This window comes from Kitasatospora sp. NPDC001547, from assembly GCF_042894165.1.
Taxonomy (GTDB): Bacteria; Actinomycetota; Actinomycetes; order Streptomycetales; family Streptomycetaceae; genus Kitasatospora.
This window is the reverse complement of the sequence record NZ_JBIAVL010000020.1, coordinates 1-115,343: the sequence shown is the minus strand read 5'-3', so window position 1 is coordinate 115,343 and position 115,343 is coordinate 1. Positions and strand designations below refer to the sequence as shown.

78 protein-coding genes, 1 tRNA gene, 2 rRNA genes and 3 pseudogenes are annotated in these 115,343 nt (G+C 71.7%); 34 read left to right on the top strand and 50 right to left on the bottom strand.

Going from position 1 to position 115,343, the window contains the following annotated elements; genetic code table 11:
- Positions 1-186: 186 nt before the first annotated feature.
- Positions 187-1,347 (top strand): cytochrome P450, encoded by a 1,161-nt coding sequence (locus tag ACFY0X_RS29105; protein ID WP_387758943.1) that lies wholly within the window; start codon positions 187-189, stop codon positions 1,345-1,347.
- An 82-nt stretch (positions 1,348-1,429) separates the two neighbouring features.
- Here ACFY0X_RS29105 and ACFY0X_RS29100 read toward each other — a convergent pair whose 3' ends face one another.
- From ACFY0X_RS29100 to ACFY0X_RS29080, 5 genes are all read right to left on the bottom strand, one after another.
- Complete coding sequence (locus ACFY0X_RS29100; RefSeq protein ID WP_387758942.1) at positions 1,430-1,705, bottom strand: acyl carrier protein; 276 nt, start codon at positions 1,703-1,705, stop codon at positions 1,430-1,432.
- A 53-nt stretch (positions 1,706-1,758) separates the two neighbouring features.
- On the bottom strand, positions 1,759-3,501 hold the full coding sequence (locus ACFY0X_RS29095; protein WP_387758940.1) for an acyl-CoA dehydrogenase family protein: 1,743 nt from the start codon (positions 3,499-3,501) through the stop codon (positions 1,759-1,761).
- Positions 3,498-5,186 (bottom strand): acyl-CoA dehydrogenase family protein, encoded by a 1,689-nt coding sequence (locus ACFY0X_RS29090; RefSeq protein ID WP_387758938.1) that lies wholly within the window; start codon positions 5,184-5,186, stop codon positions 3,498-3,500. The genes ACFY0X_RS29095 and ACFY0X_RS29090 overlap by 4 nt, the downstream gene beginning before the upstream one ends.
- The gene (locus ACFY0X_RS29085) at positions 5,183-6,928 is read right to left on the bottom strand and encodes a fatty acyl-AMP ligase (RefSeq protein WP_387758936.1); all 1,746 of its coding nucleotides are present in this window, start codon (positions 6,926-6,928) and stop codon (positions 5,183-5,185) included. Before ACFY0X_RS29085 ends, ACFY0X_RS29090 begins: the two co-directional genes overlap by 4 nt.
- Before the next feature lie 176 nt (positions 6,929-7,104).
- The gene (locus ACFY0X_RS29080; RefSeq protein ID WP_387758955.1) at positions 7,105-8,010 is read right to left on the bottom strand and encodes a TauD/TfdA family dioxygenase; all 906 of its coding nucleotides are present in this window, start codon (positions 8,008-8,010) and stop codon (positions 7,105-7,107) included.
- 437 nt (positions 8,011-8,447) lie between these two features.
- Between ACFY0X_RS29080 and ACFY0X_RS29075 the strand changes: the two genes are divergently transcribed.
- Positions 8,448-9,626, top strand: a complete 1,179-nt coding sequence (locus ACFY0X_RS29075; RefSeq protein WP_387758934.1) for a cupin-like domain-containing protein — start codon at positions 8,448-8,450, stop codon at positions 9,624-9,626.
- Positions 9,627-9,894: 268 nt separating this feature from the next.
- On the opposite strand, the gene ACFY0X_RS29070 is transcribed toward ACFY0X_RS29075, so the two are convergent.
- Complete coding sequence (locus tag ACFY0X_RS29070) at positions 9,895-10,347, bottom strand: hypothetical protein (RefSeq protein WP_387758932.1); 453 nt, start codon at positions 10,345-10,347, stop codon at positions 9,895-9,897.
- Between the two features lie 547 nt (positions 10,348-10,894).
- On the opposite strand from ACFY0X_RS29070, the gene ACFY0X_RS29065 reads away from it, so the two are divergent.
- The 11 genes from ACFY0X_RS29065 (at position 10,895) to ACFY0X_RS29015 (ending at position 27,892) form a co-directional block, all read left to right on the top strand.
- Complete coding sequence (locus ACFY0X_RS29065) at positions 10,895-11,044, top strand: hypothetical protein (protein WP_387758930.1); 150 nt, start codon at positions 10,895-10,897, stop codon at positions 11,042-11,044.
- Between the two features lie 412 nt (positions 11,045-11,456).
- Entirely contained in the window at positions 11,457-12,386 is a 930-nt protein-coding gene (locus ACFY0X_RS29060; protein ID WP_387758928.1) for a ribosome-inactivating family protein, read from the top strand.
- A 227-nt stretch (positions 12,387-12,613) separates the two neighbouring features.
- A complete protein-coding gene (locus ACFY0X_RS29055) occupies positions 12,614-12,754 on the top strand; it encodes a hypothetical protein (RefSeq protein WP_387758926.1) in 141 nt (46 codons plus the stop codon).
- 329 nt (positions 12,755-13,083) lie between these two features.
- On the top strand, positions 13,084-13,677 hold the full coding sequence (locus ACFY0X_RS29050) for a hypothetical protein (RefSeq protein WP_387758925.1): 594 nt from the start codon (positions 13,084-13,086) through the stop codon (positions 13,675-13,677).
- 340 nt (positions 13,678-14,017) lie between these two features.
- Entirely contained in the window at positions 14,018-14,212 is a 195-nt protein-coding gene (locus ACFY0X_RS29045; RefSeq protein ID WP_387758923.1) for a hypothetical protein, read from the top strand.
- 745 nt (positions 14,213-14,957) lie between these two features.
- The gene (locus ACFY0X_RS29040; protein WP_387758922.1) at positions 14,958-17,000 is read left to right on the top strand and encodes a hypothetical protein; all 2,043 of its coding nucleotides are present in this window, start codon (positions 14,958-14,960) and stop codon (positions 16,998-17,000) included.
- Positions 16,997-17,974, top strand: coding sequence for a hypothetical protein (locus tag ACFY0X_RS29035; RefSeq protein WP_387758920.1), 978 nt, complete (start codon positions 16,997-16,999; stop codon positions 17,972-17,974). The genes ACFY0X_RS29040 and ACFY0X_RS29035 overlap by 4 nt, the downstream gene beginning before the upstream one ends.
- Positions 17,971-23,421, top strand: a complete 5,451-nt coding sequence (locus tag ACFY0X_RS29030) for a DEAD/DEAH box helicase (RefSeq protein ID WP_387758919.1) — start codon at positions 17,971-17,973, stop codon at positions 23,419-23,421. The genes ACFY0X_RS29035 and ACFY0X_RS29030 overlap by 4 nt, the downstream gene beginning before the upstream one ends.
- 386 nt (positions 23,422-23,807) lie before the next feature.
- On the top strand, positions 23,808-25,163 hold the full coding sequence (locus tag ACFY0X_RS29025) for a hypothetical protein (protein ID WP_387758917.1): 1,356 nt from the start codon (positions 23,808-23,810) through the stop codon (positions 25,161-25,163).
- A 223-nt stretch (positions 25,164-25,386) separates the two neighbouring features.
- Positions 25,387-26,133, top strand: coding sequence for a hypothetical protein (locus ACFY0X_RS29020; RefSeq protein WP_387758915.1), 747 nt, complete (start codon positions 25,387-25,389; stop codon positions 26,131-26,133).
- A 16-nt stretch (positions 26,134-26,149) separates the two neighbouring features.
- Positions 26,150-27,892: an Hsp70 family protein gene (locus ACFY0X_RS29015; protein WP_387758914.1), complete on the top strand. Its 1,743-nt coding sequence runs from the start codon at positions 26,150-26,152 to the stop codon at positions 27,890-27,892.
- A gap of 15 nt (positions 27,893-27,907) precedes the next feature.
- On the opposite strand, the gene ACFY0X_RS29010 is transcribed toward ACFY0X_RS29015, so the two are convergent.
- A complete protein-coding gene (locus ACFY0X_RS29010; protein ID WP_359965528.1) occupies positions 27,908-30,079 on the bottom strand; it encodes a DEAD/DEAH box helicase in 2,172 nt (723 codons plus the stop codon).
- Between the two features lie 268 nt (positions 30,080-30,347).
- Between ACFY0X_RS29010 and ACFY0X_RS29005 the strand changes: the two genes are divergently transcribed.
- The gene (locus tag ACFY0X_RS29005) at positions 30,348-31,298 is read left to right on the top strand and encodes an IS481 family transposase (protein WP_387758912.1); all 951 of its coding nucleotides are present in this window, start codon (positions 30,348-30,350) and stop codon (positions 31,296-31,298) included.
- 16 nt (positions 31,299-31,314) lie between these two features.
- On the opposite strand, the pseudogene ACFY0X_RS29000 reads toward ACFY0X_RS29005, so the two are convergent.
- Positions 31,315-32,162 (bottom strand): annotated as a pseudogene (locus tag ACFY0X_RS29000) (IS5 family transposase).
- Between the two features lie 200 nt (positions 32,163-32,362).
- A complete protein-coding gene (locus tag ACFY0X_RS28995; protein ID WP_387758910.1) occupies positions 32,363-33,085 on the bottom strand; it encodes a hypothetical protein in 723 nt (240 codons plus the stop codon).
- Between the two features lie 303 nt (positions 33,086-33,388).
- Between ACFY0X_RS28995 and ACFY0X_RS28990 the strand changes: the two genes are divergently transcribed.
- The 6 genes from ACFY0X_RS28990 to ACFY0X_RS28965 all read left to right on the top strand — a co-directional run bounded on the left by ACFY0X_RS28990 (position 33,389) and on the right by ACFY0X_RS28965 (position 39,884).
- Positions 33,389-34,027, top strand: a complete 639-nt coding sequence (locus ACFY0X_RS28990) for a hypothetical protein (RefSeq protein WP_387758909.1) — start codon at positions 33,389-33,391, stop codon at positions 34,025-34,027.
- A gap of 94 nt (positions 34,028-34,121) precedes the next feature.
- Positions 34,122-35,537 (top strand): transcriptional regulator, encoded by a 1,416-nt coding sequence (locus ACFY0X_RS28985; RefSeq protein WP_387758908.1) that lies wholly within the window; start codon positions 34,122-34,124, stop codon positions 35,535-35,537.
- Positions 35,534-37,387: a DEAD/DEAH box helicase gene (locus tag ACFY0X_RS28980; protein WP_387758906.1), complete on the top strand. Its 1,854-nt coding sequence runs from the start codon at positions 35,534-35,536 to the stop codon at positions 37,385-37,387. Before ACFY0X_RS28985 ends, ACFY0X_RS28980 begins: the two co-directional genes overlap by 4 nt.
- 88 nt (positions 37,388-37,475) lie before the next feature.
- Positions 37,476-38,348 (top strand): HNH endonuclease, encoded by an 873-nt coding sequence (locus ACFY0X_RS28975; RefSeq protein WP_387758905.1) that lies wholly within the window; start codon positions 37,476-37,478, stop codon positions 38,346-38,348.
- 67 nt (positions 38,349-38,415) lie between these two features.
- Positions 38,416-39,366 (top strand): NaeI family type II restriction endonuclease, encoded by a 951-nt coding sequence (locus ACFY0X_RS28970; RefSeq protein ID WP_387758903.1) that lies wholly within the window; start codon positions 38,416-38,418, stop codon positions 39,364-39,366.
- Complete coding sequence (locus ACFY0X_RS28965; protein ID WP_387758901.1) at positions 39,306-39,884, top strand: very short patch repair endonuclease; 579 nt, start codon at positions 39,306-39,308, stop codon at positions 39,882-39,884. The genes ACFY0X_RS28970 and ACFY0X_RS28965 overlap by 61 nt, the downstream gene beginning before the upstream one ends.
- Before the next feature lie 27 nt (positions 39,885-39,911).
- On the opposite strand, the gene ACFY0X_RS28960 is transcribed toward ACFY0X_RS28965, so the two are convergent.
- From ACFY0X_RS28960 to ACFY0X_RS28935, 6 genes and pseudogenes are all read right to left on the bottom strand, one after another.
- A complete protein-coding gene (locus tag ACFY0X_RS28960) occupies positions 39,912-41,189 on the bottom strand; it encodes a DNA cytosine methyltransferase (protein WP_387758899.1) in 1,278 nt (425 codons plus the stop codon).
- A gap of 490 nt (positions 41,190-41,679) precedes the next feature.
- Positions 41,680-42,696 carry a DNA cytosine methyltransferase gene (locus ACFY0X_RS28955; RefSeq protein ID WP_387758897.1) on the bottom strand — a complete coding sequence of 339 codons (1,017 nt, stop codon included), beginning with the start codon at positions 42,694-42,696 and terminating at the stop codon, positions 41,680-41,682.
- Positions 42,697-43,061: 365 nt separating this feature from the next.
- Positions 43,062-43,817 (bottom strand): annotated as a pseudogene (locus ACFY0X_RS28950) (NgoMIV family type II restriction endonuclease).
- Positions 43,818-44,399: 582 nt separating this feature from the next.
- Complete coding sequence (locus tag ACFY0X_RS28945; RefSeq protein WP_387758896.1) at positions 44,400-45,281, bottom strand: hypothetical protein; 882 nt, start codon at positions 45,279-45,281, stop codon at positions 44,400-44,402.
- A gap of 20 nt (positions 45,282-45,301) precedes the next feature.
- Positions 45,302-45,880, bottom strand: a complete 579-nt coding sequence (locus ACFY0X_RS28940; RefSeq protein WP_387758894.1) for a DUF6932 family protein — start codon at positions 45,878-45,880, stop codon at positions 45,302-45,304.
- A gap of 182 nt (positions 45,881-46,062) precedes the next feature.
- Entirely contained in the window at positions 46,063-46,887 is an 825-nt protein-coding gene (locus ACFY0X_RS28935; protein ID WP_387758953.1) for a restriction endonuclease, read from the bottom strand.
- Positions 46,888-47,407: 520 nt separating this feature from the next.
- Between ACFY0X_RS28935 and ACFY0X_RS28930 the strand changes: the two genes are divergently transcribed.
- The 3 genes from ACFY0X_RS28930 to ACFY0X_RS28920 are packed head-to-tail and all read left to right on the top strand — an operon-like array spanning position 47,408 to position 49,042.
- Positions 47,408-47,614, top strand: a complete 207-nt coding sequence (locus ACFY0X_RS28930) for a hypothetical protein (protein WP_387758892.1) — start codon at positions 47,408-47,410, stop codon at positions 47,612-47,614.
- Positions 47,614-48,357 carry a restriction endonuclease gene (locus tag ACFY0X_RS28925; RefSeq protein ID WP_387758890.1) on the top strand — a complete coding sequence of 248 codons (744 nt, stop codon included), beginning with the start codon at positions 47,614-47,616 and terminating at the stop codon, positions 48,355-48,357. The genes ACFY0X_RS28930 and ACFY0X_RS28925 overlap by 1 nt, the downstream gene beginning before the upstream one ends.
- Complete coding sequence (locus ACFY0X_RS28920) at positions 48,347-49,042, top strand: restriction endonuclease (RefSeq protein ID WP_387758889.1); 696 nt, start codon at positions 48,347-48,349, stop codon at positions 49,040-49,042. Before ACFY0X_RS28925 ends, ACFY0X_RS28920 begins: the two co-directional genes overlap by 11 nt.
- Before the next feature lie 738 nt (positions 49,043-49,780).
- Here ACFY0X_RS28920 and ACFY0X_RS28915 read toward each other — a convergent pair.
- The gene (locus tag ACFY0X_RS28915; protein WP_387758887.1) at positions 49,781-54,196 is read right to left on the bottom strand and encodes a ricin-type beta-trefoil lectin domain protein; all 4,416 of its coding nucleotides are present in this window, start codon (positions 54,194-54,196) and stop codon (positions 49,781-49,783) included.
- Between the two features lie 342 nt (positions 54,197-54,538).
- Here ACFY0X_RS28915 and ACFY0X_RS28910 point away from each other — a divergent pair, with 342 nt between their 5' ends.
- On the top strand, positions 54,539-62,077 hold the full coding sequence (locus ACFY0X_RS28910; RefSeq protein WP_387758885.1) for a polymorphic toxin-type HINT domain-containing protein: 7,539 nt from the start codon (positions 54,539-54,541) through the stop codon (positions 62,075-62,077).
- A 2,135-nt stretch (positions 62,078-64,212) separates the two neighbouring features.
- Positions 64,213-65,223 carry a tyrosine recombinase XerC gene (xerC, locus tag ACFY0X_RS28905; RefSeq protein WP_387758883.1) on the top strand — a complete coding sequence of 337 codons (1,011 nt, stop codon included), beginning with the start codon at positions 64,213-64,215 and terminating at the stop codon, positions 65,221-65,223.
- Between the two features lie 48 nt (positions 65,224-65,271).
- On the opposite strand, the gene ACFY0X_RS28900 is transcribed toward xerC, so the two are convergent.
- From ACFY0X_RS28900 to ACFY0X_RS28865, 8 genes are all read right to left on the bottom strand, one after another.
- A complete protein-coding gene (locus ACFY0X_RS28900) occupies positions 65,272-66,048 on the bottom strand; it encodes a hypothetical protein (protein ID WP_387758881.1) in 777 nt (258 codons plus the stop codon).
- A gap of 692 nt (positions 66,049-66,740) precedes the next feature.
- Positions 66,741-66,814: transfer RNA gene (locus ACFY0X_RS28895), tRNA-Pro, on the bottom strand.
- Positions 66,815-66,950: 136 nt separating this feature from the next.
- A complete protein-coding gene (locus ACFY0X_RS28890; protein WP_387758879.1) occupies positions 66,951-68,348 on the bottom strand; it encodes an MFS transporter in 1,398 nt (465 codons plus the stop codon).
- A 79-nt stretch (positions 68,349-68,427) separates the two neighbouring features.
- Positions 68,428-69,219: a DUF1684 domain-containing protein gene (locus tag ACFY0X_RS28885; RefSeq protein ID WP_387758877.1), complete on the bottom strand. Its 792-nt coding sequence runs from the start codon at positions 69,217-69,219 to the stop codon at positions 68,428-68,430.
- A 194-nt stretch (positions 69,220-69,413) separates the two neighbouring features.
- On the bottom strand, positions 69,414-70,283 hold the full coding sequence (locus tag ACFY0X_RS28880) for an acyl-CoA thioesterase (protein ID WP_387758876.1): 870 nt from the start codon (positions 70,281-70,283) through the stop codon (positions 69,414-69,416).
- Positions 70,284-70,475: 192 nt separating this feature from the next.
- Positions 70,476-71,165 carry an alpha-ketoglutarate-dependent dioxygenase AlkB family protein gene (locus ACFY0X_RS28875; protein WP_387758951.1) on the bottom strand — a complete coding sequence of 230 codons (690 nt, stop codon included), beginning with the start codon at positions 71,163-71,165 and terminating at the stop codon, positions 70,476-70,478.
- Positions 71,166-71,191: 26 nt separating this feature from the next.
- A complete protein-coding gene (locus ACFY0X_RS28870; RefSeq protein ID WP_387758874.1) occupies positions 71,192-71,602 on the bottom strand; it encodes a transglycosylase family protein in 411 nt (136 codons plus the stop codon).
- Positions 71,603-71,957: 355 nt separating this feature from the next.
- Complete coding sequence (locus ACFY0X_RS28865) at positions 71,958-72,743, bottom strand: transglycosylase family protein (protein ID WP_387758872.1); 786 nt, start codon at positions 72,741-72,743, stop codon at positions 71,958-71,960.
- Positions 72,744-73,335: 592 nt separating this feature from the next.
- Between ACFY0X_RS28865 and ACFY0X_RS28860 the strand changes: the two genes are divergently transcribed.
- Both ACFY0X_RS28860 and ACFY0X_RS28855 read left to right on the top strand, forming a co-directional pair.
- Positions 73,336-74,238, top strand: coding sequence for a hypothetical protein (locus ACFY0X_RS28860; protein WP_387758871.1), 903 nt, complete (start codon positions 73,336-73,338; stop codon positions 74,236-74,238).
- A 286-nt stretch (positions 74,239-74,524) separates the two neighbouring features.
- The gene (locus ACFY0X_RS28855) at positions 74,525-75,379 is read left to right on the top strand and encodes a hypothetical protein (RefSeq protein WP_387758869.1); all 855 of its coding nucleotides are present in this window, start codon (positions 74,525-74,527) and stop codon (positions 75,377-75,379) included.
- Between the two features lie 181 nt (positions 75,380-75,560).
- Here the strand turns inward: ACFY0X_RS28855 and der are convergent, their stop codons facing one another.
- From der to ACFY0X_RS28840, 3 genes are all read right to left on the bottom strand, one after another.
- Positions 75,561-77,015: a ribosome biogenesis GTPase Der gene (gene der / locus ACFY0X_RS28850; protein ID WP_387758868.1), complete on the bottom strand. Its 1,455-nt coding sequence runs from the start codon at positions 77,013-77,015 to the stop codon at positions 75,561-75,563.
- A 171-nt stretch (positions 77,016-77,186) separates the two neighbouring features.
- Positions 77,187-77,900 carry a (d)CMP kinase gene (gene cmk, locus ACFY0X_RS28845; RefSeq protein WP_387758866.1) on the bottom strand — a complete coding sequence of 238 codons (714 nt, stop codon included), beginning with the start codon at positions 77,898-77,900 and terminating at the stop codon, positions 77,187-77,189.
- Between the two features lie 256 nt (positions 77,901-78,156).
- The gene (locus tag ACFY0X_RS28840; protein ID WP_387758864.1) at positions 78,157-79,242 is read right to left on the bottom strand and encodes a prephenate dehydrogenase; all 1,086 of its coding nucleotides are present in this window, start codon (positions 79,240-79,242) and stop codon (positions 78,157-78,159) included.
- A gap of 349 nt (positions 79,243-79,591) precedes the next feature.
- Here ACFY0X_RS28840 and ACFY0X_RS28835 point away from each other — a divergent pair, with 349 nt between their 5' ends.
- The 3 genes from ACFY0X_RS28835 (at position 79,592) to ACFY0X_RS28825 (ending at position 83,745) form a co-directional block, all read left to right on the top strand.
- Complete coding sequence (locus tag ACFY0X_RS28835) at positions 79,592-81,745, top strand: DUF4139 domain-containing protein (protein WP_387758862.1); 2,154 nt, start codon at positions 79,592-79,594, stop codon at positions 81,743-81,745.
- Between the two features lie 3 nt (positions 81,746-81,748).
- The gene (locus ACFY0X_RS28830; protein WP_387758860.1) at positions 81,749-83,296 is read left to right on the top strand and encodes a mucoidy inhibitor MuiA family protein; all 1,548 of its coding nucleotides are present in this window, start codon (positions 81,749-81,751) and stop codon (positions 83,294-83,296) included.
- An 86-nt stretch (positions 83,297-83,382) separates the two neighbouring features.
- Positions 83,383-83,745 carry a DUF952 domain-containing protein gene (locus ACFY0X_RS28825; RefSeq protein ID WP_387758858.1) on the top strand — a complete coding sequence of 121 codons (363 nt, stop codon included), beginning with the start codon at positions 83,383-83,385 and terminating at the stop codon, positions 83,743-83,745.
- Between the two features lie 118 nt (positions 83,746-83,863).
- Here ACFY0X_RS28825 and ACFY0X_RS28820 read toward each other — a convergent pair whose 3' ends face one another.
- The 10 genes from ACFY0X_RS28820 to ACFY0X_RS28775 form a co-directional block, all read right to left on the bottom strand.
- Positions 83,864-84,871, bottom strand: coding sequence for a helix-turn-helix domain-containing protein (locus tag ACFY0X_RS28820; protein ID WP_387758856.1), 1,008 nt, complete (start codon positions 84,869-84,871; stop codon positions 83,864-83,866).
- 359 nt (positions 84,872-85,230) lie between these two features.
- Positions 85,231-86,505 (bottom strand): pseudouridine synthase, encoded by a 1,275-nt coding sequence (locus ACFY0X_RS28815; protein WP_387758855.1) that lies wholly within the window; start codon positions 86,503-86,505, stop codon positions 85,231-85,233.
- Positions 86,506-86,567: 62 nt separating this feature from the next.
- On the bottom strand, positions 86,568-87,161 hold the full coding sequence (locus ACFY0X_RS28810; RefSeq protein ID WP_387758950.1) for an SMC-Scp complex subunit ScpB: 594 nt from the start codon (positions 87,159-87,161) through the stop codon (positions 86,568-86,570).
- 284 nt (positions 87,162-87,445) lie between these two features.
- On the bottom strand, positions 87,446-88,312 hold the full coding sequence (locus tag ACFY0X_RS28805; RefSeq protein WP_387758853.1) for a segregation and condensation protein A: 867 nt from the start codon (positions 88,310-88,312) through the stop codon (positions 87,446-87,448).
- Positions 88,313-88,662: 350 nt separating this feature from the next.
- Positions 88,663-89,250: a hypothetical protein gene (locus tag ACFY0X_RS28800; protein WP_387758851.1), complete on the bottom strand. Its 588-nt coding sequence runs from the start codon at positions 89,248-89,250 to the stop codon at positions 88,663-88,665.
- 41 nt (positions 89,251-89,291) lie between these two features.
- The gene (locus ACFY0X_RS28795) at positions 89,292-90,359 is read right to left on the bottom strand and encodes a ParA family protein (protein WP_369808367.1); all 1,068 of its coding nucleotides are present in this window, start codon (positions 90,357-90,359) and stop codon (positions 89,292-89,294) included.
- A 425-nt stretch (positions 90,360-90,784) separates the two neighbouring features.
- The gene (ald, locus tag ACFY0X_RS28790; RefSeq protein ID WP_387758850.1) at positions 90,785-91,900 is read right to left on the bottom strand and encodes an alanine dehydrogenase; all 1,116 of its coding nucleotides are present in this window, start codon (positions 91,898-91,900) and stop codon (positions 90,785-90,787) included.
- A gap of 260 nt (positions 91,901-92,160) precedes the next feature.
- Positions 92,161-94,239 (bottom strand): AAA family ATPase, encoded by a 2,079-nt coding sequence (locus ACFY0X_RS28785; RefSeq protein WP_387758849.1) that lies wholly within the window; start codon positions 94,237-94,239, stop codon positions 92,161-92,163.
- 281 nt (positions 94,240-94,520) lie between these two features.
- Positions 94,521-95,168 (bottom strand): NUDIX domain-containing protein, encoded by a 648-nt coding sequence (locus ACFY0X_RS28780; RefSeq protein ID WP_387758848.1) that lies wholly within the window; start codon positions 95,166-95,168, stop codon positions 94,521-94,523.
- Positions 95,169-95,276: 108 nt separating this feature from the next.
- Positions 95,277-96,956: a CTP synthase gene (locus ACFY0X_RS28775; RefSeq protein WP_387758846.1), complete on the bottom strand. Its 1,680-nt coding sequence runs from the start codon at positions 96,954-96,956 to the stop codon at positions 95,277-95,279.
- 718 nt (positions 96,957-97,674) lie between these two features.
- Here ACFY0X_RS28775 and ACFY0X_RS28770 point away from each other — a divergent pair.
- Complete coding sequence (locus ACFY0X_RS28770) at positions 97,675-99,669, top strand: glycoside hydrolase family 15 protein (protein ID WP_387758845.1); 1,995 nt, start codon at positions 97,675-97,677, stop codon at positions 99,667-99,669.
- 17 nt (positions 99,670-99,686) lie between these two features.
- On the opposite strand, the gene ACFY0X_RS28765 is transcribed toward ACFY0X_RS28770, so the two are convergent.
- The 3 genes from ACFY0X_RS28765 to ACFY0X_RS28755 all read right to left on the bottom strand — a co-directional run bounded on the left by ACFY0X_RS28765 (position 99,687) and on the right by ACFY0X_RS28755 (position 103,594).
- The gene (locus ACFY0X_RS28765; RefSeq protein ID WP_387758843.1) at positions 99,687-100,865 is read right to left on the bottom strand and encodes a glycosyltransferase family 4 protein; all 1,179 of its coding nucleotides are present in this window, start codon (positions 100,863-100,865) and stop codon (positions 99,687-99,689) included.
- Positions 100,866-101,031: 166 nt separating this feature from the next.
- Positions 101,032-102,789 (bottom strand): DNA repair protein RecN, encoded by a 1,758-nt coding sequence (recN, locus tag ACFY0X_RS28760; protein WP_387758841.1) that lies wholly within the window; start codon positions 102,787-102,789, stop codon positions 101,032-101,034.
- Positions 102,790-102,853: 64 nt separating this feature from the next.
- The gene (locus ACFY0X_RS28755) at positions 102,854-103,594 is read right to left on the bottom strand and encodes a YitT family protein (protein ID WP_387758839.1); all 741 of its coding nucleotides are present in this window, start codon (positions 103,592-103,594) and stop codon (positions 102,854-102,856) included.
- A gap of 131 nt (positions 103,595-103,725) precedes the next feature.
- Between ACFY0X_RS28755 and ACFY0X_RS28750 the strand changes: the two genes are divergently transcribed.
- Positions 103,726-105,225 (top strand): PLP-dependent aminotransferase family protein, encoded by a 1,500-nt coding sequence (locus ACFY0X_RS28750; RefSeq protein WP_387758837.1) that lies wholly within the window; start codon positions 103,726-103,728, stop codon positions 105,223-105,225.
- 121 nt (positions 105,226-105,346) lie between these two features.
- Here the strand turns inward: ACFY0X_RS28750 and ACFY0X_RS28745 are convergent, their stop codons facing one another.
- From ACFY0X_RS28745 to ACFY0X_RS28730, 4 genes are all read right to left on the bottom strand, one after another.
- Positions 105,347-106,252 carry an NAD kinase gene (locus ACFY0X_RS28745; RefSeq protein ID WP_387758836.1) on the bottom strand — a complete coding sequence of 302 codons (906 nt, stop codon included), beginning with the start codon at positions 106,250-106,252 and terminating at the stop codon, positions 105,347-105,349.
- Between the two features lie 93 nt (positions 106,253-106,345).
- On the bottom strand, positions 106,346-107,152 hold the full coding sequence (locus ACFY0X_RS28740; protein ID WP_387758948.1) for a TlyA family RNA methyltransferase: 807 nt from the start codon (positions 107,150-107,152) through the stop codon (positions 106,346-106,348).
- A 36-nt stretch (positions 107,153-107,188) separates the two neighbouring features.
- A complete protein-coding gene (locus tag ACFY0X_RS28735; protein WP_387758834.1) occupies positions 107,189-107,437 on the bottom strand; it encodes a hypothetical protein in 249 nt (82 codons plus the stop codon).
- Positions 107,427-108,317, bottom strand: coding sequence for a hypothetical protein (locus ACFY0X_RS28730; protein WP_387758832.1), 891 nt, complete (start codon positions 108,315-108,317; stop codon positions 107,427-107,429). The genes ACFY0X_RS28735 and ACFY0X_RS28730 overlap by 11 nt, the downstream gene beginning before the upstream one ends.
- 178 nt (positions 108,318-108,495) lie before the next feature.
- Between ACFY0X_RS28730 and ACFY0X_RS28725 the strand changes: the two genes are divergently transcribed.
- Positions 108,496-108,843 carry an alkyl sulfatase C-terminal domain-containing protein gene (locus ACFY0X_RS28725; protein WP_387758830.1) on the top strand — a complete coding sequence of 116 codons (348 nt, stop codon included), beginning with the start codon at positions 108,496-108,498 and terminating at the stop codon, positions 108,841-108,843.
- A 79-nt stretch (positions 108,844-108,922) separates the two neighbouring features.
- Here ACFY0X_RS28725 and ACFY0X_RS28720 read toward each other — a convergent pair whose 3' ends face one another.
- Positions 108,923-109,960 carry an HAD-IIA family hydrolase gene (locus ACFY0X_RS28720; RefSeq protein ID WP_387758829.1) on the bottom strand — a complete coding sequence of 346 codons (1,038 nt, stop codon included), beginning with the start codon at positions 109,958-109,960 and terminating at the stop codon, positions 108,923-108,925.
- Between the two features lie 148 nt (positions 109,961-110,108).
- Positions 110,109-110,786 (bottom strand): tetratricopeptide repeat protein, encoded by a 678-nt coding sequence (locus tag ACFY0X_RS28715; protein ID WP_387758827.1) that lies wholly within the window; start codon positions 110,784-110,786, stop codon positions 110,109-110,111.
- Between the two features lie 93 nt (positions 110,787-110,879).
- Here ACFY0X_RS28715 and ACFY0X_RS28710 point away from each other — a divergent pair, with 93 nt between their 5' ends.
- Positions 110,880-112,250 carry a DUF1015 family protein gene (locus ACFY0X_RS28710; RefSeq protein WP_387758826.1) on the top strand — a complete coding sequence of 457 codons (1,371 nt, stop codon included), beginning with the start codon at positions 110,880-110,882 and terminating at the stop codon, positions 112,248-112,250.
- 103 nt (positions 112,251-112,353) lie between these two features.
- Here ACFY0X_RS28710 and ACFY0X_RS28705 read toward each other — a convergent pair whose 3' ends face one another.
- From ACFY0X_RS28705 to ACFY0X_RS28690, 4 genes and pseudogenes are all read right to left on the bottom strand, one after another.
- Positions 112,354-113,319, bottom strand: a complete 966-nt coding sequence (locus ACFY0X_RS28705) for a tetratricopeptide repeat protein (RefSeq protein WP_387758946.1) — start codon at positions 113,317-113,319, stop codon at positions 112,354-112,356.
- 111 nt (positions 113,320-113,430) lie between these two features.
- A pseudogene (locus ACFY0X_RS28700) lies at positions 113,431-114,363 on the bottom strand (hypothetical protein); the annotation flags it as partial.
- Between the two features lie 662 nt (positions 114,364-115,025).
- Positions 115,026-115,142: ribosomal RNA gene (gene rrf / locus ACFY0X_RS28695) — 5S ribosomal RNA — on the bottom strand.
- 108 nt (positions 115,143-115,250) lie between these two features.
- Positions 115,251-115,343 (bottom strand): 23S ribosomal RNA (locus ACFY0X_RS28690); the annotation flags it as partial.

Below are 115,343 nucleotides of genomic sequence, written 5' to 3'. Positions count from 1 at the left end.
CACGGTTGACAGGGCACGCGGAAAGGCACTCGACGACCCGGCGCCGGCCCCCGTCCGAGGCGTTCCGGACGACATTCCGCCAACACCCCGACCGGGGGCATGATATTTCGGTCTCGAATTCCGACGAACCTGTGAGGCATTCCCATGCACAATGCGCCGGCCGAATCGGCCCCGCCGATCGATCTGGTGGATCCCGGACTGTACTCACACGGCGACCCCTTTGTGCAGTGGCGCTGGCTGCGGGCCAACGACCCGGTGTACTGGCACCCGGCCAAGGAGTTGCCCGGGTTCTGGGCGCTGACCCGCTACGAGGACGTGCGCACCGCCTACCGGGACGCGGAGACCTTCAGCTCGGCCCACGGCATCCTGCTCCGGCCCGCCGACCACGGCGCCGACCCGGGCGGCGGCCGCACCCTCGCCCTCACCGACGCCCCGCGCCACCGTCAGCTGCGCGGGCTGGTGGACGAGTGGTTCTCCGTGCGCTCGGTCCGCTCGATCGAGGCGGAGATGGCGGGCATCACCAAGGGGATCGTGGACGAGGCGCTGCGGCAGGGCGACTGCGACTTCGTGTCGGACATCGCCGCGCGCGTCCCGCTCTACGTGATCTGCAAGATGATGGGGGTGCCGGAGTCCGACTGGGACCACCTCTACGACCTGACCAGCCGGGCCTTCGCCGCCGGCGACCCGCTCGACCGCCGGTTCGCCCACCTGGACATCCTCGGGTACTTCGAGACGCTCCAGGCGGAGAAGGCCAAGCGGCCGGGCGACGACCTGGTGAGCGTGCTGGCGACGGCCACCGTCGACGGGGAGCGGCTCGGCGCGGAGGACGTCATCCTGAACTGCGACAACCTGCTGGTCGGCGGCACCGAGAACACCCGGATCTCGGCCGCCGGGGGCATGCTGGCCTTTCTCGAACGCCCCGACCAGTGGAAGCGGTTGGTCGACGACCGGGAGCTGCTGCCGTCCGCGGTGGAGGAAGTCCTGCGCTGGACCTCCACCGCCACCCACATCATGCGCACCGCCACCAGGGCCACCGAGATCCACGGCAAGAAGATCGAGGAGGGCGACCGGGTGGTCTTCTGGCTGCCGTCGGCCAACCGCGACGAGACGGTCTTCGACGACCCCGACACCTTCAGCGTCACCCGCAAGCCGAACCGGCACCTCGCCCTGGGCTTCGGCGAGCACTTCTGCCTCGGCAGCATGCTGGCGAAGGTCGAACTGCGCTTGCTCTACGGCGAGTTGCTCGACCGCAAGGTAAGGATCGAGCTGGCCGGCGAGCCCAAGCTGCTGGACTCGATCGTCGTCAACGGCCCGGAGCGCCTGCCGGTCCGGCTGACCACGGCCTGACCGCGCCCGCCGGTTGCCGGATGACGAAGGAGGGCCGCCGGTTCGCCCGGCGGCCCTCCTTCGTCATGTGGCGTCCACCGGCCTACCGGTCGGCGATCAGCGGGGCGAGCGCCTCCGCCAGCGGGCCGATGGCGGGGTGGTCCCAGAGCAGCGTGGGTTCCACCTCGATGCCGTAGTGGTCCTCGATGTCCGCACAGAGGCTGAACACGTAGACGGAGTCGAGGCCGTACTGGGACAGCGGTGCCTCGAAGTCGATGCTCTCCTCGGGAATGCGCACGCTGGCGGCCACGCAGCCGCGCAGCCACTGCCGGACGGCCTCGGTGTCGACGGCGTTCGCGTTGTCGATGGCGTCGGTCATGGAACCTCCCTGGGTCCTGGGTGTGTGAAGGGCGTCTTGGATGTGCGATGGGTTCACGCGCCGGTGGGGCGGCACGCGAGGTCGAACGTGAGGCCGGCGTCGTGGCGTCGGAGGAGTTCCGCGTACAGGCGCTCGGTGAGCTGCTCGGGCAGCGGGTCGTGGTGGCGCCCGTCGTGGACGCCCAGCCGGTGCAGTGCGGCGAGCACCCAGTCCGGCTCGGCACCCGGGGCCCGCCCGTCCCGCGGCCGCTCCCACCAGAGGCCGAGGCAGGCCGCCGCGGCCAGCGCGGAAGCCCAGCGGGTGGTCAGGTCGAAGGCCTCGGGCGGCGCCGCGGGGCCCAGCCGGCCAGGATCGAGCACGGCCGCGTCGGCGGCGAGCGCCCGCAGCAGAGCGGCGTGTTCGGCGGCCCGCGCGGCGATCGCCGGCTCCTCGCCGGTGCGCCGCTCGGCCCCGTCGAGCAGCGTCCGGGAGAGCGGGTCGCGGCCGCCCGCCGTGACGGCGAGCCCGCCGAAGTCCATCGGCGCCGATCGCTCTCCCGGTCGGAAGGTGGCGGCGGGCATCGCCGGCCCGTCCTCCTTGTTCCAGGTACGCCGCGCGGTCAGTGGCAGTTGGGGCAGCAGGGCGGACTGGCAGGAGACCCGGGAGGCGTGGCCGAACGCCGAAGGCAGCACGTCGCGCTGCAGCTTCTGGAACAGCGGCTGCTCCGCGTTGCGCAGGTAGAACTGCGAGCCGAGCAGGTCGCCGAGCCGCCGGACGGCCGACATCAGCAGGGTGGGCACCAGAAGCTTGACCGCTGAGGCGTAGACGGCGCACTGCGCGGGCGCGGTGTGGACCGCGCGAGCGGCGACGGTGACGAACGCGTCCGCCAGCAGCAGGTCGGCGAACGCCTCGGCGAGCACCGTCCGGGACAGGGCCAGGTCGGCGGCGGTGCCACCGTACAGCCGGCGGCCGAGCATCCCGCGCACGGCGGTGCGCAGCGCGGTGTCGAGCAGGCCCGCCGTCATGCCGGGCAGGGCGATCCGGGTGAGCTGGAAGGAACGCTGGGCGGTCTCCAGACCGTGGCCGGGGGTCCCGACCACGGCGTCGGCCGGGACGGGGCAGTCGGTGAACTCGATGCCGCCGAGCGGCACGCCGCGCATCCCGACGGTGCCGAAGCGGGGCAGGCGGGTGACCCCCTCGGGCGGCAGCCGGTCCGTCTCCACCAGGAGCTGCGAGTGGCTGCGGCTGCCGGCGGCCTCGCTGGTGCGGGCGAAGAGCACCACGGCGCCGGCCCGGGTGATGTTGGCCACCACCTCCTTGCGGCCGTTGAGGCGCAGCCGGCCGTCCGGTCCGGGCAGCGCGGAGACCTCGGCGCGGGCGAAGTCGTTGCCGTGGGCCAGCTCGTGGTAGCCGCAGGCCACCCGGTCGCCGGAGAGCAGCCGGTCGGCGAGCCGGGCCTGCTGCTCGGCGCTGCCCGCGGTCCAGACGTTGACGGCGGCCATGAAGGAACCGACCCCGTAGCCGAGGCCGAGGCAGGGGTCGCGCCGGTAGACGGCGCGCATGACGCCGATGAGCTCCTCGGGGCCGGTGAAGCGTCCGCCGAGGGCCTCGGGGACGAAGTGGGCGTTCAGCCCGAAGGCGTCGAGCAGGCCCTCGCCGGCCGTCAGCAGGGCGCCCCGGGCGTCGGCGGCGAGCACCGCGTCCCGGCCGACCGGGTTGGCGGGGTCCCCGGCGTCGCCGAACAGGGCCTCCAGCCGGTCGATCGGGTCGGTGGCCGCCGCGGGGGGCGTGCTCGCAGCGGAGTCGACGGGAGTCATCGGACCGGTTCCTCCACGGGGTGCGCGGGTGACGGGACGAGGGGCTCGTAGGCGTCCGCGGGCGCCCGGTGGCCGGGCACCAGGAGCTCCAGGCAGCGCTCCAGGGCCGCGGTCAGGGGCACCGCGCGCTCCGGGCCGCCAGCCGCGGCGAGCAGGTGGAGGACGGCGCCGCCGGCGAAGCAGAGCTCGAAGCGGCGGGCGACGGCGAAGGCCGCGGCGGGCGCGTTGCCGCCGCTGGGCGGCAGTTCCGCCATCGCGTCGGCGAGCGCCCGGGTCTGCGCGGCGAGCAGGGCGGCCAGTCGGGCGGCGCGCTCCGGCAGGGCGCCGGCGGCGGCCAGGTCGGCGACCCGCCCGGCGGCGTCCGGCACCGCCTGGACCACGCTGCAGCCGGTACGGCTCACCAGGCGCAGGGAGCGCGGGTCGAGGTCGGGCAGCGGGGCCTGCCCGGTGACGGCGGCGAGCCCGGCGGCATCGTGGCGGCCGGTGCCGATCAGCCGGGCCAGCAGCGGGAACTGGGAGATGAGCAGGGAACGGTTGACCGCGGTGCTGCCGTCGAAGACGGCCACGATCCGGTGGTCGCGTTCCACCTTCTGGAAGGCTCCGTCGGCGTGGTGCTCCGTCAGGAATCCCCGCGCGCCCAGGAGTTCGGCGAGATCGTCGACGACCTGCTGGACGATCCAGGGCACTCCCGCCTTGACGGCGGCCGAGACCGTGCTCATCTCGCCGGTGAGCCCGTGGGCGCAACGCGCCGCCAGCAGGGTCGCGGCGTCGGCCAGGGCCAGGGCTGCGGCGGCCCGGCCGAGCGTGCGCCGGGCCAGCGGCAGGAGCAGCAGCCGGGTGCCGTAGAGCTCACGGCCGGCGGCGAACCCGGTGGCCAGGCGCAGCGCGTGTTCACCGGCGCCCAAGGACAGCGCGACGCACATGGTGCGGGTGAGCTGCAGGGCGTTGAGGACGATGCCCAGGCCGTCGCCGACGCCGCCGATCAGCGCTTCGGCCGGGACGGGCGCGTCAGTCAGCCGGATCCCGCTGATGTCCGCACCCCGGATGCCGTGGGTGGGTTCCTTGGGCAGCGGCTGCCAGGCGCCGTCCGGCAGGGTCGACTTGTCGACCAGGAAGAGGCTGAACCCGCGCGGTCCGCCGTCCGGTCCGGTGCGCGCCAGGACGCAGACGAGCCGCCCGCGGGTGGCGTTGTTGATCGGCCACTTCTCGCCGGTGAGCCGCCACCCGCCGTCCGGGTCGGGGACGGCGGTCAGGCTGCCCGCCAGCAGGTCGCTGCCGATGCCGGGCTCGGTCAGGCCCCAGGCCGCCACCGCATGCTCGTCGAGCACCAGCTCGGCCAGCGCGCGCTGCTGTTCCTCGGTCCCGGCGACCCAGGTCGACACCGAGCCGAGGAAGGTCTTGCCGTGGGCGACCGCGGCGGTCAGGTCCCGGGCGGCCACCGTCCGGAGCGCGTCGACCAGTTCGGGCAGGCCGCCGGGAGCGCCGCCGAGCCGGGCGGGGACGTAGGCGCGGGGGAAGCCGACGGCGTCCAGCAGGGCGCACTCCAGGTCGGGGAAGGCCTCCGCGGCGTCCAGCTCCGCGGTGCGCCGCCCGCTGAACGGGCCGCCCGCCGCGGCCGCGGTGTCCATCGCCGCGGCCAGCGCGCCGGCCAGGCCGGCCGGCCACCGCGGCACCCGCGCGTTCACCCGGCCGCTCCCGGCAGGACCGCCCGCACGGCGGGGGCCAGGTCGGCGTGGATCGGGGTGAGGTCGCCGGACAGGAACAGGGAGCGCATCTCGCCGCGCTGCACCTTGCCGCTGGTGGTCTTGCGGACGGCGCCGGGGCGCAGCAGCACGACGCCCGCGGCGTGCACGCCGAACTCGCGGTGCACCGTGGCGCGCAGGGCGGCGGCGAGCTCGCGCAGCTGCTCCTCGGTGAACCGACCGCGGACCTCGTGCACCACCACGACCTCCTCCTGCGGCACCGGCACCGTGAAGGCGGTGCCGGCCAGGGTGGCCAGTTCCGGGTGCTGGAGCCGCAGCTCGTGCTCGATGTCGTGCGGGTAGAGGTTGCGGCCGTGCACGATGAGCAGGTCCTTGGTGCGGCCGGTGACGAAGATCTCGCCGTCGACGAGGGCGCCGAGGTCGCCGGTCCGCAGGTACGGCCCGTCGCCGTCGGCGGTGCGGGCGTGGAAGGCCTCCTCGGTCGCGTCCGGGCGGCCCCAGTAGCCCCTCGCCACGCTCGGGCCGCGCAGCCAGATCTCGCCGGTGGTGCCGTCGGGCAGCACGTTGCCGTTCTCGTCGACGATGCGCACGTCGAGGTCGGGCACGTCGCCGCAGCCGACCAGCTCGCGCACCGGGGCGCCCGGCTCGGGGTCCTGGACGAGGTGCTTCTCCAGCGCCTGCGCGTCGACGGCGCGGAAGACCGGCGGCCGGGTCGAGCGGGCGGAGATGAAGACGGTGGCCTCGGCCATCCCGTAGGAGGGGGCGAACTGCTCGGCCCGGAAGCCGGCCGGGGCGAAGCGCTCGGCGAAGTCCCGCAGGGTGCTGGCCTGGTTCGGCTCGGAGCCGTTGGCGGCGAACCGCCAGCGCGACAGGTCGAGTTCGGCGATCTGCTGGTCGGTGACCCGCCGGGTGCAGAGCTCGTAGGCGAAGTTCGGCGCGGCCGAGAGGCCGATGTCGTAGCGGTCGATCAGCCGCAGCCAGTGGTGCGGGCGCTTGAGGAAGGCCATCGGCGACATCAGCACGACCTGGCTGCCGAGGAAGAGACCGGGCAGGGTCTGCGCCATCAGACCCATGTCGTGGTAGAGCGGGATCCAGCCGCCGAAGTTGGTCCGCTCGGTGAAGCCGAGGGCCCGGCCGAAGCTGTCCGCGTTGTGCAGCAGGTTGGCGTGGTCGACCATGACGCCCTTGGGGTCGCCGGTCGAGCCGGAGGTGTACTGCAGCAGCGCCAGGTCCCCGGCCGCGGCGGCGTGGTCGCGCCAGGCCGCCGCGTCACCGAAGTCGGGGGCGTCGCTGGCGGCGACGGGCAGGCCGAGTCCGCCGGCGCCGGCCCACTGCTGCGCCTCGCCCAGCTGGCCGACGTCGGTCAGCGCCACGGCCAGGTCCGCGTCGCCGGCGATCCGGGCCACCCGGCGCTGCTGGTACTGGAACTGGCCCGGCATCGGCGAGGGCACCGCGACGACCCCGGCGTAGAGGCAGCCGAGGAAGGCGGTGACGAAGGGCAGTCCGGCCGGGTGCAGCAGCATCGCACGGTCGCCGGGCGCGCAGCGCTCCTGCAGCCAGGACGCCACCCGGCGGGCTTCGGCGTCCAGTTCGGCGTAGGTCAGGCTCCGCGCACCGTCGGGCGACTCGTGGTCGGCGACGTACGTGACGGCCGTCCGGTCGCCTCGCTCCGCCGCGTGGCGGCGCAGCAGGTGGACCACGCTGGCCTCGTGGGTCGGGTTCACTGGGCTCTCCTCTCCGCGCGGGCGTGCCGGGCGGCACGTGCCCGCTTAGCGGTCGTAGCGGCCCGGCCTGCGCAGCGGAGAACCGCGCCGGGCGAGCGGGGAAGGACTGTCCGGCGCGGACCGGCTTCGGTGGGACCGTCCATCGGATCCCCTCCGGGCGCGGATCCTGGCACGCCCTAGGGCGTGAGGGGCTCGGCCATGGCGACGGCGATCCGGCGCGAGCCGGTGAACGGCTCCCGGCCGTGCGAGGTCAGCATGTTGTCGATGACCAGCACGTCGTGCTCGCGGTAGTCGAAGCGCGCGGTCTCGGCGCGGTAGCAGTCCCGGACGTGGGCGATGACGTCGTCGGGGATGCGCCCGCCGTCGCCGAAGTAGGTGTTCGTCGGCAGGTCGGGTTCGTCGAACAGCTCCAGCAGCCCCTCCCGGATCACCTCGTCCAGCGTCGTGACGTGGAAGAAGGCGGCGTGGTTGAACCAGACCTCCTCGCCGGTGACGGGGTGGCGGTGCACGGCCTTGCGGACCGCCGTGGTGCGCAGGCCGCCGTCCGGCAGCCATGCCGACTCGATGCCGTTCGCCGCGCAGTAGGCCTCCACGGTGGCGCGGTCCTCGGTGTTGAAGACGTGCTGCCAGGGCAGCCCGATCCCGGGGTGGAAGTTCCGCACCACCTGCCAGCCCCGGCGGGTGAACTCCTCGCGCACCGAGTCGTCGAGCCTGGCCAGCACCCCTCGGGTGCCGGCCAGGGAGGTCGCCCCCAGCGTCGCCGGCGGCTGCACGCAGTAGAAGTACAGCGCCATGGGCCAGGACTGCTGGTAGGAGTTCTCGTTGTGCAGGAAGATCTCCTCGTTCGGCGGGTAGTCCGTCGAGGTGTACACCTGCCCCTGGATCGCGCTGCGCGGCGAGGAGCGCTCGGTGTAGGTGAGCGGGTCCCCTGACAGCCCGCGGACGACGGAGTCGAAGGCGGTCACGTCCGGCACCGAGAATCCCCGGAAGAGCAGGGCTCCGTGCTCGAGCAGGGAGGCGCGCAGCGTGCTCCGCTGGTCCTCGACCCGCTCGACGAGGCGCTCGCCCCCGTGGGACTCGATCACGAGGGGGAATGCTGTGCTCTGGCTCATGCGTCGGGTGTTCCCTTCCGAAGCGGCGCGCGACTCGCCGGTGCGGCCCGTGCGGATACCGGGCGGTGCCGTGACGTGGTCCGCCGGCTGTGACGTCGTCCGCCGGCCCGGTCGCCCGGGCCGGACCTCTCCGCCCACCGGCCCCCGCCGGGCGGGACGACCGTGAGCGGCGGGTCCGGGCTGGGCCGACGTGATCGGGGCGGCCGGGACCCGGTCCCTCCGGAGTGTGCCGCAGCGGCTGACGGGCCGCCAACCTCCCGTGTTCAAGTGCGGCGGCGTCCCGGTTGAACGAACCGGAAATACCCGACGAAGTGAATCCGCGCGCAGGTTCCCGCCGTTGTGCACACCGGACCCTGTCCGTAGCATCGGCTTTTCCTTCGCCTGTTCCGCCGGAATGGAGAGCCGTCATGCTGGGAGCCCGGTCGCTGGGGCACGTGGAAGTCGTCGCCTCATTCCCCGAGGAGCCCATTCTCCGCGCTCCGGTTCTCAGCACGACGCCGTTGATAATCCGCGGCGCCCCGGCTCTCGGCCCGATGCACCGGTGGACTCCCGAATACCTCTCGGAACGACTGGGCGACCGTGAGGTGCCCGTCAGCATCGCGGACGCGGACGGCGGGTTCCGCTACAAGCCGGAGGCACGGGGTCTGCACTTCGAGCCGATGCGCGGATCACGACTCGCCACCGAGTTCCGGGACACGGCGAGCGGCCGCCGGCTCAGCATGCAGCAGATGTCGATCCCCGGCTCCCTCCCGGAACTCCGGGACGATCTGGTGATCCCCCCCTACATCCCGGCCGAGGTCATCAGCGACATCAATCTCTGGATGGCGTCGGAATCCTCGAACACCCCGCTCCACTACGACAACATGAACAACCTGTTCGCGCAGCTCGACGGGAAGAAGAGGTTCATGCTCTTCAACCCCTCCCAGAGCGAACTGCTCTATCCCGGAGCGCTCGACATCCGCACCCGGCACCTGAGCAGCGTCGACGTGAACGCCCCCGACCTGGAGAAGTACCCGCGCTTCGCGCAGGCCGAGTACTGGGAGGCCGTCGTCGAGCCGGGCGACCTGCTCTTCATCCCGGCCTTCTGGTGGCACCAGGTCTCCGCACCGGACATCTCCGTCTCCGTCAACTACTGGTGGCGGGCGGACGTCCGGGACTGTGCCTGCCCCTCGTTCTTCCGGCAGCTCCACATGGACGTCGTCATCGAGGACGTCCGCGGCCTGTTCCCCATCCACGACCTCCGCGCCCTCGGCAACGGCTCCGACGCCGTCCTGGCGCTCGCCGAGCGGGTGGCCGAGCAGGGCGAGGCCGGTGTCGCGGCGCGACTCTGCGGCGGGCTCGTCGTCGCCGCCGCCAAGGAGGCCTGCGCCGGGCTGGGCATCACGCCCGGCGGAGGCTTCGACGCCGCACTCACCGAACTCGAGCGGCGCGGCGCCTGGTCCCCCGAGGAAGCCGACCTGGCCCGCCGCGGCCTGGCCCTCGCCGCGACCGCCCAGCCGGGCCGTCCCGCCCCGGCCCCGGAGGTGCGCCACCTGATCGAGCGGCTCCGCCGCTCCCGCCTCAGGTGGGACCAGCCCGCTTCCTGACCACCGCCGCCGTGACGCGCAGCCTCGTCCCGCGCGCCAACCCGGCCCCACCGGATCCCCGCCCCGGCGCAGCACCACGCAGCGGGACACCGGGAGGCCGGCCCACGAGCCGCCCCGCGGCGGGATCACCCGACGGTGATCCCGCCACCGCCCCCTACGCCGAGGCGTGCGGTCCGGCAGAAGCGGCTCGATCCGGGCAACACCGGGCGTCGGTCAACGAGTCACGTCAACCGACGATCCGGTGACCCGGGAGAATCGCCCCGGCTCCTCAGTGGTTGTCGTACGGGGAGACGATGATCTCGGAGTTGACCGACAGCAGCGTCTTCCCCGCACCGTCGAAGGCGACCAGGCGGGCGTACCCCCTGCCGTTCACGTGCAACTCGGCGAGATACCGAGCGGTGCCGACGTGCCCGGTGGTGCAGGGAATGTCGTTCACGGAATGCACCGCCGTGCCATCGGGGTCAGCGACATCGACCCGGAATTTTGCGCAGTTGGCGGGGAATGACTCGATCTGGCCGAAGCCGATGAATTCCTGCGGGCCCCAGCCGACCCGGTCCACACAGACGTCGCCCTTGAACCCGTTCTGATCGAATGACGTGCACTTCTGGAACGGCGGCACCCAGGCGGTCTGGGCCTGGGCCGCACCACCGGTTGCGGTGACGATGCCAACGGCAGCGGTCGCTGCGACGACCGTCGCGGAAATGGCCTTGCGAATCCTCATCGGTGTCCTCTCGTACGACAGGTGAACATTCGAAGTGCCGTCCGCCAGTGGAGAGCCAGCCTTTCCCGACGGATCGGCGATTCGCCACGCTAGCCGACCGGTTCCGGGGCGTCGACGGCCGCAGTTGAACAGCTTCTGCGGCGGAACAACGGGAATTCGGCCCGGCGCTCCGCGCGCCCCGGCCCGCCGGCGATCTCGATGCTGTCGCGCCCGTACGGGGTGGATTCCTGTTCGCATGGCTCTGAGCCCCCGTCCACGGTGACCGGCGCCGACCGGATCGTGGTGATGGGCGGGGGCGCGCTCCAGCTGGAGCCGCGGGGGCCGTCCGGACGGTCCCCGGGGGTGGCACGGGCGGACACTTGCATTACCTGTTCACCGGCGTCTACGCCGACGGCCTCGACGCCCTCGACGAGACCCTCGTCGGCTGAACCCCGCCGGCGGGACTCCGCCGCCACCCCGGCAGCAGGTCCCGCGGCCCGGACACGCACCCCGGCGTCCGGGCCGCGGGCGTCTCCGCAACGAACCCGCCGCCCGGCACCCTGACCCAGTGCCCGCGCTCCGTGCGGGCGCGCGGGCCATCGAGAGCAACGTCCGCCGCACCGGCGCCACGTCCCTCGTCAGCGCCCCCGACCCCCACCGGCTCCTCGGCACCGAGCACCGGGTCCACCGGGTCCTCGCCCCGCCCCACCCGACCTGACCCGCTGTTGACCGTCCGCGCCCACCTCTGCACCCACCCTGCACGCTTGCGGGATCGACGCACCGCCACCCCGCCCGCCACCGCCGTCGACGGGCGGGTGCGGCCCCGGTCGAACGCTGCGGGGAGCATTCCTTCCCTCAGCTCATGATGCTCCGTCAGTTTCCTTGCCGTGTAGTGCTATTGATCACAGCTTAGTCGTCAACGAGGCGCGCTCGGCTCCGCCGCCGACCGCCTCCACGGCCGTCCGGCCACCCCTCCCGCGGGGCTCGCGGCGTCCCGTTCCCGGCATGCACAGGCCATCCGCCGCCATGCCACGATGCTGCCCGGAAGAACCCCGCGGCGCCCCTGTCGGCGCCTCCGCGAACCGGATCGGCCGTCAGGACCCGGCTCCGGCAGTACACGAGAGAAGAAGATGAAGAAGCGCACCATCGTCCGTGCACGGCTCCGTTCCGTCCTCCTCGCCGGCGTGGGTCTGAGCATGACCCTCACGGGCGTGCTCGGCGCAGCCGGGACCGCCCAGGCCCGCACCGAGTGGCGACAGATGTCCCACGTGTGGTTCGACCTGTCGGAGAACGGCCCGAGCGGGGACGAGCGGATCCGGTACTCCGCCTTCCTGGCCAGCCTGCGGGCGGCGGTGGCGGGCTACAACAGCCAGGAGACGCAGTTGGAGGACGTCGGCCTCGTCCAGGTCTCGCTGACCGCGCCCGACGACCGGGGCCAGCGCCGCCACACCGACATCTGGATCAACCCCTCCAACCTGTACATCTGGGGCTTCTCCAACGAGCAGGGCATCACCTACCAGTTCAGCGACATCGACAACGCCCTCCAGTCGCGGATCACGGAGACCACCGCTCCCGCGCCGCCGGTCAACCACAACGTCCAGACCCTGAACATCGGCTCGAACTACAACTCGCTCAGCACCGCCGCCGGCCGGGGCCGGGAGGCCATGCCGATCAGCTGGATCGACATGCGGTACTCCATCGTCCAGCTCGCGGGCGAGAGCAACCCGTGGGGCAACCGCCAGGCCACCGCCCGGTCGCTGAGCCTGATGATCCAGGCACTCTCCGAGGCCGCCCGCTTCAACGACGTCGAGGGCACCTTCCGTGCGGCGATGAACAACTGGGAGGTCCGCGACCTGCCGATCCAGCAGCAGTACCTGGAGAACTCCTGGGACGCCCTGTCCCGGTACTACTCCCGCGTCTCCTCGGGCCAGAACTCCACCCCGGTCGACATCCCGACCGTCGGGCAGGTCGGCAACCTCGACCAGGTCCGCCGGTACGTGCGGATGACCATGGGCCACCCCCACACGGACAACGGGGACTGGAACACTGACCAGCTCTGACCGGTCCCCGGCCCGGCGCCCCTTCCGGCGCCGGCGCCGGGCCGCGCCGACTTCAGCAGGTGGACGAAGTCGCGGGTGGGAAGCACGAACGCAGCAGCTCGGCCAGGCGTGGCGGGATCGGCAGCGCCCCGGGCGTCAACGACCCATGGAGGGCAGACTCCAGCACCTGCGGCGCAGCGATCGCGCCGGAGGCCCAGGCGCACTCACCGAGCAGCATCTCAAGGACGGTGACCGCCCAACTCCCGAGCGGGCCAGGCAACTTCCTCGTCGGCAACATCGCCGCCCGCCCCAGGACTTCCATGCACCTCGGCGTGTTCAACCCGACCCGCGCCACCCTCACCGCCCCGCGACAGGACGCGCTGTTCTGACCCTGCCGGGACCGCGCGCAGACGCGTCAGGCCGACCATCAAGCGCCGGCGCCCAGGCGTGCTCCCAGGCCTCGCACACACAGCAGCGCACCCATCACGTTGATCGCGGCATCCGTCCACGCGGGAGGCGAAGTAGGGGCGGCGGGGAAGGCGGGTGGCGAACGGCCGGAGCGCGTCCACATCAGGCAGTGAACCTAGACAGCATGTATCTGCGGGATTACAGTCGGTCGGGCCTGAGGGGGCAGGAAAGGCAAGAGAGGCGGCGAACGCGAGCGGCGGGATCAATGCCGCTTCCTTGCCATTTTCGGAATTTGCGCGAAGAGTGACTCATGGAGTTCGCCGGGCGCCTGGTCCGCTCAAAGAGTTCCTCTGTGATATTGCGCCGCAATTTTCGGTTCGACATGCGCCACAGGCTCAGGAATTCCGCGCCGCGACAAGCCGCCGCCGGCGGCGCCGGGATCGACTCGTCCGCGATGCACCCGATCCGAAGAAGAGAGGCCACCATGCCCCTGTCAGCAGCCGACCTCGAAAAGCTCGGAGACACCCCCGTCACGATTCACTCGACGCACTACCCGAACGTGCACCTCCGCATGGACGGGACCGGCGTGACTGCCTTCGCCGGCAGTGGCGCGGGGAAGGTCAACTGTCAGTACGGGCCCGGGCAGTGGACGTCGTTCAGGGTGCGTCCGCAGGGTGACGGCTCGTACGCCTTCGAATCGCTGGCCTTCCCGAACGTGTTCCTGCGGATGGACGGCGCCGGCGTCCCCAACACCATGGCGGGTGGTGGAGCGGTCAACTGCCAGTTCGGCGCGCACCCCTACGAGCCGTCCGGCTGCGTCCGCAGCCGGACGGCTCGTTCTCCTTCGAGTCCGCGACGGCATTCCCGAACATCTATCTGCGCATGGTCACCGGCAGCGGCGTGACCGCTGCCACTGGTCCCGGTGGAACGGTGAACTGCCAGATCAACGCCAACGGCGGGGACGACGAGAAGTTCTTCATCGACCTGGCCTAGCGGCCCGGGCGCCGGATGAGCACCATGCCGGGATTGCCGCGGAATCATCGCGGGAGGAGCCGCTGACGATGTGCCCGTGACGGGGCCTACATTGGTGATCTGCCGATTCCCCTGCGGCCATTCCTTGACCCGGTTTGGACAGGAATCCACAGGCGCCCTCCAGGGCCAGGCCGGCGAGGTACCCGCCGGCCTGGCCGGAAGGCCTTTGCACCGGGTGAGCAGGATGCAGGCTCCTGAGGTCTGTCTGGTAATTGGCCTTGTGGCAGGTCGAGGTGAGCGACGGCCGCAACCCCAAGGCCCTGCTCGCCGAGCGCCTGAACATCGACGCCCTGATCGGACTGCCGAAGGTCCCCCGGGTTGGCAGGCCGGCGACCTGGTGTAAACGCGAATGCGCGGCCGCCGCAGCAAGTTGCGGCGGCCCGTCGGCCAACGGCTGCGGTCCCTGACTGATCCCAGCGAGATCGCAAAACGGCGGCGCCACAGTCGCCCACTACCTGCCGGGCCATCAACAAAAAGGCCGCTGATCTGGGATTTCTCCCGATCAACGGCCTTCCGACATACTGTCGGGACGACAGGATTTGAACCTGCGACCCCTTGACCCCCAGTCGCCCGGCGATGTGCATCGCTGCACGTCAGACCGTAGACAGCACGCGCTGTCCGTTGACCGAAGCACACCTCGGTGCGTGGTGTTGCGCAGCGCGTGGTCCCTGGCAGTCCCCCGGCTGGCTGCAACCCGGATCTGCCTCAAGCCGCGGAAGCAGGAGGCTGGTCCGGCCGACCTCGGTTACGCGGGACTCACCTGAGGGCGCCGTCACCACTGCCCGCGCTGCAGTGCCCTTCTCGCGCGAACTGGATCAGCCCTCGCAGTAGTCCGCCCCGGTGCCGACTGCCCCAGCTGATCGGTGTCAGAGCCACCTGCGGAGGGCTTGTCGTGCGGGGCGTCAGGGCCGGCGGCTTACGCTCGGGAGCTTGCCGTCGAACTCCCGACCGGCCCGATGGCAGCTCTCGCCAACCTGGTCTTTCTCGGCACCCGGACGACACCCAGTCACGACTGAGCTTTAAGGCGGCCCGCACCCGGACGCACCGTTTAGCCCGCGCTTGGGGACACATCGCAGTACCCTCGCGCGATAGGCTTGATGAGCACCAGCGCTGACTTGAAGTCAGCAACACCGCACACTTCGTGAGGATAGTTTGGACCTCCCCTACCAGGCGTGGCAGCAGGCGCTGGAGGACGAATTCTTCGGCTCAGCGCAGGCTGGCCGCCCGACCTTGCTCTACGTCGATGACGATGTCGAGCGGGAGCTCCGGAAGCGCTACGGTATCGGTGTGTCGCTAGCCGAGTGTGTGGGCCGTGTCCTCAACTCTGGCACGGATCGGCCCTACGCCCCAGTGGAGACATACCGCTGGCGGAAGTGGAAGGAAGACAAGGAAGCGATCCCTGCGTTCCTGCCACTGCTCGCCGCCTCCGTGCTCGCGGCAACGAGGATGGTGAATGACGGGCACCACCCGGCGAGCGCCTATCACGTCCGCTTCTCCGAGCTGCTGACCAACCGTGAAGACCTCCTTCGCGGTGAAGAGTTCGAAGCAGTGTCACAGATGTGGCAGGTCCTTGCGCGGTGGCAGCACAGCCAGGGCACGGCCCGTGGTGTCTGCACCATCCCCGCCGCCGCGGACCTGCCGCGCAACCAGTCGAGGATCGGCTTCCCGCTGTCCCAGGCACTGCTGAACGGCGGCGACCGGCAGGCACTTCCGGAGATCTTCGCAAAGCTGCGAAGCCACAACTCCGGCGCCTGGCCCCTTGACGGAGAGACCTTGCTGGCCACTCTGGAACAGTGGGGCTGGGACAGCAGGTTCTCAGCCGGCTTCCGACGGGCGAAGAAGGTTCCCGATTTCCGTTCACACATAGCCCGGATCCTGGGCAAACTCGCTGTGTCCTGGGACAGCACGGCAGTCAAGGCGAGCCGCGGCAGCGGGCGGACCGAGTTGCTTGTGAAGTTCGAGGCCGGCAGGCTGTCCTGGCTCGCTCGCGTCCCAAATGCGGGGGCGCCGCACATCAGCCTTTCCGGTGGAGTGGTCCTGGAACGGCTCGCTGACACCGCCTACTACTCGGTCGACGGGCTGGGCGTGCCAGATGCACGGAACCTGAACCGTTGGCTGAACGCCAGCTCCGATGAGGCAGCGCTGAACCGGTCGCCGACACCCGTGCTGGCGCTCGGGCGCGACGATGTCCTGGGCACCTGGGTGAGTGCCAGCGCCTTTGTCCCCGGTGAGGAATACATAGTGCTGGCGGCGCCTGAGGCACAGTCGGACGTGCGGCGCCTCCTGGACCGGGCCGCGTCTCCAGGCCGGCCCAGGGAGGGAGGGAGGCTGCCGTGGGTCCCTGAGGGCTGGGCCGTCCACACGGGAGTGGTCTTCAACAGTGCCGTGACACTGCGGCGGGCTGTCAGTGAGATCCAGGGCGCCGTCGATTCACTGCGGCCCACCCAAGAATTCGACCTGCAGCTGGTCGGCGGCCTACGCCTCGCCCCAGTACTGGAGCGGCAGCTCTATCTCGTCGGGGGTGAGCCCTCCGTTGTCATCCCGGACGACGCGTCCGAGACGCTCCTCGTCGACGGGACCGCGCGCCCGGAGCTGAACGGGGCAAGGGCCCTCGGCGGTCTGGTGCCGCTGGCGGGGCTCGGCCTTCCCGCTGGCGTCCACACGGTCTCACTCGGTGCCGGTGCCGTCCGGTTCACCACGGCCGAGGGGCTCCCCGTCCCTGCGGCGGCGGAGCGCCGCTGCGGATTCGAGGTGTCCGGCTTCAAGGCTTCGGCGTACCCGGCGGTGTGCGGGAGCGGGGCAGCGCTGTCCGGGGCGGACTGCGCCGGGCACCGGGTTGGTGCTGTCCCCGAAGTGGTCCTCAGCCGCCGGGGCGCCGACGAGCTGCTGTTCGCTGCCTCCGACGGGAGGCTGTGGCGCATCACCGCTCCCGAGCCGCCCACCTGGCTGGCAGAGCGACTGCCGCAGGCGTCAGCGCCGTACCTGTTCGAGGTTGAGCTGCACGATGTCGGCGGCTGGCTGCTGGAGCGCCGCGCCGGGCGCTGGCGCGGGCGCGCCGTCAGCCCCGGCATCCCGGAGCCGGCCTCGTCGCCGAACGTCAGCACCTGGGCCGAGGCGGTCCTCGCGGCAAGGGACTGCACAGCGGATTCGAGGTGGGCCGCCTACGTTCACGCGGCGGAGGAGGCAGCCCGGTGAGCACTGATACGATCGGCGATCTGCTGCTGCGCTGGCTGAGCGAGCGGCAGGGCGGTTCGGTAACGACATTGCGGGAGGGTGTCCGCAGCACGGTGCGGGCATACGGCATCGACACCGCCGAGTACGCGGACTGGGAATGGGTGCGCGCCGTGTCCTCGCTCGGATTCCTGGATGCGGACATCCGGGCGGACCGGTGGTCCGCCGCTCCGCTGGTCCTCACCCGCCTGCCGTTCTCCGACGGTCTGGCACTGATCACCGGTGCCCGTACGGCGGCGGTGCGTGCGGCCCTCGGGTCCGCCGCTGCGGACTGGCTGGAATTGCTGGAGATCCCCGGCGAGACCCGCGAGAGGGCCGTGCCGCTGCCCGCAACGCTGATGGTCCAGTACGACGACGCAGCACGGCTGGACGAGCTGGCCGCGCGCATCGGGGCCGCTTACGTCCCCTGTGCGGCACTCCAGTTGGCCGCGCTCCTGCCGCCTGCCCAGACAGGGCCCGAGGCGGCCCCTCCGGGCGGCGCCGGGCTGGACACCGTGGAGCGCTACGACCTTGCTTCGCGGCGCTTCGTCCCGGCCGATTCGCACACCGAGGACGGACTGTACCGCTGGCGTGGCGCCGACCACGCCCGGCTGGTGCGGCTGCTGCGCGACGGCCGCTTCACCCGGACCGAACACGAGACGGGTATCTACCTCGAACTCGCCCGCCACCATGAGAACGCCGTGCGCTGGCGCCCGGAGGCGGCCGAAGGACGCGCCCGTCTCGGGCGGCTGTTCGTGGACTGCAACTCCCCGCTGCCGCCGCTCCACGCCCGTGCTGCCGTGCTGTGCACGGGTCTGCCGCCGATCAGAGGAAGCCAGGGTCAGACCCTGGCCTACCACAACGTCCCGCAAGTCCTGGCCGAGGCCGTGGCTGCCTCGCTGTTGCAGGACCTGGAGATCCTGCCGCCGCTGGCGGCCGTACCCGGGAGGGCACATTGAGCGCCGACAAGGGCATTTCGACCGGAAGTGCGGCACCCGGCGACGTAATCGCTACCTTCGGCGATCTCCGCCGGGCACTGTTCCGCTACTACGACACCCCGTTCGGTGTCGACGACGTCTCGGTGATGGAGGAGCGCCGCCTGCTGCTGGACCGCGACAACGGCGCCTGGCGCGAGCCGCTGATCGAGCTGCGCCCCCAGTACGAGGCCAGCGGGATGACCGTCCCCGAGTCGTTCGCCGCTGCCGCAGCTCACCCGGAAGCCGCCGACTTCGCCCGGTTCGCACTGCCCGACGGGGTATCGAGCCTCTACTGCCACCAGCACGAAGCTCTGGTGGCGGCCTGCCGGGACGGCAAGGACTTCGTCGTCACGGCCGGAACCGGCTCGGGCAAGACCGAGGCGTTCCTGCTGCCGGTGCTGGCCGACCTGGTCGCCGAGTCCGCCTCCTGGACCGGCACCCGCGCCGCACAGAGCGCGTGGTGGCGAGGAGAGGACGAGTACCGCCCGAGCCGCACGGGAGAGAACGGCCACCCCGCGGCAGTCCGGGCCCTGATCCTCTACCCCACCAACGCCCTCGCCGACGACCAGATGATGCGGCTGCGCAAGGCACTGGACGGCGAGGGGGCCCGCACATGGCTCGACGCCAACCGGAACGGCCACCGCTTCTACTTCGGCCGCTACACCGGCGCCACACCCGTACCGGGCGCCAGCACGTCCGCACCCGCCGCGGCCAGGCTGCGCGAGTACCTGCGGGCCCTGGACGCGCGCGAGCAGCGCGCGGACAGCCGCCACCACGCGTTCATCCCCCGCCTGGGCGGGGCGGAGATGCAGAGCCGCTGGGACATGCAGGCCGCACCGCCGGACGTCATGGTCACCAACTATTCGATGCTCAACATCATGCTCCTGCGCCCGCAGGAGGCAGGCCTGTTCGCGGCCACCCGCCGATGGCTGGAGACCACGCCGGACGCCCGGTTCACGCTCGTCCTCGACGAGCTCCACATGTACCGCGGCACGGCCGGCACCGAGGTCGCGTACCTGCTCCGCAACCTGCGGCACCGACTCGGGCTGGACTCCGCCCCGGAGAAGTTCCGGGTACTGGCGGCCTCCGCGTCGCTGGAGGAGGGACGCGACGACGCGTTCCTTGAGGACTTCTTCGCGCTCCCCCGGTCCCGGTGCAGGATCATCCCCGGCACCGCCCTGCTGCCGAAGCGCGCCAGCACCGACCTGACCGCCCACGCGCAGCTCCTCGCCACAGCCGCGAACGATGAGCTGCGCCAGGACCAGGCGCGCGGCCTGGCCGAAGCCACCGGCCTCGGCGGTGCGATCCCCCACGTGCTCTCCCCCGGCGGGACGCCCCGGACATTGCGGATCTCCGCACTCGCCGAGCAGCTCTTCCCGGGCATCGCGGCCCCGGAGCAGCGCGAAGCGGCCCTGCACGGAGCGCTGCGGGTGCTCGGTGCGGCCGAGGACCCCGACCTGCCCAAGCTGCGGGCCCACCTCTTCTTCCGCAACATCGGCGGCATCTGGGCTTGCTCGGACCCGCAGTGCCCAGACATCCCGGTGGAGGCGGACAAGGACCGCCGGGTCGGCCGCCTGTTCGCCGAACCAGCCTCCCGCTGCAGCTGCGGCGCCCGGGTGCTGGAACTGCTGTACTGCCAGACCTGCGGCGACCTGATGCTCGGCGGGTACGCCAGCCCTGAGGACACCCGGAAGCGGAGGTTCACCGGCGCGCTGCACACCGACTTCCCCGAACTCGACCTGCTGCCGGACGAGGCCAGCGGCGTCCCAACAGCGGCGAACTACATCGTGTACTGGCCCAGGCCGAAGGCCCTCGGCCTGGACAAGCCGGACTGGTCAGCCGGGCTGTCGAACAGCGGGGGCAGCGTCGGCTTCGAGTTCCGGCGCAGCGCATACCAGCCCGCCACCGGACGCCTTGTCAACAAGGATGTCGGGCACAGCGGCTGGTCGTTCCACATCACCGTGCCGGACGGCAAGGACTCAGGGGAGCCTGTCCTCGACCCCGCGCAGCTGCGGCCGTTCCCGACACACTGCCCCTCGTGCGGCGACGACTGGGAGATCCGGCGGGACCGCGACGGCCGGCCCATCCCGCTGGAGGACCCCGCCAGGCTCCGCAGCGCCCCGGTGCGCCGCATGCGGACCGGTTTCGACAAGATCAACCAGGTGCTCGCCACCGAGGCACTCGGCCACCTCCCGGCGGACGAACGAAAGGCGATCGCCTTCTCTGACAGCCGCGACGACGCGTCCGAACTCGCCAGCGGCCTCGCGCTGCGCCATTACCAGGACCTGCTGCGGCTGCTCACCGCCAAGGCCGTCCGTGAGCAGGGCGACCCGTTCGCGGACCTGCAGCTGGTAAAGGCCCACTACGCGGGCGAGCAGGTCGAACCCGCAGCGGCCAAGGCCGCCATGCTCCGGCTGCGCGACCGGCATCCGGCCGACTGGGGCAAGCTGAAGGCCATCCTGACGGACGACCTCGACGCCGAGCCGGAGCTGCTGCCCGATCTTGAGCGCCGCTTCGCCAACCTCCCGTCGCTCGATTCCCTCCCCGGCGACCTCGAGGGGCTGCTCGTCGGCTGCGGCACCAACCCCGGCGGCCCGTCCGCCTCGCTGCAGCATACCTCCGCAGGGCAGAGCTGGACCGTGCTCTTCAACTGGAAGCGCAACCGGGAGTCGGCCGCCGAGACGCAGGCCCAGGAGGAGCTGCTGGACCGGATCCGCAAGCGGCTGCGCACCGAGTTCCTGAACGGGCTCTTCTCCAGCGCGGGACGCGACTTCGAGTCCCTGGGGCTGGGGTGGCTCTGCCTCCAGGACGACCGCGCACCGGTCGAGGCGGCCGTCGGCGGCGACGACGGACTTGCCCGGGCCAGCCTGCGGATCCTCGGCCAGATGCGCCGCTTCCACCAGATGCGCAGCGGGCTGCAGAATCCGCCCGCTCCGCTGAAGCACTTCTGGCAGGAGGTGGTGACCCGCGATGGCACCGACCTGGAATCGGTCAGGGACCGCGTGCTCGGCATCTGGAAGGACGCCGTGGTCGAGTATGTGATCAACCCCGAGAAGGTGGCGCTCCGTACCGGCATCGGCAAGGTCTGGACGTGCACTGGCTGCCGCCGCCCGCACCTCCACCCGGGCGCAGGGATCTGCACCAAGTGCCGCATCGAACTCCCGTCACAGCCCGAGGAGTTCGAGGGGGCACTCGCCGACGACTACTACGCATGGAAGGCCGAGCACGGAACGGGGAACTTCGCGCTGCGAACGGCGGAGCTGACCGGGCAGACCGACCGGCTGGAGGCCCAGCGCCGCCAGAGCATCTTCCAGGATGTCTTCCTCGGCGAACACGATGTCGAGGAAGCCGACGGGCTCGAGCTCCTGTCGGTGACCACCACCATGGAGGCCGGCGTCGACGTCGGCCCGCTGAACACGGTGCTCCTCGCCAACATGCCGCCGACCCGCTTCAACTACCAGCAGCGTGTGGGCCGGGCCGGCCGACGGAACAGCCCGGTCGCGGTCGCGCTCACGGTCTGCCGCGGGCGCAGTCACGACGAGCACTACTTCGCCCGCCCCGAGGTCATCACCAACAGTCCGACGCCGCCGCCCTACCTGGCGCTGGGAATGCCCGCGATCTTCAAGCGCGTGCTGCTCGGCGAGGTCCTGCGGCAGGCCTTCGAAGCGCTGTCCGCCGCCGACACCGATGACACGCCGTCGCTGACGAACAACGTCCACGGCCAGTTCGGCCTCTCAGCCGGCTGGGCGGACCACCGTGACGCAATCAGGAGCTGGACCGCCGCACACCCCGACCGCATCCGGGCGGCCGCCGCCGCCCTGCAGGCCCGCACCCCCGAGGCAGTCTCCTCGATCGACCCGGTGGCATGCATCGCCGACCTGCTGGACCGGATCGACACAGTCTCCGCGGAGCGGGTCGGCCACGCCGAACTGAGCCAGCGGCTCGCCGAGGCAGGGCTGCTGCCGATGTTCGGGTTCCCGACCAGGGCGCGCCTGCTGCACTCCAGCTTCCCCGACAAGCCATTCCCGTGGCCGCCCTCAGACTCGATCAACCGCGATCTCGCCGTGGCGCTGAGCAAATTCGCGCCCGGCAGCGAGACCCCGCGCGACGGCCGCCTGCTCCGCTCGACAGGCATCGTCTCGCTCAGCCCAGGTGCACGCCGGGTCTACGCCGCCGAGGACCCTTTCGGCCCGGAGCAGCTGGTGGCGATGTGCAGGATCTGCGCCAACATCGATCCGGTGCCCGACGGCGCCGAGCCCCCGGACCGCTGCCCGGCCTGCGGCGCAGAGGGCAAGAACTACCGCGTCGTCCCGTTCCGGGAGCCGGCCGGCTTCCGTGCCGCACCCGACCCGCGGGACTACGACGGCACACGCGACTGGGGCAGCGGTTCGACCAGCACGCGCACCGCCGCCGATCTGGAGAACACCGCACCCCGGGTGCTGCGGTCGGCGGACGACTGGCTGGTGGTGCACTGCGGCAGCGGGGACCGCTACATGGTCAACAGCAACGGCGGCAGGCTGTTCCGCTTCCGTAAGGACACCGGCAAGTGGAAGGGCTACTGGCACGTCGAGAACCCGAGGGCCGACGCGGACCTGCAGACCGCCCTCGGTGCCACCCAGCACACCGACATGCTGTTCCTCGGAGCGAAGGCGGCCGTGGACGAGCGGCGGGGCCTGCGGTTCGACATCTCGCGTTCCGCGCAGCCTGACGGCTTCGCCGACGCCTACCACGGGCGCCGTGCCGCCTGGTACTCCCTCGCCGCCCTGCTGCGCCGCGCGGCCGCGCCGTACCTCGACGTCCAGCCGGATGAGCTGCTGAGCGGCATCCACGGCTCCCCTGCACCGGTGGCGGCACCCGTCATGGCCTACCTCGCCGACAGCCTCGACAACGGCGCGGGTTTCAGCACCCACCTGGGAGCGCCCGACCAGATCAACGGGTTCCTCGACGCGGTGGACGACTACCTCGCCCAGTTCGGGGAGGACAGCCGGCACGCGGGGGCGTGCAGCAGCTCCTGCTACTCATGCCTCCGGGACTACACGAACATGCGCCTGCACCCCCTGCTGGACTGGCGCCTCGCCCGGGACCTCGTCGGCGCCCTGCGCGGCAGGGACCTCCAGCCGGAACCGTCCCGGCACGAGGAACTCCTGCGCGGCTGGGCGAAGGAGGACCCCGCCGTACGCCTGGCGGAGACCGGCAACGGCCTGGTCTGCGTCCACACCTCGGACTTCACCGGCGAGCCCGTCGCCGTCGCAGTCAAGCATCCGCTGGAATCCTCCACCGCCGCCTGCGAGGCACCGCGTCTGGAGCGGCTGCGGAAGGAGGTGTCCGATGCGGGCATCGCTGACCGGCTGGCGTTCGTCGACGCGTACTGTCTGGACCGGACCCCGGCGGCTGTGATCGACGAGGTCCGCAGGTTCGCAGAGGAGTGATGGTGGAGAGCACCGGTGCCACATACGGCGACGGCACCACCGGCCCCGCCGACGACCTGGAGGCGCTCCGGCGGCGTGAGCTGGCCCGGCGCAGAGCGCTAGCCGAAGCACGCGAGCGCGGCGAGCGGCCTCCGCTGCGCTCGGGCCGCGGCACGTCCCCAGCGGCAGCCGAGCGGCGTCACGGCCCGGTAGGGAGCGTGACCGCGGACCCTGTACGGGTCCCCGAAGGTTTCGCCGACGCTGGAGCGTGGACGGAGGCCTTGGCTTTCGCCCGGCGCGTCCTCGGCGGGTCGCCCCCAGATGCCAGTCCTGCCTCGGGCCTGACGGCGCGCCAACTGGCTGCGGAGATCGTCCGGGCTGCTTCGCAGCTGGCACCAGTCGCCGGCGTGGCTGTGCTCACCGAAGCGGACGGCCATGGGATCCCCGTCCTGGATCTGCCTGCTGCCGCCCGGGCACGTGCCCTGCTCGCAGACACGCCCGCCGTCGTACCAGGGGCAGCCGGGAGCGCCTGGCAGGTCTACCAGGACGAGCAGTCCATCGATGAGTTCCACATCTCCGAGACCCGGCAAAAGGCACTGCTCTCCGTACTTCCGCTCGCCGTCCTGGACGACTTCGTCGACGAGGAGTGGATCACCGCGGTCCCGGAGCCGGACGGCTCACCCCGGGCCGTCTACCTCCGGGCACGGCTCGCCCCGGATATCCTCTCCGACGAGGAGCTGTCGCAGCTGGACTGGCCGTTGGAGCGCGAGCGCCGGGCAGCCGGAACGGGCGCCGAGCCCGGGCCCGACTGGCCGGACTCCTGGCGGCTGCTGTCCCGGCTGCAGCAAGCCGACGCCGGAGCCGTGACGGAGGAGTGGTTCGGACTCCCGCCGGGTGTGCGGAAGCTCCTCGATGAACTTCGGGAGGTACGTCGGACCGGCTATGTGAGCCAGGATCTCGCTGCCGACCGCTCGCTCTGGCTGCTCCTCGAGCGCCTGGCCCCCCACGGCCGCGGCGGCTCGCGGCAGTTCACCGGTTGGCTCGGTGTCAGGAGGATGCTGAGGGCTATTCGCCATGCCCAGCGTGCCGAACTCCACAACGAGACGGAGCGCGCGGAGCGGATGCGGGCGGCTGCCTGGGAGTCCGCCGACCGGCTCGAGCACGGACCGCAGACCGTCCGGTGGGAAGCGAGGAATGTGTGCGCCTACCTGCTGGCCGCGGACGATCCCGGCAGGGCGGCGTCCTGGCTGGAGCTCGATGTAGAGTCCCGGCCGCCCCGGTTCCAGGAACTGGGAGAGTCCGCCGCTCATTCACTACAGCGCAACCGCCGCTACCTGAAGAGCAGCCCCCGCTCCGAGCGCAGCGGGCCGTTGAACCCCTACCTCGTGCTGGGTGTCGAGGACGCCTCACCGGACTGGAAGCAGTCCTGGCGCAGACTCCGCCGCGAACTCGACGAATCAGGGAACGTCGCGGTCAACCAGGCCAAGGACGTCATCGAAGCCGCCGAGCGCGGGCAAGGGGAGGTGGCACGCTTCGTGCTCCCCCTCGCCCCGCGCCGCTGGGCAGTGCCACCGGGCGTCAGCCGACTCCTTGAGCTCCCCACCGAGCCGATGGGGCGGCTGACCGCGCCTCCATCCGAGGCCGACCGGGCCTGGGCACGGGAAGCTGCCGCTCACGAAATAATCAAGGCCGCCGCGGACCTCCTGTCCCCTCCTCCTGTTCTTCCGGACCTCGACCAGCAGAGAGCAGCTCATCGTGACTAGCAAGCCCCCGCCAAGCGCCGACCGCAGAAGCAAGGGGGCGGCACGTTCCGGAAGGGGCGGCAGCCGCCGCAGCCTCTCCGACCGCCGTATCTCTGAACCGCAGGTCCGCTCCGAAGGCTCCGGGCGCAGCCGCTGGACAGAAGAGAGCCGGCTGCCGGAAATCGCTCCTGGTACCTTCGATGCGGCTGCCCTGCTGGCATCCGTCACGGAATCCTTGCGCCCCGTGATCGATACGCAGCTCGAACAGATCGCCTGCTCCCTCGCCGTGTCGGTGTCCGCCGCTGAGGACGGCGACCTAGCGGCCGTGATCCGCACTGAGCTCACGCGCCGTCTCGTCCCCCAGTTCACCGAAGCAGTCCGCGGGGCCGTCGTAGAGGGAATCCGCGCGCGGCAGATGCACCTGGCTCAGCTTGCGGTCATCGACCGCGCCGCGCACCAGGCCTCGAAGCTAACGTCGCTGCAGGCACGGATCGACCACGAGATCACGAAAGCAGGCCTGGTCCGGGTCGTCGAGCCCGGGGATCTGTCGCTCTTCAGCCTGGTGAACCCGGACCAGGACCGCACCGGCGATAGCGAGGCCCCGGCCTATTCCGTGGTCTCCCCCGCCTACACCGACCGGGAGTCTGGCCGGGTTGTGGAAATCGGCTGGCTGCGGGTCGAGGACGGTGACCGGCCTGAGGACCAGCCGAGGAGCTTGACGCCCCGCAAGAAGCGCCAGCAGCACCCTGACCGGGAACGGCACCCGCAAGCCCCTCCCGCTCCGGCAAAGGCACAGGAAGCGCTCAAGAAGCCGCACCGCAAGGGGCCTTCCGCCCGTCCGGGGCCGCCCCAGCCCGCTGCCGAAGGGGCTTCCGGGGCCGCACCAGTACCGGGCCGCCCCCGGGAGGACCGCACGCCGGACGGATCGCTCCTGTCCCGCACCCATGCCGCCCCGCACCGCGACGCTGCCGGGAACCACCGCACCAAATAGCATCGGAAGGCACTCGATGAGCTTCGGCATCGACTTCGGTACCAGTAACTCGGTTGTCGCACGCTGGAACGGGCTGGCCGCCGAGGTTGTCCCGGTGGACGGCGGAAACGGACCCGCGAACTGGCGGCGGCCGGAGTTCGGGCAGCTTTTCCCTTCCGTCGTCTCCGTACGCGACGTCCGCCGCACGCTCTGCTTCGGGTGGGCGGCAAAGACTGGTACCAGCGACCCGCTCGATGCCGTCAAGCGCATGCTCGGCACCCGTTCCAGTGCGGACCGGGCGGCGGACGCCGGCGAGGAGACGCTTCCGCATCTGGAGGAACACCGGGTGTGGATCGGCGGCGAGCAGTTCCGGAGCACGGCGGCCGCCGCCTCGCTCTTCAGCCGCATGCGGGAAGGAGCCGCTGACGAGCTGCTCGAGCTGTCCGAGGCCGTCGTCACCGTCCCCGCCAACGCGACCGGCGGGGCCCGCTACCGCACGCGCGCGGCCGCCGTGCTCGGCGGCGTCAAGGTCAAGGCTCTGATCAACGAGCCGACTGCGGCGGCGATCTCGTATGCCTACGACTACCCCATCCCGGGCCGGTTCCTAGTCTTCGACTGGGGCGGCGGCACCATAGACGTCACCGTGCTTGATTACGTGGACGGGCTGTTCGAGGAACGGACGTCACGCGGCATCACTGCCCTCGGGGGCCTGGAGTTCGACGAGGAGCTCGCCAAGCTGATTCTGCGCAAACTGGGCACCGTCCCGGAGCGGCTCAGCATGGCGCAGCGCCGGCAGTGGCGCCGGCATGTCGAGCTCACCAAGATCGAACTCTCCCATCTGCCTCCCGACGGCTACGCCCTCTTCGAGTCCCCGCCGAGCGAGCGGTCCGGCCGCAGCGTCAACAACGCGAAGATCACGGTCGAGGAGTACAACGCCGCGATCGCCCCGCTGGTCGAACAGGCGTTGAGACCGGTCGAGCAGGCTCTCGACGACCTGGGCACCAGTGCCCAGGGGATCGACTCCGTCCTGCTGATCGGCGGGACCTCCCAGATCCCGCTGGTGCGCGAAACCCTCGGAAGAATGCTGGGCCACGACCGGATCGTCGATCCGCGGCTGTGCAGGCCCATGACGGCCGTCGCCCGAGGTGCGGCCATCTACGCGGCCTCGCTCGACGGGGAGCTAGACGATCTCAGCGATTTCTCCTTGGTGAGCAACTACGACCTGGGCTCCGCTTTCAACGCCGGCCGGACGCGCGGCTTCCAGTCGATCATCCGCCGCAACGCCACTCTCCCAGCCGAGGGCACGTCGGTCTTCCAGCCCTCCGCCCCCGGGGCCACGTCCGTGCATGTCGAGATCGTCGAAGGCGAGTACGGGCACTCGGCCGACAGCGACCGGGCGTTCCCGCTCGCCGCGTTCGACGTCCCGCTGCCGCGGGCGGAAAACGATCCTGCCCACAATAAAATCACCATCCGCTTCCGCTACAACGAAAGCGGAATCCTCCGCTTCACCGCGACCCACGCCATCACCGGACAGCTTCTGGCCGAACGCGAGATCGACTCCTTCGGCCCCGACGGCACCCCGCTGCAAGACGGCCTGGAAGGCGAGCTCACCAGGCTGCTCGCCCACACCGTACGGCCGTTTCCCGATACTCCGAAGGCTTCCGCACCCGGGCCGGCCACTGGTAGTACGGAGGCGCCCGGAGAGGAAGCCGCCAGTCGCGCGCCGATCGCCGACCCCTCGGTGACCGTCAACGGGGAGTCCCAGTTCCTGGCATCCTGACAGCTTGCCAACGGCTCAGAGCAGCTCTTCCCCACCCACCAGGTCCGCAAGGAAGGGGCTGGGGGCGCCGCTCCAGCTGACCGCCATGGCATCCCGCGCCCGGGTGCACGCGACGAACAGCAAGCACCGCTCGGCGAGGAGGTCAGTCGCGTGCTGGATCGAATCGGCCTCTGCCGGAGTCACCGCCGACAACAGCGGCAGAGCCGACTCCGAGGCGCCGAGCACGGCGACACAGCGGAACTCCAACCCCTTCATGGCGTGCATCGTGGCCACGCGCACGCCCGCCTCATCAGCACCAGGACTGTCCTTCAGCAGCACGGCGTCGATTCCCGCCGCCTTCAGACGGGACATCACCTTGTTCCCGAGCTGCCGGAACCTAGTGCACACGGCGATCTCTGCCGAGGGCACGTCGGCGGCCAGCCACTGCTGCACACGGTCGACGAGCGCCGTCAGCTCGGCATCCTCCGAGTCGTAGCCGCAGGCGGTCGGTCGGGTGCCGTGAAGGAGCGAGACGTAATCAGCGAGGCCCCCGTCCCGCTGGTCTCCCGACAGGTCGTTCACTGTCTGCTCAGACAGCACCGCCCCGGACCAGCGCAGGATCTCCTCGGTATTGCGGTAGTTGAGCCGCAGCCGGAAGCTCCGCCCGGCAACCGGAATACCGAGCGCCGCAAAAGACACCCGAGAGTCGTAGATCCGCTGGTGAGGATCACCGGTGAGGAAGATGTCGTCGGGCCCCTCGGCCACGGCGGCACGCAGGAGGCGCCACTGGGCAGGGTGGAGGTCCTGGGCTTCGTCGACCACGATGTGGCGATAGCGGGATGCGCCGGACCCTGCCGCCCGCAGTACTCGGGCCGCCTCCGCGCACAGCCGAAGCTGGGTGCTGCGTCCTTCTGCATCGAGCTGGCGGGTGAACTCGGCCACCGCCTGCCAGAGTAGCGGGCGCTTCGACGGCGCCAGTTGACCGCCCCGTCCCCTGCGCTCCGCGGCGGTGTACTCCTCCTCGGTGAGCAGGTCCTGGGCGAGGATAACGTGGCGGTACTCCTGCATCAGGAACTCGCCGGACCACGGCAGGTTGAGCTTCGTGCCGAGCGCCCGCCACCGGTTACGCTCGTCGCTGTCGTCGACCGCCTGCGGCGCGCGGCCAGTGTGCTCGCGCAGGACCTTGAAGGCAAGGGAGTTGACGGTCCCGGTCTCGACGCGGGCGAGCGCTGCCGGGTCGTCAAGCAGCAGGGCCAGGTTCTCCCGCAGGATCGCGGCGAGCGCGTTCGTGTAGGTAGTCAGCAGAACGTGGGGCCGGTCGCCATTCGTCGGTCGGCCCAGCAGGTGCTTGACGCGGTGGAGTGCGACGACCGTCTTGCCCGTGCCGGGGCCGCCGGAGACCTGGGCAGGCCCACTGTAGGACTCGCGGTACGCGACCCGCCGCTGATTGGGGTGCAGGAACACCCGCCAGGCGGCGAACGGCTGGGAGAGCATGTACTCGAGCTCGTCCGGCCGGGACACCACGACGATGCGGCTGGCGGTGTTCGCGATGGCGGTGGACACGTCCCGCGAGTCCAGCGGCCCGGGGTCGGCCGGACGGCGCTGCGAGACGATGTCGCTCCACACCTCCTCCGGAGTGAACCCTTCGGCGAGGTACTGCAGCACCTCGCACTGGTCCTCGGGGAACATCGGTACGAAGGCGTCGAGCTGGGCCTGGTCCGTGAGCGAGCGCACGGCCGGCAGCAGACCGCTGTCGATACCGAGGTCACGCAGCACCGTGTCCGAGTAGGCGTCAAAGAGCCGGCGCGGCGCGGCGGCGGCCACCCGTTCCAGCAGCGGTGTGATCTGCTCGATGGCCTCGACGTTCCGCACCTCCAGCCCCCGGGTCGCCGAGTTTACGCTGAAGATCCGCTTCGCGGCCCACTCGTATGCCTTGTCGTGCTGCAACACATTCACCAGCAGGAACGTCGCACCCCCGTCGTCCGGCGCAAGTACGACGCCACGCCAGAAACCAGTGATTCGGATCGTCCGCAGCCGGGGATCCCTGGCGTTCTCGACCGACTCCAGGTGCAGGCCCTTGTCCTTGTGCAGCTCTGCGGCGCTCAGCTGCTGGAACTTCACCACCGCCTTCCGCACCCCGGAGCGGACATGCTTCTCCAGCTGCTCGTACTGCTCCCAGAAGGAGACGGAGAGTGCGAGTTGCGGCATCGGGCTGGCCTCCATCGAACAGTGCGGCAGCGATCAACGTACTTGCTTACACCATCAGCACTTGTGGCTGATAGTCAGTGCTTGTTCGGTTCCGCCGCCCGCTTCCACGGCTCCCGCGGTCGGCGACGAGCGGCCAGGCGAGACGGAGCTAGTTGTACTGACCACAGAGGTTAGTGACGGGGTTCAGGACCGGGTGATCTTGAAATGAGTGAGGGCCTTCTGGCTCGGTGTGGATTGCGACATCTGCACCGGCACCAGAAAGGCCCTCATGCCCCACCGTAACGCACCGCTGACCGAGACGGGACGCCTGCGTCTGGCCCGCTGCGTGGTCGAGGACGGCTGGCCGCTGCGGCGGGCCGCCGAACGCTTCCAGGTCTCGCCGACCACGGCCAAACGCTGGGCGGACCGCTACCGCGCGCTCGGTGAGGCCGGCATGAGCGATCTCTCCAGCCGCCCGCATCGCAGCCCGCGCCGCCTGCCGACGCGCACCGAGAGGCGGATCGTCAAGATCCGCGTCCTGCGCCGCTGGGGACCGGCACGCATCGCCTACCTGCTCCGCCTGAACCCAGCCACCGTGCACCGGGTCCTGGTCCGCTACCGCCTCGCCCGCCTCGCACACCTCGACCGTGCCACCGCCCGCCCGGTGCGCCGCTACGAACGCGCCACACCGGGCGAGCTGGTCCACGTCGACATCAAGAAGCTCGGCAACATCCCCGACGGAGGCGGCCACAAGGTGCGCGGCCGCGCGGGCAGCCCGTCGCACTCAGGCGTAGGCTACAGCTACCTGCACAACGCCGTCGACGACCACTCCCGCCTGGCCTACAGCGAGATCCTGCCCGACGAGCGCAAGGAGACCGCAGCCGCATTCTGGGTCCGGGCGAACGAGTTCTTCACCCGGGCCGGGGTCACGGTCCAGCGCGTGCTGACCGACAACGGAGCCTGCTACCGCTCACACGCCAGGCGCGATGCCCTCACCGCCCAGGGCATCGCACACAAGCGCACCCGGCCCTACCGCCCGCAGACCAACGGCAAGGTCGAACGCTTCAACCGCACCCTGCTCGACGAGTGGGCCTACGCCAGGCCCTACCGAACCGAGCAGGAACGCCGCGACGCCTTCACCGACTGGCTCCACACCTACAATCACCACCGCGGACACACCGCGCTCGCAGGCAAGCCGCCCGCCAGCCGCGTCCCCAACCTCACTGGTCAGTACAGCTAGGGATCGTCTTCAAAGATCAGATCCAGAGCAGGATGGAGGCGATGGTGACGGTGGCCTGGTAGGACTCGCGGGTCTTGTCGTAGCGGGTGGCGAGGCCGCGCCATTGCTTCAGCCGGTTGAAGCAGCGTTCGACGACGTTGCGGAGTCGGTAGGTCTGCCGGTCGAAGCCCGGCGGCCGGCCTCCGCGCGAGCCCCGGTTGAGACGGCCGAGCACCTGCTCGACGCGTTCGGGGATGGTGTGCCGGATTCCGCGTCGTCGCAGGTAGGAGCGGAACTTGTGGGAGCTGTAACCCTTGTCCGCGATCACGTGGTCGGGTCGGGTGCGCGGGCGCCCCGGCCCGACCCTGGGAACGCGGATCGTCTCCAGTACGGCTTCGAGTCGGGTGCAGTCGTTGGTGTTGCCGCCGGTCAGGACGAAGCCGAGCGGGCGGCCGCGGCCGTCGCAGGCCAGGTGGAGCTTGGTACTCAGTCCGCCACGGGACCGGCCGAGGGCGTGATCACCCGCTTCGTCCCCATCGAGGGCCCCCTTCTGCCGCCGGTGGCGTGCTGGTGGGCCGGCACGATCGTCGAGTCGACCGAGACCAGCCAGTCGATGTCGCCGGCCGCGTCCTTCTCCGCCTGGATCGCGTGGAGCATCCGGGAGAACGTGCCGTCCAGCGCCCACCTGCGGAAGTGCGTGTACAGGGTCTGCCAGGAGCCGTAGCGCTCCGGCACGTCCCGCCAGGACGTGCCGGTCCGCAGCTTCCACACGATCCCGTTCAGCACCAGCCGGTCGTCCGACCGCGGACGACCGGCCACCCCCGAAGCAGGCAGGAACCGCGACAGCACAGCCCACTCGGCATCCGACAGCTCATGACGACGCATCATGACCGGCATGATCCCGCATCACTTGATCAGCTTTGAAGACGACCCCTAGGTGTGGACAGCGATTACCACCATGTCCATCGGTCAGCCGACGCCGAGTCACGAAGCCCGGGTCTGGTCTAGCCCAGCGTCTGGTTCCAGGGATGTCCTGGACGCGGAGCGTGCGCAGGCCCGGGCCAACGGGCCGGGATCAGGACGGCTTACGCCGCTTGTGCGCTGCAGCCGATCAGGGCCCGGGCATCCGCGTGGCTGCCGACGTCCATCAGGTGGCCGACCACGTCGAGGACGAACCGGTCGGGCCGACTGCCGACCTTCCGCAGGAGAGCATCCGCGACCTCTGTGAGACCCCGGCTGCGGCACGTCTGAATCGCTGCGGCGGACTCCACCGCAGGCGCCTCGTCGCCGGCATAGTCCAGCATGCCGACGGCGTGCTCGTAGCGGCCGCTGTCCAGGTGCAGCACCAGTTCGTCGACCGGCCACTGCAGCCCGACGGCGCGTTCGATGCGCCGGTCCCCCTCGGCGAGGGGGACCGGCGCATCGAACGGCGCAACTGTGCCGCCCTCCAATGCGCCGCGCATCTCATCAACGTCCTCCGCCGCCGGCCTGTTGACTTCGGCACTGATGTTGTCTGTGGCGAAAGCGGACTCGCATTCGTCGGAAACACGCTGCAGGAGTGCCCGCAGGTCATCCTCGGTCATCACTTCAACACCGCCCTTGCTCTTAGCGAGCCGGTGCAGTTTCAGAACCGTGTCCGTGTCGGGGAACAGGACCTTCCCCAACGCGAGCCGGTTGAGGACCGAGCGGGAACTGTGGATCTGACCTGCGACGCCGCGCAGCGATCCGCCAGTAGCCCGCAGCATGGCCCGCACTGCCCCAGCGAGTTCGCGGCGCGCCGGAGGAACGGAGGACGGAAGAGCCTTCATCTGTCCGCGTGTAGGCAACGAAACTCCCTAGAGGTAGGGGTCGGCGAAGTGTCATCCCATCTTGGCAAACGCCTACGACAGCTGAACGGTCATCGGTGCAAGAGGGACACTCCGGGACACCGGGAGAAGCGGGACACCGGGGGACAGCGAAGCCTTCCCCTGCCTCCGGGGCATGCGCTTCGCTTGAAGAGCAGGCGGGACTGGCCCGCTGACAACCCACCAGGGTCGTCACTGCGCTGTGCACGAGAGGATCCGGAGAGCATGGTGGCAATTCCGTCCTGGACGGACGAGGGACTCGGCACTATGAAGCGCGTCGCGCTCTGGCTCGTACAGGAGGTCGGAGTCGGCAGCGTGTTCACCAAGGAGCAGCTGCGGATCGCGTTCGAGGGGGTCAGCCAGGTCGACCGCCGCATGAGGGAGCTCCGCGTCCACGAGTGGCAGATCGATACCAACAGGGAGGACCCGGCCCTCGACCCCAGTGAGCACCGGTTCGTGTGTCAGGGTGTTCCGGTATGGCAGCCTGGCAAGGGAAGCCGCAAGGCGGCCGAGTCCGTGGGAGCGGTGCAGCGCCGCGCTGTGCTCCTGAATGACAACTACCTGTGCCGGACCTGCGGCATCGGCAACGGCGAGGCATACGCCGACGGCCACGGCGCCACCTCCCACCTGGACATCGCACGGCGCCAGGTCACCCTGCCCGGCGGCGGCACGGAGGTGCAGCTGGTCACCGAGTGCAACCGATGCCGTGTCGGCGGGCGCGACGCCGGCGCCGACCTGGGCGCCTTCGCGGCGGCGGTGGCACAGCTGTCGACGTACGAGCGCAAAATGCTGTCGTCCTGGATGGAGCAGGACGCCCGCGGCTTCAACGAGGTCGAGAAGCTCTGGGGTATCTACCGCACCCTGCCTGCGGCGGCGCGCGCCGGTGCCCGCGACATGCTCCTGTAGTCCCCGCCGGGGCGGCAGCGGAACCCCCGGTGCCGCCCCGTTCCCGGCCCTGGCAGTATCGGCATCGCTTTCACACGCACAAAGGAGCACATCCGTGTTGATCGACTTCGGCCGGCCCCACGAAGCAGCCGGCAACCGCGAGCTCGTGGCGCACCGGCTGAAGGAGCTGCGCAACGGAAACGGCGTCCCGGAAACGCTGACCGTCGAGTGGCGCGGGAAGCCCGCCCATATCGAGGTCATCGACATGCCGGTCGAGGTCCTGCGCTACAACCCCGGCACACATCGCATCCGCGCCCAGCGCGCCTACGACCCGGCCCGGGACCGGGCGCTGACCGAGGACCCCTGGAGCCCGGAGAGCCAGGATTACCTCCACCACCTGCTGAAGGCGCTGCCGGCCGACCCCTCGAGGACCGACAAGGCCTTCGAGGACCTGACGGAGAGCCTGCGCGAGTACCAGCAGAACGAACCCGGGCTGATCACCCACGAGGGCATCCTCGTGAACGGCAACACCCGCCGCGCTGCCCTCAAGGAGCTCGGGCGGACCAGCATGCGGGTCGGCGTTCTGCCGGAGAGCTGCGAGTGGAGCGACATCCATGCTGTTGAGCTCTCTCTCCAGCTGCGCCCGGACACCCGGCGGGACTACTCCTACATCAACCACCTGCTAGCCCTGGAGGAGCAGGTGGCGCTCGGCAAGCCGCTGCCGGAGATCGCCCGGAACTTCCACACCACGACGCCGGCCTGCGACCGAGACCTGTGGATCCTGGCCCAGCTCCGGGACCTCATCAGCCGTAGCGCCACCGGAACCTCCTCGCTGCGCCTCATGGACTTCGAAGAAGCCAAGGAGCGGTTCTTCGAGCTCTACCGCGCCTACAACACCGAGTCCGCACGCAACCGGGAGCGTGGCGACCTACTGAAGGAGGGCCGGCTCGCGGCCATCGTGCTGGAGTTCGCCAAGACCGACGTCCGGTTCATCCAGCCCGACTTCCAGGAGCGCTTCCTGGACCAGCGACTGCCCGCAGACCTCAGGCCCGCCCCCGCCCAGGTGACCCCGGCAGTGGCCATCCCCGGCCTCGGCCGCACCGTCCAGGCCGCCGGCGCGAGCGTCGCCGCGGCCAAGGCGCTCACCGACTCCCTCCTGCAGGCCAAGGCCGTCAAGGCGGCCGGCGCCGCCGCAACCCCCGAAGAGCAGACGGCGGCCGCCGCGGTCCTCGACCGCACCCGGGACGTCTTCAACGAGGCGCTGGAGTTCGCCGGCAAGGACTTCCGGCTCCGGAAGAAGCGCCTCGCCGCCCCCGACCGCGTCACCGACGCCTGCAAAGACCTGGAGCAGTGCGTCACCGACCTCGTCCTCGCCCGCGGCAACGGGAGCCTGGACGAAGGGGCGTTCGACGACGCCCTGCTGAAGCTGCGCACCATCATGGGGCGCGTTGCCGTCGAGGCCGGCAAGAGCATGCCGCTCCCCGGCGAGGGCCTCACCTGGCTCAACGCTGCTGTAGGGAAGCAGCAGTGACGGACACCCAGACCGAGCCATCGCTGCGGATCGCATTCGACGTGTCGCGGACCCGCGTTGTCCTGCGCACGACGCCCGGGCACGAGCAGGACTTCGCGGACCTCGCCGCGCGCATCGCCCCCGGTGGCCAGCGCGGGCCGCTGGTAGGAGAGTTCGACCTCGACGACTTTCTCGACCGCATCATCGAGCTCGGCTCCTGGCGCCACGACGGCGTCGAGTGGGAGGAGGCGCTGGTCCAGCTCGTCACCGGCGTCCTCGACGACGCCGAGCGGGCCGAGCAGACCCTCCGCAGTGGCGCGGACGCCAGCCAGAGCGCAGTCGCGCCGGGCGACGTGCCGGGTCTTCTAGGCGACGGCTGGACCGGAGACCTCACCCCCTTCCAGCTCCGCGATGCAGCCCAGCTGCTCTCACTCGGGCACGGCGCGAACTTCAGCGTCCCCGGAGCTGGCAAGACCCGCGTCTCACTCGCCGTCTACGCCGCCATGCGTGAACAGGGCCTGGCCAAGCGGCTCCTGGTCGTCGGACCCAAGTCCGCTTACGAGGCATGGCAGACCGAGAGCCAGATCTGCTTCCGCACACCGCTGCGCATCGCCGTCATGGGCCGCACCCCCGACTACGGCGCCGAAGTGCTGTTGGTCAACTACGAGCGCCTGTCCCGGGCTGTACCCGGGCTCGCGTCGTGGCTGGGCACGGCGCCGTCGATGCTGGTGCTCGACGAGGCCCACCGTATGAAGCTCGGTGCCAACGGGACATACGGCTCTGCCTGTCTCGCGCTCGGGCCCACCGCGACCCGGCGGCTCATCCTCACCGGTACTCCGGCCCCCAACGGGGCCCGGGACCTGGAGAACCTGCTGTCGTTCGTCTGGCCCGGCCGCGGCAAGCGCGTCGTCTCCGACGCTGTACGCGGCGGAGACCTCGCCTACGCCAGCACGGTGCTGCGGCCGCTGTTCACCCGCACCACCAAGCGCGAGCTTGGCTTGCCCCCGTTCGAGCCAAAGGTCCGGTACGTCAGCCTCCCGCCGATCCACCGGGAGGTGTACGAGGCGCTCAAGGGCAACTTTTCCCCACGGGCCGAGGCGTCCCGCAACGACATCGAAGCCCTCGGGCGGGCAGCACTGCGCCTGCTCATGGCCGCAACCAGCCCGGCGCTCCTAGTCGAGGGCAGCAGCCCGTACGAGCCGCTCGCCTACCGGGTGCCGGCGCTGGAGGCCGCCCCCGGCGAGTCCCTCCATGCGCTTCTGCGTGACCTGCCCAGTTACGAGCTCTCCCCCAAATTCCAGGAGGCCGTCCGGATCGTCGCCGCGAACGCGGCAGCGGGCCGCAAGACGATCGTGTGGACCACCTTCGTACGCAATATCACCACCCTGGCCAAGCTCCTCTCCCCCTACTCCCCAGCCGTCGTCCACGGCGGCACGGCCGACCGGGACGAGGAGATCCGGCGGTTCCGCGAGGATCCCGACTGCATGGTGCTGCTCTCCAACCCGGCTACCCTGGGCGAGGGCATCAGCCTGCACCAGGTCTGCCACGACGCGGTCTACGTCGACCGCGACTTCATGGCTGGCCGGTTCCTGCAGAGCCTCGACCGCATCCACCGCTTGGGCCTGGCCCCCGGAACGGATACGAGAGTTACCGTCCTTGTCGCGGAAAACACCATCGACGAGGTGGTCCAGCTTCGTCTTGAGGCAAAGCTGCAATTCATGGGCAGCATCCTGGACGACCCGGAGGTGCGCCAGCTCGCAGATCTCGTCGAAGAGCCCGTCGGCAGCGCCGGCCTGGACATGGCGGACATCCGGGAGCTCCTGCGCCACCTCGAGCCCCCGGCCTTGCTCGACGGGCAACCACGGGGGTGAGGCCCGGGACCCGCGGCCGTCGCGGGTCTAGGGTGCCGTACGGATGGAAAGGAGCCCTCGAATCCGCCGTGTTAAGCGGGAGGAAGAAATGACACACGCAGAAGTGGACAGCGAGCGCCCGCTGCCCGACCCCACTGATCCGTCCCTCGACGATCTCTTCAGCAGCCAGGAGACCGCAGAGGCCTGTCGGTTCCTCCTCATGCGGCAGGACACCCCTCCGACAATGGCGGAGTGGCTGGCTCGATCGCAGCAGGTTTTCGGCAAGTCAAACGTGCACAGTCAACGTCGGCTGCGCGAGGTCCGGAGCCACTTCGTGGTGCAGAGCCGGCGCCGCACCAGTGACGGAGAGTGGATCTACCAGCTACTCGGCTGGAAGAAGGCGGCTTCCGCGTCCGCAAAGATCTCGCCCCGGCTGCAGGCAGAGGTCTTCAGCAAGAAGGGCCGCTTCTGCCAGATGTGCGGGCGCGGCCCCCAGAACGGTATCCGGTTGCAGATCGACCACATCGTGCCCGAGTCGTGGGGCGGCAAGACGGTGTACTCGAACCTGGAGCCGCTGTGCGAGGAGCACAACCACGGGAAGCAGGCATTCTTCGCCTCGCTCGACGCGTTCGGGCCGGCTCTTGGGCGAGCGCTCCCCCGCCCGAATCCATGGGAGCGCATCGGCGAACTGCTCCTCGCCTTCCAGGAGATGAGGAAGCCGACGCCGGTCGAGCTCATCGAACTAGTCGCACAGGACACCCACAAGGGCGACCCGAAGAAGCGGCTGCGAGAACTCCGTTTTGTCCTCGGCTGGGACATCGTCGCGCACCGCAGGAAGACGGACGGCGTCACTGAGGTGACCTACGAACTGATCAGCTCCCAGCCATGGCCTGCGGAGGGTGCAGCCGCCGCGGTTGCCGACTACGAGCGAAGGCGCAAGGAGCGCAAAGCCACTGAGCGCGCCGCACCCGAGTCCGACTGACCCGGCCCACGCACCGGAGACAAACTCCCGGGATCCCTACATCTTCCGTTCAAAGAATTGAGTTGATATGACGTCAGCCGATACCTTATTCCCCGTTTCCTCCGTCGCGCCCCCTGATCCGGAACTGGCCCGCGTCCATGCCAGAATCCTGGCGGCGGACCCGTGCGGCGAGATCTTCGCTGCAGCCCTGCGCCGTACCTTCGACATGCTGCTCGACGGACAGCACACGGGCCGTTTTCGCTGGGAGGAGCTCCACAAGACCGAGAAGACGCATGCCGGCACCCTCGTGGAGATCAACCTCCAGCGCGCCTTCAACTTTGCTGACGGCGACAAGATGGACTACTCGATCGACGGCATCGATGTGGACTGCAAGTATTCCCAGGACCTGGGCCGCTGGATGATCCCTCCTGAGGCGATGGGGCATCTGTGTCTTGGGGTGTGGGCCAGTGATGACGCTGGGCTCTGGTCAGCGGGGCTGTTCCGGGTCACCGAGGAACTGCTTACCAAGAAGGAAGGAAACCGGGACGGCAAGCGGTCTCTTACCGCCATTGCCCGGAAGACCGCCGTTCACTGGCTCTTCGAGGATGCGCCGCTCCCCGAGAACATCCTGCTGCGCTTGCCTGAGAAGGACATCTCCGCGATCTTCGCGTCACGGTACGGCACACAGCGGGTGCATGAGCTGTTCCGGCGTACGCAGGGCCGTGTCGTCTCGCGTGGCGTGGTCGCCACGGTCGCACAGCAGGACGACTTCATGAAGCGGGTCCGGTACAACGGTGGCTCCCGCTCGGCGCTCCGACCGGAGGGAATCGTGATTCTCGGGCAGTACGGGAATCACCAGGTGGTAGCCGAGGGCCTCGGTCTGAGGGTGCCAGGTGCTGGTGAGTCCGTGAGCGTCCGCCTGGCACCCTGGACTTTGGAGCACGTGGACGCACGGTGGGTGGAACTGGAGGACGTCAAGTGGGTGGTAGCGCGGGAAAGCGACCCGGTCGTCGAGGCACCGCTGCTGCCGGAGCGGTAGGCGCGGATGCTGCCGCATGGGTTGCCCCGGCAGGATCATGGGCCTCTTCAGCTGCCAGGCGCCGCAACATGCAGGCGATCAGGAGCCGGGACACGTCCCCCGAGCTCGCGCTGCGCTCCCTTGTCCACGCCGAGGGGCTTCGGTACCGGGTGGCGGCAAAGCCGCTGCCCGGTATGCGGCGGACGGCTGATCTCCTGTTCCGTCCCACACGGGTGGCCGTCTTCGTCGACGGGTGCTTCTGGCACGGGTGCCCGGAGCACTTCGTTCCGCCGAAGACCAATCCCTCGTATTGGGAGTCGAAGATCAGCGGAAACGTCACCCGTGACCGGGATACCGACGAACGCCTCGCTGACGAAGGGTGGCTCGTGCTGCGGTTCTGGGCGCACCAGTCGCCTGAGGAATGCGCGGACGCAGTGGTAGCCGCCGTAGTAGCGCGGCGGGGGGAGCTCGCCGAGCGGAAGCGGCGACGTCTGGAGGGCAAGCAGGGGTGTCCAGGCACAGGACCGCCCGCAGGCTGACGCCTGCGGGCGGCAGGTCGATCAGACTCAGCTGATCTTGGCCTTGTTTGCCTTGAAGAGTTCGTGCCGGTCGTGGTCTTCCTGCCCGACGAAGGCCTTGAAGTCGCGGAGCAGATAAGCCATGGCACCGTCCTGGCCGGCCTCGGTCTCTTTGATGTGGAAGTCTCGGCCGAGGTGGGAGAGGCGTCGCTCGACGTCGTGCATGCCCATGACGACACCGGTCTTGTCCAGTGCGGCGACAATCTGCTCTGCGGTCATGGCTTCGCTCTTACCGCGGAGGAGCCGGTAGACCGGGTCGTGAGTGGTCTCGACCCGCTCGCGGGGCTGGCCTTCCTTCCGGAGCGCCCTTGCGATGGAGAGCCCGACAGCCTTGGCGACCGGCGGCGGGAAGGCATTGCCGATCTGGCGGTATCCGGTGGTCTTCCCTCCGGAGAACTCCCAGTCGTCGCTGAAGCCCTGGATCCGCGCGGCCATGCGGCTGGTCAGCTTGGGGCCGCCCCTGACTTCGCCCTTCTTGCTCACTGCCGGCTTGAAGTCCGGCTTCGGCGCCTCGTTGGCAATGCCCCAGGCGTTGACGCCCATAGCCTCCCAGGCCGCCTTGGCTCGGGAGGGGCCAAGGTCTGCCCCTCCGTGCTTCTTGGAGCCGCCAACGATCGTGGGTGCGATGCCGTCGGCCTTGGCGGCCCATGCCTCGACGCCGCCCCAGCCGTTGGCTGCCATGAGGTCCTTCAGCGTCTCACCGACGGTGGGCGCAGGGCCGGGGAGGGGCTCGGGCCAGTGGAAGTACTCTGCGTATTCGTCCTGGAGTGCCACCAGCACGAACCTCGGCCGGAGCTGCGGCACCCCGAACTGGGACGCCTGGAGGAGCCTCCACTCGCCCACGTAGCCGAAGTCGCGGAGCGTGTCCAGGACGTGCTGCCGGTAGGCCGAGAAGCGGTTGGCACTGAGTCCTCGCACGTTCTCCAGCATGAGCGCCTTGGGCTTGATGCGGCCTGCCAACTGGACTGCCCAGGCAAACAGGTCACGCTCGTCGGTGGCACCGAGCTGCTTGCCCGCGATGGTGAACGGCGGGCAGGGGACACCTCCTGCCAGCAGCGAGACCCCTTCGTACTCCTCGGGGTTCCAGACCGACTCGTCCGCGACATCACCCTCCGCGACCTTCCACGCCGGCCGGTTCAGCCTGAGGGTGTCGCAGGCGTTCGGGTCGAGCTCGACTGCGAGCTGGTGCTCGAATCCTGCCCCTTCGAGGCCAAGGGCCTGCCCCCCTGCTCCTGCGCAGATCTCGACAACCTCAAGGGCAGACATTCTTCCTCCGTACAACACACGTCGAGCCTGCGGGATGGGAGGCGCCAGGCAGCGAGCTGAAAATAGTCATGATATCGAACAAACTAGCTACCTCCCTTCGGACGCACCTTGCCGCTCCATCTCCCCACCCAAGCCTCACCTACCGGGCACGCCGGGGACAAACGATCCCTGTGGAGCGGCCAGCGTAGTCGCCAGCTCTGACATGCCGACCGATGTGGCCCGAGTCCTGCCCGTCCCTGCACAACGCGCCGCTGTGAACGAGGACACGCATACCGTCCTCCTCACACTGCCCCGGACCACTGGAGACCAGCGGCGAGAAGGCCGAGCGCTGACCTGATACGCGGAGGCCTGGAGCCGCTCCCCGCGGGCATCTGGGCCTACCCGCAAAGCTTGGGCCCGCCACCTACGCCCCTTGCCGCAACGACATACACGATGCCCCGATCCCGGCTTTCCGCGGACTCAAGCGTTCCGGTCTATGCGGACCGCCACATCAAGCTGCCGTTACCACTGGCACGGTCCGTGGCTGGGGCAGGCCGAATGCCGCCGCAGCCACGTGTGCGGCCAGCAGTGGCGGCACGGCGTTGCCGGCCTGCTCATACTGCTTCGTCTGTGTTCCCTGCCACGGGTAGTCCCCGGGGAAGGATTGCAGCAGGCCCGCCTCGTGGACCGTGATGCGCGCTGTGTCGGAGGCGGCGCTGCGGCTCTTCCAGCATCCGCGGTCACGGGACTCGGCAAGAGCACGGCGGGCCTGAGTTGGGAAGGGCTCGGCACCGCCGGTCTTGCCGCCGCCGGCGGTGACGGTGGGCGCGGGCCGGTCGGTGGCGCCCCAGCCGATGCCCTCCGCCATGGAGACCCAACAGGCCCGGGACTCCCCGAAGAGGTCGCCCTCTTCGCCGTACTCGGTGTGCGTGGGCTCGGGAGGCTGGGCGGTGCGCAGGCGCGAGGCGATGAGGATCGCGCGGCGTCGGCTCTGTGGAACGCCGAAGTCTGCTGCGTTCAGGTTGCCGCACCAGGTGCTGTAGCCCCAGCCCCGAAGCACCTCGGCGTAGTGGCGGAACAGCGGGAGCGCATCGGGGACCTCTTCCATGACAGCGTCCTCTGGCCGCAGGGCGTAGAGGTACCGCATGGGCTCGGCGGCGAGTAGGGAGCGGGAGTCCTGGCACGCAGCCAGGAGCTGCGGCCGGGTGTCCCGGTCTCTGGCAAGGTCATCGATCGCCTGGTGGACCAGGGGCTGGTCCCGGAGCCCTAGCTGCTTGCCCGCCCTGGACCAGGCCTGACACGGCGGAGACGCGATGAAGCGGCGGATACGGCCGACCAAAGGCGCCGTGGCGATCTGGGCGACGTCTGCACGGACAGTTGGATGCCCGGCAGCAGCCCGCGTCCGGCAGGCCGCAGCGTCCCATTCGATCCCGATGTCAGTGATTCCGTGGTAACTGCGCAAGCCCTCAGACCAGCCGCCGGGCCCGGCGAACAGGTCCAGGGTGTCAGGAGCGACGGGCGCAGGCATCAGGCCTCCGGGACAGATGGAACAGTGAACGTGGCTGGGCTAGGTACGGCGCACTGCGCCCTGCCCGACTGACGCAGACAGCAGCCGACCCGCCCACACGACCATACAGGCGCAAACCACCGAACCCTCTGCTGAGACGGGCACTGCACCGTGAGGGCCTGCAGCGGCAGCTCCGATGGAATCCAGCTACCGCGGTCGGATCGAGCCCGACACGAGGCGATATCACCAGGCCGTCGCAGCGGCAGACGCCCGGTCAATCGGGGCACAACAGCAAAACCCTTGCGGCACACGGTTGCCCAATTGCCCGGCAAATTCGCCAACTTCGCCTTTCAAGTAGCGGTGCGCCCGGCTTTTCCGCAGCGCTGCTAGACCGCCAGGCCTAGCGGAAGGCCACTGATATCACGAAGGCGGTTTCCTGCGATCGTAGTGTGCAGCATGGCACTTGCCTCGTCGTTGCACGTTTTCTCTACTGTCCGGATCAGTTCTGGGAGGGCAAAATGGTACACCGTATCGATGCCGCCAGTTCCGAGGGCGAGAGATGCAAGCCTGGCGGGTGACGGTTCCCCTCTGACGACCGCAATGTGCGGCGTGCATCCCTTGCGATTCCGGATAACGTTCAACGCCTCTGATCGCGCATTCTGGGCGCGATCGCTACGCAAAGTCCACTTGCACGATACTATCGCATGGACAATGGAACGCCCCCGGCTGGCGCTCCTAATGACAGCATATCGGCCAGATTCGCCATCTGCGAGTTCGCACTCCCGGCCGATCGTGGCATTCGACTCAGACTTCCGCAACACCAGAATACCTGGACTAATCTCATAAGAATTTCCCAGAACCGAGGCTGGATTCTGGTCTTACTCAATAGCAATTGCAAGAGCGGCCAGGTGAGCAAACGGCTCATATTTCGAGATCTGATATTCGGCGGGCGATCCTCCAACATTCTCGACAATCCAGCCACCCGGGCGGAGGGACTGGAATATCGGGAAGGTCTCCATCAGGAAGGCTTCCGCGGCCTCTTCGAAATTGGAAGCCACGCCGTCACGCGACAGAGACAGAGTGCTCCTGTCGGTGAGATGCTTGTGAAAGTTCACCCTTGCTTCGGCAAGTACCGCCGCCATGCGAGGCCGCCTAGGTTGTCTGGTTTGCGTTAGCTCATCGCTTTTGCGAAGAGAGGGACATGCAGTGCGTTCAGCGCGCGAAAGCAGCCACTCGCCTCCACAGGCATCCCGATGAGCATCGCCGGCTGACGTCATCTGGGGCCTCAAATGGTTCCACCGGCAGCCGCCCGTACAGGTTTGCTGTCAGCAGCCCTCTGTACGGCCGCTACCGCACCCCTGCGCGGGCGCATGGGGAGGGAGGACCAAGGGTTGCGTACCGGACGGTCATGCGAGTGGGCTTGTTTGCGCACCGGATCCAGGACGGAACGCCCTGCCCTGTCGGCAACTGCTGAAATAAGGGCCGCGGACAGTGAACCAGAAGAGGCCCGATTGGTGGTCTCGTGATCATCGGGGCTTCAGCAGTGCTGGAGCCCCGATGAAGCCAGGGTGATTCGCGTGGAGAACTTGAGTTGAGATCCGCCGGTTGTTTCGGAACGAGGGCCTGTCGACCCGGGCAGTAGCCCGTGAGCCGGGAATCCCCGGGGACCGTTCAACGTCCCGAAGGGAGGACGGCCCGGCCCATCACGCAGCTGGGGATCTCGGTCAGCTGTCAGGTAGGGCTTCGGGGCCGTGGTCGACGTCGAGGAAGCGGTACTCGGTCGCCCGGGTGCGGCTCATCGCGTCGAAGGTGCGGCGTTGCTCGACGACGAAGCGGACCTGGTCGCCGAGGGCCAGGCGCATGGCGAAGAGCTGCTCGGGGTCGTCGAACTTCACGTCCCAGGCTGGTGACTTCTTCGAGGTGCCGGTCTTGATCCGTACCACGCCGGAGCTGCGCAGTTCGGTGATCCGGCCGGACAGGCGCTGGACGTCGACGGCTGTGTGGGTCTCGCGAAGGCGGGCCACGTACGCCCTGCCGCGGGTTGTCAGGGTGGCGGTGCGGACGTCGCCGTCGGATGCGAGCCACTTCAGGCCCATGCCGAGGTCGAACTTGTCGAGGGCTCTGACGACCACGTCGACCGGGTCGAGGATCTCGCTCCAGGCCCGGACGTCCTGCTCGTCTTCGAGGGCGCGCAGCAGGTTGACGAGTGCGCGCACGCCGGCGTCGGCTGGTGAGATGTCCAGCGGAAGTCCGTCGTCGTCCGGTTCGGGGTCGGGGGCCGGCCGGGGCCGTACGTGCATGATGGTGCTGCCGCGGGACAGTCCGGTCAGTTCCAGGGGGACCTGGCGGTGGGCTGCCGCCGAGACGCTGTCCTGGAGCGGGCGTAGCAGGGCGTTGCCCCAGTCGAACTGGAGGGCCCCGGCGGCGGCGTGGTCTCCGGTGAGTCGGATCTGCAGTTCTTCCTCGGCCTGGGCCTGGGGGTCGTGGCGCTGGAGGTAGTCGAGGTTGGCGCGGCGCAGGTCACTCTCGACGAGGTCGTCGTCCCGGTCTTCCGTGCCTTCCTCTTCCAGTCGGCGGGCGGTGCTCTCGCCGTGGAGTCGGCGCATCTGCTCTCGCCATTCGGCCGTCACAGGGTCACCTCCACGTAGCCTCGTACCGGCGCGGCGCTCTGCACGCTCGGTTCCCCCTCCCCGGGGCGGCGGCATCGCTGCCACCAGTCGTCCCAGCGGCCGCGGTCGCGGAAGTACTCCAGTTCCTCGGCTGCGAACTCCTGGGGCTGGAACACCTTGGCCACCGGCACGTACGGGATCCGCAGGGGAGCCACGCCGTACCGGTCCTGCATAGCCTTCCAGCTCTTGAAGGCGGTCGTCAGCCATTTCGAGCCGGGATTGCCTCGAATGGCCCGTTCGGCTTCGGGGTTCATGAGCAGTGTGGCGTCCACGTTGTGAGGGTCCAGCTTGGCGCTGACGAAGCTGCCTCCCAGCCAGACGCTGTGGATGAGTTCGCGGCCCTGGAGCAGCGGCGCGAACTGCTCCTCCAGGTGGATGAACTGGTAGAGGTACTCCTGGAAGCCCTGCCAGATCTGGGTCCGGCTGGTGGATGCCTGGAAGCGCTCCGCGTGGACGAAGGCTTCTGCGGCCTGCGTGATGGTCAGCCGGTAGCGGCCGGGCGGCAGGTGCCCGCGGTCGTTGAAGTCTGGCAGCACAGGCCCCCCTTACCGGTCGTGGAGTGACCCTAGCCGCAGATCGGCCGGCGGTGACCATCTGGTCGGAAGATCGTGCGGAGATGTGATCTCACGGACCTGTGGCTTGTGACCGTTCGCCGGAGTCCCGGCGCCTGGGTGCTCGGGACGCCGGCGAGGGAGTCTTCCGTGCCGGTTCTCGGCTGTCAGGTGTGGCGGCCCGGCCCAGGATCGATGTCGAGGACCTGGTAGAGGTGCTGGCCGGCACCCCAGCGTGCGAGGCGTTCGCGGTCGACGAGGTGGAGGTGTTGCCGGGTGGCGAAGGCGGCAGCGGGCTCGGTGAAGCCGTTGAGCGCCACGACGACCGGGACCGCGGCGCCGTGGATGGGCCGGGCGGTGCCGTTGAACCTCTGGAATGCCTCCGACCCCAGCGGGGTCGCGTACCGCTTGCACTGCAGCACCACCCGTCGTCCCAGGCCGTCCACGGCGACGACGTCGGCACCGAGGTCCCTGGCGCCGCCGACCCGTACGGCGTCGATGAACCCGTCGCGTTCCAGCAGTTCGCGGCACATCTCCTCGAAGCGGGTCGGTGTGGCGGCCTCGAACGCCTCCAGAGTGTGGTCGAGGGAGCGCCGGGTATAGGACGCGGCGGGTTCAGCGGGCGTCGCCTGACGCACCGGTCGGTGGGCCCACTGCTCGATACGGCCGGTGACGGACGCCGCGGCCCGGGTACGGGCGAGCTTGAATCGCGTGGCGATGCCCGCACGGACCAGGGCCCACAACGGTTGCAGGAATCGACGCACCGGCGGGCCGAGGGCGGTGCGCCGAAGTGCCGCACGCAGAGCGACGAGTACCGCGGCGGCACCGCCGAGTGCCGCGGTGGCGGCCAGTGGATGTCCCCACAGCCAGGCCGCGGTCTGCACGACGGCGCCGAGCGCGAAGAAGCCCATCAGGAACGCGAGACCGCTGTCACTGTCGTCGTCGGCACCCGTGCCGTCCTGGCGCCGCGTGCGTCCTTCGCCGGGAGTCATACCTGTCACCCACCGTTTCCTTCCCGTCCGACGAGAGGGTAGGGCCCGACCGTACTCGCGGTTCACGTTTCTGATGAATCGCCTTGATTCGACGGCCGGTTGCGGCTTTGACGGGCTGACAGTGGCCGTGCGGCCGCTGACCGGCTCAGGGCGCGAGCGCCCTCTTCTGCGCCCCCGGCGTACGCCGCTGGTTTTCGCCAGATCCATCGACGATGCTTACCACGCCCTGCTACGGCCGGGCATTCGTCCAGCTGACAGGTGGTTCGTACGGTGAAGGCCGTAGCTGCGGCCGCCTCGGCGATCAAGGGCGCCACTGCGTCGTGCAGTTCGGCAGCCTGGGCCAATGCCGGCGGCTGGCCCCGCCAGGAAGCCGGCATCGGCACGAGATCCGTGTCCGATTCCCGCTGCGGCCTGTGATCGATTGTCGACGTTCCGTCAGTTCGTGTCGGAGGGCGCTGCTACATCAGAGGGCGGAACGGGCCGCGAGGGGCGGCTCGCCGACGGGAGGGGAGCCCATCCGATGCCGGTACCCGAGGGATACCACGTCGTCCGCAGCCACATCCGGCGCAACCCGCGGCCGAGCTCGAAGAAGATGAGCGGCTGGACGATCGTCGGCGTCTGCGCGCTGGTGTGGCTGTGGAGCCACTTCATCGGCTTCGGCGACACCGGCGCGGCAACGCCGAACGATCCGGCGCCGACGACCACTTCTGCCCCGGTGGCACCGTAATGGCTCGTCGGCGACGCCGGTGGCCGCGCCGACCCCGGGGAGTCACCGAGCACCTGGCGGCCGGCGTCACCGCCCTGGCGGTGGCCACCCTGCTCGCCCAGGCCGCGACCGCCGGCGTCCGGGCCGCCGCCCGGCACTGGCCCGTCCTCGCCGCCCTCGCCGCCGCAACCCTCATCGGTGCGGCGGTGCGGTGGGTGCGGCGCCACTCCGCCGATCGGGCCCGCGCGGCGCGACGGGCCGGTCTGCGGCTGACCCTGAGCGGCATCGACGCGCTGGACGACCAGGAGTTCGAGTTCGCGTTGCGGGACCTGCTGGTCCGCGACGGCTGGACGGCGCGACAGGTCGGCCGACAGGGCGACCAGGCCGCCGACGTGATCGGCCGGCACCCGGCGCTGGGCCGGATCGTGCTGCAGGCGAAGCACACCACGGTCGGCGCAAAGGTCGGCTCCCCGGTGATGTACCAGGTCAAGGGCACTGCCGGCCCTGCCCACGGTGCCGACATCGCCGTCGTGGTCACCAACGGCCCCTTCACCCGCGACGCCAAAGCATGGGGCGACAAGCACCAGGTGCACTGGGTCGACCGCGACCGGCTCCAACTGTGGCCCGAACACGGCATCGCCCTCCACGAACTGCTGCACCTGCCGGCCCGAAGGCCCCAGCGACGAGTCCGCCGCCCCACAGCCCGACCGCTCCGGACCCAGCGCCCCGAGACGACACACGAGAGGCCGCACAGTGCGCCATGACGGCACCTTCGATCCGCTACTGAAGGCCATCGCCGGGGTGGTACTCGCCATCGCCGTCGCCAAGGTGGTCTGGCAGTGGCTGAGCACCACCTTCTGGCGCTGGCTCAGCGTGGACGTCTGGGGCTGGATCACCGATCACCCCTGGTGGTCGGCTCTGATCGCGGCCCCGCTCGCGCTGGTACCCGTCATGCTCGCGGCCCGACTCCTCGCCCCGCGCGGGTACGTCCACTACGTGGACGACGACTTCGACGACGAGGCCCCGGCCATCCTGACGTACGGGATCCATCACCTGGATGCGATGGGGGACACGGAGTTCGAGCGGGCGTGCGCCGCCCTGCTCGTCCGCGACGGCTTCACCCGGGTCCAGCACTCGGGCCGCGCCGGTGACCTCGGCGCGGACGTCATCGCCTGGGACCACCTCGGCCGCAAGGTGGTCGTCCAGTGCAAGCACTACGGCAAACCGGTCGGCTCCCGGGACGTCCAGACCTTCAACGGCACCGCCCGACCCGAACACCACGCCGACGTACCCGTCATGATCGGACTCAACGGCTTCACCCGGGACGCCCGCGCCTTCGCCGCCCGCCAGAACCTCATCCTCGTAAACCGGCAGATCCTCCACGACTGGGCCCAGGGCACCTACCTCTATGCCGCCATCGACGACGAGGCTGACCGCGCCGCCGCCTGAGCACCCGCTGGCGACCTCGCGGCGTGGACAGGGAGCTCCCCGCGAACGCCTACGCCGACTATGCGGCCTATGTGGAAGGGGACTTGATTATCGCGTTCGGGTGGTGCCGCCTGCTGGACCCGCGGCCGGAGTAGATCGAGAACTGGTCGGCCGCACAGCGGAACCGGCGGGCTGTCGGCTGAGCGTCGACTTCGACGGCGCGTTGCAACTGAGCCCCGACCGACTGACGGTTGCGTGCCAGCTTCAGGGCCTCGCCAGGAAGGACCTCGACTTCCTCACAGCTCAACCCGCCGTCACCCCTGCCAGCACAAACGGCGCGAACGCCGACCACATCAACCACCTCCAGGGCGACTGTTCCGACAGTCTGGAGATACCGCACCAGGCTGCCGCAGCCCCTCGTGCCCGTCGTGGAGCCACCGAGCGCGGCTATCGGGCCGGTGTGCCGTCGGGCGAGATCCTAACGTCCAGAGCCCGCCGACTCCGGACCGTCGCCGCCGGAGACCACCACGGGTCAGTCCGATCGGCCCAGATTCTTACCGGTCGACCGGGCACGGACGAAGCGGAGCCGGGTGTCCTCACAGTCGGCAGCAACCCGGCGTGTGGCGGCAAGTCATCATTGGCCGCCTGGTCCGGCAGAGCCCGTGGTTCTCCCCGGAGTGCACGCGCACGGTCGTACGGCCTTCATGGAACTGGGCCCCAGCGCGCGATGTGCTGGGGCCCAGTTCCGTGCGTGACGGGTCAGGGGTTGACGGGCTGGGGCGGGGTCCTGAGGGCGGGGAAGCTCCAGGTCTGGGCGGGTGTGCCGTTGCAGGTGGAGGCGGCGAGGCGGCTGCCGGGGGTGGTGTCGTTGTTGGGCAGGTCGAGGCAGTGGTCGGTCGCCGGGTTGTAGAGGCTGCCGTCGGCGCGGGGGAGCCAGACCTGGTTCGGGGCGCCGGGGGCGCAGGTCCAGAGGCCGACGCCGGCGCCGTTGGCGGTGCTGTTACTGGTGATGTCGAGGCACATTCCGCGCAGGCTGACGGTGCCGTTGGTGGAGTCGACGGTCAGGTTCTGGGCGGCGGTGTTGTTGCAGAAGGTGAGCTCGATTCCCTGGCTGGTGTCGTTGTAGGGGACGTCGAGGCAGTTGTAGCTCGCGGCGTGGCGAATCGCCATGGGAGCGGTGGGCGGGTTGACAGGGGTGTTGTAGACGGCGAAGTTGCTGATGCTGCCGTTGAAGCTGGTCGTCGGCTGGCCCTGGTCCTGGAAGCGACCGAGGACCAGACCGCCAGTGGGGGCGGGGCTGGTGGCCGCGTTGTGGTAGGCGCTTCCTGCGAGGGCGCCGTTGACGTAGAGGCTCATCTGGCCGGTGTCGGCGTTGTAGCTGGCGGTCAGACGGGTCCAGGCGCCGTTCTGGACCAAGGCGGCGCTGTTGCTGACCTTGGTGAAGTCGTAGGGCCAGGTGTTGTCGTCGCCGTGCGCGAGAGCGAAGCGCCAGGCGCCTCCGGTGCCTTCGCTCCAGAGGAGGAAGCTGCTGGCGTGGACGGTGTTCTGGCTGGCGACGATCTGGCCGTTGCCGTTGGACTTCGCCCAGGTGCTGATGGTGAAGCTCTTGCGGGTGTCGACGACCGGCTTGTCGGTGGTCATGGCCGAGGTCGCGCCGTTGAAGACCGCGACCTTGGTACCGCGGCCGTCGACGGTGTCGTCCGCGAAGGCGAGATCGGTGGCGGTCACGTTATAGGTGACGGTGGGGTCGGCGCTGAGGGCGGTCGTGTCACCCTGGAGCTTCCACTGGACGGCCGGGGCCTGGGTGTTGCCGCGGTAGTGGTCGGTGCCGAAGCCGGTGACCGTTTTGCCGGTGAGTGAACCGGGCCAGGCGTGGAGCTTGCCGGAGCTGTCCAGGGCCCACAGGTCCGGGACGCCGTCGCCGGTGACGTCGCCGTCGGCGCCGACCGTCGGGAAGGCACCGGTCGTGACGTCGGTGCCGATGCGGTGCGCGCTCGCCGGGGTGACGGCGGTGACGGTCGTGTAGGTGTCCGCGCCGACGGTGCGGGTCTCGGTGACGAGCGTGTACTGGAGGATGTCTCCCGCGGTGTGTCCGTTGGAGGTGGTTCGCGCCCTCGCCCACAGTGACGGGGCAACCGGTGTGGTGCCGGCATCATCGACAGCCAGGGTGTTACCCGGGACCATCAGGTCTACGGTGTCCCAGCCGCCTGCGGCGACCAGATTGGGCGGGAGCAGGGTGTGATTGGAATCGGCGGGGTAGTACCAGAGGTTGCCGGCCTCGACCGTGAGGATGCCGGTGGCGTTCGTGACCTGACGGTTGGGCGTCCGCGTGTCGACGGCCGAGCCGATCGGGGTGATCTGGCTGGTGTAGCGCCAGTCCTCGTCCTGGTGATAAGCAGGGCAGGCGGAGTCGCCGCCTGCGCAGTTCGGCCGGTCCAGGGTCTTCTTCAGGTTCAGGGTGAACCGGCCTGGGTCGGATTCCTTGTTGGCGTAGTAGTGGAGGGAACCGCCGCCGTCCCGATGGACGAACAGGTCGTCGGTGTTCTTCCCCGGGTCAAGCGATCCGCGGTGCGAGACCTTGAAGTCCTTCCAGGTCCTGCCCTCGGGGGCTTGGGCTGCTGCGGCGGCGGTGCCGGTGGGCGGAACATCGAGGTTGCCCGGGTTTGTGGCCCGGCCGTGGGTGATCAGGTTTCCGGCGCTGTCCGGGACCAGGACGTCGGGGTTGGCATCGCCGGTGGTGTCGCCGAAGGCAACCGGGCCGGGGGCCCAGGGGACGTAGAAGGAGTACGACATGGTCTGCGAGGCGTTCGCGGCATCGTCGAAGACCTGGGCGTAGAGGATGTTGGTGCCCCAGTGTGTGGGCTTGGTCTTGATCTCGGTGACGTTCAGGGTGCTACCGGCCGCGGAGCAGTTCTGCGTGTAGTCGGCGAGCTGCGGGTCGTAGCCGTAACGGACGCAGACGACGCCCGAGGCCAGCTTGCCCGAAGGGTTGGGGTCGTAGGCCGTAAAGGGGATCGAACCTTCCTGGCCGAGGCGCAGGTTGGTGGTCTGGCCGTTGCCGGACGGCGGGAACTGGGTGTTCGGGTCGGTGAAGGTGCCGAACGCGGCGACCGGCGGGGTGGTGTCGACGGCGAAGTGGCACGTGGCCGTCTCCGGTCCGCGAAGGATGCCGTCGTCGCCCTGGGCGGCCCAGCCGTAGATGTGGCCGTCCTGCAGGGTGAAGCGGGGGACGGTGTAGGAGGCGCGGCTGCCGTTGGGGACGAAGCCGGACCAGCCGTTGCTGACGATGGGCGATCCGGAGACGGCATCGTCCCAGATCCTGACGTACTCGGTGAGCTGGCCCTGGTTGTGGCTGTTGACGACCGAGGTCAGGTTGACCGTCGTGTCGGTCACCCAGCGGAACGAGGAGAGTGTTCCGTCACCGCAGGCGTCGCTCTCGCCGCGGGTGACGCTGCGCGGGGCCGGCAGGGCACGGGGGTCGCCCGGCTGGAGCGGCACGTGGTCGAACTCGGTCGACAGGACCGCGTCGTAGGCGAGGCGCTTGAACGCCACCTTGTCGCCGGTTCCCTCCCGGCCGGTGACGGCGAACGCCAGGGGAGTGCCGGTGTCGGCGAGGGCGTTACGCATGGCGCTGGTGACGTTGAAATCGATGGGGATGCCGGCTATGCAGGCGTTGTCGCCTCCGTTGCCGGGGACGTCCTTGCCGTCGAGGAATTCGAAGATGTGGTGGGTACTCCAGGAGATGCTGCTGTCGAAGGCTCCGGCGCGGTAGGCGTTCACCGGGTACGCGTTGGTGCAGGAGTAGTCGGCGGACACGTGCTGCCAGATGCGCAGGTTGGCATAGTTGATGGCAGTGTCGGGCAGGTAGCCGTTCAGGTTGAACTCGTACAGCGACCGTTCGATGCCCTTGGCGGTTTCCCAGCCCTGGTAGCCGACGCCGGGGTGGTCGCGGTCGGCAGAACCTGTGCGGTCGTAGTTCCCGGTCCCCGGGTAGGCGGATTGGACCCAGGCGTGGTGGCTCTTGCCCCGCGCGTCGTTCGACCACGTCGGGTCGACGTAGATCGGGTATCTGGTGTTCGGGCCGTCCAGGAGTTCCGGGCTGGGTGACAGGACGATGCTCTTGCTGCCGTTTGCACCCGTTCCGGTCGCCACGGGGATGTCGGCGACCGTGGCCCCGGCCCCGGGGCCGTCCGTCGTACTCAGTGTGTCCGTTGCCTGCCCGGTGGCCTGGCCGGAGCCGCCGCCCTCAGCCAGCGAGCTTGACGGGCTGGGCGCCGTCGCCGAGGACTGGGTCGCGAACGACGCCTTCACTGCTGTGGAGGTCTGCGTCGGCGCGGCGCCCCCGGACACCGGTGCCGCGGCCGACCACATCTGCGGCTTCGGGGCGGTGAAGACCTCCTTGCCCTCACTGACCGCCTTCAGGCTCCCGTCCTCGTTCGTGGACAGTTCCACGCCCTTGGTCACGGTGGGGAAGGTGAGCGAGCGCACCGCCGGGTTCGAGGCGGCGGCGGGCGTGTGCAGGATCAGCACGGTGCTGTAGCCGCCGAAGCGGGTTGCGGTCACCTTCAGATCCGTGTCCGGTGCCACCGATGCGTACAGGGCGCTGTTGCCGCTCACCGTCGGGACCGGCAGAGGCCCCGGGAACGGCGAGCCGACGGCGAATTGCTTGCCGTCCTTGGTCGTCATGGTCGCCAGCGTGCTGCTGCCGCCTCCCGAGATGACGAGGTTGTCACTCGCTGCCGCCGGGGCGAGGGTGCCGTCGGAGCGTTTGAGCAGTGTGTCGTGCAGCGCCGTCCACACTCCGTCGGCGCGCTTCACGCGCTGGGCGTCCAGGTGCCTTTCCTGGCGGAGCTTGCCGGAGGGTGTGGCGACCGTGGTGCTGAACTCGTCCGTAAGTGACGGTAGCGGAACATCCTTGCCGGTCTTCTTCGCCTCGGCGAGCGCCAGCTCGGCTGGCCGGGGCTCCAGCAACTCCCCCACATGCCTGGCGTCTCCTGCGGTGACGGCGTTCTGCGTGGCCTGCCATGGTTCGGTCGCCGGTTCGGCTGCGGCGGGGAGCGACGCGACGCCTGGCAGCGTCACCGCGAGCGCCAGCAGCGCCGCCAGTGACGAGAAGCGGAGTCGAGCTGGCCGCCGCCTGGCGGTCCTTCCGAGCAGCAGTCGACTGTCAGTCATTTTCCTACCTGGAACACCCATTGGCTCTTTCCGGTGTGAACCCTCGACGCCGGACGCGCAGAGGTCAGGCGGACGATCTCAGTGAATCAGGCCGGTCGTCAACGATTTTCTTTCCGGAATATCCGCATTGACTGGCATAGACACCCCCACCCTGCATGCCGTGACACATGTCACATCGTCGCGTTCTCGATACGAAGAGATCAACTTTCACCCCTTCCCATAGAATCCACCAGCCCTTAGCGGGTCCGTAGTTAACTTGTCGTCAGAAAAATGGAATCGTCGATGCAAATTCGTAGAAGAAACGGGTCACCGCCGGTGAGCAGGCGCATAGCCTGCGCCGTGGTGCTGGCCCTGACCTCATCGCTGCTGGGACCTGCCGTCTCCCAGGCCATAGCGGCCGGGCCCGACTTCTCCCGGGTGTGGTCGCCGCCCAACACCCCGCTGCCTCGCACCCTGTCGGTCAACGCGGCGGCGGCACCGAAACCGTCCGAGACCGGGCCGCACTACCCCGTCCCTGCGGCCTCGAACACCGCGCCCGCCCGTACCCCCGTCGAGCAGAAGAGTGCGACAACGGACCTGACGGCCACACCCTCGCGCGCCGGGACGCTCCCGGTCTGGGTCAGCCCATCCGAACAGGGCTCCACCCCAAGCGCGGTAACAGTCACGCAGGCTGACACGAAGACCGCGGACTCCGCTCAGGTGAACGGTCTCCTGCTCTCCCTGAGCGCCGCCCCACCCAAGGCCGGCGTACCGTCCACAGCAGGCGACGGCACGCAGAAGGCGGCCGTGAAGGTCGCCGTCGATGTCGCGGCACTGGATTCGGCAAGCGGGACAGTCGGTGAATTCGCCTCCCGCGGCCGCCTGGTCACGATGCCGCCCTGCGCTCTGACTACCCCGCAGGTGCCGTCCTGCCTGGTCCGCACCCCTGTTGCCACCGCCTACGACGCCGCGTCCAAGCGCCTGGTCACCGACCTGGAGCTCCTTGCCGACCACACTGGCACGCAGCCCCCTAAGGCGGCCAGCGGAGCGATCAAGGCCACGTTCTCCAGCACATCGACCTCGACCGCTGAAACCGGGGCCGTTCTCCTCGGTGCGGAGACGGGCTCTTCCGGCGGCGGGGGAACTTATCAGGCTACGAGTCTGTCGAGTTCGTCCGGCTGGGCAGCGGGGGGTTCCTCCGGCGCCCTCACCTACAGCTACAGCGTCGAGGTCCCGCCAGCGCTCGGCGGCGCTGCACCACTGGTCTCCCTCGGGTACAACTCATCCTCGGTGGACGGGAAGACCTCGGCCACCAACGCCCAGGCTTCCTGGATCGGAGACGGCTGGGATTTCAACCCCGGTTTTATCGAGCGCAGTTACACCCCGTGCGACAAGGACGGCATCACCAAATCCGGTGACCTGTGCTGGGGCGGGTTCAACGCCACGCTGTCCATGGGCTCGCACGCCGGACCGCTGGTGCGCGAGTCGAACACAGCGGCCACGTCCGATGAGGCCACCGGTGTGTGGCACCTGAAGAACGACGACGGCACCCGGATCGAGTTCGGCACGGACCCGGCCAGCGGCAACGGCACCTACAACGGCGCCTACGCCAAGGTCACCGACACTTCCGGAACGGTGTACTACTTCGGCCTCAACCACCTGCCCGGCGGCGACCGGAGCGACCCCGCCACCCAGTCCGCCTCCACCGTGCCGATATACGCCCCCAACAGTGGCGACCCGTGCTTCGACGCCGCCAAGGGCAAGGCCTCGTGGTGCCAGATGTGGCAGCGCCTGTCCCTCGACTATGTCGTGGACGCCCACGGGAACCTGATCACCTACACCTGGGCACCGGAGGCGAACTACTACTCCCGGGGCGCCGGCCAGAACAGCGGCAATGGAACCCTGACGTCGTACACCCGGGCGAGCACGCTCGCGCGCATCGACTACGGCCAGCGTCTCGCCGACCAGGTCGCGGCGAAGGGCGCGCTCCAGCCCGCGGCCCGGGTCACCTTCGCCACTGCCGAGCGCTGCCTCGCCACCGGCTCCGCCTGCGACCCGGCGAACCGCACGGTCGCGAACAAGAGCAACTGGCCCGACGTACCGGTGGACCAGGAGTGCAAGGACACCGGAACCTGCATTGTCCCGAGCCCGACGTACTTCTCCACCAAGCGGGTGACCTCGATCGCCACCCAGGTGCGGGTCAACAACGCCTGGCAGGACGTCGACTCCTATGAACTGAAGCACTCCTTCCTCGACCCCATGGACGTCACCAGCGACCCGAAGGACGCCCTCAGTCAGCGCGTTCTGTGGCTCGACTCCGTGCAGCGCACCGGGAAGAGCGCCACTCCGAACGTCAGCACTCCGCCGGTGTCGTTCACGGCGGTCATGTTGGCGAACCGGGTCGACGGATCGGACCTCGTCCCTGCGCCGCCGCGGATGAACCGGCCGCGCATCCAGCAGATCCGCAACGAGACCGGCGGCGTCCTCACCGTCGACTACAACGACCGCGACTGCTCCCGCGTCAACCATGTGATGCCGACCGCCGAGGACGACAACTCCCGCGCCTGCTTCCCGGTGCGCTGGGTCGTACCGGGATCCATCGCCGGCGCCGACCCGATCCTCGACTGGTTCAACCACTACACCGTCCGCACGCTCGCCGAGAACGACTTCGCCACCGGCGCGCCCGCGAAGACCACCAGCTACGAGTACGGCCCCGCGGCCTGGCACCGCGACGACAGCCAGTTCACCGACCCCAAGTCCCGTACCTGGAACGACTTCCGCGGGTTCGCCATGGTGACCACCACCGTCGGCAGCGGCAACGACGGCCCCAAGACCCGGACCGTCACCACCTACCGGCCGGGCATGGACGGCGACATCCTCAAGAACGGCAGCCAGCGGACCGTACCCCCGCTCACCGATGCCCTCGGCCGCAACATCACCGACGTCGAATGGCTCTCCGGCCAGGTCCTGCAGACCGAGACGATCGACCTCACGACCGGCAAGACCATGGCACAGATCGTCAACAGCGCGACCCGGGAACGGACCACGGCGACCCAGCCGCGCGGCAGCGGGCTCCCAGACCTTGTCGCCCGCTATCCGGCCACCATCAGCAGCACCACCAGCCGTATCCGCAAGGCCGACGACACCTGGCAGGCCACCACCAGGACCACCACCGGCGACGAGAACCACGGCAACCGGCCGATCACCTCGCTCGACCAGGCCGACGACCTGCCGGACCTGTGCATCCGCACCTCCTACGCAACCGGACCCGACCCCCAACGGATCGACCAAATAGCCGAGACCCTGACCCTCTCCGGCGCCGATGCCTGCACAGCCCCGGCCGCGGCGACCAACACCGTCGCCCGGCAGCGGGTCTTCTACGACGGAAAGCCCTACCAGCAGGCGGCCGCGACCGCCGACCAAACGGCCAAGCAGGTCCTCGACCGCTACGACAGCACCGGCGCACCCGTGTTCACCACCGTGAGCACCACCGCCTTCGACACCTACGGCCGGCCCGTCTCCGTCACTGACCCGAACAGCACCGACGCCCAACACCCCAACGGCGCCACGAGCACGACGTCCTACACGGCTCCCGCAGCCGGCGAACTGCCCACCACCATCACCGTGTCGGCTCCTATCCCCGGTGTTGCAAGCGGCACCTGGGACACCGTCAGCACCTTCGACAGCCGGCGGTCGCTGCCGCTGACGGTCAAGGACGCCAACGGCAGGACGGTCACCGATAGCTACGACGCCCTCGGCCGTCTGACCGCGGTCTGGTCACCCGGTCGCACCCCGGCACTCAAGCCGAACGCCAACTTGACGTTCAGCTACAACGTCTCGAACACCACCGGCGTCCCCTCGGCCACCACAACCTCCACCCTCACCTACGACGGCGGCGACACCCCCGTCTACATGCGGCAGGTCACACTGCTCGACGGCTTCGCCCGCACCCGCCAGACCCAGTCCACCCCGGCAGGCCCCGGCTACACCGGCCGGCTGATCACCGACACCCAGTACGACTCCCAGGGCCGGGCCTGGGCCTCCAACGCCACCTGGTACAACAAGGACTCCGGCCCCTCGACAACGCTGGTCAGCACCCCTGACAGCGACATTCCAGCCCAGACCCGCCTGACCTTCGACGGCCTCGGCCGGACGGTCACCTCGGCGTTCTGGTCCAAGGGTGTCCTGCAGAACCAGACCACCACCTCCTACCCCGACGCCGGCCGGACCGACGTCGTTCCCCCGCAGGGTGCCTGGCCCAGCACTACCTTGACCGATGCTCGCGGCCGCACCACCGAGGCGTGGCAGTACCGCACCGCCACGGTCACCGGGCAGGTCTCGGATGCTGCCGTCACCCGCCGCACCTACACCCCGGGCGGCCAGATCGCCGGCTTGACGGACGCCGCGGGGAACACCTGGACCTACACCTACGACCTGCGCGGACGCCAGACCAGCGCTACTGACCCGGACACCGGAACGACGACCCGCACCTACGACAACGCGTCCCGCGTGTCCACCTCGACCGACGCCAAGGGGCAGGTCCTCACCTCCTCCTACGACCTGCTCGGGCGGAGGACCGGCCTCTACCAGGGCACGGCTACACCCGCCACGCAGCTCGCCGCGTGGACCTTCGACACGGTGGTGAAGGGCAAGCCGAGCTCCTCCACCCGCTACGTCGGCGGCAGTACCGGACAGGCCTACACCACCACGGTCACCGGCTACGACAACGGCTACCGGCCCACCGGCACCACCCTGACCATCCCCGGAATCGAAGCGGGCCTCGACTCCGGCACCTACACCTACGCCACCTCGACCACCTACGACCAGATCACCGGCAACCCCAAGCTGCTCACCCTGCCCGCCACCGGCGGCCTCCCTCAGGACCGACTGGCGTTCTCGTACAACGACTACGGCCAGATGTTCTCCTACGCCGGTGCCACCACCTACGACGTCCAGAGCGAGTACGACGCCTACGGCCGCCCCCTGCGCTCGACCGTCAACCCGTGGGGCACCCAGGTCGTCACCACCACCGACTACGACCAGGCCACCGGCCGCGTCCGCGGCCAGTTCCTCGACAAGCAGACCTCCACCCTCGGAGCCGTCCAGCAGACCAACTACACCTACAACCCCGCCGGATCGATCACCTCGATCACCGACATCCCCGACAACAACCCCGCCGCGACCGACCGGCAGTGCTTCACCTACGACTACCTCGGCCGCCTCACCACCGCCTGGACCGACACCGGCGGCATCACCACCCCGGACCCGCTCCAGCACAAGACCCTCGACCAGGGCGCCTGCACCAACACCACACCCACCAGCGGCGCCGTGGCACCGGCCAAGACCACCGTCGGCGGTGGCAACCCCTACTGGCAGGAGTACACCTACGACCTGACCGGCAACCGCACCTCCCTCATCCAGCACGACCAGTACGGCGACCCCGCCAAGGACGTCACCACCACCCAGCAGTTCCCGACCCCCGGCACCGTCAACACACCGACCACCGCGGCCAACACCGGCGGCGGCACCGGCGGCGCCCACGCCCTGCTCGGCTCCACCGTCAAAACCGGCACCACCACGACCGCCACCGGCGCCACCCAGTACGACGCCACCGGCAACACCACCACCATCCGAACCGGCGTCCCCGGCACCGGCACCTCCGCACTGACCTGGAACAGCGAAGGCAAGCTCGCCTCCTACACCGCCCCCGCCCAGATCACGGGCAACGGCGGCACCTGCATCGCCACCGCCGGCGGCAGCAATGCCAACGGCACCAACCTGCAGATCAGCACCTGCAACAACAGCAGCAACCAGCTCTACACCGTCGCCAACAGCAAACTCGTCGTCCTCGACAAGTGCGTCCAGGCCATGGGCACCACCGCCGGATCGGCCGTCCAACTGCAGGCCTGCGACAACTCCGCCGCACAGACCTGGAACACCCGCCCCGACGGCACCATCCACAACCCCACCTCCAACCAGTGCCTCGCCATCCCCGGTAACGTCACCACCAACAACACCGCCCTGACCCTCGGCACCTGCGCAAGCACCGTCCCGGCCGGACAGAAGTGGACCGTCCCCAACACCACCACCACCTACCTCTACGACGCCGACGGCAACCAGCTCATCCGCCGCAACCCCGGCCAGAACACCATCAACCTCGGCACCGACGAACTCACCGTCAACACCACCACCAAGGCCCAGACCGGCACCCGCTACTACCCCATCCCCGACGGCCTCACCATCGTCCGCCAAGGAGCAGGCACCGCACCCGGAACCTTCGTCGTCCAGGCAACCGACCACCACGGCACCGGCACCACCAGCATCGACCTGACCACCTCCGCCACCACCCGCCGCACCAGCGACCCCTTCGGCAACCCCCGCGGCAACCAGCCCGCCCCCGTAACCTGGCTCGGCACCAAGGGCTACATCGGCGGCACCAAGGACGACACCACCAACCTCACCAACCTCGGCGCCCGCCAATACCAACCCACCACCGGCCGCTTCATCAGCCCTGACCCCATCCTCGACCAGACCGCCCCACAACAGTGGAACGCCTACGCCTACAGCAACAACAACCCCGTCAACCTCAGCGACCCAAGCGGGCTGCGCCCGCCAGGCAAGTGTGACGGCGACTGCGCCAACGTCGACGGCAGCCTTGACCTCTGGATGGGTGGCCCCGGTAACTGGCAATACGGAAATATCTCCGGACAGGTGACGGACACAGAGCTTGTCGTTACTACCCAGTACGTCAACTTCAAGGACTCCTCTCGCTCCTTCGTTGCCCAAGATCGGGCCAAGCTGGCGAAGCCGGAGAAGCCAACCTGCTACTACGCGATGGGAATGAGGTACAACTGCCAGCAGGCTGAGTCCAAGGGGAATGTCAACTACCCCATGACATACATGAAGATCGACACCGGGGACCGCAAGCTAGCCACCTGGCAGAAGGTCCTCGTCGGCGCGGTCGCCATCATCAGCCTCGCCATCGTCGCCGCCCCTGTCCTCGCAGAGGCGGGACCCAGCTGCCTTGCAGCAATTATCGCCTGCAGCGCAACCATCGCCGACATCGCATCCGGCGAAGCAGCAGCAGGCAGCACAGCCCTCGCCGGCGCGGGAATAGCCGCCGCTGCACGCAGGATCGCATGCGAGGGCAACAGCTTCACCCCTGATACCCAGGTACTCCTCGCAGACGGAACCGTCAAACCCATCAGCGACATCAAACCTGGAGACGAGGTCGTCGCCACCGACCCTGCAACTGATACAACGAGTGCCGAAGCCGTAACCAACAGCATCATCGGATCGGACGATCGCGATTTCACTGACCTGACGGTCGCCAACTTCTCCGACTCGTCCAAGTCATCCACCATCACCTCCACCCAGAAGCACCCCTACTGGAACGAGACCACAAGGCGCTGGACCAACGCCAGCGACCTTAGAATTGGCGATCACCTCCGGTCCTCTGACGGCAAGACCGCGTCAGTCCTCCGGATTCGCAACTACCACACAAGCCCTCGTTCGGCCTACAACCTCACCGTTGCGAACCTCCACACGTACTATGTACTGGCGGGCGCCACGCCGATCTTGGTTCACAACAGCACATGCTTCACGATCACATCCGCAATTCATGATGACCCGCTTCTGGTCAGGGCAGCCGAGAAGGCTGGTAAAAATCAGACGGCTCAGCGTGATCTCGATGCTATGCAGGCGAGGTTGGCGCAAGGAAATTTGAATCCGGGAATCGGAAATGGCTACCTGAGCGGAACTGACGTCGCCTATGCTCGCGCCAGAAATGGGGCGAGGCTCTTCTTCCGCAACACGGGAGACGGCATTCAGATCGTCGGAAAGTCCGACAAGGGAAATGAGGATTCAGTGATAGCACGATTGCAGCAGATCTATGGCAAATGATTCCTTGATTCGAAGGGGGATCGGTAGCGCCTCCGCACTCTTCATGATTGCTCTTAACCAAGAGCCGGGCGAAGCGTCGAACTTGGACCTAATTCTGACGCTGGAGGATGGATCGCGATGGAGCGCGACCGTCCTTACGTTGGACGAAATTTCTTCCATCTGGAGGCGATGGGAAGAGACCGGAGAGTGCTTCAATGGCAGGTATTTCAACTGCCCCGACCTCCTACTTGTGAAGGAGGCTGGAATCGACAGGATCTGCGAGGTTCTCAGCGACATCCTCGCGACGGGCGGACCAGAGGGAGTCCTCACTCGCCTAGAGGACGATGAGTCAATTGATTGACCTATCGGAAATCTCGCTAGCCGACCTGAAGCCCCATCGGTTGTGGGCAGCTTCTAGGGATCGCTGCGACACGTGGCTGGTTTAATCAGACCGCGAGCAGTTTATGCAAACGCTCGGCTGGGGTTTCCCAGCCGAGCGTTTGCGCGGTCGGCCATTGAGTCGGCGGCGACGGCAGCAAGGCAAGCCCGGCGAATGGAGGCGGAGACCCAACCAGAATTTGCGCGATTGCGGAAAGATGGGAAAGTCGTGACCGCCTTCCCGTACCTCGCAGGTCAGGCACAAGGTCCGGGCGCCGCCACTGTGAGCCCCTGCCGTGAGGGTCTTGGAGGTTGGCCCCCGTTCAGCGACTTCCGCGCTTGGAACTGGAACGTTGTGAACCCGGGACTGGGACGGTCCGCCCTCGGCCACCCTTGCGGGCGGGACACGCCCTGTCGAAGCAGCGCCAGTACCAGCCGGCCTTGCCTCGCTTGAGGTCGAGCTGGTCTCCCTGGCAGCCGGCGCATCTCGGAGGGCGGGCGAAGTCCTCGGCGTGCTCGTGCTCAAGGAACCTGCGGGCGAAGTGCGAACCTCGCACCGTCAGCATGATCTCGCGGGAGTGGCTCTGGGAGAGGGAGTTCAGGCTGCCGAGGAGTACGGTCCTCGTCGATAACGACGATCTTCTGGTATATGACGTGACTGGGATCACCGAGGGGGTGACGGCCTTGAGGTCGTCGAGGTACTCCATGAAGCGCTGTTGGTTCTGGTCGCTCTGATCCCAGACGAAGAGTGACCTGCGCGCCGCGTCGTACGGCGTCTTCCAGGTCGGGGAGCAGGCTTCGCATGCGCTTGGCGACCTACGGGGTCCAGATCCAGAGGGCGGTCATCGAAGGTCTTGTAGAAGGCGACCTCGTCCTGGACGTCGGCGATCAGCGCCCGTCTGTACTCTCCGGAGCTGACCGTCGTGAGAGGTGAGGAAAGGGACGCTCATGCAAATCGCTGGGCTCGGCCTGTACGTGAACCACCCGGTTATCACGCTGGGTTCCTCAGAGTGGTTCCCGGCATCCCTCGAACTCGGCGGTCGGGTGGCCGCAGCCTGCGAGACCCACTTGGTTGTGCGAGTACAGCCGCAAACCTCCCTGTCAGAGTGCGGATCTTTCATGCCGACCCCGAGAGAGCGTCGCCGGTCCCGGCCTCGGGTTCACCACCGCATTCAGCGGGCCGCTCCTGCTGCCCGATGGGCGGCTCGTAGACGGGGATACCATGAGACAAAGCCGATTCACGACCAGCCTGTTGGCGCCAGGAGTGCACGTGTGCGCGTCGGCGCGTAGACGATGACATTGGGCACGCACATGCCGTCGACGTCATCGCCGCGCGGGATCCGTAGAAGCCTGGCCAGCGCGCCAAATCACGAAACTCGCGCCAGAGCCGGGTCTGTAAAAGGAACGCTTACACGCCCCCGAGGGTCAAACCTGGCTCCAGGTTGGGTTGGGGCGAGCACCGTTCCGTGCGCTGTGGGTGTGCTTCGCGCTCCTTTGCTCAGTGCGACTTCGCGGCTGCCGAGTAGGCACTCATGTGAAGGAAGTTGCTTGCGTGAAGGGAGAGTTCAATGGCGTCTAGTGGGGCTGAGTTCGAGCGTGGGCGGGTCTACCGGCGCTGTGGCTGCCGGGGTGCGGATCGACGTCCGATCGGGGCGCGCTGCCCGCGGCTGGCGGCGGATGAGCGGCACGGGAGCTGGGCGTACGCGGTGGACATGCCGACGAACGGCGAGGGACGCAGCACCCGGCGGCGCAGCGGTTACGGGACACGGGAGGATGCCGTGTACGCGCTGCAGTGCGTGCTGAACGCGGAGGCGACGGGCGTGTTCGAGGACCGCAAGCTCACGGTCGGTGCGTTCCTCCTGGAGTGGGTGGCGTTGAAGGAGCGGACGCTCAAGCCGTCCACTGCAGCCTCCTACGCCAAGTGCGTGCGCCAGGAGCTTCTTCCGGTGTTCGGCCGGATGCGGCTGAAGGACCTGCGTTCCCGGCATGTCGCCGCCTGGCAGGCCGACCTGCGGGATCAGGGCCGCGGCGCGCCGACGGTCTACCGGCTCGGGGCGACGCTGCGCAGTGCCCTGAATCATGCCGTCCACAAGGAGCGTCTGATCGGCTACAACGCGGCCGAGGGTGCCATCGGCGCGCGGCCGGCGGCGGCCGAGCGCCTGTGCTGGACCGCGGTGCAGGCGGCGGCGTTCCTGCGTCACAACGAGCTGTACTACCGCGACCAGGTCGCCGACATGTTCGAGGTGATGCTGGGAACCGGGATGCGGCGCGGGGAGGTGCTGGGGCTGCACTGGGAGGACGTCCACTTCATGGAGCTCAAGATCTTCGTCCGCTGGACGCTGGCCACCATCGACAACAACGAACTGCACCTGTGCGCGCCGAAGACCAAGGCGAGCCGGAACTGGGTCAGCGTCAATCCACGGGTCCTGGCCGCGCTGCAGCGCCAGGCCGACTACCAACAGTCTCTGCTGCCACCGGGAGCGCCGTTGCGTGGACTCGTCTTCGCAGGCGTCGACGGAGCTCCGCTGCGTCCGCAGTACGTCCTGGACCAGCTGCGGCACCGCCAGGCCGAGGCCGGGCTGCCGCAGATCACGATTCACGATCTGCGGCACACGGTGGCGACCATCATGATCACCTCCGGGGTGTCGATCGCGATCGTGTCGAAGGCCCTGCGTCATTCGACCATCGCGACGACCATCAACATCTACGGGCACCTGCTCAAGCACGCGGCCGACGACGCGGTCAACGCGCTCGCCCATGCCTACGAACTGGCTGCCACGGACCTTTAGGACTGGCCCGGTTTCCAGCCCCGCCACGCTGCTTGACCGGCCCGGGAGTCAACCGCCCAGGAGCAGATCGGACACCGCCCGGGGAGCGGCGAGCGAGACCTGGCCGGCCGGCCAGTCGACGCCGCTCTGGTGGACCGCGATCACCCTGGCCTGCCAGAAGGTGAGCGGATCGTGCTCCCGACCGGTGAACGGCTCCGTCTCAAGTAGTGGGAGCGCCATCTGAACCAGGTGTACGGGCTCGGCGTTCTCCTCTTCAGCGAGCCGCCGTGCCTGGTCGGTTGAGGCCGTGATGAGGCGCTGGACAGCGTCCAGCGCCTCATCACGTGCCTTGCGCCGTCTGCCGAACGCTTCGTAGACCGCTGCGGACGCCGCCCGTACGCAGTCCGCCACCTGCGCCTCGCCTTCGGCGCAGGCGCTCTGCCAGCGCATCCACGCCTCCAGCAGCAGCCACTCCCCGTCAACCCCCCAGCTCCCTGCACACGTCGGCAGCCCTTCCCGCAGGCCGACCGGCACGGGCAGGGCCGCCACGCAGGCAGCCGTCAGCAGTTCACGAGGGTCGACGCGGCGGGCAACCGCTGCGCGAGCCTGCTCGACCGCGCCGGTCAGCGCGGACAGCCTGGGCCCTGCCCAGGACTCCAGCCAGGGGAAAGCGGCAGCGGCCGCGAAGCCCTCAAGCGCGCGCGTCTGCGCGCGCCGCCACACCCGCACCGCCTGGGCCGGCTCACCGCCCGCAGGCCCTGGTGTCGGCGCCAGCCCCGCCGGCCCGTCGCCCGCCACCACGGCGGGAGTTCTCAGCCCTGCCACCGCGACCGCAAACTCGCTCACGGGATGGTCTGCCGGCAACATCCACGCGCAGGACCCGCACAACGGCCCGGCCGGGAGCCCGACACGGCCCAGCCGCGCACCGGACCCCAACTGGGGGCATGCCCGGTCACCGTGAAGCACAGCCCGGCCCCCGGGGACGCTGTAGCAGTCCAGGAGGAGGGAACCCAGCGAACCCAGGGGCACGTCATCGCCAAAGATCTGCCCCAGCCGCACCCGGCGCGCCCCACCCCTCAGCACACCGTCTCCCGAAGCCCGCGGCCTGCCGAGCCCCTTTGCGCCCCAGCAAGGAGGACCGCCTGGCCAGGGCGGCTCCCGCCTACGTGGTGGTCGCATGGTGGTCGCAGACCTTCGCCCTGCGGGGCCACCCCCGCGCCGACATCTGGCCCAGAAAATCCGGACAGAGCGGAAGAAGGTTCACAAATTGAATAATGCTCACGCCCGGCCGCGTCAACCCCGCGACGCGAGGTCACCCGCCACAGGATGTCGTGAGTGGTTAACGATCCGGCCACCGATCGGGCCACGTGCGCCAACTCCAGCCATACAGCAGCGAGTTGACCAGGTCAGCCCGCGCCCGGCTGCGGTCCGCGGCCGGACGAGATGCGACCACCCTGCGACCATCACCCCGTGACACGCACAAAAAAGGCCGCCCCCATCCTCAGATGGAAACGGCCTCCGACCTGCGGATTCGCAAGTCGGGACGACAGGATTTGAACCTGCGACCCCTTGACCCCCAGTCAAGTGCGCTACCAAGCTGCGCCACGTCCCGTGGTCTCGGTGCCTGCAGCGGGGCCTGGGGGGCTCTGCTGTGGGCTTCTCGACCTTGTCTCCGGTTGTCCCGGCGACGTGGAAAACAATACAGCACGTCGGGGGGTGCTCGCTGCCAGGTTCTGGGGTGGGTGGGGTCAGGGGGTGGGGTGGCGGGCGTCGTAGGTGAGGAAGGCGGGGCGGCGGGCGGCGAGGAGGAGGACGGCGGCGACGCAGGCGAGGCCGCCGGTGATCACGGAGGTGGCAGGGTTGGTGAGGGCGGCGACGGTGCCGGACTCGAAGTCGCCGAGGCGGGGGCCGCCGGCCACCACCACGATGAAGATGCCCTGGAGGCGGCCGCGCATCTCGTCCGGGGCCGCGACCTGCATCATCGTGTTGCGGAAGATCATGCTGACGGTGTCGGCGCAGCCCGCGACCGCGAGCAGCAGGAGGCCGAGCCAGAGGTTGTGGAGGGCGCCGAAGGCGGCGATGGCCAGGCCCCAGGCGGCGACGGCGGCGAGGACGGCGACGCCCTGGCGGTGCACGCGGCCGACCCAGCCGGAGAAGAGCGCGCCGACCAGGGCGCCGACCGCGGGGGCGGAGACCAGTAGGCCGACGGTGCCGGCGTCGCCGCCGTAGAAGGTGACCGCGATGGCCGGGAAGAGGGCGCGCGGCATGCCGAAGACCATGGCCGCCAGGTCGGCGAGGAAGCTGGTGCGCAGGTTGGGCTGCTCGCGCAGGAAGCGGAGGCCGTCGAGGACGGAGGCGCGGCCCTTGCGGTCGCCGAGCGGCCGCATGGCGGGCAGGCGCCACATCGCGTAGAGGGTGCCGGTGAAGGCGACGGTGTCGATCAGGTAGGCGGCCTGGGGGCCGTAGGCGCCGATGAGGACGCCGCCGAGCATCGGACCGACGGTGAGGCCGAGGTTCATGCTGACGGTGTTCAGCGCGTTCGCGGCCGGGAGCTGGTGGCTGGGGACCAGTCGGGGGATCATCGCCGAGCGGGCGGGCGAGCTGATCGCGAAGAAGCCGGCCTGGACGGCGACGGCGGCGTACAGGACGGCGACCAGGCCGAGGCCGGCCAGCGCCTGCGCGGCCAGGACGGCGGAGACGGCCGCCAGACCGGCCGAGCCGATCAGGCCCAGTCGGCGCCGGTCGACGGTGTCGGCGATCGCGCCGCCGTAGAGGCCGAAGACGACCAGCGGGACGAGCGAGAAGATGCCGACCAGGCCGGTCGCGAAGGCGGAGCCGGTCAGGTCGTAGACCTGGACGGAGACGGCGACGGCCGTCATCTGCTGGCCTATGGAGGAGACGGCCTGCCCGGCCCAGACCCGGCGGTAGTCGGCGTGGTCGCGCAGCGGGCTGAGGTCGGCGAAGGCCCGCCGGTACCAGGCTGAGTCGGCGGCCGCCTCCGGCTCCGGTCCGCCCCCTGACGAGGGACTGGAGAGTGGCGCAGAGGAGGCGGAGGGGGAAGACGGGGAGGCGGAGGAGGGAGACGAGGGGGCGGAGCCGAACGGGGCGGGTGAGGGGGACGGAGTGGAATGTTGATTGTTCGACATAACCCCCCATGCTCCGCTCCACCCCGGGGCCGCCCCGCACCGGGGCCCGCCCCAGCGGACCCGCCGTCCCCACCACCCGTTACCGGTTCAGCACCTGCTTCTCCCCCGCCTCCACCGCGAAGTCCAGCCGGTTGCCCGGCGGCGGGAACGGGCAGATGAAGTGGTCCGAGAAGGCGCACGGCGGCAGGTAGGCCCGGTTGAGGTCGAGGACGGTGCGGCCGTCGGCGTCCGGCGCCGGCAGGGTGATGAACCGGAAGCGGTAGGTGTCGATGCCGCTGGTCGCGTCGGCGATCACGCCGCTGAGCCGCCGGCCCGACCGGCTGACGGTCAGGGTCCGGTGCTCGCCCGCCACGGTGAACGCGATCTGCCCGGAGACGGCCAGCGGACGCTCCCGGCCGTCGGCGTTCGGGACCACGACCGACCGCGCGTCGCCGTCCTCGAACGGAGTGAAGACGGCGGACACGGCCCACTCGGGCGCGTACGGGTAGGCGGAGATGCCCGCGAACGCGGCCCGGCGCGGGGAGGCCGGATCGAAGACCCGCAGGGCCAGCTCGCCCTCGCGCTCGATCGGGACGAGCAGCAGGGCGCCCAGGGTGGCGGTGTCGGCGGCCGGGTCGCTGTCCGGCCGGAGCAGCGCCTCGCCGTCCACCGGGGCGTCGGCGCCGTCGACCGTGATGCCGTCGGACGTCTCCGCCCGGACCCGGACGCCCTCGGCGTCGGCCCACCAGCGCCCGGGCAGGCCCGGGATCTCGGCGGGCTCGGGCTCCAGCCAGTGCGTGCCGGTGAGTGCGAGCTGGCCGTGCGGCGCGCTCACCGTCGCCGCCCGGCCGTCGCTCCAGTGCTTCCAGTCCTCCGCGGCAGTCGCCGTCATCGGTTCACCCTCCCGGTCGGTCCGCGGACGGCCCGCGGTTCGGGCCGCCCGTCTCGGTCATCCACAACACCGTCCACGCGGACGGATCATTCCCGTCGACCCGAAGCCGCCGAAACCGCAACACGGCTGCGGCGCGCCGACACGGGGCACAACACGAGGCAACGCCGGGCAACACCACCGGGCCCCACGACCACCTACCCGTCGCGGCGCTTCAGCGGCCGGAACAGCCCCTCCTGCACCACGGACACCACCAGCCGGCCGTGCCGGTCGAAGATCTGCCCGCGCGCCAGGCCGCGCGCGCCGTGCGCGATCGGGGACTCCTGCTGGTACAGCAGCCAGTCGTCCGTCCGGAACGGCTGGTGGAACCACATCGCGTGGTCGAGCGAGGCCATGTCGAAGTTCCGCTCGCCCCACAGCGGCTCGACCGGGGCGCGGACGGCGTCCAGCAGCGTCATGTCGCTGGCGTATGTGAGGGCGCAGACGTGGATCAGCGGGTCGTCCGGCAACGAGCCGTTGGTGCGCAGCCAGACGCCGCTGCGCGCCTCGACGCCCTCCAGCTCCTCCTCCGTCCAGCGCAGCCGGTCGACGTAGCGGATGTCGAAGGGCTGGCGGCGGCTGATGAAGGGGGGCAGCTCGCCGAGCCGGGAGCCGACCTCGTCCAGGGCGCTGGGCAGGTCCTCGGGGGCGGCGACGGGCGGCATCGGGTACTGGTGGTCGATGCCGCCCTCCTCGGGTCTGTGGAAGTCCGCGGTGAGGGCGAAGATCGACCGCCCGCCCTGGATGCCGAGCACCCGGCGGGTGGTGAAGGAGCGGCCGTCGCGGATCCGGTCGACCTGGTAGACGATCGGCACGCCGGGGACCCCGGGGCGCAGGAAGTAGGCGTGCAGCGAGTGGACCGGGCGCTCGTCGTCCACCGTGCGCCCCGCCGCGACCAGCGCCTGCCCGGCGACCTGGCCGCCGAACGTCCGTTGCAGCGCCTCCTCGGGGCTGCGCCCGCGGAAGATGTTGAGTTCGATCTGCTCAAGGTCGAGCAGATCGACAAGGTCGTCGACGGGGGTTCCCATGCGCACGCTTCCTCTCGGACTCCGAACGAATTCTCCAGCTCACTCGAATTCTCCGGCGACCCGGGTCATTCCCGCGCATCGGTCCGAAGCCTCCAGTTCACTCGAACGAGTAGACGAGTAGACGAGTAGACGCGTAACCGGGTGAACGAGGAGAGGAGTAGGCCAGCAGCCCCGACGAACCCCACCCTCCCCCTACTCCCCCAGCCCCGACTCCCGCACCGTGATGTTGAGCCGCCCGACCAGCCCCAGCGCCGGATCGGCCGTCCCCGGCAGCGTCCGCACCACCCCGTGGTACGCGAACCGGGCCGGGCCGCCGAACACCAGCAGGTCCCCGCTGCGCAGTTCCAGGTCGGTCCACGGCCGGGTCCTGGTCTCGGTGTTCCCCAGCCGGAACACGCAGCCGTCGCCCAGCGAGAGCGAGACCACCGGCGCGTCCGCCCGCTCGTCGCGGTCCTGGTGGAGGCCCATCTTCGCACCGTGGGCGTAGTGGTTGACGATCGCGATGTCCGGCTCGTACGACGCCGCGCCCGCGACCTCCCCCAGCGCGGTCCCGTACGCCTCGGCGACGGCCCTGCGCGCCAGGTCACCGAGCAGCGGCGGGAACGGTTTGACGGGCGCGCCGTCCTCGGCGACCCGCCGGTACCCGTACGGGTACCAGTGCAGGCCGAGGCTCACCATCCGGACGGACATCATCCCGCCGGTGGGCATCCGCACGGTGTGCAGACCGGCCGGCGGACGGGCCCACTCCCGGCAGGCCGCGACCAGGCGGCGCTGCGCGTCGAGGTCCAGCCAGCCGGGGAGCAGGACGGCACCGGGGGCCGGCTCGGAGCGCTCGCGCGCGCCCGCGGACCCGCCCGGATCGCTGAACAGCTCGTCCTGGATCACCCCACCATCCTCCCGCACCGCGGCTATCCGGGCCCAGCCCCGGCGCCGGCCGCGGGAGCGCCCCCGAGCAGCCCCAACTCCCGGGCGCAGGACGGCCAGGCCTCCCACCCCTGACGGCGGACGATCTCCTCGCCGACGGTCGTCTGCTCGCGTCGGCTCGCGTGGTCCGGCCGGTCGGCGAAGCGCGGACCACCGGCCTCCGCCCAGGTGGACGGCCGGATCTGCAGGCCGCCGTAGAAGCCGTTGCCGGTGTCCGCCCGCCAGTCGCCGCCGCTCTCGCAGTCGGCGAGCTCGTCCCACACCAGGTCGGCGACCCGGACGGCCGCCCGGGCCCGTACCCCGCCCGACGAGACGGCCAGCAGCACCGCCACGGCGGTGCCCGCGCCCACCACGAACCGGCCGAGACCTGAGCGCTCATCACATGAAGGTGGCATGGCAGCCGACCCTAGGCGCGCCGCCCGCCCCTCGCCCACGCACTCGGCCGAACGCCACAAACGCGGTAGACCTCGAAACCGCCGTAAGCGCTGTGAATGGCGTCAACGATGCGAGACACCGCACAACACCCCACAACGCCGCGCACCCCACGCACCCCGCGCAACGCCGACGGCCGCTCCCCCGACCGGCGGGAGGAACCCGCGCGGCGGAGAAGCGGCCGTGGAAGCCGAGCACATCGCCACGTCAGCAGATCGCCGCCCGTGCGGGCGGCACCGCAGGGCGGCGCCGACGTACCGCCGGAGCCCGCGTAGCCGGTACCGGCTACGCACCGGGCCCCAGGCGCCCGAGCGGACCTCAGATGCTGAGGGTCTGGCCCGGGAGGATCAGGTCCGGGTTGCCACCGATGACCTTGGCGTTGTTCTGGTACAGGTCGTGCCAGTCCAGGCCCTGCGCGGCGGCGATGGAGCTCAGGGTGTCACCGGCCTTGACGGTGTAGCTGCCCTTGGCGGCCGGCTTGGCGTCGTTCGAGCGGTTCCAGGACTTGGCGCCCTGGTCGGCCTTCGGCGCGGACTTCTGGGCGTCGGCCTTGGCGGCGGCCTTCGGCGCGACGGCGTCGTTCTTCGGCGCGGCCTGGGCCTTGGGGGCGGCCTTCGGGGCCTCGGCCGGCTTGGCGGCGGCCTTCGGGGCCTGCGCCGGCTTGGCGGCGGTCGAGCCCGCCGAGGTGTCGACGGCGGCCGGGGCGCCGCCCTTGGTCAGGCCGGCCTTGACGGAGCAGACGGGCCAGGCGCCCGGGCCCTGCGAGGCGAGGACCTTCTCGGCGACGGCGATCTGCTGCGCCTTGGTGGCCAGGTTGGCCTGCGAGGCGTAGGCGGTGCCACCGAAGGCGGCCCAGGTGCTGGAGGTGAACTGCAGACCGCCGTAGAAACCGTTGCCGGTGTTGATGGCCCAGTTGCCGCCGCTCTCGCACTGGGCGACGGCGTCCCAGGTGGCGACGGAGGCGGCGGAGGCCGAGGTGGCCGTGACGAGGCCGGCCACCGGCAGGGCCGCGACAGCGGCGCCCGCCACGACGGCCATCCGAACGCGGTTGCGCTTGGTGGCGGTGGAGGTGGTGGCAGCGGCGGTCTCGTTACGGAAGGTCATGAGGTTCCTCTCGACAGCCCCGGGGCGGGCATGCGGAACCAGACCCCGTGAGGGGCCGCGTTCGCTTGCCGCGTCCGTCGGACGGCCGTGCACGTATCGGACGTGCCGCTGCCGCCCCGGTCACCCAGCCGCGCGCCGACGACCTGTTCGAGCGATCGTGTCGGCGGGCACCTGCCGCGCCCGGCGGACCGGGGGGCCGTGCGTCGGGGGTGAACCCGGGTGGCGCTCGTTGCGCCGACCAAGAAGCTACGAGGCGGTCGACGGGGAAGCCAAAACTTCAACGGTCCGCCCAGCTCAGCCAAGGGTTACCGGCGGTAATGACCAGGGAATCACGCCCGAAATGTCGGGTTTGGCCATTGTTTCCTAGATCAAACACCCGGATTCCGTGATTCACCTCACCGCTTGATTCCGGCAGTCCCGGCACCCACATCGACAGATTGCGACCACGACAACACGCCGCGCGGTCGGATCCGAGGCAATTCCCGTCAGCCTCGACGGGCACCCGTGACGCCCGACACAAGGGCCCGTTGGGCATGGCGACCTCCCCGTGTCCGCCCGCGAACCGCCATCCACACCCATCCGAGGAGACCCTGTGCCGCGCATGCTCGACGTCAGCGACGAGGTCCGGTCCGAGATCGGCGACGACGAGGCCGACCGCCTGCTAGGCGGCGACCGCGCTCCCGACAGCTACGAGTGCACCTCCTGCCGGACCCCCGGCGACACGCACGTGGAGCCCACCAGCACCGTGCTGTTCGTCGGTGAGGAGACCGCCGTCCTCGCCTTCGCGCACGCCCGCTGCATCCCCTCCCAGGTCGTGCCGGTCGCCGAGGAGCAGCTGGTCGGCGCCGTCCGCAGCATCAGCCAGTCCCAGCCGGGCGGCGGCCCCGACCTCGCCGCCCCCGGCGTTCCCGGTGCCCCCGGCTTCCCCGGCTTCCCCGGCACCCCCGCCGTCGCACCGAGCGCCCCCGCACCGGCCCCGGCCGCGCCCGTCGGCCCCGCCCCGACCCAGCCGACCGCCCCCGGTCAGGCCGCCATCCTCGGCATCACCTGCGGACTGGTGCTGCACGGCAAGGTCGGGCACGCCTCGCTGGTGGTCGAGCCGACCGGGCCCGTCGGCCGGCCCGGCAGCACCTCGGGCGAGGACGAGTTCCTGGATCTGCTCCAGGACGCCGGCTTCCAGCCCGTCACCGATCTGGACGAGACCCCGGACCAGCTGCCCGGCTGGTCGGTCCTGGTCGCGATGGGCAAGCTGCACGCGATCCTCCAGCCCGCCGCGGCCGGCGGCAGCACCGGCTGGTGGCAGGCGCACCAGCCGCTCCAGGTCACCGACGCCTGGCGGATGGCCGCGAGCCAGCTGTCCGAGGTGACGATGTACGCCGTCCCGGCCGGCATGGTCGGCCGCCAGCCCCGCGAGGACCTGCTGCGCCAGGCGCTGGAGCGGGCGGTGGCGCTGGGCCAGGTGGTCGCCGCCTCCCTCCCGCTCGCCGGCACCTGATCCGCCCCCGCGTCCCGCGTCCCCGCCTCCCCCGCCTCCGCGCCCCGACCCGCCGGAAGGCGGCCACCCACCCCCGTGGCCGCCTTCCGGCGAACGCCTGCCGCCCCCGCGGCCCGACCAGCCCCGGCGACCCGAGCCGACCCGCGCCCCGCCCCGGCGCGCCCGCTCGCACCCCCGGCGTGCCCGCTCCCCACCCGGCGCGGCCGCCCGCCCCGCACTCCGGCGTGTGGAAGCGCCCCCGCTCCCGCCCCCGCATCCCCCGCCCCTCTCACTCGTTGGCCCCTACGTGTACAGCTACGACGTCTCCGCGTCCCCCGGCCGGTCCGCCACCGCCTCGCGCTCGATCCCGGGCATGCGCCCGTCGTACGACGCCGAGCACCCGCACTCCGCCACGCCGATCTACGACGAGCTGTACTCCGAGTACCGGCGCCTCTTCCGTGCCCTGCCCGGCGACCGCTCGGGCGAGGAGGACCTGAAGTTCACCGGCTTCGCGGTCCGCGACGGCTACCCGATGGTCGGCGAGCAGCGCCCGTACCCGCCCCAGCAGCAGGCCTTCCACACCCTCGCGGGGCAGACGCCGGGACTCCCCCAGTTCATGCCGAGCCACCAGCACCAAGGCCCCGGCCCCACCGGCGGCCAACCGCACGGCCAGGCCACGGCCCAACCGCACGGCCACACCCCCGCCCAACAACACGGCCACGGCGGCGGCCAGCCCGGTGCCCACGCCAACAGCCACTCCCACTCCCACTCCCACTCCCACTCCCACTCCCACTCCCACACCGGCGGTCCCGCCACCGGCCACCACCACGGCCACGGGCACGGCCACTCCGTCGGCCACCCCGAGCCCGCCACCTCCACCGCCCCCACCGGCGACGCCCCCGGCCGCGCCGCAGCGATCCCCGCCCAGGACCAACCCGCCGTCCCCGCAGCCCAGTTCACCAACGGACAGGGCTGGGTCGCGGCCGGCTACCTGGGCGCGGCCCCGCACCCGGTGTCGGTCCCCGCGCCGGTGCCCCCGGCGCCGCCCGCGCCCGCCCCGGTGACGGGTACGGTCACCGGCCTCGTCCCCACCCGGCCCTCCGGCGGCCGCCACCGCCAGATGCTCTCCCTGCCCCCGGGCCCCGCCGTCGAGCTCCACTGACGCCCGGCCCACGCCCCGCGCACGTATCCCCGCACCGGCTCCACTGCGCCCCACCGCGCCCCACCACGCCCCGCCGAACCCGGCCCGCACCACCCCCAAAACACCGGAGGGCCCCGCCACCACCGTGGCGAGGCCCTCCGGCCGTCGGTCGGTCAGCGGACCGACCGTTCCCTCTCCCCTACTACTTCTTCCTGCGCTTCTCCCGGACCCGCACCGAGATCGAGATCGGCGTCCCCACGAACCCGAACTCCTCCCGCAGCCGGCGCTCGATGAAGCGCCGGTAGCCGGCCTCCAGGAAGCCCGAGGCGAACAGCACGAAGCGCGGCGGACGGATGCCCGCCTGGGTGCCGAACAGGATGCGCGGCTGCTTGCCGCCGCGGATCGGGTGCGGGTGGGCGGCGACCAGCTCGCCGAGGAAGGCGTTCAGGCGCGCGGTCGGGATGCGGGTCTCCCAGCCCTCCAGCGCGGTCTCGATCGCCGGGACGAGCTTCTCCATGTGCCGGCCGGTCTTGGCCGACACGTTGACCCGCGGGGCCCACTGCACCTGGACGAGGTCGCGCTCGATCTCGCGCTCCAGGTAGTAGCGGCGCTCCTCGTCGAGCTGGTCCCACTTGTTGTAGGCGACGACGACGGCGCGCCCGGCCTCGACGGCCATCGAGATGATCCGGGTGTCCTGCTCGGCGAGGGTCTCGCTGGCGTCGATCAGGACGACCGCGACCTCGGCCTTCTCCAGCGCGGAGGCGGTGCGCAGCGAGGCGTAGAAGTCGGCGCCGGCGGTCAGGTGGACCCGGCGGCGGATGCCGGCGGTGTCCACGAACTTCCAGGTCTTGCCGCCGAGCTCGATCATCTCGTCGACCGGGTCGCGGGTGGTGCCGGCCAGCTCGTTGACGACGACGCGCTCCTCGCCGGCGACCTTGTTCAGCAGGCTGGACTTGCCGACGTTCGGGCGGCCGATCAGCGCGATGCGGCGCGGGCCGCCGGGGGCGGCGTCGCCGAAGGTCTGCGGCGGGGCCTCGGGCAGCGCGTCCATGACGGCGTCCAGCAGGTCACCCGAGCCGCGGCCGTGCAGGGCGGAGACCGGGAACGGCTCGCCGAGGCCGAGCGACCACAGGTAGGCGGCCTCGGCCTCGGTGGAGGGGCCGTCGACCTTGTTGGCGCACAGGACGGTCGGCTTGCCCGCCCGGCGGATGATCTTGATCAGGGCCTCGTCGGTGTCGGTGGCGCCGACGGTGGCGTCCACCACGAACAGCACCGCGTCGGCCTGCTCGATGCCCAGCTCGGCCTGGGCGGCCACCATGGCGTCGATGCCGAGGACGTCGATCTCCCAGCCGCCGGTGTCGACCACCTTGAAGCGGCGGCCGTTCCAGCTGGCCTCGTAGGTGACCCGGTCGCGGGTAACGCCCGGCTTGTCCTCGACGACGGCCTCGCGGCGGCCGATGATGCGGTTCACCAGGGTGGACTTGCCGACGTTGGGCCGGCCGACCACGGCCAGCACCGGCAGTCGGACATGCTCGGCGCCGTCCCCGGCGTCGAAGCCGTCGAGGTCGAAGCCCTCCTCGGCGGCGAGCGCCATGAACTCGGCGTAGTCGGCGGCGTCCAGCTCACCGTGGCCGGTGGCGGCGTGCTCTGCGGTCATGTTCGTCTGTTCCGTTTCCCGGCCCGGCCCTTCCCAGGGGCGTGCCGTGCGTACCTGCCCCGCTCGGGGCAGCGCGGTGGTTGTCTCCGCGGCACCTCGACGGCCCGCGGTTCACTCGTCGGCCGGCCCGAAGGGGTTCGGACCGGCCCTGGTCGGACCGACGGCGGCCGGTCAGACCGCGGACAGTCCGGCCCGCTCCTCCACCAATCCGGCGATCCGGTCGATCACCTGCTCCAGGGTGAGGTCGCTGGTGTCCACCAGGACCGCGTCCGCGGCCTGGGTCAGCGGGGCCGTCTTCCGGGAGGAGTCGGCGGCGTCCCGGCGGGCGAGGTCGGCGGCCATCGCGGTGATGGTCGCCTCGTCCACGCCCTTGGCGCGCAGCTCGGCGGCCCGGCGCGTGGCCCGGGCCTCCTCGGAGGCGGTCAGGAAGACCTTGACGGTGGCGTCCGGGAACACCACGCTGCCCATGTCCCGGCCCTCGGCGACGATGCCGCGCTCGGCGACCTCGGCGCAGCCGCGCTGGAGCTCCACCAGCCGGGACCGTACGGCCGGCACCGCGGACACGGCGCTGACCTTGGCGGTCACCTCGGGGCCGCGGATCGGGCCGGACACGTCCTGGCCGTCCACCGTGATGGTGGGGCCGTCGGCGTCGGTGCCCGAGACGATCACCGGCTTGCCGCACGCGACGGCCACCGCCTCCGCGTCCTCGACGTCGACCTCGTTGGCCAGCATCCACCAGGTCATCGCCCGGTACATGGCGCCGGTGTCCAGGAAGCTCAGGCCCAGCCGGGCCGCGACCGCCCGGGAGACGGTCGACTTGCCGGAGCCGGAGGGTCCGTCGATGGCGACGACGACCGGGGCGGGCGCTCGGTCGGCAGTGTCCACGGGGCGAACCTCTCTCTGAGCATGGGAGCCGGGGCCTGGGCAGGCGGGCGGCCGGGGATTGTCTCCCTCAAGGTTAATGGACCGCCGCCGGGACGGACTCCGCGGCCGTCCGGGCCGATCAACCGACCCAGACTAGTCGACCCTGAGCAACCGCCCCGACCAACCGACGCCGCCGATCAACCAGGCCCGACGGCCCGGCATCGCCGGCCCCGGCCCCTGGACCCCGGCCCCGGTATCCCCGGCCCCGCCCGGAGCCTCAGTCCCGGACGCTCCAGCCGCTCGCCCGCAGCGCCTTGGTCAGCCGCTTCACCGCCGTCGGCGCCACCGACAGCTGGACGAAGCCGACCTGCTGCCCGGTCGAGTGCTCGATGGCGACGTCCTCGATGTTGACCCCGGCGTCGCCGACCTCGCCGAACAGCCGGCCCAGCTCGCCCGGCTGGTCGCCGAGCACGACCGCCACGGTCTCGTACCGGGTGGGCGGCGCGCCGTGCTTGCCGGGGATGCGGGCCTGGCCGGTGTTGCCGCGCCGCATGACCGCCTCGATCCCGGCCGCGCCCGCCTGGCGCTCGCCCTCCTCGGCGGCCTCCATGGCGCGCAGCGCGGTGACCGTCTCACCGAGGTCGCGGGCCACGCCCTCCAGGACGTCGGCGACCGCGCCCGCGTTGGCGGAGAGGATGTCGACCCACATGCCGGGGTTGGAGGCGGCGATCCTGGTGACGTCGCGCACGCCCTGCCCGGAGAGCCTTATGGCGGTCTCGTCGGCGTTCTCCAGCCGGGCCGCGACCAGTGAGGAGACCAGCTGCGGGGCGTGCGAGACCAGGGCGACCGCCCGGTCGTGCTCGGCGGCGTCCATCACGATCGGCACCGCGCCGCAGAGCGCGACCAGCTCCAGCGCGGCGTTGAGCGTCTCGGTGTCGGTGTCGGCGGTCGGGGTGAGCACCCAGGGGCGGCCCTCGAAGATGTCGGCGCGGGCGGCCAGCGGGCCCGAGCGCTCACGGCCGGCCATCGGGTGACTACCGATGTAGTGGACGGTGTCGCAGCCGAGCTCGGCGACCTCGCTGCCCGGGCCGGCCTTCACGCTGGCGACGTCGGTGTACCAGTGCGCCAGGTTGCGGCGCTGGCAGTCGGCCAGCACCTTGCCGACCAGCGCGGGCGGCACGGCGATGATCGCCAGGTCCACCGGGCCGTCGGCCGGGTCGGTGGTGCCCGCGCCGAGCGACTCGGCGGTGCGGGCCGCGTCCGGGTCGGCGTCCTCCAGATGGACCGTCAGCCCGCGGGCGGTGAGCGCGAGCGCGGCGGAGGTGCCGATCAGTCCGGTGCCGACGACGACGGCAGTGCGCATGGCGGGTCGCTCTCCTCATCACGATTCTCGAAGGTGCCGGGACCGTCCGGGAGCACCCGCGGCCCATCCTCCCTCATCGACCCCGCCGAAGTCCCCACACTCCACCCGGCAACCGGTACGGCGGTCCCGGCAGCTTCCGGCGCCGGCAACCGCCACGGACCCGCCCCCGTCCCACACAGTGCACACGCCGCACCCGGAAATCCTGCGACGCCCGCACCGAAGCCGGGCAGACTGGCCGCCCGGAGAAGGCGGGCAACACCACGAGCAGCACCGCGAACAGCAGCACGGACACCACAGGCACCACCACGAGCGCCACGCGGCGGGCGCCACGCGAACGAAGGGGTTGCGCATGGACGATCAGCACAGCGGCCGGAGCGGGCAGTCGAAACCGCCGGCCGTACCGGCCCACCCGTCGGTCCTGGACTCCGTCGTGGTGTACGCCGAGGGTGCGGTGTGCCGCCGGCGCGCCACCGTCCCGGTCCCGCCCGGTGGACGGCTGCGGCTGACCGGCCTGCCCGCCGCCCTGGACGGCCGCTCGCTGCGCGCTCGGGTGCTCTCCGGACCGGCCGGCACCGCGGTCACCGAGGCCCGCCTCGAACTGCTCGCCGAACTCCGCGAGGAGGACGAACTCCCGGAGTTGCAGCGGGCGTTGGAGGAAGCACGCGAACACCATCACGCGCTCGACGAGCGCCGGCGGCTGGTCCTGGCCGCGATCGCCGAGACCGCCGCGCTGCGCGCCGTACCGCCGCAGCGCCGCCGTGACGAGCCGCTGCGCCGCACGCCCGCCGACGCCTGGCTGGAGCTCGCCGACTTCGTCGACGAGCGGCTGGCCCGGCTCCAGGAACGCGCCGAGGAGCTCACCCAGGAGCTCGAACTCGCCGACCACGAGCTCTACCTGGCCGAAGACCGGCTGGAGCGGGCGTCCACCGCCGACCGGGCCGAGCCGGTCGGGACCAGCACCACCGTCCTGCTCACCCTCGCCACCCCGGGCACCGCGGGCACTCAGCCGCCCCCCGCCCCAGCGCTCGAACTGGAACTGGAGTACGGCGTCCCCGCCGCCCGCTGGGTGCCCGCCTACCGGCTGTCCTACCGGACCGGCGCCGACACCGCCCACCTGGTGCTGCGCGCCGCCGTCGCCCAGCGCACCGGCGAGGACTGGACGGGCGTGCGCCTCGCCCTGTCCACCGCCGACCTCGACCGCCGCACCGACCTGCCCCGGCTCGCCTCGCTGCGGATCGGCCGCAGCCAGCCCGCCCCGCCGCCCTCCGGCTGGCGCGAGCCCCCGGCCGGCCTGAACGACCTCTTCGCCGGCTACGACGCGGCCGGCGCCGACCGCCCCGAGCCCGCCACCCGCCGTCCCGTCCCCGGCGGCGCCGCCCGCTCCGCCCGGCTGGGCGGCGCCCGCCCGGGCGGCCCCCGGGCCGAGGCCTTCGCCGCCGAGGACCGGATCGCCCCCGCCGCGTACGGCGGCGGCCTGCTGAACGCCGACCAGCCGATGCCCGCGCCCCCAGCCCCCGGCGGCTTCGCCGGCTACGGCGGCCCACCGCCGCCGGCCCCGGCCGCCGCCCCGGTGGCACCGCTGCCACAGGCCCCGGGCGGCCTCCCGCCCGCGGAGGCCCGCCGCCGCGTCGGCCACGCCGCCCCGCCCCCGCCACCGCCACCGCCCGGCGTCGTCCCGGACGCCACCCTGCTCGACTACCCCGACCTCGTCCTGGCCGGCCCCGAGGAACCCGCCGCCCGCCGCGGCACCCTCCACCCCCGCCCCGAACGGATCGAACAGGCCTGGCCACTGCGCGCCGGCGGCACCGCACAGCTCCGCACCCTCACCCTGCCCCGGCACGCCGTCCCGCCCCGCGAGTCCGCCGGCTCCTTCGACCACCGCTTCGACGCCGCCGCCCCCGCCGACATCCCGTCCGACGGCACCTGGCACACCGTCACCGTCGGCGAGATCCCGCTCGCCGTCCGCCCCGAGTACGTCACCGTCCCCGCCGTCGAGGAGAAGGTGTACGCGACCCTGGTGCTGGCCAACCGCACCGACCGGGCCGTCCTGGCCGGCCCGGTGGAGGTCACCGTGGACGACGAGTTCCTGCTCACCACCGCCCTGCCCACCCTGGCGCCCGGCGGCACCAGGCGGCTGGGCATCGGCGTCGCCGAGAGCATCGAGGTGGCGCGCCGCACCGAGTTGCACGAGTCCGCCACCGGCATGCTGAAGGGCAACAGCACCGTCCTCGACCACCGGGTGCACGTCCAGCTGGCCAACCGGCTGGCACGCGCCGTCACCGTGGAGGTCCGCGAGCGGGTGCCGGTCACCTCCGACGCCGAGATCCGGATCGAGGAGCGGGCCGACTGGCACGCCCCGACCGTCTCCACGCCGGACTGCCCGCCCAGCACCCGGCTCTGGCGGGTCGATCTGCCCCCGGGCGGACGCGCCGAGCTGGACGGCGGCTACCTGATCAAGATCCCGGCCGGAAAGGCCATCGTCGGCGGAAACCGGAGGAACTGAGCGATGACCGTCGAGACCCTTCCCCTCCCCGTCACCGCCGTGACCTGCCTGGAGGACCGCAGCCAGGTCGAGCGCGGCACCACGGTCGGGCTCGCCGCGGGCGTGCAGCGGCTGCGCCTCGGCCCGCTCACCGCCCTCGCCGTCGACCGCACCCTGCGCGCCGAGTCCGCCACCGACGGCGTCCGCGTACTGGACGCCCGGCTGGTGCGCGGCTGGATGCCGCGCGCCGCGCTGCCGCCCGGCCCGGAGGACTCCGAGCTGCGCCACCGGCTGCACCGGCTGGACGCCGAGACCCGGCTGGCCGACCAGACCCGGGCCCGGCTGGAGGCCCGGCTGGCGCTGCTCGCCCAGCTCTCCGCCGACCTGCTGCGCGAGATCGGCGAGGGCGCCGGCCTCGGGGAGCTCGAACCCAACCGCTGGGCGCGGGAGCTGGGCCGGGTGGACGCCGAGCGCGAGCGCCACGGCGAGGAGCTGCGCGCCACCCACTCCCGGCTGCGCCGCCTGGAGCAGCAGCGCTCGCAGGCCCTGATCGCGCTGGACGAGGCCGAGGAGGACCCGGCCGAGCTGACCGCCCACCTGGAGCTCACCGTCGAGGCGGCGCGCCCCGGCCCGGCCGAGCTGACCGTCTCCCACCTGGTGCCCTGTGCGCTGTGGCGCCCCTCCTACCGGGCGACCCTGGACGGCGGCGAGCTGCGCCTGGAGTCGGAGGCGGTGGTCTGGCAGCGCACCGGCGAGGACTGGACGAACGCCCGGCTCACCTTCTCCACCGCCCGCTCCGCCCTCGCCACCGCCCCGCCCGCGGTCGCCGAGGACGTCCTGGTGCTGCGCGAGCGCACCGAGGAGGAGCGCCGCACGGTCGAGGTCGAGCTGCGCGAGGAGGCGGTCGCCACCCTGGGCCCGTCCTCCGGGGTGCCGGGCGTGGACGACGGCGGCGAGGTCCGGGTGCTGCCCGCCCCCGCCCCCGCGACCGTGCCCTCCGACGGCCGCGCGCACCGGGTGCCGCTGGGGGCCTTCACCGCCGCGGCGGCCGGCGAGTACGCCTGCGCCCCTGAGCTGTCCCCGCTGGTCACCCAGGTGGTCCGGTTCCGCAACGCGGCCGGGCACCCGCTGCTGTCCGGCCCGGTCGAGCTGGTCCGCGGCAGCGGCTTCACCGGCCGCGGCGAGCTGCGCTTCACCGCCGCCGGCGCCGACGCCGAGCTGTCCTTCGGCAGCTCGGACGGCTACCGGGTGGTCCGGGAGGTCGAGGAGCGCCAGGCCACCGCCGGCCTCACCGGCCGCCAGACCACCACCCGGACGGTCCGGCTGCACCTGTCCCGCTTCTCCGGCCCGGAGGAGCACGACGAGCGGATCGTGACCGTGCGCGAACGGGTGCCGGTCTCCGAGGTGTCCGCGGTCGAGGTGCGGCTGCGCAAGGAGGAGTGCTCCCCGGCGCCCGACTCCTTCGACAGCGAGGGCATCGTCCGCTGGGACGTCCCGCTCGCCCCCGACGCCCGGCGCACCCTCACCCTGGTGTACGAGGTGTCCGCCTCCGCCAAGGTGGCCGGGCTCTGACCGCGGGGGCGGCCCGGCGGCGGACACCACCGTGCCGATGACGGCTGCTCAGGTCCGAACCGGAGACAACGGGTAGAAAAGGAAGCATGATCCTCCATCTCGCCCCCCTGGACGACTGGCTCGCCGACCCGGGCCGCCCGTACGCCACCGCCTCGCTGCTCACCGACGGGTTCATCCACTGCTCGGCGGACGAGCCGACGGCGCTGGCGGTGGCCAACGCCTTCTTCGCCGACGCTCCCGACCCGCTGATGGTGCTGCTGATCGAGGAGTCGCTGGTGGAGCCGATGGTGAAGTGGGAGGCCCCGCACGGCGCCCCGCCGCCCGGGGCCACCCCCGGCGTGCTGTTCCCGCACATCTACGGGCGGCTGAACCGCACCGCCGTGGTCGGCCTGGAGAAGGTCGAGCGCGGGCCGGACGGCCGCTGGGCCTCGCTCAGCCCCTGGAGCTGACGGCGCGGGCGGGGCCGGGCGAGGTCACCTCCCCGGCCCCGCCCCGCCGATCCTCCCCGGCCCCGCCCCGCCGATCGTCCCCGCGCCCGCGCCGGCCGACCGACGAACCGACCGGGCCCTACAGCCATCCCCGTTCCCGGGCCGCCATCCCGGCCTGGAAGCGGGTGGTGGCGCCCAGCGAGCGCATCAGGCTCTGGAGCCGGCGCTGGGTGGTCCGGGCGCTCCAGCCGAGCGAGCGGGCGATCGACTCGTCGGTGAGCCCGGCCGCCAGCAGGCCCAGCAGCTTGCGGTGGTCGGCCTCCGGCTCCGCCCCGGCGTCCTCGGCGCCGACCGCCGCCTGCAGGCGGACGGCCCGCTCCCACTCCGCCTCGAACAGCGTGTCCAGCGCCTGGAGCAGCGCGGAGGGGTGGATCACGTACGCGGCGTCCAGCACGCTGTCGCCGACGCTGATCGGGATGATCGCCATCCGGTCGTCCGAGATGATCATCTTCATCGGCAGGGTCGGCCGGACCCTCGCCTCCTCGCCGTCCGCGACGCCGACCAGGATGTTCTTCTCCAGCCGCCCCGGCCAGGCCACCGCCTCCCGGTCGTAGACCGTCCGGAACTTCACGCCCTCGCGCAGCCGCCGCCGCTGCAGGGTCAGCGGCGCCACCGGGTCCTGGATGTACGGCGGGCGGTCGAAGCCGCGCACCTGGTACTGGCTGGTCTCGGTGATGTGCTCCAGCCGCTGGGCGATCGCCTCGCCGCCGGTCAGCACCTCCACCGAGTGCGCCGGGTCGGTGTACCGCGAGGCCTCCCGGAAGGCGTCCATCAACCGGTGCATCTCGGCCCGGGCGTAGCGCAGTTCCGACTCCCGGTGGCCGATCAGGGTGCCGATCGCGACGTCCGGGGGCACCGGCAGGTAGCGGTGCCGGTCCACCGGCGCCCGGGTGGCCATGCCCTGCTGCGCCAACCGGTCCAGTGCGCGCACGCTCTGCTGGAACGTCAGCCCGCAGCTCTCCGCCAGCTCCTCGGCCGTGGACTGCGGGTTGGCCACCAGCGCCGCGTAGACCTGCCCGTCCGGCTCCGCCAGTCCCAGCGCGCCGAGGGCCTGTCCGCCGACCCGCCCCAGTGCTGCATCGGACACGACGCCCTCTCCCCCTGCTCGCCCGTTCTCCGGTGGCCGGTTTCCCTCGGCCCGCACTCACCCCGGCCGGCACGCCCCGTGCTGGCGCAGTCCCGCCACGCGGCGGGTGGTGCTCCGGTGGCCATCCTCGGCCACGGATCATGACGCTGACAAGGCCGTGACCAGCGGTTGCGTCCCGGCTCACACGACCTGTCCGGAACGTGGACATCCGTGCGCGGACGTTCACACCCCCGGGAACGACCGCCCGCGAACGGCCGCCCGGGAACGACCGCCCGCGAACGCCGGAGCCCCCGGCCGCGAAAGGTGCGACCGGGGGCTCCGGCGGAGCGGACGGGCCCGGGGCCCGTCGACGGCGGGGTCTAGAGGCCGACCTCGCGCATCAGCTGGCCGACCTCCGGGTTGGTCAGGCGGCGCAGCCAGCCCGACTTCTGGTCGCCCAGGGCGATCGGGCCGAAGTGGGTGCGCACCAGCTTCTCGACCGGGAAGCCGACCTCGGCCAGCATCCGGCGGACGATGTGCTTGCGGCCCTCGTGCAGGGTCACCTCGACCAGGTAGTTCTTGCCGACGTTGGAGATGACCTTGAAGCTGTCGGCGCGGGCGTAGCCGTCCTCCAGCTCGATGCCCTGGGCCAGCTGCTTGCCCAGGTCGCGCGGGATCGGGCCCTGGATCGCGGCCAGGTAGGTCTTGGTCACGCCGTACCGCGGGTGGGTGAGGCGGTGGGCCAGCTCGCCGTGGTTGGTGAGCAGGATGATGCCCTCGGTCTCGGTGTCCAGGCGGCCGACGTGGAACAGCCGGGTCTCCCGGTTGGTCACGTAGTCGCCCAGGCACTGGCGGCCGTCCGGGTCCTCCATGGTGGAGACCACGCCGGCCGGCTTGTTCAGCGCGAAGAACAGGTAGGACTGGGTGGCGACGGTCAGGCCGTCCACCTTGATCTCGTCGTTCTGCGGGTCGACCCGCTTGCCCTGCTCGGTGACGCGCTTGCCGTTGACCTCGACCCGGCCCTGCTCGATCAGCTCCTCGCAGGCGCGGCGGCTGCCGATGCCGGCCCGGGCCAGCACCTTCTGGAGGCGCTCGCCCTCGGGCTCGCCGAAGGTCTTGGGCAGCTTGACGGCCGGCTTGTCGTGTCGGGCGAGGACGGCGTCCTCGATCTTGGCCTGGAGCTCGCGGGAGCGCTGCGGCTGGCGGCGCGGGTCGCCCGGGGCGCCCTGGCCCTCGCGGCGCGGGCGCGGGGCCGGGCCGGGGCGCCGGCCGGCGAAGCCGCCGCGGGCCGGGGTGGCGTTGGGGCCGCCGCCGTACTCGGGGCGGTCGTACCGGCGCTCCTCGGGCCGCAGCGGGCGGTCCGGGTAGCGGCGGTCGTCCCGGCGGCCCTCGCGCCGGTCGTCACGACCGTACGAACCGCCGCGCGAGCCCGCGCCCGACCCCGAGCCGCCGCGGCCACCGCCGTACGAACCTCCGCCCGAACCCGAGCCGCCGCGGCCACCGCCGCTGCCGCCGTACGAACCTCCGCGCGAGCCCGAGCCGCCGCGACCGCCGCCGCTGCCGCCGCCGTAGGAGCCGCCGCCCCGGCCCCCGCCCTGTCCGCCGCGACCGCTCCCGCCGCCGCTGCTGTTCCTGCCGTTGCCACTGCTACGCATCAAAGTGTCCGTACGTCGTTCCGTCTGGGATGTGCGGTCGTTTCGGCCGACCTCACCGCCCCCTACCGATCGGGCCCGGCCCGACCGGCCTCGCCACTGCCGTCCGCGGCCTGCGCGGCAGCGGCGGCGACCGCCTCCGCGATCATCGTGCCCTCCAGGGACTCCGCTTCCACGTCGTCGACCTCGGGCAGGAAGGGAGCGAGTTCCGGCAGCTCGTCCAGGCCGCGGAGCCCCATCCGTTCCAGGAAGTAGTTCGTCGTCCGATACAGGATCGCACCTGTTTCGGGCTCGGATCCGGCCTCTTCCACCAGTCCTCGCTGTACCAGGGTACGCATCACGCCGTCACAGTTCACACCACGGACGGCGGAAACCCGCGATCTGGACACCGGCTGCCGGTACGCGACCACCGCCAGGGTCTCCAGCGCGGCCTGGGTGAGCCGGGCCTGCCGGCCGTCCAGGAGGAAGCGGTCGACGGCCGCGGAGCGGCTCTCCCGGCTGTAGAACCGCCAGCCGCCGGCGACCAGCCGCAGGTCGAAGCCGCGGCCCTGGGAGGTGTACTCGGCGGACAGTTCGCGCAGCGCGGCCGCCACCTCGGCCCGGGGCCGCTCCAGCGCCTCGGCCAGCCGTTCCTCCGCCACCGGCTCGTCGACGACCATCAGGACGGCCTCCAGATCGGCCCGCAGCCCGGCGTCGGCGGCCCCCTCGGCCGTGGAGGCGCCGGGGACACCGGAGGCATCAGGGACACCGGAAGTCGACGGAGCCGACTTCTGGTGCACGACACGCGCCTCGTCCGCCACCGGCTCCCCCGCCTCCACCGCCTCCGCGGCCTCCACCGGGTCCGGCAGCAGCTCGAAGGCCGGCTCCAGCCACTCCTCGGCCCGCGGCCGCCCCGGCAGCCCCAGCGGGCGCCGCACCGGCCGCCCGCCCTCGTTCCCGCCGCTCATCGCCGTCCGTCCTCCCCGACCCCGCCCGTCGGCCGGTCGAACTCGTCCGTCACCTCGACCGCCGCCCGGCCCTCCTCGGCCACCCAGCGCACCAGCAGCTCGCCGAGCGCCTCCGGCTGCTCGAAGGCGAGCACCCGCTCCCGGTACAGCTCCAGCAGCGCCAGGAAGCGGGCGACCACCACCAGGTCGTCCGGCGCGTCCTCGACCAGCCGCTGGAACGAGGCCTCGCCCAGCTCGGTGAGCAGCCCCACCACCAGCCCCGCCTGCTCGCGCACGCTCACCGGCGGGGTGTGGATGTGGTCCACGTAGACGACCGGCGCGGGTCGGGGCGCCATCGCCCTGGCCGCCAGCTCGGCGAGCCGCCGCGGCCCGACGGTGATGACCACCTCGGGCAGCAGCTCCGCGTGCCGGGGCTCCAGGGCGGCGGTCCGGGGCCGGCGCAGCAGCTCGGCCGCCCAGCGCTCGCCGAACAGCGCCGCCGCCCGCTTGTACGCCCGATACTGGAGCAGCCGGGCGAACAGCAGGTCGCGGGCCTCCAGCAGCGCCAGGTCCGCCTCGTCCTCGACCTCGGCCACGGGCAGCAGCCGGGCGGCCTTGAGGTCGAGCAGGGTGGCGGCCACCACCAGGAACTCGGTCGCCGCGTCCAGGTCCCAGTCCGGGCCCATCGCCCGGATGTACGCCATGAACTCGTCCGTCACGGTGGCCAGCGCCACCTCGGTGACGTCCAGCCTGTGCTTGGCGATCAGGCTGAGCAGCAGGTCGAAGGGGCCCTCGAAGTTGTCCAGCCGTACCCGGAAGCCGCCCCGCGACTCGTCCTCGGTCGCGTTCGCGGCGGCGGCGGCTGGTTCGGCGGTCCTGGGCATGACGGTCCATCTTCGCCCGTCCCCGTCCCCGCCTCCGCCCCGGGGCCACCCGACACGCCGCTCCAGCGGGCCCGGAACCAGCGCCCGCCGGCTTCCACGAGCCCGTACGGGGCCCTAGGCGCGCCCGTCCCGTCGATCCGGTCCAACCGGACCGGCCCCGGCGTTCCGCTTCGCTCAGACGGCCCCACAGGCCCAGGAGCGCCCTACGGCGGCCGTCCCGAGGCTTCTCGGCCCCCGCGGCCCCGCCCGGGGCCCCTGCGGCGCCCTGCCGCCCGACCGGCGGCCTCCCCACGCCGGGCCAGCGGCCCCCCTCGACGCCCGGCGGAACCGCCGGCCGCCCTCCGCGCCGCCTACCGGCCGCGCAGCCGCCGGACCAGGATCGAGGCCTCGCCCCGCTGCTCCAGGTCTGCCAGGACGACCGCGATGGCCTCCCGGACGATCCGCCCGCGGTCCACGGCCAGGCCGTGCTCGCCGCGCAGCACCAGCCGGGCGTGCTCCAGGTCCATGAGCTCCTCGGCGGACACGTACACCGTGATCTTCTCGTCGTGCCGCTCGCGCCCGCTGGGCCGGCGCGGCGCGCGGCCGCGCGGCCGGGCGCGCCCGGCGGCACCGGGCTGCTCCTCGACGGCGCCCTGGTGCGTCCGGGGCGCCGGGGCCGAGCCGGCACCGCGACCCCCCGAGACGGTCTTCCCGGCCGCGGCGACGCCTGCGGCGGGTGCGGGCCCGGCGGCCGTGCCGGCCCGCTGGACGGGCGGCTGCGCGGGCGCCGGCACCGTGGCGGCCGCCTGCTGCTCCGGCGTCACCTGCCGGTCGTCCTGGGCGCCCTGGGCGGCCGCGGCGGCCTCGGCGCCGTCCGGTTGGCCGTTGACGGTCCGCGCGGTCTCCGGTCTGGCTGCCTCGGCGGCCGGACGCGGCGCGAGGGAGGGCGACAGCGCCATCCCCCCCGTGGTCCGGAACAGCTCGTCGGCACCCGGGAGACTCACTCGGCGGGGCGGCACCGGTCGAGCACCTCCCTGGCGAGCTGGCGGTAGGCGGCGGCCCCGACCGAGTTGGTCGCGTACGTCGTGATGGGCTCGCCGGCGACGGTGGTCTCCGGGAAGCGCACGGTCCGCCCGATGACGGTGTGGAAGACGTGCTCGCCGAACGCCTCGACGACGCGCGCCAGCACCTCGCGGCTGTGCACGGTGCGCGAGTCGTACATGGTGGCCAGGATGCCGTCCAGGCGCAGGTCCGGGTTGAGCCGTTCGCACACCTTCTCGATGGTCTCGGTCAGCAGCGCGACACCGCGCAGCGCGAAGAACTCGCACTCCAGCGGGACGATCACGCTGTGAGCGGCCGTCAGCGCGTTGACCGTCAGCAGGCCCAGCGAGGGCTGGCAGTCGATGATGACGTAGTCGTAGTCGGGCAGCAGCGGCTTCAGGGCGCGCGCCAGCGCGGACTCCCGGGCCACCTCGCTGACCAGCTGCACCTCGGCGGCGGAGAGGTCGATGTTGGAGGGCAGCAGGTCCATCCCCGGGACCGCCGTCTTGAGCAGCACCTCATCGGCCGTCAGGCCCCGCTCCATGAGCAGGTTGTAGACGGTGACGTCGAGCTCCATCGGGTTGACGCCGAGGCCGACCGAGAGCGCGCCCTGCGGGTCGAAGTCGACGAGCAGCACCCGGCGGCCGTACTCGGCCAGCGCCGCGCCCAGGTTGATGGTCGACGTGGTCTTGCCGACGCCGCCCTTCTGGTTGCACATGGCGATGATCTGGGCGGGGCCGTGCTCGGCCACCGGCGCGGGGATCGGGAAGTACGGCAGCGGGCGGCCGGTCGGGCCGACCCGCTCGCGGCGCTGGCGCGCGGCGTCGGGGGCCAGCGTGGCGGCGTACTCCGGGTCCGGCTCGTACTCGGCGTCCGGGTCGTCGTAGGCGCCGTAGGCGAACTCGCCGTAGGCCAGGCCGTAGGCCGCCAAGTCGGCGTCGTGATCGGTCACCGTGGTCACCTGTGCTGTGTTCTGGCGTGCTTCGAAGGTACGGAGTGCGACCGAGCCGACCTCGGCCGAGCCCACGGAGGGCTGCCGGGCCCCGGGCTCCTCACTCGGCTGGCCGGCGGTGAGTTCCGCCAGTCCTGGCTGACCACCCCCGGGAGCAATTGTCGACTCATTCACAAGTCGTCTTACCTCCTTGGGCATCCAGGACTCTATGTCGATTCGTCAGCGTGGCAGCATGCCGACGGTTTGCGACTCTAGGCCGTTCAAGGCGTTCGCAGCAACACAATCCACGGTAGTGGGCAGGATGTGTCGACTATCGAGCGGGCTGCTGTCAAGGGATGAGAGGGTCACCGGCCCCAACGTTTCTGCGGGCGGGTGACATGACCGACGGATATTGACGACAGAGCGACCTACCCGGCCGACCCGCTGATCACGGGCACGGCGAAGCCCCCGGCCCGAAGTGATCGGGTCGGGGGCGAACGACCGCCGGGCGGTCAGGGGGTTCAGGCGAGCACGCTCTCCAGGGAGACCGACTCCAGGCCGAAGGCCTCGGCCACGGCCGGGAAGGTGATCTGGCCCTCGTGCACGTTCAGGCCCTTGGCGAGCGCGGCGTCGCGGCGCAGCGCCTCCTTCCACCCGCGGTTGGCCAGCTCCAGCACGTACGGCAGGGTGGCGTTGGTCAGCGCGTAGGTGGAGGTGTTCGGGACGGCGCCCGGCATGTTGGCCACGCAGTAGAAGACCGAGTCGTGGACCTTGAAGGTCGGCTCGTCGTGCGTGGTGGCGTGCGAGTCCTCGAAGCAGCCGCCCTGGTCGATCGCGATGTCGACCAGCACGGAGCCCGGCTTCATGCGGGAGACCAGCTCGTTGGTGACCAGCTTCGGGGCCTTGGCGCCCGGGATCAGCACCGCGCCGATGACCAGGTCGGCGTCGAGGACGGCCTTCTCCAGCTCGAACGAGTTGGACATGATGGCCTTGATCTTCGTGCCGAAGATGCGGTCGGCCTCGCGCAGCTTGTTGATGTCGCGGTCCAGCAGGGTCACGTCGTAGCCCATGCCGATGGCGATGGTGGCCGCGTGCCAGCCGGAGACGCCACCGCCGATGACGACGGCCTTGGCCGGGTGGGTGCCGGGCACGCCGCCCGGCAGGGTGCCGCGGCCGCCGGCCGGACGCATCAGGTGGTACGAGCCGACCTGCGGGGCCAGCCGGCCCGCGACCTCGGACATCGGGGCGAGCAGCGGCAGCGCGCCGTTCGACAGCTGCACGGTCTCGTACGCGATGGCGGTGGTGCCCGAGGCGATCAGCGCGTCGGTGCCGGCCCGGTCGGCCGCCAGGTGCAGGTACGTGAAGACGGTCTGGCCCTTGCGCAGCCGGTGGTACTCCGAGGCGATGGGCTCCTTGACCTTCAGCAGCAGGTCGGCGGTGGCCCACACCTCGTCGGCGGTGGGGAGGATGGTGGCGCCGGCGGCCACGTACTCCTCGTTCGGGATCGAGGAGCCGAGACCGGCGTTGTCCTCGATGTAGACCTCGTGTCCGTTGCGGACCAGCTCATGCACGCCGGCGGGCGTGATGGCCACGCGGTACTCGTGGTTCTTGACCTCGCGGGGGATGCCGACCTTCACGACTGAACACGTCCTCTTGCCATGGGGGTCCCGACCGGAGAAGACCGGTGGGCGACGCGCACGTGGGGAAGCCTCCGGGCAGCCCGGGGCGGGGATCGCTGCGCGACTGAGTCCGAGTGTAATGAAGCCCAGTCGGCGTGTCAGCCTTCCAAAGTGAATAATTTTCCCGCACACATTGGCAGGTTCGTAGGCTTCCCCTGCGACTTACCCGCCAAAGACGTCCTAACCGGGCATCTTCGACAATACCTCCGAAACGCCCGTCACCACCCGGCGTCGACGCGTTCCCGCAGGTCCGCGAGGGCCGTGGCGACGGCCTCCCGGCCCCGCTCGTCGCCCAGCCGGCGCAGCACCGCGAGCGCGGCCCGGTACTCCCGGTCGGCCTCGTCGAAGCGGCGCTGCGCGGTGTGCGCCTCGGCCACCCGGGCGAGCAGCCGGGCCTCCGCCGCGTGGTCCCCGAGCGCCTGCCGCAGACCGAGCGCCCGCCCGTACCAGTCGGCGGCCCGCACCGCGTCGCCGAGCGCCCGGTGGCAGTTGGCGGCGCTCTCCAGGGCCCGGGCGCAGAGCGGTTCGTCGTCGGCCTTCCGGGCGTGCTCCAGGGCGGCCCGGTAGTGGACGGCGGCCGGCTCCCAGCGGGCCGCCGAGGCCTGGAGGTCGCCCAGGTTGAGCAGTGCGGCCGAGGCCCGGCGGGGCCGGGCGCCGCGCTCGGCGACGGTCAGCACCAGCTCGTGCAGCCGGTAGAGGTCGGCGGGGGCGGCGGCGCCGGTCAGCGGCAGCGTCCGCAGCAGCGCGGTGACCAGCCGCCCGGCCGAACCGTCCAGGTCGCCCTGGCCGATCGCGTCGGCCACCGCGCCGAGCAGCAGCTCCCGCTCGCCGAGCAGCCACTCCCGGGCGTGCGCCGCCGAGCGCAGCCGCAGCGGGGCGGGCAGCGGCTCCGGGCCGGGGGCGGCCGCCGGGTCCAGCAGTGCCCGGGCCGACTCGGTGAGCCGGACCAGCCGCTCCAGCAGCCGGGCCCGGGCGAGTTCGGTCTCGGCGGGCCGGTCCTCCTGCTCGCGCAGCCGGACCAGCCGAGGGTAGAGCCGCCCGGGCACCCGGTAGCGCGGGGTCCCGTCGGCGGCCGGCGCCTCCTCGCCGAGCAGCTCCCGCTCGGCGAGCGCGGCCAGTGTCGCGGCCGCGTCCGGCACCGGGCAGCCCACCAGGGCGGAGGCGGTGCGGGGGTCGGCGGTCTGCGCCGGGGCCAGGGTGAGGGTGCGCAGCATCCGCGCCTGGGCGGCCGGCAGCCCGCGGTACAGCAGGGTGAACGCGCCGAGCAGCGGGTCGTTGTCGGGGACGGGCACCGGCTCGGCCGGCTCGGGGCCGGGCCTCACCCAGGCCGCCGGGTCGCCGGCCGACCCGGTCACCGCGGCGGCGGCCGCCTTGGCGGGCCCGGCCGGAGGAGTACCCGGGGGCTTCGCCGCCCGTTCCCCCTCCTTCTCCTTCTTGTTCTTGTTCGGCGCCCCGGCCCGTTCCCTCCCCCTGTCCTTCTCCTTCTCCTCCACCGCGGCGGCCGCGGCCGGCTCCGCGGACGCCCTGGCGGCTCCCGTCTCCTCCCCCACCACCCGGTTGAGCTCGCGCGCCGCGTCGGTGACCGCGGTCTTCGGGTTCCCGCGCAGCCACCCCGCCATCAGCCGCAGCGCGGCCGGCCGGGCGGCACAGGCCTCGGCCAGGTCGGCCCCGCCGACCGGGTCGCAGGAGATCCGGGTGCCGCCGACCAGGTCGGCCAGCAGCTCGCCGGAGGCCTGCCGGTCCAGCCCGCCGAGGATCACCGGGTCGATGTCCTCGATCCCGGTGAGCGGCCCGGCCGTGGTGGCGAGCACCAGGCAGCCGGGCTCGTCGGCCAGCAGCGGCCACACCTGCCCGGCGTCCCGGACGTCGTCCAGCACGAGCAGCACCCGCAGCCCGGCGAGCGCCTCGCGCAGCGCCACGCAGCCGGGCTCGTCCCGCCCGTCCTCGCCCGCGCCGGGCAGCGGTACGGCGGTCCGCGGGTCGAGCTGCTCCAGCAACAGCCGGGCGGCCCGGGCGGGCGGCACCCGGCCGCCGTCCGGGGCGGACATCCGGACGAACAGCACGCCGTCCAGGAAGTCCGCGGCGACGGTACGGGCGAAGCGGGCGGCCAGCGTGGTCCGTCCGGAGCCGGGGCGCCCGGCCAGCACCAGCACCGGGCAGCGCCCGCTCGCCGGGCGGGCGGCGGCCGCCCGCAGCGCGGCCAGTTCGGCGCGCCGCCCCACGAACAGCGCGGGCCCGGCCGGCAGCCGCTCCAGGCCCAGGACGGCCCCGGCGGGCGCGCCGGGGCCGGGATCCATCGTCGCCGTCTTCCTCGCCACCCGTGCCACTCCCGACGTCATCCCGCGCTCGGCATCCGACGCTCGGCTTCCGGTGCCCGGCCCCCGAGCTCAGCGGGGGCGGCCCGGTACGGGCGCCCTGTCTGCGAAGCGTAGTTCGACCGTCCGGCTCAGCCGAGGTGACATCCGGTCGTACGAATCGGCAAATCACCCCAACGACTCAACGTCCGCCGCGACGCGCCGGGCGATGCCGAGGCGGCAGGGGGCGACGCACGGGCCGCGCGCACCCCGCCGGGGCGGGCTCAGGCCTCGAAGGGACGGGCCGGCCAGGGCGAGTCCGCCGGGCGCAGCGCGTCCAGCCCGTCCGGGCCGGTGAGCGCGGCGTGCACGGCGAGGGCGCCGGTGATCAGGGTCGGGTTGTGCAGCTTCCCGGCCTGGATCAGCCGGATCAGTTCCGGCACCGGCACCCAGGCGACCTCGATCTCCTGCTCCTCGCCCTCGGCCGCGTAGCGATCGCCGTCGGCCGGCGCCAGGTCGGTGGCGATGAACATCCGCAGCGCCTCGTCGGTGCCGCCCGGGGAGGTGTAGTAGTCGGCGAGGATCCGCCAGGTGCCAGCCTTGCAGTGCGCCTCCTCGTACAGCTCGCGCTGCGCGGCGCGCCACGGGTTCTCGCCGGGCACGTCGAGCAGGCCGGCCGGCAGCTCCCACAGCCGCTGGCGCACCGGGTGGCGGTACTGGCGCAGCACCAGCACCCGCTGCTCGTCGTCCAGGGCGAGCACCGAGACCGAGCCGGGGTGGGTCTGGTAGTCGCGGCGGGCCCAGCTGCCGTCGGGCATCCGGACCTCCTCGCTGCGCACGCCGGTGACCTTGCCCTGGAACGGCGTCCCGCTCGCCCGGACCTCCCACTCCTCGGCCACGTCGGCGATCACCTGGCGGCTCTGCTCGTCCATCGCTCTCCCCTTTTCGTCAGTACGACACAATCTAACGCCGAACGGCGGCCCCGCGGGAATCGCGGGGCCGCCGTCCGGTGAACGACCGCTGTCTACGGCGGCCGGGGACTACTCGGAGTCCGTCGTCATGATCTCGATGGCCGCCTTGACCAGGCCCGCGAACAGCGGGTGCGGGCGGGTCGGACGGGACTTCAGCTCCGGGTGGGCCTGGGTGGCCACCAGGTAGGGGTGCACCTCGCGCGGGTACTCGACGTACTCGACCAGGTCGCCCTTGGGCGAGAGGCCGGAGAACACCAGGCCGGTCTTCTCCAGGTCCGCGCGGTAGGCGTTGTTGACCTCGTAGCGGTGCCGGTGGCGCTCGTCGACGTACTGCTCGCCGCCGTAGACCTCGCGGACGATCGAGCCCTCGGCGAGCTTGGCCGGGTACAGGCCCAGGCGCATGGTGCCGCCCAGGTCGCCCTTGCCGTCGACGATGGCCAGCTGCTCGGCCATGGTGGAGATGACCGGGTGCTTGGCGGCGGCGTCGAACTCGGTGGAGTTGGCCTCCGGCAGGCCGGCCAGGTTGCGGGCCGCCTCGATGACCACGCACTGCAGGCCCAGGCACAGGCCCAGCAGCGGGACCTTGTTCTCGCGGGCGTAGGTGATGGCGCCGACCTTGCCGTTGACGCCGCGGTCGCCGAAGCCGCCGGGGATGCAGATCGCGTCCACGTCGCCGAGCTGCTCGCGGGCGCCCTCGGGCGTCTCGCAGTCGTCCGAGGTGACCCACTTGATCTCGACCCGGGCGTTGTTGGCGAAGCCGCCGGCGCGCAGCGCCTCGGTCACCGACAGGTAGGCGTCCGGCAGGTCGATGTACTTGCCGACCAGGGCGACCTTGACGATGTGCTGCGGCTCGTGGACGCGGCGCAGCAGGTCGTCCCAGGTGGTCCAGTCCACGTCGCGGAACGGCAGGTCCAGGCGGCGCACCACGTAGGCGTCCAGGCCCTCGCCGTGCAGCACCTTGGGGATGTCGTAGATCGACTTGGCGTCGATGGCCGCGACCACGGCCTCCTCGTCCACGTCGCACATCAGCGAGATCTTGCGCTTGATCGCCTGCGGGACCTCGCGGTCGGCGCGCAGCACGATGGCGTCGGGCTGGATGCCGATGTTGCGCAGCGCGGCGACGGAGTGCTGGGTCGGCTTGGTCTTCAGCTCGCCCGAGGGGCCGATGTACGGCAGCAGGGAGACGTGCACGAAGAACACGTTGTCCCGGCCGACCTCGTGGCGGACCTGGCGGACGGCCTCCAGGAACGGCAGCGACTCGATGTCGCCGACGGTGCCGCCGACCTCGGTGATCACCACGTCGACGTCCTCGGTCGCCATCCGGCGGATCCGGGACTTGATCTCGTTGGTGATGTGCGGGATGACCTGGACGGTGTCGCCCAGGTACTCGCCGCGGCGCTCCTTGGCGATGACGGTCGAGTACACCTGGCCGGTGGTGACGTTCGCCGAGCCGTGCAGGTTGGTGTCCAGGAACCGCTCGTAGTGGCCGATGTCCAGGTCGGTCTCGGCGCCGTCGTCGGTGACGAACACCTCGCCGTGCTGGAACGGGTTCATGGTGCCCGGGTCCACGTTGAGGTACGGGTCGAGCTTCTGCATCGTCACGCGCAGGCCGCGGGCCTTGAGCAGCGCGCCCAGGCTGGAGGCGGTCAGCCCCTTTCCGAGCGAAGAGGCGACACCCCCGGTGACGAAGAGGTGCTTGGTCGTCACGGCGCGGCCGTTCGCTGCCTTGCCGGAATGGGGCTGTGCCAAGAGGGGGCTCCCGTGGGTCGCGTGTCGAAGGAGACGTGGGCGGGAGCTCGGGGTTCGCCGGGCGACGGGAGGCCGGCTCGGTGCGCGGCGCTCGTTGGGTCGTCGGTTCGGCTGGTCCGGGGCGTTTGATCCCGCCGGTCCACGGGATACCAGGGTATCAGTGCGTCGACCCGGTCGCCGTTCGGGCCACGCGCGCCGCGCCGGGAGCGCGCGCGGGGCGCACCACCGGCGCATCACACGCCGCAGGTGTCACACCGGTCGCACAACCCACCGGACCGGGCCAGAGCGCGGTGCCCGTACGGACCATTCCGGCTCCTCCGGGCGGACCAGGCGGAGCTGATCCTTCCGGACCATCCTGCGCCACGCCCTCGCGATGCACGGCATTTCCGCCGAATTGCGGCGCCACACCGGGCTGCGCCCGCGTGCTTCGCCCCTTTCGTCCGTCGTAAGCTGCTCGGACGCATCGCCGACAGCACGAGCACGCGGAGGGCGTGGGAGGGTCAGGACGACTCCCGGTCCCCGATGCGCGACCGGACCTCCCCGTATTCCCGCTCATCCCCACCCACTCCAGGGGCTCGACCGAGCCCCGCGGACACTCCAGCAGGGCCCGCCACCACCCCCGGCGGGCCGGACGTCCCGGGGTGGACCTCCGGCCCCGCAACCCGCTCGCTCCCTCCGCTCGCCGATGCCCTGACCACATTGCGAACTGGAGATCCACGTGGCCGGCCGTATCGAGGACTACGCACTCATCGGGGACATGCAGACCGCTGCCCTGGTCAGCAGGGACGGGGCGGTGGACTGGCTCTGCCTCCCCCGCTTCGACTCGCCGGCCGTGTTCGCCGGCCTGCTCGGCACCGATGAACACGGCTTCTGGCGGATCGGCCCGGCCGAGGTCGGCCCGACCGGGGCCTCCGCCCCGGCCGCCGCCACGCGCCCCGCCGACGGCCGGGCCCGCATCGCCGACACCGACCTGCGGGTCCCGCCGCCCACCGCCGCCGTCCCCGCCGTGCCGGCGGACCGCCGCCGCTACCGGGGCGACTCGCTGATCCTGGAGCAGGAGTGGGACACCCGGGGCGGCACCGTCCGGGTGATCGACTTCATGCCGCCGCGCCCGCTGGCCGGCAAGGACGCCGTCCCCCAGGTGATCCGGATCGTCGAGGGCGTCTCCGGCGCCGTGCGGATGCGCTCGGCCGTTCGGATGCGCTTCTCCTACGGCCGGATCGTGCCCTGGGTGCACCGCGTCGAACAGGCCGACGGCGGCCACCGCACCGTCGCCGTCGCCGGCCCCGACTCGGTCTGGCTGGACGGCGAGGCCGAGACCTACGGGCGCGACCTCACCACCTACGCCGACTTCACCGTCACCGCCGGCGAGCGGATCGCCTTCGCCCTCACCTGGCAGGCCTCCCACCTCGACCCGCCCCGGCCCCCGGACGCCGAGGAGATGCTGGACGCCACCGCCGATTTCTGGCACGAGTGGGCCGACCAGTGCACCTACCAGGGCCCCTACCGGGAGGCCGTGATCCGCTCCCTGATCACCCTCAAGGGCCTCACCTACGCCCCCACCGGCGGCATCGTCGCCGCCCCCACCACCTCGCTGCCCGAGGACATCGGCGGCGAACGCAACTGGGACTACCGCTACACCTGGCTTCGCGACGCCGCCATCACCCTCTCCTCGCTGCTGCGCACCGGCTACCGCGAAGAGGCCCGCGCCTGGCGCGAGTGGCTGCTGCGGGCGGTCGCCGGCGACCCGGAGAACCTCCAGATCATGTACGGCATCGCCGGCGAACGCGAGCTCACCGAGTCCTCGCTGGACTGGCTGCCCGGCTACGAGGGCTCCCAGCCCGTCCGGGTCGGCAACGGCGCCGCGGGCCAGCTCCAGCTCGACGTCTACGGCGAGGTCGTCGAGGCGCTGCACCTGGCCCACATGACCGGCCTGGTCCGCAACGACCACGCCCACCACCTCCAGCTGCGCCTGATCGAGTACCTGGAGGAGCACTGGCAGGAGCCGGACGAGGGCATCTGGGAGGTCCGCGGCCCGCGCCGGCACTTCGTCCACTCCAAGGTGATGGCCTGGGTCGCCGTCGACCGCACCATCAAGCTGCTGGAGCAGACCCCCGAGGACGCCCCGGCCGGCGGCCACCTGGAGCGCTGGCGCGAGTTCCGCGCGCAGATCCACGCCGACGTCTGCGAGAAGGGCTACGACCCGGAGCGCAACACCTTCACCCAGTACTACGGCGGCCGGGAGCTGGACGCCTCGCTGCTGCTGATCCCCCAGGTCGGCTTCCTGCCGCCGGACGACAAGCGGGTGATCGGCACCATCGAGGCGATCCAGCGCGAACTGTCCACCGAGGACGGCTTCGTGCTGCGCTACCCGACCCACGACGAGAGCGGCAACAACGTCGACGGCCTCTCCGGCCACGAGGGCGCCTTCCTGGCCTGCTCGTTCTGGCTGGCCGACGACCTCGCCATGATCGGCCGGGTCCAGGAGGCCCGCGAGCTGTTCGACAAGCTGCTCTCGCTGCGCAACGACCTCGGGCTGCTCGCCGAGGAGTGGGACCCGCGGCTCAAGCGGCAGGTCGGCAACTTCCCGCAGGCCTTCAGCCACGTGCCGCTGATCGACACCGCCCTGCGGCTGACCGCCTGCGGCGCCGCGTACCTGTCCGCCCAGCCGGACGGGCCGGCCGCCGACCGGGTCGAGCGGGCCACCGTCTGACCGTCCGGGGGCCGTCCCTACCCGCGCTGCACCAGCTCGTCGTAGGTGCTGAGCACCTGGGCGACGGTGGCGGACTCGTCCGGCCAGGTCTCGGCCTGCTGCCGGCCGGCCGCCACCAGCCGCTCGCGGCGGGCCGGGTCGGCCAGCAGGTCGCGCACCGCGCGGCCGAGCGCCGCCGGATCGCCGGAGGGCACCAGCACGGCGGCGTCGCCGACCAGTTCGGGGATGCCGCCGACGGCGGTGGCGACCACCGGCACGCCGGCCCGCACCGCCTCCTGCACCACCAGCGAGCGGGCCTCCCAGCGGCTGGAGACCGCCACCACGTCGGCGGCGGCCAGCAGGTCGGGCACGTCGGTGCGGTAGCCGAGCAGCCGCACCGGCAGCTTCTCCGCGGCCACCCGCTCGCGCAGCGCGCCCGCCTCGGGGCCGTCCCCGGCGAGCAGGACGAGCGGCTCCGGGGTCAGCGAGGACAGCTCCCGGGTGGCGTCCAGCAGCAGCCCGAAGGCCTTCTGCGGGACGAGCCGGCCGACCGCCAGCACCAGCGGGCGGTCCGGGCCGTCGCCGAGCAGCGCGGCGCGCGCCTCGGGGCGGCCGAGCCGGCCCTCGGGCATCGGCGGGGCGGCCACCGGGCCCAGCCGGGCGTCGGTGGCGCCCAGCTCGCGGGCCCGGGCGACCAGGTCGGAGGAGGCGCCGAGCACCAGGTCGGCGGCGCGCGCAACCCGGCGCTCCATCAGCCGCTGCAGCCGGCGCTCCATGCCGGTGGCCAGCAGCGCGTGGTGCGAGGTGACCACCAGCGGGGTCTCCGGGCGCAGGCCCGGGAAGCGGCCCGCGGTGCGCAGCGCCAGGTCGGAGAGCAGCCCGGCGCGCAGCCCGTGGGCGTGCACCACGTCGGCGCCGGTGAAGGCCCGTCGCAGCTCGCCGATCGCGGTGGCGTCGCTGCGGGCGCCGGCGGTGGGGGTGATGTCGACGGTGTGGAACCTGGCCCCCGTACGGGAGAAACCGAACAGCGCGTCCGTACCGGCCGGCGCGCAGACCGTGACGTTCACTCCGTGCGCGACCAGGCCCTGGGCCAGGGAGCGCACGTGCGCACCGATGCCGCCGGTGCTGGCGGCCAGGACGAGTACCACGTGCAGCTGCCCCGGTTCGGGGACGGCCGCGGTGGCCCGGGCGGCGGAATGGTCCACGTCGTCTCGCATCCGACTCGATCAGGTTCGCGCGCCGCTTCGCGAGGATTGCCCGCCGGGCGGCGCTCGGGGCTGGGAAGCCAGTGTCCAGCCGCCACCATGCCAGGTCGGCGGCCCTCTTGGACAGTCGGCGCCACGGGGCGCGTCGCCGGTGTCCGCAGGGGGCCGCCGGCTCCGGCTAGCGGCGGCGCGGGGCCCGGGCGGCGGCCAGCAGTTCCTCGGCGTGGGCGCGGCCCAGCTCCGAGTCCTCCAGACCGGCCAGCATCCGGGAGAGTTCGCGCACCCGCTCCTCGTCGTTCAGCACCTTGACACCGCTACGGGTCACGGTGCCGTCGTTGGTCTTCTCCACCACCAGGTGCCGGTCGGCGAACGCGGCCACCTGCGGGAGGTGGGTGACCACCACGACCTGGGCCGACTCGGCCAGCTTGGCCAGCCGGCGGCCGATCTCGACCGCCGCCTTGCCGCCGACGCCCGCGTCCACCTCGTCGAACAGGTAGGTGGGGACGGGGTCGGCGCCCGCGAAGACCACCTCGACGGCGAGCATCACGCGCGACAGCTCACCGCCTGAGGCGCCCTTGGCGATCGGGCGCGGCTGGGCGCCGGGGTGCGGGGCGAGCAGCACCTCGACCTCGTCCACGCCGTGCGGGCCGTAGGCGACGGTGCGCCCGCCGACCTCGATCCCGGCCAGGTCGTCGACCTGGCTGATCGAGAAGGTCACCCGGGCGTGCGGCATGGCCAGCTCGGCGAGCTCGGCGGAGACCGCCTCGGCGAACCGGCCGGCCGCGTCGTGCCGGGCCTGCGAGACCTCGGCGGCCAGCTCGGCCAGCTCGGCCCGCAGCTCGGTCTCCCGGGCGCCGAGCTCGTCGATCCGGTCGTCGTCGCCGTCCAGCTCGGCGAGCCGCGCCGCCCCGGCCTCGGCCCAGGCGAGCACCTCGGCGAGGGTGTTCTCCTCGCCGCCGTACTTGCGCAGCAGCTGGGCCAGCACGGCCCGGCGGTCCTCGACGGCGGCCAGGCGCACCGGGTCGGCGTCCAGGTCGTCCGCGTAGCCGGCCAGGTCGCCGGCCACGTCGGCGAGCAGGTAGCCGACCTCGTTGAGGCGGTCGGCCAGGGCGGCCAGCCGCTCGTCGTGGTGGCGCACGGCGTCCAGGGCCCGGCGGGACTGGGCGAGCAGGGTGCCCGCGTCCAGCGCCTCCGGGTCGACCGGGTCGCCGGCCAGGGCGGCGTGGGCGAGGGTCGCGGCGGAGGACAGCGCGTCGGCGTGGCCGAGCCGCTCGGCCTCGGCGGCCAGCTCCACGTCCTCGCCGGCCACCGGCTCGGCGGCGGCGACCTCGTCCAGGCCGAACCGCAGCAGGTCGGCCTCCTGGGCGCGCTCGCGGGCCCGGGTGGTCAGCTCCTCCAGGGTCGCGGAGACCTCCCGCAGGGCGCGGTAGGTCTCCCGGTAGCGGGCCAGCGGCTCGGCCACCGAGGCGCCCGCGTACCGGTCCAGGGCGCCGCGCTGGCGGGCCGGGCGCAGCAGGCGCTGCTGGTCGGTCTGGCCGTGCACCGCGATCAGGTCCTCGCCGAGTTCGGCGAGCAGCCCCACCGGGACGGACCGGCCGCCGACGTGCGCCCGGGAGCGGCCCTCGGCGGAGACGGTCCGGCTGATCAGCAGCGCGCCGTCGTCCAGTTCGGCCCCGGCCTCGATCGCGCGGGCCGCCGCCGGGGAGTCGGCGGGAAGCTCCAGCCGGCCCTCCACGACGGCGCGTCCGGTGCCGTTGCGCACCAGGCCCGGGTCGGCGCGGCCGCCGAGCAGCAGGCCGAGGCTGGTCACCACCATGGTCTTTCCTGCGCCGGTCTCACCGGTCACGGCGGTGAAGCCGGGGGCGAGTTCGACCACCGCGTCGTCGATGACCCCAAGATCCCGTATCCGCATCTCGTCCAACACGGAGACGACCATACGAGGTTCCACCCCCGGCGCGCGACGAGCGACAACGGCGCGCGGCAACTCCGTGCCCCGAAGTTCATCCCTTCCGGGAGTCCTCCGCGGGTGCCGGCACGGTGCACCAGGGCAGGATGAGCTGGACCAGCGGGCCGATGGCCAGCGCGTACGCGACGGTGCCGACCCCGGCGGTGCCGCCGAGCAGCAGCCCGACGGTGAGCACCGTCACCTCGATGCCGGTGCGGATCAGCCGCAGCGAGCGGCCGGTGCGCCGGTGCAGCCCGGTCATCAGGCCGTCGCGCGGGCCGGGGCCGAGCCGGGCGCCGATGTAGAGGCCGCTGGCCAGGCCGTTCAGCGCGATCGCCGCGGCCGTCAGGGCGATCCGGGCGGGCAGGGCGCCGGGGCCGCCGATCACCCGCAGAGTGAGGTCCATGGTCACGCCGATCACCAGCACGTTGGCGACGGTGCCCAGGCCCGGGCGCTGGCGCATCGGGATCCACAGCAGCAGGACGAGGGCGCCGCAGACGGTCACCCAGGCGCCGACCGAGAGGCCGACGGTGCGCTGCAGGCCCTGGTGCAGGACGTCCCAGGGGTCGAGGCCGAGGCCGGCCCGGAGCATCAGCGCCATGCTCACGCCGTACAGGGCGAGGCCGACGAACAGCTGGGGGATCCGGCGGCCCAGGGCATGGGTGTCGCCGAACACCCGGACGGCGAGCCCGGCCGGGCGGGTGGCGGCGGGCACCGGGCCCACGGCGGTCGTGGCGGAGGTGGTCGTGGACCGGACGGCGGGGGTGGACGGGGCCGCGGTGGACGGGGTGGCCAATGGTGCTCCTGCGGTGGTGCTGCACCACCGGGACGGCCCGGCGGTGGCGGCCGGTACGGCCGCCCTGCCATGATGGCCAGGCCAAAACGGCCCCCTCCAGGGCCAATCCCGAGCGAGTGGACTGATTCGCCATGGCCGACTGGCACACCACCGTCACGCCGCCCGCGCTGGCCCGGCTGCTCTCCACCGCCCGGCTCCCCGAGCCGGCCGCCGCCCGCCGACCCGCCTACCGCACCCTGGCCGGACAGATCCGGCTGCTGGTCACCGAGGGCAGACTGCCGGTCGGCGCCCGGCTGCCCGCCGAACGCGAGCTGGCCACCGCCCTCGCGATGAGCCGCACCACCGTCGCCACCGCGTACGAGACCCTGCGCGGCGACGGCTACCTGCACAGCCGGCGCGGCGCGGGCAGCTGGACCGCCCTGCCCGAGGGCGCCCCGCCGCCCGGCGAGGCCCTGCACCCCGTCCCGCCGCACGAGCAGGACCGCATCCTGGACCTCGGCGTCGCCGCCCCGCCCGCCCCGCAGCCCTGGTTCGGCCGGGCCGCCGCCCGGGCCGTCGAACAGCTGCCGTACTACGCCTCCGGGCACGGCCACTACCCCACCGGCGTCCCGGTGCTGCGCGAGGCCGTCGCCCGCCGCTTCACCGACCGCGGCCTGCCCACCACACCCGACCAGATCCTGATCACCACCGGGGCGATGGGCGGCCTGCACCTCGTCCAGCGGGCGCTGATCGGCCGCGGCGACCGGGTCGCCGTGGAGGCGCCCAGCTACGCCCACACCCTGTCGGCACTGCGGCTGACCGGTGCCCGGCTGGTCCCGGTGCCGTACACCTGGACGCCGCGGCCCACCTGGGACCTCGACGAGTGGCGGCGGGTGCTGCGCGGCGCCGGGCCGCGGGTCGCCTACGTGATCCCGGACTTCCACAACCCGACCGGCGCGCTGGTCGACGAGGAGCGGCGCCGCGAGCTGCTGGCCGCCGCCCGGGCCGCCGGGAGCGTCGTGCTGGCCGACGAGACCACCGCCGAACTCGGCTGGGGCGTCCCGCCGGCCACGCCGCTGCCGCGCCCGACGGCGGCCCTGGACCGCTCCGCCCAGGTGGTCACCGTCGGCTCGGCGGGCAAGCTGCTCTGGGGCGGCCTGCGGATCGGCTGGGTCAGGGCCGCGCCCGCGCTGGTGCGCCGGCTGGCCAACGAGCGGGTCCACAGCGACGTCGGCACCCCGGTGCTGGACCAGCTGATCGCCGCCGAGCTGCTGGGCGAACCGCTGCCCGAGGTCCGCGAGCACCAGCTGGCCCGGCTGCGGGCCAGCGCGCACGCCTTCGCCGCCGCCCTGCCCGAACGGCTGCCCGCCTGGACCTTCACGATGCCGCCCGGCGGACTCGCGCTGTGGGCCTCCACCGGCGGCCTGTCCGGCGCCGCGCTGGCCCGGGCCGGGGAGCGCGGCGGGGTCCGGATCGCCTCGGGCAACCGCTTCGGCTCGGACGGCGCCTTCGAGCACCACATCCGCATCCCGCTCACCGTGCCCGCCGCGATCGTTCCCGCCGCCGTCGAACGCCTCGCCGCGGTGGCCGCCCGGGCGGCGGCCGGCGGCAGGCTCGAACCGGCCGACGAGGCCCAGCCGCTGGCAGTCTGACAGCTCGTCAGCACCCAGCGGTCGAACACGGCCGCCCGAACGCCCTCGACCGGTACGGGCGTTCGCGCCCGTACCGGTCGAGGGAGGCCGGCCGCCGGCCGGCGGTGGCGGCCGGACACCGCTAGTGGTGGTCGGCCCGGCCGCGCCAACCCGTCACCGGCAGCGCGAACTTGGCGACCAGCCGGTCGGTGAACGGCGCCCGGTGCAGCCTGGCCAGCCGCACCGGGGTCCGGCCCCGGCGGACCTCCACCCGCGCCCCGGCGGGCAGTTCGACCGAGCGCCGCCCGTCGCACCAGAGCACGCCGTGCGGGGTCTTCGGCTGCACCTCGACCGCCAGCACCGACTCCGGCGAGGTCACCAGCGGGCGGGCGAACAGCGCGTGCGCGGAGATCGGCACCATCAGCAGCGCCTCCACCTCCGGCCACACCACCGGCCCGCCGCCGGAGAACGCGTACGCGGTGGACCCGGTCGGCGTCGCGCACACCACGCCGTCACAGCCGAAGTTGGAGACCGGGCGGCCGTCCACCTCGGTCACCACCTCCAGCATCCGCTCCCGCGCCGCCTTCTCGATCGAGGCCTCGTTCAGCGCCCAGTCCTCGTGCACCACATCGCCGTTGGTGCGGACGATGACGTCGATCGTCATCCGCTCCTCGACCTCGTAGTCGGCGTCCACCACCCGCTCGACCACCACGGCCAGGTCGTCCCGCTCGGCCTCGGCGAGGAAGCCCACCCGGCCCAGGTTGATCCCGAGCATCGGCAGCCCGTGCGACCGCGCCAGCTCCGCCCCGCGCAGCAGCGTCCCGTCCCCGCCGGCCACCAGGATCAACTCGCAGCCGTCCGCCGCCCCGGGGCCCTCGGCCACCTTCTCGACGCCCTCCGGCAGGTCCAGGTCGACCGCCTCGGCCTCCAGCAGTCTGATCCGGAGCCCGGCCTTCAGCAGCCCGTGCACCAAGGCCTCGACGCTGCGCAGCGCCGCCTCCCGGCCGGTGTGCGCGATCAGGAAGACCGTACGTGCTTCATCGCTCATGCCGCTGCCCTCTCCCTAACGCCTGCCGGGTCGCCCTTGGCCCCGGTGCGGCCACGCCATACGACATGACGGGCCGGACGCTCGCAAGGCACCCTACCGGGGGCCCTCCGCCACGGCCCGGTCCGCCTCCGCGGGGTCCAGCCGCGGAGCGTCCCGGCGCAACCAGAGGAAGTACTCGACGTTGCCGGACGGCCCTGGCAGGGGGCTCGCGGTGACCGCGCGCACGCCCAGTCCGAGCTCCCACGCCTGCCCGGCGACCTGGCACACCATCTCGGCGCGCAGCTGCGGGCTGCGCACCACCCCGCCGCTGCCCAGGCGCTCCTTGCCGATCTCGAACTGGGGCTTGACCATCAGCACCAGGTCCGCGTCCTCGGCCGCGCAGGAGGCGAGGGCCGGGAGCACCAGGCCCAGCGAGATGAACGACAGGTCGCCCACCACCAGGTCCACCCGGGTGCCGCCGATCAGCTCCGGGGTCAGCTCGCGCACATTGGTGCGGTCCATCACGGTGACCCGCTCGTCGCTCTGCAGCGACCAGGCGAGCTGCCCGTAGCCGACGTCCACCGCCAGCACGTGCGCGGCCCCGGCCCGCAGCAGCACGTCGGTGAACCCGCCGGTGGAGGCGCCCGCGTCCAGCGCCCGGCGGCCCTCGACCACCAGGCCCTGCGGCACGAAGGCCGCGAACGCGCCGGCGAGCTTGTGACCGCCGCGCGAGACGTAGTCGGGGTCGTTCTCGTCCTTGGCCACCACGACCGCCGCCGAGGTCTCCACCTGGGTGGCCGGCTTGGTCGCGGTGGTGCCGCCGACGGTCACCCGGCCGGCCGCGATCAGCTCGGACGCGTGCTCACGCGACCGGGCCAGCTTGCGGCGGACCAGTTCCGCGTCGAGTCGGCGTCGTGCCACTGCCACTGGTGTTTCAGCTCCTACGGATCCTGCGGGTCATTCCTGGTCGAGCGCGGCCAGTGTGTCGACGAGCCGCTGGTGAACATCTTCGTACACCGCGACGTGTGCCTCCGCCGGGGCCCCGTCCAGAGCCTCCAGCCGGGCCAGGCCGGCGTCCACCCCGGGGTGGCCGGTGGGGACCGGCTCGAAGCCCAGCGGCTCCGCCTCCGGCGGCACGGCGCCCGGCGGCTCGGCGCCCCGGACGGGCTCGGGCGGGCAGCCGGGCAGGGGCGGTTCATTCGTCACGGGCATCGGACTTCTTCGCGCTGGTGGCCTTGCGGACGGTGGTCTTCCTGCTCGCCGCCCGCTTCACGGGCGTCCCCGGCTGGGCCTCGGCCTGCGCGGCGGCGGTCTTCCTGACCGTGGTCGTCTTCTTCGCGGCGGCCTTCTCGGCCGTGCTCCCCTTCGTCGTCGGCGTCCTCTTCGCCGGGGCCTTCCTGGCCGCGGACTTCTTCGCCGCGGTCTGCCCGGGCTCGGACTTCTTCGCCGTGCTCTTCGGCTCCGTGCTCTTCCTCGCCGTACTCTTCGGCTCCGCGCTCTTCCCGGCGGCGTCGTCCTCCGGCGCCGCGGGCTGTTCCTGCGGGGCCCGGGCGGCTCCGGCCGCCGGAGGGACGGGCGGCACCGGCGGATCGAACTCGACCGGCTCGTCCACCTCCACCCGCTCGGCGACTATCGGCTCGCCCGGCGTCCCGGCAGCCGACCGCTCCTCCTCGAACTCCCAGCCGCGCCCGAACAGGTCGGCGGCCCGCGGCGCCGGCACCGGCTCCTCGGGCTCGTCCGGCCCCGGCCCGGACGCGGCCGCCGGGGCCTCCTCCTCGACCTCGCGCAGCTTGGTCTCCAGGTACGCCAGCACCACGCCGACCTTGGTCACCTGGTCGCCGACCTTCTCGAAGACCTTCTCCGCCTCGGTGCGCGCCACGCCGACCGCCAGGTCCACCCCGGCGCGCCCGGCGGTGACCGCCTCCCCGGCGAGGGTCTGGAGGGTCTCCACCGACGGCGGGAACTGGCCGCCCAGCCGACGCTCGACCCCGGCCAGGTCGACCCCGGCCTTCTCCAGGACCGAACTCGCCGTCCCGACGACCCGCCTGCCGACCTCCTCCACCACCCCGGCGGCGGTCTCCACCACTCCCCGAACCGTCCTCGGCAGCATCCGGGTGCCTCCCAATCGCCTACGCGCGTCGCTGCGTCGCCCTCAGTACCCGGGCGTTTCCGGGCACCCCACTGACGACGCTACCGCCAAAACCCTCCTGAGGTACCGTGGCCCGCAGTCAGCACCGTAGCGACCGGGGGAGGGAGCCCGCCCCGTGGCGAACGCCGAGGAGTGCCAGGAGGCACTGGAGCAGCTCAGCCGGAACATGGCGAAGTCCACCGGCGACGTCCGCAAGGCCGCCGCCCTCGACCGCTCGCTGAGCTGCCGGATCACCGACCTCGACCTGACCTTCACCGGGCAGCTGCGGGACGGCCGGATCCAGGACGTGGTGGCGTCCCCGGGCGCCCCGGCCGAGAAGGCGGAGATCCGGCTCACCATGAGCAGCGACGACCTGGTCGCGCTGGTCGGCGGCGGGCTCAACTTCGCCTCCGCGTGGGCAAGCGGCCGGGTCAAGCTGGAGGCGGGCTTCCGCGACCTGCTGCGGCTGCGCACCCTGCTCTGAGCCCGGCCGCCGGGGCCGCGCCGCCGAGGACGGCGGGGCCGCGCCACTGGAGCGGCCCCCGACGGCCCTGGACCGGTGCTCAGAACCCCAGGTCGGCCAGCGCCTTGCGGCCGTCCACCGGCGCGCCGCCGGCGTCCAGCACCGTCCACGCCGCCGCGCACAGCGCCCGCAGGCCGTCCCAGCGGTCACCGGTCCCGGACAGCCGCAGCACGCCGGAGCCGACGCCCGCGACCCATCCGCCGCACCCGAAGCCGCCGTCCACGGCCGCCACCGCCGGGTGCGGGACGAGGAGTCCGCGCAGGTCCGCCGCCAGGTAGGTCGGCCGGTGCTCGACCGGGGCCGCCAGCAGCAGCTCCGGGGTGGTCACCCCGGTGAACACCAGCAGGCTGTCCACCCCGCCGTTGAACGCGCCCTCGATGTCGGTGTCCAGCCGGTCCCCGACCACCAGCGGCCGCTGCGCGCCGGTGCGCAGCACGGTCTCCCGGTGCATCGGCGGCAGCGGCTTGCCCGCCACCTCCGGCTCCACCCCGGTCGCCGCCCGCACCGCCGCCACCAGGGTGCCGTTGCCGGGCGCGATGCCGCGGGCCCTCGGCACCGTCAGGTCCAGGTTGGACGCCACCCACGGCAGCCCGCTCTGCACCGCGTACGAGGCCTCCGCGAGGTCCTTCCACCCCACCGACGGGTCGAAGCCCTGGACCACCGCGAGCGGCCCGTCGGCCAGCGAGCGGACGGCGACCAGCCCCAGCTCGGCCAGCGCCTCCTCCAGCCCCAGGCCGCCGACGACCAGCACCTTCGACCCGGCCGGCACCTTCTCGGCGACCAGCCGGGCGGCGGCCTGGGCCGAGTTGATCACGTCGGTCGGCTCGGCCGGAATACCCAGCTCGGTCAGGTGCTCGGCCACCACCCGCGGCGGGCGGGAGGCGTTGTTGGTCACGTACGCGAGCCGCATCCCGGCCGCCCGGGCGGCGTCCAGCGCGTCCGCCGCGTGCTCGATCGCGTGGGCTCCCGCGTAGACCACGCCGTCCAGGTCCAGCAGCGCGGTGTCGTAGGCGTCGGTCAGCGGCCGCTCGCTGCCGCCGGGGGCGGTCCGTCGCACGGGGTTGGCCGTCTCGGTCATGGCTGCGCTACCTCATTCACTGCGTCGTCGTTCACTGCGCCGTCGTTCACTGCGCCGTCGTTCACCGCGCCGTCCGTCCCGCACGCCCTTGTGCGGCACGTCCCCCGTCAGGGGCCTGTCGGGGAGTCCGCGGGGCCGCCCCGAGCGGTCAGGGCCCGCCGTCGGCACCGTGGCCGGCACCACCGTCGTCCGCCGTCCCGTCGGCCGGCTCCCCGCCGCCCGCCGGGGGCGCCAGGTATCCGGGTGCTCCCGGCAGCAGCGGACCGTACGCCCCGGCGCGGGCCGCCAGGGTCGCCCGGGTCTGCCGCAGCGCCTGCCGGTAGTGGTCGCTCTCCGGCCGCATCGCCACGGCCAGCGCCAGGTGTTCGGCGGAGGTCTCGAAGTCTCCCAGTCGGGCCGCCGCGACACCCCACCCGAACTGAGCGTAGTCGTCGGCCGGGTCGGCGAGCGCCACGGCCCGGAAGTTCTCCAGCGCCGCCGCGTACGCACCCGCGTCGAACTGGGCGCGCGCCAGCGCCTCCCGGATGCTGCGCGAGTGCGGCTCCGCCGCCGCCGCCCGGCTGAGCAGCTGCTCGGCGGCCGCCGGGTGCCCCTGTGCCAGCAGCCGGGCGCCCCGGCGGAACCAGTCGTACACGTCTCCGGTGGGCTCCCCGGAGCGGCTCTGCCGCGGCACTCCGCCGCCCGGCGGATCCCCGCCCGCCAGGCCGTCGTCGTCCGCGCCAGGGCCCGGAGCACCGTCGGTCGGAGCGTTCCCGTGGGTGTCGCCGACGGGCCCGCCCGACCCGGCCGGGCCGCCGTCCTCCACCCGTTCCTGCCCGTCGTCCATGCCGTACCTCGCCCTCGGTCGCACACCCGGCCCACGAAGACGGCACGGGCATTCCGATCTCTCAACAACGCGTACCCGGTTACGATGCCCAGAATGAGCACACCCAGTGCAGAAGACGGAGTCGAGACTCCCGAGGGCGGCCCCGGCAACCCCGGGCACGTCGCCACGGCCGGCCTGTCCCTGTTCCCCTTCCGCGGCCTGCGCTACGTCCCCGACCGGGTCGGCGCGCTGGCCGCGGTGATGTCCCCGCCGTACGACGTCGTCGACCCGGGCCGCCGGCTCGACCTGGAGACGGCCGACCCGCACAACGTGGTCCGGCTGATCCTGCCCAGGCCCGAGCCCGAGGACGCCGGAGACCGCCCCGACCGCGACACCCGCTACCGGCACGCCGCCCGGCTGCTGGCCGACTGGCAACGCGAGGGCGTCCTGGCCGCCGACCCGGAGCCCGCGCTCTACGTCTACGAGCAGCGGGTGCCGGCCACCGACGACTCCCCCGAGCTGCTCCAGCGCGGCCTGATCGGCGCGCTCGCGGTGAGCGGCCGGGAGGGCGGCGTGGTGCTCCCGCACGAGGACGTGATGCCGCGGCCGGTCGCCGACCGGGTCGGCCTGATGCGCACCACCCGGGCCAACCTGGAACCGCTGCTGCTCACCTACCGGGGCGACGGCGGCGCCTCCGGCGTGATCGAGCGGACCGTCGAGGGCGAGCCGCTGCTCTCCACCGCCACCAGCGACGGCACCCACCACCGGCTGTGGGCGGTCACCGACCCCGCCGAGCTCGCCGAGATCAGCCGCGACCTCGCCACCTGCCGGGCGCTGATCGCCGACGGACACCACCGCTGGGAGATGTACCTGCGTCTCCAGCGCGAGCACCGCCACCTGCCGCGCAGCCCCTGGGACCGCGGCATGGTGCTCCTGGTGGACACCGCCCGCTACCCGCTGCGGGTCCGCGCCATCCACCGCGTGCTGTACCGGCTGCCGGTGGCCGAGGCGCTGGAGCGGCTCGGCGACCAGTGGAAGGTCAAGGAGGTCCCCGGGCCGCTGACCGCCGCCCTCCAGGCCCTGGCCGACCAGAAGCGGCACGGCGGCAACGGCTTCGTGGTGACCGGCGGCGACGGCGTCTACTGGCTCCTCGGAGAGCCCGAGGAGTCCCTGCTCGACGCCACCGTGCCGCACGGCCGCCCCGAGGAGTGGCGCCATCTGGACGCCACCGTCCTGCACGCCACCCTGCTGGACCACACCTGGCACGTCCCCGACGGCCCGGATGACATCGGCTACCTGCACACCGCCGTGGCCGCCGAGCAGGAGGCCGCGCGCACCGGCGGCACCGCCGTCCTGCTGCACCCGGTCCGCGAGTCCGTGGTCCGACGGCTGGCCGAACAGGGCGTCACCATGCCGCGCAAGTCCACCTCCTTCGGTCCGAAACCGGCCACCGGGCTGGTGCTGCGCAACCTCGCGCTGGGCTGACACCACCACCCCGCCCGACCTCGGGCCGGAACGCCGTGAGGCCCCGCCGTTCCCGGATTTCTCGGGGAACGGCGGGGCCTCACGGCGTTGCGCGGGAGTCCGCTCAGCTCTTGTCGGCGTCGGCCTCGGCGGCCTTCGTCTCCTCGGCCTCGGCGACCTCGGACTCGGTGTCCTCGGACTCGGTGTCCTCGGCCTTGGTGTCCCGGGCCTGCTGGGCGCGCTCGGGGACGACGCCGTCGAAGTCCTCGTCGATCTCGAGGTCGTCCTCGTCGTAGAACTCCTCGACGTCCTCCTCGTCCTCGAAGATCACGCGGTCGTCGGCGTTGTCGCCGCCACCGCGCTTCTTCGCCGGGGCGTCCGTCGACTCGGTCTCGTCCTCGTCCAGCTCCGGGTCGAGCGTGTCGGTGAACTCCACGCCGTCGATCTCGGCCAGCCGCTCCGAGGCGTTGGTGCTGCCCTCGGTGTCGGCCTCGGCGGCCTTGGCGAACCAGTCACGGGCCTCGTCGGCGCGACCGGCCGCGATCAGGGCCTCGGCGTACGCGTAGCGCAGGCGCGCGGTCCACGGGTGCACGGCGCTGGAGGCCAGCTCCGGGCTCTGCAGCGTCACCACGGCGGCGTCGTACTGCTCCATGTCGCTGCGGGCACCGGCCGCGACCAGGCGCATCTCGACCTGGCCGGCCTTGTCCAGCTGCTTCACCTCGGGCTCGCCGGCCATCGCCAGCGCCCGCTCCGGACGGCCCAGACCGCGCTCGCAGTCCGCCATCACCGGCCACAGGTCGGCCCGGCCGGTCATCCGACGGGCGGCGCGGAACTCGGTCAGCGCCTCGGAGTAACGCTGCGTCATGTAGGAGGCGAAGCCGGCCGCCTCACGGACGGCCGCCACGCGGGAGGCCAGACGGAGCGCGACGCGCGAGAACTGGTAGGCCTCCTCCGGCTCGCTGTCGAGCAGTCGGGCCACCATCACCAGGTTGCGGGCGACGTCGTCCGCGAGGGTCTTGGGCAGGCTCTTGAGCTCCTGGCGCACGTCCGCGTCCAGCTCGAAGCCGGTGACGTCCTCCGGGATCGGCAGGCGCTTGACGGGCTCGTAGTTGCCCCGGCGGTCGTCGTAGTCCCGACGGCCGCGGTCGTCCCGGCGGTCGCCGCCACGGTCGTCACGGTCCCGGCGGTAGCCGCCACCGGAGGGGCGGTCGTCCCGGCGGAACCCGCCGCGCTCGCCACCACGGTCGTCGCGGCGGAAGCCGCCACGGTCGTCGCGGTCACGGCCGTAGCCGCCACCGGAGGGGCGGTCGCCGCGGTCGCGGTTGAAACCACCGGACGGACGGTCGTCACGACGGAAGCCGCCACGGTCGCCGCCGCGGTCGTCGCGGTCACGGCCGTAGCCGCCACCGGCCGGACGGTCGTCACGACGCGGACGGTCATCACGGTCATCGCGACGGAAGCCACTCGGGCGGTCGTCACGACGGAAGCCGCCACCGGAGGGGCGGTCATCGCGACGGAAACCACCGCCGGAGGGGCGGTCGCCGCGGTCGCGGTTGAAACCACCGGACGGGCGGTCGTCGCGGCGGAAGCCACCGCGGTCGCCGCCGCGGTCGTCGCGGTCACGGTTGAAGCCGCCACCGGCCGGACGGTCGTCACGACGGAAACCACCGCCGGCCGGGCGGTCGTCACGGCGGAAACCGCCGCGCTCGCCGCCACGGTCGTCGCGGTCACGGTTGAAGCCACCCGAGGGGCGGTCGTCACGGCGGAAGCCGCCACCGGAGGGGCGGTCGTCGCGGCGAAAGCCACCGCCGGCCGGACGGTCGTCGCGGCGGAAGCCGCCACGGTCGTCGCGGTCACGGCCGTAGCCGCCGCCGGAGGGGCGGTCGCCGCGGTCGCGGTTGAAACCACCGGACGGGCGGTCGTCGCGGCGGAAGCCACCGCGGTCGCCACCGCGGTCGCCGCCGCGGTCGTCGCGGTCACGGCCGTAGCCGCCACCGGCCGGACGGTCGTCACGACGCGGACGGTCATCACGGTCATCGCGACGGAAGCCACTCGGGCGGTCGTCACGACGGAAGCCGCCACCCGACGGACGGTCGTCACGACGGAAACCGCCGCGCTCGCCGCCACGGTCGTCGCGGTCACGGTTGAAGCCACCCGAGGGGCGGTCGTCACGGCGGAAGCCACCACCGGAGGGGCGGTCGCCGCGGTCGCGGTTGAAACCACCGGACGGACGGTCGTCACGGCGGAAGCCGCCACGGTCGCCGCCGCGGTCGTCGCGGTCACGGCCGTAGCCGCCGCGCTCGCCGCCACGGTCGTCGCGGTCGCGGTTGAAACCACCGGACGGACGGTCGTCACGACGGAAGCCACCGCGGTCGCCGCCGCGGTCGTCGCGGTCACGGCCGTAGCCGCCACCGGCCGGGCGGTCGTCACGACGCGGACGGTCATCACGGTCGTCACGACGGTGGCCACCACGGTCGTTGGACCAGCCCCCGCGGGACCGGGGCTCGTAGCCTCGGCCGTCGTCCGATCGGCGCTCGGGACGGTCCTGGGGCTGGTTCGACATCGTGGTGACTCCTTCTGCTGCTTCAGCTTCACCGCGGGCCGAGCGATCAACTCCGCTGCCGCCACGCGGTTTCGACGCCGGCCTGCTGGCCCGCGTACCTTCTCCATTGTCCGACATGCCGGGTCCCTCCGCGTCTGGGCGGAAGTCCCGGTTCTGCCGGCCTTCTTCACGTTCGCAAAACACAAAAAGGCCGCGGCCCCAGCGAGTCGCTGGGGCCGCGGCCTTGAATAATTGTTCGGCGGCGTCCTACTCTCCCACAGGGTCCCCCCTGCAGTACCATCGGCGCTGTGAGGCTTAGCTTCCGGGTTCGGAATGTAACCGGGCGTTTCCCTCACGCTATGACCACCGAAACCCTATCGGGTATTCAGCGAAACACACTTTTCAGTTGATAAGTGTTTTCTTGTTCGCCGGTGATAACTGTTCGTTACCCGGGAACCACACAGTGAACGCGAGCGTCTGAGGACAAGCCCTCGGCCTATTAGTACCGGTCAACTCCACCCCTCACAGGGCTTCCATATCCGGCCTATCAACCCAGTCGTCTACTGGGAGCC

Coding starts and splice junctions, on each gene's coding strand:
- ACFY0X_RS29100 (WP_387758942.1), bottom strand. CDS start 1,705: ATGACCGACGCCATCGACAACGCGAACGCCGTCGACACCGAGGCCGTC.
- ACFY0X_RS29095 (WP_387758940.1), bottom strand. CDS start 3,501: ATGACTCCCGTCGACTCCGCTGCGAGCACGCCCCCCGCGGCGGCCACC.
- ACFY0X_RS29075 (WP_387758934.1), top strand. CDS start 8,448: ATGCTGGGAGCCCGGTCGCTGGGGCACGTGGAAGTCGTCGCCTCATTC.
- ACFY0X_RS29070 (WP_387758932.1), bottom strand. CDS start 10,347: ATGAGGATTCGCAAGGCCATTTCCGCGACGGTCGTCGCAGCGACCGCT.
- ACFY0X_RS29060 (WP_387758928.1), top strand. CDS start 11,457: ATGAAGAAGCGCACCATCGTCCGTGCACGGCTCCGTTCCGTCCTCCTC.
- ACFY0X_RS29050 (WP_387758925.1), top strand. CDS start 13,084: ATGGAGTTCGCCGGGCGCCTGGTCCGCTCAAAGAGTTCCTCTGTGATA.
- ACFY0X_RS29015 (WP_387758914.1), top strand. CDS start 26,150: ATGAGCTTCGGCATCGACTTCGGTACCAGTAACTCGGTTGTCGCACGC.
- ACFY0X_RS29010 (WP_359965528.1), bottom strand. CDS start 30,079: ATGCCGCAACTCGCACTCTCCGTCTCCTTCTGGGAGCAGTACGAGCAG.
- ACFY0X_RS29005 (WP_387758912.1), top strand. CDS start 30,348: ATGCCCCACCGTAACGCACCGCTGACCGAGACGGGACGCCTGCGTCTG.
- ACFY0X_RS28995 (WP_387758910.1), bottom strand. CDS start 33,085: ATGAAGGCTCTTCCGTCCTCCGTTCCTCCGGCGCGCCGCGAACTCGCT.
- ACFY0X_RS28990 (WP_387758909.1), top strand. CDS start 33,389: ATGAAGCGCGTCGCGCTCTGGCTCGTACAGGAGGTCGGAGTCGGCAGC.
- ACFY0X_RS28975 (WP_387758905.1), top strand. CDS start 37,476: ATGACACACGCAGAAGTGGACAGCGAGCGCCCGCTGCCCGACCCCACT.
- ACFY0X_RS28970 (WP_387758903.1), top strand. CDS start 38,416: ATGACGTCAGCCGATACCTTATTCCCCGTTTCCTCCGTCGCGCCCCCT.
- ACFY0X_RS28960 (WP_387758899.1), bottom strand. CDS start 41,189: ATGTCTGCCCTTGAGGTTGTCGAGATCTGCGCAGGAGCAGGGGGGCAG.
- ACFY0X_RS28955 (WP_387758897.1), bottom strand. CDS start 42,696: ATGCCTGCGCCCGTCGCTCCTGACACCCTGGACCTGTTCGCCGGGCCC.
- ACFY0X_RS28945 (WP_387758896.1), bottom strand. CDS start 45,281: ATGCGCCGACTCCACGGCGAGAGCACCGCCCGCCGACTGGAAGAGGAA.
- ACFY0X_RS28935 (WP_387758953.1), bottom strand. CDS start 46,887: ATGACTCCCGGCGAAGGACGCACGCGGCGCCAGGACGGCACGGGTGCC.
- ACFY0X_RS28930 (WP_387758892.1), top strand. CDS start 47,408: ATGCCGGTACCCGAGGGATACCACGTCGTCCGCAGCCACATCCGGCGC.
- ACFY0X_RS28925 (WP_387758890.1), top strand. CDS start 47,614: ATGGCTCGTCGGCGACGCCGGTGGCCGCGCCGACCCCGGGGAGTCACC.
- ACFY0X_RS28915 (WP_387758887.1), bottom strand. CDS start 54,196: ATGACTGACAGTCGACTGCTGCTCGGAAGGACCGCCAGGCGGCGGCCA.
- ACFY0X_RS28890 (WP_387758879.1), bottom strand. CDS start 68,348: ATGTCGAACAATCAACATTCCACTCCGTCCCCCTCACCCGCCCCGTTC.
- ACFY0X_RS28885 (WP_387758877.1), bottom strand. CDS start 69,219: ATGACGGCGACTGCCGCGGAGGACTGGAAGCACTGGAGCGACGGCCGG.
- ACFY0X_RS28880 (WP_387758876.1), bottom strand. CDS start 70,283: ATGGGAACCCCCGTCGACGACCTTGTCGATCTGCTCGACCTTGAGCAG.
- ACFY0X_RS28870 (WP_387758874.1), bottom strand. CDS start 71,602: ATGCCACCTTCATGTGATGAGCGCTCAGGTCTCGGCCGGTTCGTGGTG.
- ACFY0X_RS28865 (WP_387758872.1), bottom strand. CDS start 72,743: ATGACCTTCCGTAACGAGACCGCCGCTGCCACCACCTCCACCGCCACC.
- der (WP_387758868.1), bottom strand. CDS start 77,015: ATGACCGCAGAGCACGCCGCCACCGGCCACGGTGAGCTGGACGCCGCC.
- ACFY0X_RS28840 (WP_387758864.1), bottom strand. CDS start 79,242: ATGCGCACTGCCGTCGTCGTCGGCACCGGACTGATCGGCACCTCCGCC.
- ACFY0X_RS28835 (WP_387758862.1), top strand. CDS start 79,592: ATGGACGATCAGCACAGCGGCCGGAGCGGGCAGTCGAAACCGCCGGCC.
- ACFY0X_RS28830 (WP_387758860.1), top strand. CDS start 81,749: ATGACCGTCGAGACCCTTCCCCTCCCCGTCACCGCCGTGACCTGCCTG.
- ACFY0X_RS28825 (WP_387758858.1), top strand. CDS start 83,383: ATGATCCTCCATCTCGCCCCCCTGGACGACTGGCTCGCCGACCCGGGC.
- ACFY0X_RS28815 (WP_387758855.1), bottom strand. CDS start 86,505: ATGCGTAGCAGTGGCAACGGCAGGAACAGCAGCGGCGGCGGGAGCGGT.
- ACFY0X_RS28810 (WP_387758950.1), bottom strand. CDS start 87,161: ATGGTCGTCGACGAGCCGGTGGCGGAGGAACGGCTGGCCGAGGCGCTG.
- ACFY0X_RS28805 (WP_387758853.1), bottom strand. CDS start 88,312: ATGCCCAGGACCGCCGAACCAGCCGCCGCCGCCGCGAACGCGACCGAG.
- ACFY0X_RS28800 (WP_387758851.1), bottom strand. CDS start 89,250: ATGGCGCTGTCGCCCTCCCTCGCGCCGCGTCCGGCCGCCGAGGCAGCC.
- ACFY0X_RS28785 (WP_387758849.1), bottom strand. CDS start 94,239: ATGGATCCCGGCCCCGGCGCGCCCGCCGGGGCCGTCCTGGGCCTGGAG.
- ACFY0X_RS28780 (WP_387758848.1), bottom strand. CDS start 95,168: ATGGACGAGCAGAGCCGCCAGGTGATCGCCGACGTGGCCGAGGAGTGG.
- ACFY0X_RS28765 (WP_387758843.1), bottom strand. CDS start 100,865: ATGCGAGACGACGTGGACCATTCCGCCGCCCGGGCCACCGCGGCCGTC.
- recN (WP_387758841.1), bottom strand. CDS start 102,789: ATGGTCGTCTCCGTGTTGGACGAGATGCGGATACGGGATCTTGGGGTC.
- ACFY0X_RS28750 (WP_387758837.1), top strand. CDS start 103,726: ATGGCCGACTGGCACACCACCGTCACGCCGCCCGCGCTGGCCCGGCTG.
- ACFY0X_RS28745 (WP_387758836.1), bottom strand. CDS start 106,252: ATGAGCGATGAAGCACGTACGGTCTTCCTGATCGCGCACACCGGCCGG.
- ACFY0X_RS28720 (WP_387758829.1), bottom strand. CDS start 109,960: ATGACCGAGACGGCCAACCCCGTGCGACGGACCGCCCCCGGCGGCAGC.
- ACFY0X_RS28715 (WP_387758827.1), bottom strand. CDS start 110,786: ATGGACGACGGGCAGGAACGGGTGGAGGACGGCGGCCCGGCCGGGTCG.
- ACFY0X_RS28710 (WP_387758826.1), top strand. CDS start 110,880: ATGAGCACACCCAGTGCAGAAGACGGAGTCGAGACTCCCGAGGGCGGC.